The 115,343-nt window shown below is 57.8% G+C and carries 101 protein-coding genes and 5 pseudogenes (2 of these 106 cut by a window edge); 37 read left to right on the top strand and 69 right to left on the bottom strand.

Features of this window, described 5'->3' with window-relative positions; translation table 11 throughout:
* The 3 genes in view from ACYZTX_RS17725 to glgB are tightly spaced (at most 40 nt apart) and all read left to right on the top strand, a layout consistent with a single transcriptional unit that may run on beyond the window.
* Positions 1–399, top strand: partial view of an alpha-1,4-glucan--maltose-1-phosphate maltosyltransferase gene (locus tag ACYZTX_RS17725; protein WP_462035166.1) — the 3' end only. Its footprint begins 1,599 nt before the window's first position; 399 of the gene's 1,998 nt are visible here — the last part of the coding sequence; its start codon lies off the left edge, out of view; it ends in the stop codon at positions 397–399.
* A gap of 40 nt (positions 400–439) precedes the next feature.
* Positions 440–3,781 (top strand): maltose alpha-D-glucosyltransferase, encoded by a 3,342-nt coding sequence (gene treS, locus ACYZTX_RS17720; RefSeq protein ID WP_462035165.1) that lies wholly within the window; start codon positions 440–442, stop codon positions 3,779–3,781.
* Positions 3,782–3,783: 2 nt separating this feature from the next.
* Positions 3,784–6,015, top strand: coding sequence for a 1,4-alpha-glucan branching protein GlgB (gene glgB / locus ACYZTX_RS17715; protein ID WP_462035164.1), 2,232 nt, complete (start codon positions 3,784–3,786; stop codon positions 6,013–6,015).
* 83 nt (positions 6,016–6,098) lie between these two features.
* Here glgB and ACYZTX_RS17710 read toward each other — a convergent pair.
* The 10 genes and pseudogenes from ACYZTX_RS17710 to ACYZTX_RS17665 all read right to left on the bottom strand — a co-directional run.
* Positions 6,099–6,251 (bottom strand): annotated as a pseudogene (locus ACYZTX_RS17710) (NAD(P)-dependent oxidoreductase); the annotation flags it as partial.
* 58 nt (positions 6,252–6,309) lie between these two features.
* The gene (locus ACYZTX_RS17705) at positions 6,310–7,335 is read right to left on the bottom strand and encodes an alpha/beta fold hydrolase (protein ID WP_462035163.1); all 1,026 of its coding nucleotides are present in this window, start codon (positions 7,333–7,335) and stop codon (positions 6,310–6,312) included.
* 85 nt (positions 7,336–7,420) lie between these two features.
* The gene (locus ACYZTX_RS17700) at positions 7,421–7,855 is read right to left on the bottom strand and encodes a YqaA family protein (RefSeq protein ID WP_462035162.1); all 435 of its coding nucleotides are present in this window, start codon (positions 7,853–7,855) and stop codon (positions 7,421–7,423) included.
* Positions 7,855–8,301, bottom strand: a complete 447-nt coding sequence (locus ACYZTX_RS17695; protein ID WP_462035161.1) for a DUF411 domain-containing protein — start codon at positions 8,299–8,301, stop codon at positions 7,855–7,857. The genes ACYZTX_RS17700 and ACYZTX_RS17695 overlap by 1 nt, the downstream gene beginning before the upstream one ends.
* Before the next feature lie 155 nt (positions 8,302–8,456).
* Entirely contained in the window at positions 8,457–9,500 is a 1,044-nt protein-coding gene (locus ACYZTX_RS17690; RefSeq protein ID WP_462037065.1) for a GNAT family N-acetyltransferase, read from the bottom strand.
* On the bottom strand, positions 9,500–10,789 hold the full coding sequence (locus ACYZTX_RS17685; RefSeq protein WP_462035160.1) for a phenylacetate--CoA ligase family protein: 1,290 nt from the start codon (positions 10,787–10,789) through the stop codon (positions 9,500–9,502). The genes ACYZTX_RS17690 and ACYZTX_RS17685 overlap by 1 nt, the downstream gene beginning before the upstream one ends.
* 68 nt (positions 10,790–10,857) lie before the next feature.
* Positions 10,858–13,260 (bottom strand): aldehyde dehydrogenase family protein, encoded by a 2,403-nt coding sequence (locus tag ACYZTX_RS17680; RefSeq protein WP_462035159.1) that lies wholly within the window; start codon positions 13,258–13,260, stop codon positions 10,858–10,860.
* 1 nt (position 13,261) lies between these two features.
* Positions 13,262–14,392 carry a LuxE/PaaK family acyltransferase gene (locus tag ACYZTX_RS17675; RefSeq protein ID WP_462035158.1) on the bottom strand — a complete coding sequence of 377 codons (1,131 nt, stop codon included), beginning with the start codon at positions 14,390–14,392 and terminating at the stop codon, positions 13,262–13,264.
* A 21-nt stretch (positions 14,393–14,413) separates the two neighbouring features.
* Complete coding sequence (locus ACYZTX_RS17670) at positions 14,414–15,655, bottom strand: MFS transporter (RefSeq protein ID WP_462035157.1); 1,242 nt, start codon at positions 15,653–15,655, stop codon at positions 14,414–14,416.
* Positions 15,656–15,906: 251 nt separating this feature from the next.
* Positions 15,907–16,044 carry a hypothetical protein gene (locus ACYZTX_RS17665; RefSeq protein ID WP_165353291.1) on the bottom strand — a complete coding sequence of 46 codons (138 nt, stop codon included), beginning with the start codon at positions 16,042–16,044 and terminating at the stop codon, positions 15,907–15,909.
* Positions 16,045–16,200: 156 nt separating this feature from the next.
* Here ACYZTX_RS17665 and ACYZTX_RS17660 point away from each other — a divergent pair, with 156 nt between their 5' ends.
* The gene (locus ACYZTX_RS17660) at positions 16,201–16,389 is read left to right on the top strand and encodes a hypothetical protein (protein ID WP_462035156.1); all 189 of its coding nucleotides are present in this window, start codon (positions 16,201–16,203) and stop codon (positions 16,387–16,389) included.
* A gap of 19 nt (positions 16,390–16,408) precedes the next feature.
* Here ACYZTX_RS17660 and ACYZTX_RS17655 read toward each other — a convergent pair whose 3' ends face one another.
* Complete coding sequence (locus tag ACYZTX_RS17655) at positions 16,409–16,780, bottom strand: fe2+ zn2+ uptake regulation protein (RefSeq protein ID WP_462035155.1); 372 nt, start codon at positions 16,778–16,780, stop codon at positions 16,409–16,411.
* A gap of 244 nt (positions 16,781–17,024) precedes the next feature.
* Here ACYZTX_RS17655 and pvdQ point away from each other — a divergent pair, with 244 nt between their 5' ends.
* Positions 17,025–19,370 carry a bifunctional acylase PvdQ gene (gene pvdQ / locus ACYZTX_RS17650; protein ID WP_462035154.1) on the top strand — a complete coding sequence of 782 codons (2,346 nt, stop codon included), beginning with the start codon at positions 17,025–17,027 and terminating at the stop codon, positions 19,368–19,370.
* A gap of 55 nt (positions 19,371–19,425) precedes the next feature.
* Here the strand turns inward: pvdQ and ACYZTX_RS17645 are convergent, their stop codons facing one another.
* The 4 genes and pseudogenes from ACYZTX_RS17645 to ACYZTX_RS17630 form a co-directional block, all read right to left on the bottom strand.
* Positions 19,426–20,427, bottom strand: a complete 1,002-nt coding sequence (locus ACYZTX_RS17645; RefSeq protein WP_462035153.1) for a FecR family protein — start codon at positions 20,425–20,427, stop codon at positions 19,426–19,428.
* 98 nt (positions 20,428–20,525) lie between these two features.
* The gene (locus tag ACYZTX_RS17640; RefSeq protein WP_462035152.1) at positions 20,526–20,855 is read right to left on the bottom strand and encodes a hypothetical protein; all 330 of its coding nucleotides are present in this window, start codon (positions 20,853–20,855) and stop codon (positions 20,526–20,528) included.
* Between the two features lie 172 nt (positions 20,856–21,027).
* A complete protein-coding gene (locus ACYZTX_RS17635; protein ID WP_462037137.1) occupies positions 21,028–21,411 on the bottom strand; it encodes a hypothetical protein in 384 nt (127 codons plus the stop codon).
* Between the two features lie 58 nt (positions 21,412–21,469).
* Positions 21,470–24,001: pseudogene (locus tag ACYZTX_RS17630) on the bottom strand (dermonecrotic toxin domain-containing protein); the annotation flags it as partial.
* 534 nt (positions 24,002–24,535) lie between these two features.
* Between ACYZTX_RS17630 and ACYZTX_RS17625 the strand changes: the two are divergent.
* Positions 24,536–25,576 carry an Ldh family oxidoreductase gene (locus ACYZTX_RS17625; RefSeq protein ID WP_462035151.1) on the top strand — a complete coding sequence of 347 codons (1,041 nt, stop codon included), beginning with the start codon at positions 24,536–24,538 and terminating at the stop codon, positions 25,574–25,576.
* A gap of 78 nt (positions 25,577–25,654) precedes the next feature.
* On the opposite strand, the gene ACYZTX_RS17620 is transcribed toward ACYZTX_RS17625, so the two are convergent.
* Positions 25,655–25,972 (bottom strand): ElaB/YgaM/YqjD family protein, encoded by a 318-nt coding sequence (locus tag ACYZTX_RS17620; protein WP_462035150.1) that lies wholly within the window; start codon positions 25,970–25,972, stop codon positions 25,655–25,657.
* 165 nt (positions 25,973–26,137) lie between these two features.
* Between ACYZTX_RS17620 and ACYZTX_RS17615 the strand changes: the two genes are divergently transcribed.
* Positions 26,138–26,389 (top strand): hypothetical protein, encoded by a 252-nt coding sequence (locus ACYZTX_RS17615; RefSeq protein ID WP_282379433.1) that lies wholly within the window; start codon positions 26,138–26,140, stop codon positions 26,387–26,389.
* Positions 26,390–26,506: 117 nt separating this feature from the next.
* Here ACYZTX_RS17615 and ACYZTX_RS17610 read toward each other — a convergent pair whose 3' ends face one another.
* Entirely contained in the window at positions 26,507–27,421 is a 915-nt protein-coding gene (locus tag ACYZTX_RS17610; RefSeq protein WP_462037064.1) for a LysR family transcriptional regulator, read from the bottom strand.
* An 85-nt stretch (positions 27,422–27,506) separates the two neighbouring features.
* Between ACYZTX_RS17610 and ACYZTX_RS17605 the strand changes: the two genes are divergently transcribed.
* Positions 27,507–28,430: a carbon-nitrogen hydrolase family protein gene (locus tag ACYZTX_RS17605; protein ID WP_462035149.1), complete on the top strand. Its 924-nt coding sequence runs from the start codon at positions 27,507–27,509 to the stop codon at positions 28,428–28,430.
* A 128-nt stretch (positions 28,431–28,558) separates the two neighbouring features.
* Here ACYZTX_RS17605 and ACYZTX_RS17600 read toward each other — a convergent pair whose 3' ends face one another.
* Positions 28,559–29,032 carry an LEA/WHy family protein gene (locus ACYZTX_RS17600; protein WP_462035148.1) on the bottom strand — a complete coding sequence of 158 codons (474 nt, stop codon included), beginning with the start codon at positions 29,030–29,032 and terminating at the stop codon, positions 28,559–28,561.
* Positions 29,033–29,157: 125 nt separating this feature from the next.
* A complete protein-coding gene (locus ACYZTX_RS17595; protein WP_462035147.1) occupies positions 29,158–30,060 on the bottom strand; it encodes a LysR family transcriptional regulator in 903 nt (300 codons plus the stop codon).
* Positions 30,061–30,162: 102 nt separating this feature from the next.
* Between ACYZTX_RS17595 and ACYZTX_RS17590 the strand changes: the two genes are divergently transcribed.
* The 7 genes from ACYZTX_RS17590 (at position 30,163) to ACYZTX_RS17560 (ending at position 35,998) form a co-directional block, all read left to right on the top strand.
* Positions 30,163–31,254, top strand: a complete 1,092-nt coding sequence (locus ACYZTX_RS17590) for a polyamine ABC transporter substrate-binding protein (RefSeq protein ID WP_462035146.1) — start codon at positions 30,163–30,165, stop codon at positions 31,252–31,254.
* A 13-nt stretch (positions 31,255–31,267) separates the two neighbouring features.
* A complete protein-coding gene (speB, locus tag ACYZTX_RS17585; RefSeq protein ID WP_462035145.1) occupies positions 31,268–32,227 on the top strand; it encodes an agmatinase in 960 nt (319 codons plus the stop codon).
* Between the two features lie 324 nt (positions 32,228–32,551).
* On the top strand, positions 32,552–33,268 hold the full coding sequence (locus ACYZTX_RS17580) for a helix-turn-helix transcriptional regulator (protein ID WP_462035144.1): 717 nt from the start codon (positions 32,552–32,554) through the stop codon (positions 33,266–33,268).
* A gap of 52 nt (positions 33,269–33,320) precedes the next feature.
* Positions 33,321–33,662, top strand: coding sequence for a nuclear transport factor 2 family protein (locus tag ACYZTX_RS17575; protein ID WP_462035143.1), 342 nt, complete (start codon positions 33,321–33,323; stop codon positions 33,660–33,662).
* Between the two features lie 26 nt (positions 33,663–33,688).
* On the top strand, positions 33,689–34,807 hold the full coding sequence (gene zapE, locus ACYZTX_RS17570) for a cell division protein ZapE (protein WP_462035142.1): 1,119 nt from the start codon (positions 33,689–33,691) through the stop codon (positions 34,805–34,807).
* Positions 34,808–34,825: 18 nt separating this feature from the next.
* Positions 34,826–35,407: a DinB family protein gene (locus ACYZTX_RS17565; protein WP_462035141.1), complete on the top strand. Its 582-nt coding sequence runs from the start codon at positions 34,826–34,828 to the stop codon at positions 35,405–35,407.
* Between the two features lie 99 nt (positions 35,408–35,506).
* Positions 35,507–35,998, top strand: coding sequence for a GNAT family N-acetyltransferase (locus ACYZTX_RS17560; RefSeq protein WP_462035140.1), 492 nt, complete (start codon positions 35,507–35,509; stop codon positions 35,996–35,998).
* A gap of 63 nt (positions 35,999–36,061) precedes the next feature.
* Here the strand turns inward: ACYZTX_RS17560 and ACYZTX_RS17555 are convergent, their stop codons facing one another.
* The 4 genes from ACYZTX_RS17555 to ACYZTX_RS17540 all read right to left on the bottom strand — a co-directional run bounded on the left by ACYZTX_RS17555 (position 36,062) and on the right by ACYZTX_RS17540 (position 40,892).
* Complete coding sequence (locus tag ACYZTX_RS17555; RefSeq protein WP_462035139.1) at positions 36,062–36,271, bottom strand: hypothetical protein; 210 nt, start codon at positions 36,269–36,271, stop codon at positions 36,062–36,064.
* Between the two features lie 96 nt (positions 36,272–36,367).
* Entirely contained in the window at positions 36,368–38,605 is a 2,238-nt protein-coding gene (locus ACYZTX_RS17550; protein WP_462035138.1) for a TonB-dependent siderophore receptor, read from the bottom strand.
* A 169-nt stretch (positions 38,606–38,774) separates the two neighbouring features.
* Positions 38,775–40,508 carry a phosphoethanolamine transferase CptA gene (locus ACYZTX_RS17545; RefSeq protein WP_462035137.1) on the bottom strand — a complete coding sequence of 578 codons (1,734 nt, stop codon included), beginning with the start codon at positions 40,506–40,508 and terminating at the stop codon, positions 38,775–38,777.
* 201 nt (positions 40,509–40,709) lie between these two features.
* Positions 40,710–40,892 carry a DUF6026 family protein gene (locus ACYZTX_RS17540; protein ID WP_462035136.1) on the bottom strand — a complete coding sequence of 61 codons (183 nt, stop codon included), beginning with the start codon at positions 40,890–40,892 and terminating at the stop codon, positions 40,710–40,712.
* Between the two features lie 271 nt (positions 40,893–41,163).
* On the opposite strand from ACYZTX_RS17540, the gene gnd reads away from it, so the two are divergent.
* The 3 genes from gnd to ACYZTX_RS17525 are packed head-to-tail and all read left to right on the top strand — an operon-like array spanning position 41,164 to position 44,482.
* Complete coding sequence (gene gnd / locus ACYZTX_RS17535; protein WP_462035135.1) at positions 41,164–42,144, top strand: phosphogluconate dehydrogenase (NAD(+)-dependent, decarboxylating); 981 nt, start codon at positions 41,164–41,166, stop codon at positions 42,142–42,144.
* Positions 42,141–43,664, top strand: coding sequence for a glucose-6-phosphate dehydrogenase (gene zwf, locus ACYZTX_RS17530; protein WP_462035134.1), 1,524 nt, complete (start codon positions 42,141–42,143; stop codon positions 43,662–43,664). The genes gnd and zwf overlap by 4 nt, the downstream gene beginning before the upstream one ends.
* Entirely contained in the window at positions 43,661–44,482 is an 822-nt protein-coding gene (locus tag ACYZTX_RS17525; RefSeq protein ID WP_462035133.1) for an HAD family hydrolase, read from the top strand. The genes zwf and ACYZTX_RS17525 overlap by 4 nt, the downstream gene beginning before the upstream one ends.
* A gap of 119 nt (positions 44,483–44,601) precedes the next feature.
* Here ACYZTX_RS17525 and nhaB read toward each other — a convergent pair whose 3' ends face one another.
* The 3 genes from nhaB to ACYZTX_RS17510 form a co-directional block, all read right to left on the bottom strand.
* Positions 44,602–46,104: a sodium/proton antiporter NhaB gene (gene nhaB, locus ACYZTX_RS17520; protein ID WP_462035132.1), complete on the bottom strand. Its 1,503-nt coding sequence runs from the start codon at positions 46,102–46,104 to the stop codon at positions 44,602–44,604.
* A 78-nt stretch (positions 46,105–46,182) separates the two neighbouring features.
* Entirely contained in the window at positions 46,183–47,472 is a 1,290-nt protein-coding gene (locus tag ACYZTX_RS17515) for an NHL repeat-containing protein (RefSeq protein ID WP_462035131.1), read from the bottom strand.
* Positions 47,473–47,710: 238 nt separating this feature from the next.
* Positions 47,711–47,980, bottom strand: a complete 270-nt coding sequence (locus tag ACYZTX_RS17510; protein ID WP_462035130.1) for a hypothetical protein — start codon at positions 47,978–47,980, stop codon at positions 47,711–47,713.
* A 343-nt stretch (positions 47,981–48,323) separates the two neighbouring features.
* On the opposite strand from ACYZTX_RS17510, the gene ACYZTX_RS17505 reads away from it, so the two are divergent.
* A complete protein-coding gene (locus ACYZTX_RS17505) occupies positions 48,324–49,649 on the top strand; it encodes a sigma-54 dependent transcriptional regulator (RefSeq protein WP_462035129.1) in 1,326 nt (441 codons plus the stop codon).
* A gap of 156 nt (positions 49,650–49,805) precedes the next feature.
* On the opposite strand, the gene ACYZTX_RS17500 is transcribed toward ACYZTX_RS17505, so the two are convergent.
* From ACYZTX_RS17500 to ACYZTX_RS17455, 10 genes are all read right to left on the bottom strand, one after another.
* Positions 49,806–51,086: a coiled-coil domain-containing protein gene (locus tag ACYZTX_RS17500; protein ID WP_462035128.1), complete on the bottom strand. Its 1,281-nt coding sequence runs from the start codon at positions 51,084–51,086 to the stop codon at positions 49,806–49,808.
* A 46-nt stretch (positions 51,087–51,132) separates the two neighbouring features.
* The gene (locus tag ACYZTX_RS17495) at positions 51,133–51,879 is read right to left on the bottom strand and encodes a hypothetical protein (RefSeq protein ID WP_462035127.1); all 747 of its coding nucleotides are present in this window, start codon (positions 51,877–51,879) and stop codon (positions 51,133–51,135) included.
* Between the two features lie 32 nt (positions 51,880–51,911).
* Positions 51,912–52,592, bottom strand: a complete 681-nt coding sequence (locus ACYZTX_RS17490) for a C39 family peptidase (RefSeq protein WP_462035126.1) — start codon at positions 52,590–52,592, stop codon at positions 51,912–51,914.
* A gap of 63 nt (positions 52,593–52,655) precedes the next feature.
* A complete protein-coding gene (locus tag ACYZTX_RS17485; RefSeq protein WP_462035125.1) occupies positions 52,656–54,104 on the bottom strand; it encodes a heme utilization protein in 1,449 nt (482 codons plus the stop codon).
* 51 nt (positions 54,105–54,155) lie between these two features.
* Entirely contained in the window at positions 54,156–54,728 is a 573-nt protein-coding gene (locus ACYZTX_RS17480; protein WP_462035124.1) for an adhesin, read from the bottom strand.
* A 1-nt stretch (position 54,729) separates the two neighbouring features.
* Positions 54,730–55,167 (bottom strand): hypothetical protein, encoded by a 438-nt coding sequence (locus tag ACYZTX_RS17475; RefSeq protein ID WP_462035123.1) that lies wholly within the window; start codon positions 55,165–55,167, stop codon positions 54,730–54,732.
* A gap of 333 nt (positions 55,168–55,500) precedes the next feature.
* Entirely contained in the window at positions 55,501–56,025 is a 525-nt protein-coding gene (locus ACYZTX_RS17470) for an AAA family ATPase (protein ID WP_462035122.1), read from the bottom strand.
* Positions 56,022–56,585 carry a nicotinamide riboside transporter PnuC gene (pnuC, locus tag ACYZTX_RS17465; RefSeq protein ID WP_462035121.1) on the bottom strand — a complete coding sequence of 188 codons (564 nt, stop codon included), beginning with the start codon at positions 56,583–56,585 and terminating at the stop codon, positions 56,022–56,024. Before pnuC ends, ACYZTX_RS17470 begins: the two co-directional genes overlap by 4 nt.
* Before the next feature lie 468 nt (positions 56,586–57,053).
* Positions 57,054–58,112, bottom strand: coding sequence for an IS110 family RNA-guided transposase (locus tag ACYZTX_RS17460; RefSeq protein WP_461972970.1), 1,059 nt, complete (start codon positions 58,110–58,112; stop codon positions 57,054–57,056).
* A gap of 136 nt (positions 58,113–58,248) precedes the next feature.
* Positions 58,249–59,883, bottom strand: a complete 1,635-nt coding sequence (locus tag ACYZTX_RS17455) for a methyl-accepting chemotaxis protein (RefSeq protein ID WP_462035120.1) — start codon at positions 59,881–59,883, stop codon at positions 58,249–58,251.
* Positions 59,884–60,178: 295 nt separating this feature from the next.
* Here ACYZTX_RS17455 and ACYZTX_RS17450 point away from each other — a divergent pair, with 295 nt between their 5' ends.
* Positions 60,179–61,009 carry an undecaprenyl-diphosphate phosphatase gene (locus ACYZTX_RS17450; protein WP_462035119.1) on the top strand — a complete coding sequence of 277 codons (831 nt, stop codon included), beginning with the start codon at positions 60,179–60,181 and terminating at the stop codon, positions 61,007–61,009.
* A complete protein-coding gene (locus tag ACYZTX_RS17445; protein ID WP_462035118.1) occupies positions 61,006–61,434 on the top strand; it encodes a DUF1294 domain-containing protein in 429 nt (142 codons plus the stop codon). Before ACYZTX_RS17450 ends, ACYZTX_RS17445 begins: the two co-directional genes overlap by 4 nt.
* Here the strand turns inward: ACYZTX_RS17445 and ACYZTX_RS17440 are convergent.
* Complete coding sequence (locus ACYZTX_RS17440) at positions 61,431–61,790, bottom strand: MmcQ/YjbR family DNA-binding protein (protein ID WP_462035117.1); 360 nt, start codon at positions 61,788–61,790, stop codon at positions 61,431–61,433. The genes ACYZTX_RS17445 and ACYZTX_RS17440 overlap by 4 nt on opposite strands.
* Positions 61,787–62,695, bottom strand: coding sequence for a LysR substrate-binding domain-containing protein (locus tag ACYZTX_RS17435; protein ID WP_462035116.1), 909 nt, complete (start codon positions 62,693–62,695; stop codon positions 61,787–61,789). The genes ACYZTX_RS17440 and ACYZTX_RS17435 overlap by 4 nt, the downstream gene beginning before the upstream one ends.
* A 128-nt stretch (positions 62,696–62,823) precedes the next feature.
* Between ACYZTX_RS17435 and ACYZTX_RS17430 the strand changes: the two genes are divergently transcribed.
* Entirely contained in the window at positions 62,824–63,435 is a 612-nt protein-coding gene (locus ACYZTX_RS17430) for an FMN-dependent NADH-azoreductase (protein ID WP_462035115.1), read from the top strand.
* A gap of 169 nt (positions 63,436–63,604) precedes the next feature.
* Positions 63,605–64,398: pseudogene (locus ACYZTX_RS17425) on the top strand (alpha/beta hydrolase family protein).
* Here the strand turns inward: ACYZTX_RS17425 and ACYZTX_RS17420 are convergent.
* Both ACYZTX_RS17420 and ACYZTX_RS17415 read right to left on the bottom strand, forming a co-directional pair.
* The gene (locus ACYZTX_RS17420; protein ID WP_462035114.1) at positions 64,399–65,589 is read right to left on the bottom strand and encodes an MFS transporter; all 1,191 of its coding nucleotides are present in this window, start codon (positions 65,587–65,589) and stop codon (positions 64,399–64,401) included.
* A 217-nt stretch (positions 65,590–65,806) separates the two neighbouring features.
* Positions 65,807–67,396, bottom strand: coding sequence for an ABC-F family ATPase (locus ACYZTX_RS17415; protein ID WP_462035113.1), 1,590 nt, complete (start codon positions 67,394–67,396; stop codon positions 65,807–65,809).
* 415 nt (positions 67,397–67,811) lie between these two features.
* Here ACYZTX_RS17415 and lpxO point away from each other — a divergent pair, with 415 nt between their 5' ends.
* The gene (gene lpxO, locus ACYZTX_RS17410) at positions 67,812–68,711 is read left to right on the top strand and encodes a lipid A hydroxylase LpxO (protein WP_462035112.1); all 900 of its coding nucleotides are present in this window, start codon (positions 67,812–67,814) and stop codon (positions 68,709–68,711) included.
* A 146-nt stretch (positions 68,712–68,857) separates the two neighbouring features.
* Here lpxO and ku read toward each other — a convergent pair whose 3' ends face one another.
* Positions 68,858–69,706, bottom strand: coding sequence for a non-homologous end joining protein Ku (gene ku, locus ACYZTX_RS17405; protein WP_462035111.1), 849 nt, complete (start codon positions 69,704–69,706; stop codon positions 68,858–68,860).
* 203 nt (positions 69,707–69,909) lie between these two features.
* Between ku and ACYZTX_RS17400 the strand changes: the two genes are divergently transcribed.
* The 3 genes from ACYZTX_RS17400 (at position 69,910) to ACYZTX_RS17390 (ending at position 71,709) form a co-directional block, all read left to right on the top strand.
* Positions 69,910–70,266 (top strand): hypothetical protein, encoded by a 357-nt coding sequence (locus ACYZTX_RS17400; RefSeq protein ID WP_462035110.1) that lies wholly within the window; start codon positions 69,910–69,912, stop codon positions 70,264–70,266.
* Between the two features lie 51 nt (positions 70,267–70,317).
* Positions 70,318–71,469: a PQQ-dependent sugar dehydrogenase gene (locus ACYZTX_RS17395; RefSeq protein WP_462035109.1), complete on the top strand. Its 1,152-nt coding sequence runs from the start codon at positions 70,318–70,320 to the stop codon at positions 71,467–71,469.
* A 93-nt stretch (positions 71,470–71,562) separates the two neighbouring features.
* Complete coding sequence (locus ACYZTX_RS17390) at positions 71,563–71,709, top strand: hypothetical protein (RefSeq protein WP_462035108.1); 147 nt, start codon at positions 71,563–71,565, stop codon at positions 71,707–71,709.
* 46 nt (positions 71,710–71,755) lie between these two features.
* Here ACYZTX_RS17390 and rimI read toward each other — a convergent pair whose 3' ends face one another.
* Entirely contained in the window at positions 71,756–72,853 is a 1,098-nt protein-coding gene (gene rimI, locus ACYZTX_RS17385; RefSeq protein WP_462035107.1) for a ribosomal protein S18-alanine N-acetyltransferase, read from the bottom strand.
* Between the two features lie 92 nt (positions 72,854–72,945).
* Here rimI and ACYZTX_RS17380 point away from each other — a divergent pair, with 92 nt between their 5' ends.
* Positions 72,946–74,520 carry a RimK family protein gene (locus ACYZTX_RS17380; RefSeq protein ID WP_462035106.1) on the top strand — a complete coding sequence of 525 codons (1,575 nt, stop codon included), beginning with the start codon at positions 72,946–72,948 and terminating at the stop codon, positions 74,518–74,520.
* Between the two features lie 7 nt (positions 74,521–74,527).
* Positions 74,528–75,451 (top strand): magnesium transporter CorA family protein, encoded by a 924-nt coding sequence (locus ACYZTX_RS17375; RefSeq protein ID WP_462035105.1) that lies wholly within the window; start codon positions 74,528–74,530, stop codon positions 75,449–75,451.
* Between the two features lie 125 nt (positions 75,452–75,576).
* On the opposite strand, the gene ACYZTX_RS17370 is transcribed toward ACYZTX_RS17375, so the two are convergent.
* The gene (locus tag ACYZTX_RS17370; RefSeq protein ID WP_462035104.1) at positions 75,577–75,912 is read right to left on the bottom strand and encodes a DUF2834 domain-containing protein; all 336 of its coding nucleotides are present in this window, start codon (positions 75,910–75,912) and stop codon (positions 75,577–75,579) included.
* 248 nt (positions 75,913–76,160) lie between these two features.
* Here ACYZTX_RS17370 and ilvA point away from each other — a divergent pair.
* Positions 76,161–77,156 (top strand): annotated as a pseudogene (ilvA, locus tag ACYZTX_RS17365) (threonine ammonia-lyase, biosynthetic); the annotation flags it as partial.
* 24 nt (positions 77,157–77,180) lie between these two features.
* Here ilvA and ACYZTX_RS17360 read toward each other — a convergent pair.
* Positions 77,181–77,486: an NIPSNAP family protein gene (locus ACYZTX_RS17360; protein ID WP_074876451.1), complete on the bottom strand. Its 306-nt coding sequence runs from the start codon at positions 77,484–77,486 to the stop codon at positions 77,181–77,183.
* Positions 77,487–77,506: 20 nt separating this feature from the next.
* The gene (eco, locus tag ACYZTX_RS17355) at positions 77,507–77,989 is read right to left on the bottom strand and encodes a serine protease inhibitor ecotin (RefSeq protein ID WP_462035103.1); all 483 of its coding nucleotides are present in this window, start codon (positions 77,987–77,989) and stop codon (positions 77,507–77,509) included.
* Positions 77,990–78,290: 301 nt separating this feature from the next.
* On the opposite strand from eco, the gene ACYZTX_RS17350 reads away from it, so the two are divergent.
* Positions 78,291–78,566, top strand: coding sequence for a DUF1652 domain-containing protein (locus tag ACYZTX_RS17350; protein ID WP_462037063.1), 276 nt, complete (start codon positions 78,291–78,293; stop codon positions 78,564–78,566).
* Here the strand turns inward: ACYZTX_RS17350 and ACYZTX_RS17345 are convergent.
* Together ACYZTX_RS17345 and ACYZTX_RS17340 are read right to left on the bottom strand one after the other, a co-directional pair.
* Positions 78,563–78,958: a hypothetical protein gene (locus ACYZTX_RS17345; protein ID WP_462035102.1), complete on the bottom strand. Its 396-nt coding sequence runs from the start codon at positions 78,956–78,958 to the stop codon at positions 78,563–78,565. The two genes, ACYZTX_RS17350 and ACYZTX_RS17345, sit on opposite strands and share 4 nt — an antisense overlap.
* A 92-nt stretch (positions 78,959–79,050) precedes the next feature.
* Complete coding sequence (locus ACYZTX_RS17340) at positions 79,051–79,317, bottom strand: DUF2790 domain-containing protein (RefSeq protein WP_462035101.1); 267 nt, start codon at positions 79,315–79,317, stop codon at positions 79,051–79,053.
* Positions 79,318–79,828: 511 nt separating this feature from the next.
* Between ACYZTX_RS17340 and ACYZTX_RS17335 the strand changes: the two genes are divergently transcribed.
* Entirely contained in the window at positions 79,829–80,125 is a 297-nt protein-coding gene (locus tag ACYZTX_RS17335) for a hypothetical protein (RefSeq protein ID WP_462035100.1), read from the top strand.
* A gap of 139 nt (positions 80,126–80,264) precedes the next feature.
* On the opposite strand, the gene ACYZTX_RS17330 is transcribed toward ACYZTX_RS17335, so the two are convergent.
* The 21 genes and pseudogenes from ACYZTX_RS17330 to ACYZTX_RS17230 all read right to left on the bottom strand — a co-directional run bounded on the left by ACYZTX_RS17330 (position 80,265) and on the right by ACYZTX_RS17230 (position 106,896).
* Positions 80,265–81,236 (bottom strand): tetratricopeptide repeat protein, encoded by a 972-nt coding sequence (locus ACYZTX_RS17330; protein ID WP_462037062.1) that lies wholly within the window; start codon positions 81,234–81,236, stop codon positions 80,265–80,267.
* Positions 81,237–81,241: 5 nt separating this feature from the next.
* On the bottom strand, positions 81,242–82,222 hold the full coding sequence (locus tag ACYZTX_RS17325) for a tetratricopeptide repeat protein (RefSeq protein WP_462035099.1): 981 nt from the start codon (positions 82,220–82,222) through the stop codon (positions 81,242–81,244).
* 16 nt (positions 82,223–82,238) lie between these two features.
* A complete protein-coding gene (locus ACYZTX_RS17320) occupies positions 82,239–82,952 on the bottom strand; it encodes a hypothetical protein (RefSeq protein WP_462035098.1) in 714 nt (237 codons plus the stop codon).
* A gap of 28 nt (positions 82,953–82,980) precedes the next feature.
* A protein-coding gene (locus ACYZTX_RS17315; RefSeq protein WP_462033591.1) for an IS3 family transposase occupies positions 82,981–84,509 on the bottom strand; the annotation gives its coding sequence in 2 pieces (ribosomal slippage) (positions 82,981–84,044 and positions 84,044–84,509; 1,530 coding nt in all).
* 37 nt (positions 84,510–84,546) lie between these two features.
* Positions 84,547–87,123 carry a hypothetical protein gene (locus tag ACYZTX_RS17310; RefSeq protein WP_462035097.1) on the bottom strand — a complete coding sequence of 859 codons (2,577 nt, stop codon included), beginning with the start codon at positions 87,121–87,123 and terminating at the stop codon, positions 84,547–84,549.
* A gap of 36 nt (positions 87,124–87,159) precedes the next feature.
* Entirely contained in the window at positions 87,160–88,023 is an 864-nt protein-coding gene (locus ACYZTX_RS17305) for a DUF4123 domain-containing protein (RefSeq protein ID WP_462035096.1), read from the bottom strand.
* Positions 88,014–89,195: pseudogene (tssI, locus tag ACYZTX_RS17300) on the bottom strand (type VI secretion system tip protein TssI/VgrG); the annotation flags it as partial. The pseudogene tssI and the gene ACYZTX_RS17305, both read right to left, overlap by 10 nt.
* 9 nt (positions 89,196–89,204) lie before the next feature.
* Positions 89,205–90,329, bottom strand: coding sequence for a type VI immunity family protein (locus ACYZTX_RS17295; RefSeq protein ID WP_462035095.1), 1,125 nt, complete (start codon positions 90,327–90,329; stop codon positions 89,205–89,207).
* 12 nt (positions 90,330–90,341) lie between these two features.
* Positions 90,342–91,631: a VRR-NUC domain-containing protein gene (locus ACYZTX_RS17290; RefSeq protein WP_461964114.1), complete on the bottom strand. Its 1,290-nt coding sequence runs from the start codon at positions 91,629–91,631 to the stop codon at positions 90,342–90,344.
* A gap of 3 nt (positions 91,632–91,634) precedes the next feature.
* Positions 91,635–93,878 carry a type VI secretion system Vgr family protein gene (locus ACYZTX_RS17285; RefSeq protein ID WP_462035094.1) on the bottom strand — a complete coding sequence of 748 codons (2,244 nt, stop codon included), beginning with the start codon at positions 93,876–93,878 and terminating at the stop codon, positions 91,635–91,637.
* A 318-nt stretch (positions 93,879–94,196) separates the two neighbouring features.
* Positions 94,197–95,141 carry a carbohydrate kinase family protein gene (locus ACYZTX_RS17280; protein ID WP_462035093.1) on the bottom strand — a complete coding sequence of 315 codons (945 nt, stop codon included), beginning with the start codon at positions 95,139–95,141 and terminating at the stop codon, positions 94,197–94,199.
* 13 nt (positions 95,142–95,154) lie between these two features.
* Positions 95,155–96,651: a xylulokinase gene (gene xylB / locus ACYZTX_RS17275; RefSeq protein ID WP_462035092.1), complete on the bottom strand. Its 1,497-nt coding sequence runs from the start codon at positions 96,649–96,651 to the stop codon at positions 95,155–95,157.
* Between the two features lie 158 nt (positions 96,652–96,809).
* On the bottom strand, positions 96,810–98,282 hold the full coding sequence (locus ACYZTX_RS17270; protein ID WP_462035091.1) for a mannitol dehydrogenase family protein: 1,473 nt from the start codon (positions 98,280–98,282) through the stop codon (positions 96,810–96,812).
* A gap of 15 nt (positions 98,283–98,297) precedes the next feature.
* Positions 98,298–99,401: an ABC transporter ATP-binding protein gene (locus ACYZTX_RS17265; RefSeq protein WP_462035090.1), complete on the bottom strand. Its 1,104-nt coding sequence runs from the start codon at positions 99,399–99,401 to the stop codon at positions 98,298–98,300.
* A gap of 140 nt (positions 99,402–99,541) precedes the next feature.
* On the bottom strand, positions 99,542–100,372 hold the full coding sequence (locus ACYZTX_RS17260; protein WP_462035089.1) for a carbohydrate ABC transporter permease: 831 nt from the start codon (positions 100,370–100,372) through the stop codon (positions 99,542–99,544).
* A 10-nt stretch (positions 100,373–100,382) separates the two neighbouring features.
* Positions 100,383–101,309, bottom strand: a complete 927-nt coding sequence (locus ACYZTX_RS17255; RefSeq protein ID WP_462035088.1) for a carbohydrate ABC transporter permease — start codon at positions 101,307–101,309, stop codon at positions 100,383–100,385.
* A gap of 149 nt (positions 101,310–101,458) precedes the next feature.
* Positions 101,459–102,769, bottom strand: a complete 1,311-nt coding sequence (locus ACYZTX_RS17250) for an ABC transporter substrate-binding protein (RefSeq protein ID WP_462035087.1) — start codon at positions 102,767–102,769, stop codon at positions 101,459–101,461.
* A gap of 290 nt (positions 102,770–103,059) precedes the next feature.
* Entirely contained in the window at positions 103,060–103,965 is a 906-nt protein-coding gene (locus ACYZTX_RS17245; protein WP_462035086.1) for an AraC family transcriptional regulator, read from the bottom strand.
* Positions 103,966–104,105: 140 nt separating this feature from the next.
* Entirely contained in the window at positions 104,106–104,999 is an 894-nt protein-coding gene (locus ACYZTX_RS17240; protein WP_462035085.1) for a phospholipase, read from the bottom strand.
* Positions 105,000–105,168: 169 nt separating this feature from the next.
* Positions 105,169–106,470, bottom strand: a complete 1,302-nt coding sequence (locus ACYZTX_RS17235; RefSeq protein WP_462035084.1) for a glycosyltransferase — start codon at positions 106,468–106,470, stop codon at positions 105,169–105,171.
* A gap of 66 nt (positions 106,471–106,536) precedes the next feature.
* Entirely contained in the window at positions 106,537–106,896 is a 360-nt protein-coding gene (locus ACYZTX_RS17230; RefSeq protein ID WP_462035083.1) for a response regulator, read from the bottom strand.
* Positions 106,897–107,154: 258 nt separating this feature from the next.
* Between ACYZTX_RS17230 and ACYZTX_RS17225 the strand changes: the two genes are divergently transcribed.
* The 5 genes from ACYZTX_RS17225 to ACYZTX_RS17205 all read left to right on the top strand — a co-directional run bounded on the left by ACYZTX_RS17225 (position 107,155) and on the right by ACYZTX_RS17205 (position 113,695).
* Entirely contained in the window at positions 107,155–110,646 is a 3,492-nt protein-coding gene (locus ACYZTX_RS17225; RefSeq protein ID WP_462035082.1) for a response regulator, read from the top strand.
* A gap of 13 nt (positions 110,647–110,659) precedes the next feature.
* On the top strand, positions 110,660–111,475 hold the full coding sequence (locus tag ACYZTX_RS17220; protein WP_462035081.1) for a CheR family methyltransferase: 816 nt from the start codon (positions 110,660–110,662) through the stop codon (positions 111,473–111,475).
* Complete coding sequence (locus ACYZTX_RS17215) at positions 111,472–112,065, top strand: chemotaxis protein CheB (protein WP_462035080.1); 594 nt, start codon at positions 111,472–111,474, stop codon at positions 112,063–112,065. Before ACYZTX_RS17220 ends, ACYZTX_RS17215 begins: the two co-directional genes overlap by 4 nt.
* Positions 112,059–113,240, top strand: coding sequence for a hybrid sensor histidine kinase/response regulator (locus ACYZTX_RS17210; RefSeq protein WP_462035079.1), 1,182 nt, complete (start codon positions 112,059–112,061; stop codon positions 113,238–113,240). The genes ACYZTX_RS17215 and ACYZTX_RS17210 overlap by 7 nt, the downstream gene beginning before the upstream one ends.
* Before the next feature lie 77 nt (positions 113,241–113,317).
* Positions 113,318–113,695, top strand: coding sequence for a response regulator (locus ACYZTX_RS17205; RefSeq protein WP_008146959.1), 378 nt, complete (start codon positions 113,318–113,320; stop codon positions 113,693–113,695).
* A 149-nt stretch (positions 113,696–113,844) separates the two neighbouring features.
* On the opposite strand, the gene ACYZTX_RS17200 is transcribed toward ACYZTX_RS17205, so the two are convergent.
* Positions 113,845–115,343 carry the 3' portion of a response regulator gene (locus ACYZTX_RS17200; protein WP_462037061.1) on the bottom strand. 154 nt of this gene lie beyond the right edge of the window, so 1,499 of the gene's 1,653 nt are visible here — the last part of the coding sequence; its start codon lies beyond the right edge, outside the window; the stop codon is at positions 113,845–113,847.

Raw genomic sequence — 115,343 nt, 5'->3', positions numbered from 1 at the left:
TCCGAGAAGTACGAAATCCGCCCGCGGGACTTCAACGCGCCGGGCAACATTATTGCCGAGATCGCCCAGCTCAACCGGATCCGCCGGCAGAACCCGGCACTGCAGACGCATCTGGGCTTGAAGCTCTACAACGCCTGGAACGACAACATTCTGTACTTCGGCAAACGCAGCGCGGATGGCAGCAATTTCATTCTGGTCGCCGTCAGCCTTGATCCGCAAAACGTCCAGGAAGCGAATTTCGAATTGCCGCTGTGGGAAATGGGCTTGCCCGACGACGCCAGCACCCAGGGCGAAGACTTGATGAGCGGTCATCGCTGGACCTGGCACGGCAAGTACCAATTCATGCGGATCGACCCGGCAAATCAACCGTTCGGGATCTGGCGCATCACAACCTCCTAACTGTGGCGAGGGGGCTTCATCGAATTCAAAGGAGCTTCAAATGGCGAAGAAACCCAAGGCTGCCACCTTTATCAAAGACCCGCTCTGGTACAAGGATGCGGTGATCTACCAGGTACACGTTAAGTCTTTTTTCGACTCCAACAATGACGGTATCGGCGACTTTCCTGGCCTTATCGCCAAACTCGATTACATTGCCGATCTCGGCGTCAACACCATTTGGCTGTTGCCGTTTTATCCCTCGCCACGGCGCGACGACGGCTACGACATTGCCGAATACCGTGGTGTGCATTCTGACTACGGCACCATGGCCGACGCCAAGCGTTTCATCTCTGAAGCCCACAAGCGTGGCCTGCGGGTGATTACCGAACTGGTCATCAACCACACCTCGGACCAGCACGCCTGGTTCCAGCGCGCGCGCAAAGCCAAACCTGGCTCGGCGGCACGGGACTTCTATGTCTGGTCCGATGACGATCAAAAATACGACGGTACCCGGATCATCTTTCTCGACACCGAAAAGTCCAACTGGACCTGGGACCCGGTAGCCGGCCAGTACTTCTGGCACCGCTTCTATTCCCACCAGCCAGACCTGAACTTCGATAACCCGCAAGTCATGAAAGCCGTGCTGTCGGTGATGCGCTACTGGCTCGATATGGGCATCGACGGTTTGCGTCTGGACGCGATTCCGTACCTGATCGAACGTGACGGCACCAACAACGAAAACCTGCCTGAGACCCACGACGTCCTCAAGCAGATCCGGGCCGAAATCGACGCCAATTACCCCGATCGCATGCTGCTGGCCGAGGCCAACCAATGGCCGGAAGACACGCAGCTGTACTTCGGTGACACCGACGCCAAAGGCCTGAACGGCGACGAATGCCACATGGCGTTCCACTTTCCCCTGATGCCGCGCATGTACATGGCATTGGCTCAGGAAGATCGTTTCCCGATCACCGATATTCTGCGCCAGACCCCGGAGATTCCAGCCAACTGTCAGTGGGCAATTTTCCTGCGCAACCACGATGAGTTGACCCTGGAAATGGTCACTGACAAGGAGCGCGATTACCTGTGGAATTACTACGCGGCCGACCGTCGGGCGCGGATCAACCTGGGGATTCGCCGACGTCTGGCGCCGTTGATGGAGCGCGATCGTCGTCGTGTTGAATTGCTCAACAGCCTGCTGCTGTCGATGCCCGGCACGCCGACCCTGTATTACGGCGACGAAATCGGCATGGGCGACAACATCTACCTCGGTGACCGTGACGGCGTGCGTACGCCGATGCAATGGTCGATTGACCGCAATGGCGGTTTTTCCCGCGCCGACCCGGCCAGCCTGGTGTTGCCGCCGATCATGGACCCGCAATACGGCTACCTGTCGGTCAACGTTGAAACCCAGGCCGGCGACCCGCATTCGCTGTTGAACTGGACCCGGCGCATGCTCGCCGTGCGCAAGCAGTCCAAGGCCTTCGGTCGCGGCACGCTGAAAATGCTGTCGCCGAGCAACCGGCGGATTCTGGCCTACACCCGGGAATTCACCGGGGCCGACGGCAAGCACGAGATCATCTTGTGCGTGGCCAACGTGTCCCGTAGCGCGCAAGCGGCGGAGCTGGACCTGTCGGGTTACGTCGGCATGGTGCCGGTGGAGATGCTCGGCGGTAACGCCTTCCCGCCGATTGGCCAGTTGAATTTCCTGCTGACCCTGGCGCCTTACGGTTTTTATTGGTTCGCGCTCGCGGCGGAAAACCAGATGCCGAGCTGGCACGTGGAACCGGCGCAAAGCCTGCCGGACTTCACCACGCTGGTGCTGAAAAAACGCATGGAAGAACTGCTCGAGGCGCCGTCCCGCGGCACGCTGGAGCAGGGTATCTTGCCGAACTGGCTGCAGAATCGCCGCTGGTTCGCCGGCAAGGACGCGGCCATCGAGCAGGTCAACATTGCTTACGGTGTGCGCTTCGGCGAGCCGCAACACCCGGTGCTGTTGAGTGAAATCGACGTCACCAGCGGCGGCCAGACCAGTCGCTATCAGTTGCCGTTCGGCTTTATCGCGGAAGATCAGGTCGGTGCCGCGTTGCCTCAGCAATTGGCCTTGTCTCGGGTCCGGCGCGTGCGTCAGGTCGGTTTGATCACCGACGCCTTCAGCCTCGACACCTTTGTGCATACGGTCTTGCACAGCATTCAAAGTAATTCCGTATTGCCATCCAGCGCGGGCGAGATCCACTTCGAGCCGACGGCGGAACTGGCGAAACTCGGCCTGACCGGGGAATCGGAAGTGCGTTACCTGTCCGCCGAGCAGTCCAACAGTTCGGTGGTGATCGGCAACAGCCTGGTGCTGAAACTGATCCGCAAGGTCGCGTCTGGCGTGCACCCGGAACTGGAAATGAGCGCGTTCCTGACCAACGCCGGTTTCCGCAATATTTCGCCACTGCTGGGTTCGGTGGTGCGCCGTGATCCGGCGGGCGAGGACAATCTGCTGATGATTGCCCAAGGCTACTTGAGCAATCAGGGCGACGCCTGGGAATGGACCCAGAACAACCTCGAACGGGCGCTGCGCGACGAACTGGCCGACGCCATGTCCGAGCAGGAGCAACACTACAACGCCTTGGGTGAATTGAGAGACTTCGCCGGCATGCTCGGTCAGCGTCTGGGCGAAATGCACCAGCTACTGGCGGCGCCCAGCGGCAACCCGGACTTCGCCCCGCAGGTCACCTCCCAGAAAGATGCCCTGGCCTCGGCCAAGGACGTGGCGGCGCAACTGGAGTACGCGCTGAAGTTGCTCAAACAGCATCAAAGCGAATTGAATCCGGCAGACAACGCCTTGGTCAGTCGTTTACTGGACAACAAAAAAACCATCCTCAGCCATGTTCAGGAGCTGGGTAAAAAAGCCGTCGGTGGTCTGCGGATTCGCGTCCACGGCGACTTGCACTTGGGCCAGGTGCTGGTCATCAAGGGCGACGCTTACCTGATCGACTTCGAAGGCGAGCCGGCACGGCCGCTGCACGAACGTCGGGGCAAACACAGCCCGTACAAAGACGTCAGTGGCGTATTGCGTTCCTTTGACTACGCTGCGGCAATGGCGATCAATGTGCACAACGTCGACAACACGGCCGATGCCCAAGCCGCTCGTCTACGTGTCGCCGATCGCTATTTAAATGAAGCAAGACAAGCATTTGTCGACGCTTATCGGCTGGCGGCAGCTAGTCTTGCTCATGCATGGCAAGACCCGGAAGGCGAGGACGCCGCGCTGGCGTTGTTCGGCCTGGAGAAGGCAGCGTATGAAGTGGCCTATGAGGCAGAAAATCGCCCCACCTGGTTGCCCGTGCCGTTGCACGGTTTGTATGGGTTATTGAGTGGGCTTAAACCCTTTTCCGATCTTGGTGGAGAGTAGTCATGAGTTTCTCGAACAAGGAACAGGGGCACGCTAAAGAAGCGTTGCTGCCCAGATCGCGGGACATCGACGCATTGGTACGCGCCGAACATCAGGACCCCTTTGCAATTCTCGGCCCCCACGACGATGGTGCCGGCGGGCAATTCATTCGGGCCTATTTGCCGGACGCCTTGAGCGTGCAGGTACTGGCCAAGGACTCCGGGGAAGAACTCGGCAACCTTGAGGCGACCCAGACGCCGGGTCTGTTCGTCGGGCATTTCGATCGGGCGCAGCCCTATCTGCTGCGAACCCGCTGGGCCGGCGGCGAACAGGTTTCCGAGGATCCTTACAGCTTCGGCCCGTTACTCGGCGAGATGGACTTGTACCTGTTCGCCGAAGGCAATCACCGCGATCTCAGCGCTTGCCTCGGCGCGCAGCTGAAAACGGTCGACGGTGTCGATGGCGTGCGGTTCGCCGTATGGGCACCGAATGCCAAAAGGGTGTCGGTGGTGGGTGACTTCAACAACTGGGACGGTCGCCGGCACCCGATGCGCCTGCGCCATCCCACCGGGGTCTGGGAGGTATTTGTCCCGCGCCTGCAGCCAGGGGAAACGTACAAATACGAAATCCTCGGTGCCCAAGGCATTCTGCCGCTCAAGGCCGACCCAATGGCGTTGGCCACCTCGCTGCCGCCGGATACCGCGTCAAAAGTCGCTTCACCGCTGAACATCGATTGGCAGGACCACGAGTGGATGCAAGCGCGTGGTGACCGTCATCGGCCGAGCGCGCCCCTGTCGATCTATGAATTGCATGCCGGGTCCTGGCAATGCGAGTTGGACGATCTGGGCGAAGTGGCGCGCCAGTACACCTGGCACGAATTGGGCGAACGACTGATTCCGTATGTGAAGGAATTGGGCTTCACCCACATCGAACTGATGCCCATCATGGAACACCCGTTCGGTGGTTCATGGGGTTATCAGCTGTTGTCGCAATTTGCTCCGAGCGCCCGCTACGGTTCGCCGCAAGACTTCGCCGCGTTCGTCAATGCCTGTCACCAGGCCGACATCGGCGTGATTCTCGACTGGGTGCCGGCGCATTTTCCTACCGATACCCACGGCCTGGCGCAATTCGACGGCACTGCGCTGTACGAATACGGCAACCCGCAGGAAGGCTTCCATCAGGACTGGGACACGCTGATCTACAACCTGGGTCGCACCGAAGTGCACGGCTACATGCTGGCTTCGGCGTTGCACTGGCTCAAACATTTCCACGTTGACGGCCTGCGGGTCGATGCCGTGGCTTCGATGCTGTATCGCGACTATTCGCGCAAGGCTGGCGAGTGGGTGCCGAACCGTCACGGTGGTCGGGAAAACCTCGAAGCCATCGACTTCCTGCGCCATCTCAATGACGTGGTAAACCTTGAAGCCCCCGGCGCGCTGGTGATTGCCGAAGAATCCACGGCGTGGCCGGGTGTCAGCCAGGGCACGCAACAGGGCGGACTGGGCTTCGACTACAAGTGGAACATGGGCTGGATGCACGATTCGCTGCACTACATTCAGCAGGACCCGGTATACCGCGCCCATCACCACAACGAACTGAGTTTCGGCCTGGTGTATGCCTGGTCCGAGCGCTTTATCCTGCCGATCTCCCACGACGAAGTGGTACACGGCAAGCACTCGCTGATCGACAAGATGCCCGGCGATCGCTGGCAGAAATTCGCCAACCTGCGCGCCTACCTGAGTTTCATGTGGGCGCATCCGGGCAAGAAGCTGTTGTTCATGGGCTGCGAGTTTGGTCAGTGGCGTGAGTGGAACCACGATCAGCAACTGGATTGGTACTTGCTGCAGTACTCGGAACACAAAGGGGTGCAGAAACTCGTCGGCGATCTCAATCGGCTGTATCGCGAAGAGCCGGCGCTGCATGATCAGGACGACGCGCCGCAAGGCTTCCAGTGGTTGATCGGTGATGATGCGATCAACAGCGTCTACGCCTTCATGCGCTGGAGCAAGGACGGGCGGCCGGTGTTAGTAGTGGCTAACTTCACGCCGGTGCCGCGCCAGGCTTATCGCATTGGCGTGCCGTTTGCCGGGCGTTGGACCGAGGTGATCAACAGCGATGCTGCCACCTACGCCGGTTCGAACTATGGCAACAGCGGCGGGGCGTTTACCGAGGAAGAGCCGAGCCATGGGCAGGACCTGTCGTTGGTGTTGAACTTGCCGCCGCTGGCGGTATTGATGCTGCGTCCGGAGGACTGATCTAACACCGCGTCGTTCCCATCGCGAGCAGGCTCCCTGCTCGCGATGGGCGATGACGCGGAGTCAGCTTAACAGGCGAATCGGACCCGCATACCGAACACCTGACCAAACTGGGCAACGCGAGAGCCAATGCTGCCCAAACCCAGAATCGCCAGAGTCTAGCCCTGCAGGTCGCCGCCCAGCCCTGGCTGCCATTTGCCTGCGCGCAGGGCATTGGCTTTGGCCACCACGCCACGGGCCATATCCTGCCAGTCATCAATCACCGCAATCTGCACAGCCATCAGCCTTACCTCATCAATGAACGGGGTTGGTTTTGTCCAGCCAGGCGAGCAGGGCCTGGTGGAATTTCGCCGGTTCTTCCATTTGCGGCGCGTGGCCCATGCCGGGGAATTCAACCAGCGTCGACCCGGGAATCAGTTTCGCCACTTGCTTGCCGAGGACGTCGTAATGACCGAGTTTCGCCTTGAGCTCGGGCGGTGCGATGTCTTTGTTGATGGCCGTGGTGTCAGAGGTGCCGATCAGCAGCAGCGTCGGCACTTTCAGGTCTTTGAATTCGTAGTACACCGGTTGGGTAAAGATCATGTCGTAGATCAGCGCCGAGTTCCACGCCACTTGGGTTTTGCCCGGGCCTTTGGCCATGCCCGCGTACATGTCCACCCAGCGGTCAAACTCGGGTTTCCAGCGACCGTCGTAATAAGTGCTGCGCTGGTAGTCGTGGATGCGTTGCGCGGTCACCTTCAGCTCGCGTTCATACCATTGATCCACTGTGAGATACGGCACGCCGAGGGCTTTCCAGTCCTCAAGACCGATAGGATTTACCATCGCCAGTTGTTCGACCTGCTCGGGATATTGCAAGGCATAGCGGGTGGCGAGCATGCCGCCGGTGGAATGCCCGAGCAGGCTGGCCTTCTGGATGCCGAGAGCTTTGAGCAGTTGTTGGGTGTTGGCGGCCAGTTGCTGGAAGCTGTACTGATAACTGTCCGGTTTGCTGGAGGTGCAGAAACCGATCTGGTCCGGGGCGATGACCCGGTAACCGGCTTCGCTGAGGGCCTTGATCGAAGTGTCCCAGGTTGCACCGCAGAAATTCTTGCCGTGCATCAGCACGATACTGCGCCCGTTGGCCTTGCCTGACGCGGCAACGTCCATGTAGCCCATTTGCAGGGATTTGCCCTGGGACTGAAAGGCGAAATGCTTGACCGTGTAGGGATACTCGAAACCCTGCAGTTCCTGACCATATTCCGGGCCTTCGGCGTGAGCAATGACGGGCAGTGCAGCGGTCAACAGCAGGCCGGGTAGCCAGCGGGAGAAAGTGAGGGGCATGGGTAAACTCCATTGGAAATCGGCCGATGCTGGATCGGCACGATTAGGTCGACATTAAACACAGGCAATCGCGGTGGATAATCGTTCAACCCATCCAGCCCACTGTGGCCAAAGCCAGCACGCCATAACGGGCGGCCTTGGCGAGGGTCACGATGAATAAAAAGCGCCCCAGCGGTTCACGCATCACGCCGGCCACCAACGTCAGTGGATCACCGATCACAGGCACCCAACTCAGCAGCAACGACCAATGACCATAGCGCTGATAATGGACTCGGGCTTTTTCCAGATGACGCGGGCTGACCGGAAACCAGCGCCGATCGCGAAACCGCTCGATACCACGCCCCAGCCACCAGTTCACCAGTGACCCCAGAACATTGCCCAACGTCGCCACGGCGAGTAGCGACCAGAGCCCATACTTGCCGCTGAGCAACAGGCCCACCAACACCGCTTCGGACTGCAAGGGCAGCAGGGTTGCCGCACCGAATGCCGCGAAAAACAGCCCTATGTACGCACCGAACATCAATGGGCAGGGTAGTCCGCCACCACCATGTCAGTGCCGTCCTTTTTCAGGCCGATCACCTGGTACGCATCACTCATGCCGTCCATTTCCATGCCGGGCGAACCCATGGGCATGCCGGGGGCGGCGACACCCAATAGATCGTCGCGCTTGCTCAAGGCCAACACCTGGTCGGCCGGCACATGGCCCTCGACGAATTTGCCGTTGATCAAGCCGGTGTGGCACGACGCCAGGCGCGGAGGCACGCCGTGCTGTTGCTTGAATTCGCTCATGTTGGCTTCGACGTGATCGTCGACTTTGAAGCCGTTGGCCTCCAGATGACTGATCCATTTTTTGCAGCAACCGCAATTGGCATCGCGGTGAACCTCGATCGGGATCAGGTCGGCGGCCTGGGCCAGGGAGGAAATGAACAGGGCGCTCAGGGCGACCAGACGCAGGTGGGTTCGCATGGGGAATCTCGTCTCGGAGTGCGGCCAAAAAAATGCATTCTGACCATTTTTCCTGGCTTGGCATTCAAGGAGTGTTTCGAAGTAATACAAAACGGGGCAGCTTTATCATCGTAGATCAAAGCTGTCAGTCAGATGAGTTGCACATTACAAAGTTGTCAGGTTGGCCGATGAGCGCCGGCGCCGGCGCCGGCGCCGGCGCCCGCGCTCGGGGCCGGGCATGCCATTGACGGCGCTCTATCCTCCACACCGCCAGCTGTCCCGGCTCTGTTCAGCGCTTCGACGCTATTCTGCGTGCTGGCGTTTTTCTGTAAGTCGTCATGCAACCGTTGCATGTGTGGGCAGTGCAAGTTGAGGTGTCGAGACTGTGCCCCTCGATGAAACAGTGCGAACCACCCATTGGTGTTTGATGTAGGCATCAGCCCGGTAAAGGCGAAGCCTAGGGCCGTAAAACTGCGCAAGTCTCTGGCAAAGTGCCGTGACAACTGAAGTTTGGCCGAAATCAACCAGTGCCTGGGTAACTGCCTGATCTGGTCAAGCAGACGTTTGGTCAAACGCTGAATGACCATTTCGAATCTTTTATGGTGTTGTTTGAGTTGCAAGGGCAGAGAAGACAACGGCGTCGCGTCCGGATGAGTCCCGAACACGGAACACAAGTGCTGCATAAACCCCCGGCAGCTGTCAGGCCATGGGATGTCGGGGAGCGGACGCGTATGTCCTTCGACGACATGGCAACCGATCACAATGGTTTCGGGCAGCGGCTCAGCGAAGGGGGAAGGGACGTAGTCAGGAAGCAAACCCGTGCTGTGGAAGCCGATGTTTACTGCCATGCGTTGCGTGTAGGGGTGGTGGGTCACTTGTTTGATCGAGACGCTCTTGAACCCCATGGGACCTGACCGCGACAGTAACTCTCGGCCCAGACCGGTCGCGATACTCTGACCCTGCGCGGCGGGATGCACCACGCTCAGGGCCAGTTCTGTGGTTTGCGAAGGCGTGCCATGGCACAACGCGGCATGCCCCAGAACGCGCCCGCTACCCACCGCCAGCATCGACTTCCAGCGCCCCTCGGCATTGTGCTGATTGATCATGTTCGGCAAGTAAACATCCGGCTGAACGTAACGATCGCCATAGACCTTGCGAAACAACTGGCTCACGGCATTTGCGTCGGATGGCCCATAGGGTCGAAAAATCAAAGGCATCATCATGCGGGCTCCGGTGACGGTGCGCCATACACGCGCAAGTCCAGAACCCGCAGTTGTTTGCCGGAACGTGGGTGAAGCTTCAGCGCGGTGACATCGCAGGACAGCACTCGCAACTCCAGCAGACCCTCGCGGCTCAGTTCCTCGATGGCGCGATAGTGTTCAACCAGCGCCTCGTACAGCGCCCGGCACACCGGTACGGTGGCCACTGATTGAGCTGAGGGAACCCACTTCACGCTCAAAATATCTTTGTATCCGTCATGTTCGATCAACAATTGCCATTGGTCGTTGTGGGCAATGCGCTGGATGATTTCCTGAATGTCGTCGATCAGCAGCGACAGCACGCCCACCCGCACTCGCTGGCTGTGTGCGCTACGTCCCTTGAGGGCGAATTTACGCCTGGGGGTTGCGCCGGGTTCGCGCCAGCACGCGCGGTCTCCCACCGGGTAACGCAGCAGCGGCATGAGCCGGCGAGTCAGATTGGTCACCACCAACAATCCGGTGCGATCGCATTCTTCGATGACTTCACCGGTGAGTTCATCGATGATCTCCAGCACGGTGTGCGGTTCAAACACCCGATGCTCGCCCAGAGCGCAGTCGCGGTCGCTGGCCCCGATAAGGCCGGCGTCCACACTGGCGTAGCCAATGGACGCAATGCGCACGTTGGGAAACACGTCGGTGAGGATTGCCAACTGCGGGGCAAACAGGCTTTCGCCGCCATACAGCAACGTATCAACCCCGCACAGTACTCGCCGATGCTGGTTCAGGTAGGCAGCGAATCGCAGCAGCTGTGCCGGTACGCCGACCAGCGCGTTGATCCGATGCTGATCGATTGCATTGGCCAGTACGTCCAGCTCGACTTGGCCGGTAAACGGAAACTCGCAGATGGATCGCCTGACGTGCGACAAAGAGTCGTGGATGAACAGAAAACTGGCGTAAAGATCACCGGAAAAGAACAGATTGGCGACGCGGTCGCCGTCGTTCAGTTGAGAGGAAAAACTTTCTCCAAACGTACTGACCAGTACTTGCCACTCGTGATAGGTGTAAACCGTCAGTTTGCCCTGACTGGTCGATCCTCCGGTTTTAAACACCAGCGCGTCGTCGACATTTCCCGTGAGGACCGGCCAATGATTCAAGTCATTGCTGTCAGTCCAATAGTCCACTGCGTTGGTAACGGGTAGATCTTGTAACGTAAAACCTTGCGGTGGTAAGTGTTTCAGTTGTTGGCGGTAAAAGTTTGAATGTTGCCGTATATAAGGCACTAGCTGTTCGAACGAATAAGTTGATTTCATTGGATTTCTCTTTTTATGTCAGGCGTCTTTGATGGTTAAAGACAAGCTGTGGGTAGTTAGCGATATTTTTATGTTCTTTTATCGATAACCAAAGGTGTTTTGCCGCTGTGTTTGTTTCGAGTGAACGCTTGCTCCGGGCACACTTGAACGTCGACGGTTAACAGTTTGGCATTTACGGCATTTGCCAGCGCTTCATGGTTCAGCAGAACGGTGCGAACCTGATCAGCGTCTGCATCCGTTAGAACGGTCAGCCGCTCGACGCCATCAGGAGCGTGGTCCAGAACAATCTGCAGGGGGGCGCCGACGCTCTCCTGCAGAGCCGAAGGCGAAATGAACTCCGTGCCCATTCGTATCAGCTTGCCGTGACGCTGGAGCAGTTCGAATCGGGGTGAGTCCAGCCCGCACGGACAGGCTCCGGGTATCCAGCGACCGGTGTCTCCAACGTCATACCGGCGCACGGTTTGGCCTTGCCGTGCTCGCGAAGTAAACAGCAGGCGCCCGACCTCATTGGCCTGAACAGGTTCATCCTGTTCGATCTGCACGATTTCCAGATGCTGGGTATCGCACATCAAGTGAAACACCCCGTTCGCGGTGCCTGCGCACGCATGCCCCAAGGGGCCGGCGTCGACGGAACCATAGATCGCCGAGCGGATCATCGAGACTCCGCAGCTTTCCATCAGGCCAAGGCTGGCTTGGCCCGGATGCTCGCCGCCGAGGAACACTTTGCCGATACCTGCGTACGCGCGGAGCCGGGCCTGCTCGTTGAAAAACAGGCGATGCAAGGTGCTCGGCATGCCAATCACCACGGTGACACGCTGGTCGATGATCAGTTGGGCGATTTCGCTGAAGTCATCGTCATGGGGCGCACCCATGGGGAAATGTGTGACGCCCATCTGTTCCAGTATTTTGGTAAAACTGAGGAACCCTCCGTACAGGCTGCCGCCGTAAAACAGGTTCATGACCCGGTCCTGTGAAGGATCGAGCCCGGCGGCGAACATGCCGTCGGCCGCTGCGCGCATCTGCCGTTGAAAGTCGCGATAGCTGAAACCGGCGAGGGCTGGAGTGCCGCTGCTTCCGCCAGAGCGGAAATACAATTGCGCCGCGGCGCCCATCGGCTGGGTTGTGAAGGCATTTTTGTCCATGATCGGCTCATGGGCGGTATCAGGTGCGGGCGGGACCGGGTCGAGCGTTGCACGGCCCCTCAGCACATCAGGTGCCAGATTCACCGAGAGACGGCGACTCAGACGCGTCAGCGCGTAGACGCCATCATGGGGCTCACCGGCGTAGCCGTCGTGAATCCCCGCGCAAGGCGCAATACGGGTGACGCCAGCATTGACCAGGTTTCGAACAAGTCCTGGCGTCTCCGTCGGGGGGCAAATCAGCGCGCAGCTTTGCAGGACCGTGCGCCAGGGCAACAGCGTCTCGGCGATCAAGTGTTGCGGCACGGGCTTGAGCAGCACCGTACGAAACAGTGGCGACGGTGCGAGCGTCTGATGATGTTCCCAGATGATCCGCCATCCGTGGCCGGCCCAGACCTGGCCGGTCTGGTTCGCAAAACAATAATCCAGTTGCGCCATGGCCGTGCGGGTGGTGATCTCGCAAGCCTCCTGGTCCGTGGGCACCAGCGCCGGCCAATACGACGCGCGACGCTTGAAGGCTTCGCTCAAACGCTCTCCCAGGTCCTGCAGGATGGCCGGGTCGTTGCTGTCCACCAGCACCCATTGCGGGCTGGAACACGCTTGCTGATCCAGACTGCACACCTCATCCACCAACGCATCCAGCGTCGAAGGGTTGGCCGCGTCAGGCGACAGGTAAGCGAAACTGATCCTGTGCCCCCAGTCGATCCAGCGACAACCGGCGGGGATCTGCTGACGAATCGCTTTGAGTGCCTTTTCACCACCCCAGGCTGACACGCCATCGGCCTGAGCGCAGAGTTCAGCTATCCGGGAAGTGCCCACGGGCAGCACCGCGACGAATTCGGCAAGCTTGCCGCTGGCGTCGCACTTCACAAAGGCAGCCAGCAACTGCACGGTCAAACCCGCATCGCTGGCGCTGGGGCGTAGCCAGTTTATATTGCCGGCCAGCAGGCTTTCGAGAACCGCGCAGAACGCCAGCATCGGTGCATTACCTGGCGTCACATGTACCACCAACCCCAACGGCTGCCAGCTTTCAAAACGTGACTGCTGGTAGTCGATACGCCTCAGCGAGCGGGGTTGCGAACCCAGTTCGCGCTCAAGCTTCCTGCCCAAGTTGCTGGGCTGGCAGAAATCAATAAGTCCCTGACAGTGATCGTCTTCGAGAGACAGGTTCAATCTGCGAGCCTGTAATTGCGTGGCGAAGCGCGCTGCGGCCTTGATGACGGTCTCGCTGTCAATCGGTGCAGAAAGCAACCCGGGCAATTGTTTCTGAAGGCAGTCGAGGGCGCTTTCCAGGGTAACGTCGTCACGCAGTTGGCCATTGATGAGGTACATATCAAGCCCCTCCCAGCAGTTCAGAAGCCGCCATGGCACAGCTGCGACTGGCGGTGGTGCCAGCACGTCCGTGCAGCTCGAACCAATCAGTCGTCAGGCCACATCCGCAACGTGCGCCGGGGTGCAATGTCGCCAGATCGCCCATGACCACGGCATGCGCCGGGCTTGACGAAATGTACGGGGAGACGAATTCCAGCAAGCCGCGCTGACCGTATGGCTGGACCGTGAAATCGGATGGGTTGCGCACGAAAACCTTCGAGTAAATGGGGGCATGAAAATGATGGTGGGCACATTGGATATAGGGCACGGCATGCTCGACGGCACCGTAGCCATCCCGGCAACGGGACAGGTCGATACCCAATTGCCGGTTGATTCGACCATACAACTCAAGCAGGGGAGTCTCCTGCGCTGCCTGGGTTTTCCAGCCGCCACCCAGAAACACCAGTGACTGGGCGGATAGCTTGAGATTCGGCGCAGTGGTGTCTTCCATGTGCTGTAGCGCATGCGAAAGGAACGCTGGAAATCCGAGAATTCGAACGGGTAAGCCTTCGTCGGCAAACTCCTGCAAGGCGCGAATAACACCAAACAGGTCAAACGTGTGACCTTTACGGGTCAGGCGCAATCCGTAGACAACTCGGTTGACGGGTGCATAGCTGCAGAGAAACTGGTCGGTGTAAGCGGTGCCCAAGGTATTGGCGGCCTCGGGTTCGTAGCTCAGGAGCAAGTAATTGCAGGGGCTGTCCGGGGTATCCCAGCCGTAGTGGCGGAAAATGTGGCTCACCATGCCTTGGGCCGCCGCCATGCTGCGAGGGTCATAGCGCATGCGACTCTTCTGGCCGCTGGTACCCGACGATGTCAGCTCCAGCGCGCCTTCACCGGTGGGACTGAACAACAGGTGACGTTTGAAATAGTTGGCGAAGATCGGCGGCAGTCTTGACCAGTCATCCAGTGTTTCAAGGTCCCGGGCTTCTAGCCCGTTGGCGTGTAGCCAGCGTTCGTAACCAGGCGTGTGGTGACAATGAAACAGGCTGATTTCCCCCATCGCCTGATCGAACAGACCTTCCGGCACGGAATCCAGGCAATAGGGTTGCGTTAACGCGCAGAGCGCATCGGTGTGGGGTAAATGGATCATCAGAAGACCTACGTTGTGGTGTCAGACGACAACCGCGATGTGAGAACGCCGCAGAAACAGGCGTAGGGGTGCCAGGCACAAAAGCCCTGCAATACCCGCCATCAGGGCAAAGGATTCGTGACTATTACCGGCGCCGGCCGCAGCGATAATCGAGCCGCCGCCGCCCATGACGGCGATCGACATCATGCCGATCATCGCCGAGACCAAGCCTTTGCTGTCGTCGCTTGCATACAGCGCAAGCCGGTACAGCGCGGCATTGCTCATGCCTAGCCCAACGGCGTAAAGCGCCAGGCAGCTGATCAGCACAACTGTCGAAGCGCCGTAGAAGCTGACGACGACGAGCGCGAAGAGCCCGCCGCAAAACGGCCAAAGCGCGTATCGAATCAATTGTGGTAATTCAGTGTGGGCAATGAGGCGGTTGAGTATCAGGTTGCCGATAATGACCGCCGCAAACACCGGGATTTGCCACAGGCCATACTGCAGAGATGAAAGTCCCTGGTTCTGAATCAGCAAGAGCGGCGCCAGCCCGATCCACGCAATCAACGGCAGGCTCATCACGCCCAGCGCGACAGTTGCACTCAGGAATCGCGGGTTAGCCAGTAACGCCAGATAGCGGCACACGGTGCTGCGCCATTCAAAACGCACGGCTTTCAGTCGCTGACCGTCGTGGCGCAGGGTGCCCACGGTTTCCGGCATGAACAGGTAAAGCCCAAGCCAGACCATCACGCCGCCCAAACCCAGCAGTAAAAACAGCTCCCGCCAGGACAGCCATTCCAGCAGCAGACTTCCGAGCAACGGCCCCAAAAGCGGCGAGAGCAATGCAACGTTCCCCAACAGTGCCATGATTTTTACCGCGTCGGCTTCGCAGAAAACTTCTTGCAGGGCTGGATAGCTGACCGCAATGACAAAACCCAATCCCATGCCCTGAATCAGTCGCAAGCCGTTGAATGCATAAATGCTTTGCACGTTGAACGCTGCGGCACAGGCCAAGGCGAATACCGCACAACCGATGAGCAACATCCGGCGGCGACCGAAGTGATCAGACAGTGGTCCGATAAGCCATTGCAGAAGAATGCCTCCCGCCAAATACAGATTGAAGGCGTAGGGAACATGGCTGGGGCTGGCATCCAATTCTCGGGTAACAGTCAACATGGCCGGCATGATCATGTCGCTGGCCATATAAGTCAGAAGTTCGAAAAAAGTGATTGCAAGGCAAAAGCCCAATAAATGGTGGGGACTGATATTGATTAAAGGCTTGTGCATGGCATCCCTGTTCTCTACTCGAAGTTTGATAGCGGGTTTGTTGCGATGGACCGAGAATAATCATCGAATATGAATAGCTCCAATGAACTATTGAGACTCAACGTTTCAATTGTTTTCGCTATGTTTCGACATTCGATGGGTAGGAAGAAGTGAATGTGCACGTACGAAAAATGCCCGCAACAGAGCGGGCATTTACTCAACAGTTATTGGATAGGGTATTTATCTTACGAATGATAGTTCAGTTATTCACGTTATCGATGCTGGTAATAACCCGGCCCGCCACGGTCGTAATGATGACCGCCGTGCCAGCCGCCGTGGGGGAAAATGATGCAGCCGCTCAGGGAAAGTATGGCAAGCAGCGGAATCAGCAGTGTGATTCGACGGAACATTTCAAAATCCTCATGGTTATCGCCGCATGAAGCCAAAACTCTTCATCGGCTGTAACATGAGACCCCGTTTGTAGCGTCCCATCCCCGGAGAACGGTAGGGGCTTGGCATGTGTTCTGATACAAACCGGATACATTTTTCAGGTACAGGAACTCGCAATGACTCAGTCGCAACGTTTGAAATACTCGATTCTGATCTCCCTCGTGGTGTTGGGGACCATGTTCGGCCTTTCGTATCTGCAAAACGCAGGCGTCATCAGCGAGAAGCTGTTTCAGTACATCGCCATCGGTGTGGCGGTCATCGTGGTGGTGATCAATGGCGTGATGCGTCGCAAGGTCAAAACCTGAGCGACGCCCCTTGAGCTGATTACTCGCGTTGGAGTATGGCTGCGGCGTGCGGATGCAGGCTGTAGCTTTTGTCCGGATTGAGCGTGATCACGCCCTCGCTGCACAAGCGTTTCAACACTTCCCGCACACTGAGAAAGGACAGGGGAATATCGAGGTCCAGCAAGTGACTGTGCACGCCGCGCACGCCAAGGCTACGGTCGCTTTCGGCGGCAGTCAGCAGGGCGTCGATGACTTTGAGGCGGATCAGGCTGGTGCGCAGACCAAAGCTTTTGAGCAGTGACCTGATCCGTTCGTTGCCATTGCGCTCGCTGCGTTGACTGAAAACTCCAGAGCTCAGGGCAGAGCCCTTTGGCGCATTGCTACCGTCCGTTGGCAGTTGCGAGTTGTACATGCAAAAACTCCTTTTCCGAGCCGGCCAGGAAATGTGATGGGTGCTCTCATTCAATAAGACGGATGAGCAGGGCAAATAATGAAGCCCCGAATGTAGAAATTTTGTCACCATCACGTCAGCAGCCTGTGAGATGGCCGTGGAAAGCGCCTTTCAGGGCCTAAATTTTTGTCATTTGTTTCGTTCCTAGGGGAAGGCGCAGTGCGTGTATGACGCAGGGTGTTTGTCTTTTCGATCAGGAGCGAGCGTGATTATTTCCAGGCAGTTAACCAGGTTGAGCCTTGCGGGTATGTTTCTGGGCTTGAGTCTTGCGGCAAACGCACGCAGTCAACCAGAGCAGGCGAGCGCCGACATTCGCCGAACCAGTTTCGGCGTGCCACATATCCGTGCCGACAATGAGCGCGGGCTCGGTTATGGCATTGGTTACGCCTACGCTCAGGACAACCTGTGCCTGCTGGCCAATGAGATCACCACCGTAAACGGTGAACGTTCACGGTATTTCGGCCCGGATCAGTTCACGGTCGAAGAGCGCGAAAACCTGGTCAGCGATCTGTTCTTCAATTGGCTGAACACTCCGCAGGCCGTCTCTGCTTTCTGGCAGGCGCAAACCCCGCCAGTACGTGATCTCATCGAAGGTTATGTGGCGGGCTATAACCGTTCGCTGACAGAACGTCGGGCGCAGGGTTTGCCGCAGCAGTGTCAGGGCGACTGGGTGCGCGAGATTACCGCCCAGGACTTGGTCAAGTTGACGCGGCGTCTGCTGGTCGAGGGCGGAGTAGGGCAGTTTGCCGAGGCCTTGGCCGGCGCGACGCCACCCAAGGCCGTTGCTCAAGTGGCTGGCGACCCCGTGGCGTTCCAGGTGGCCGCCTCGCGCATGCAGCGATTTGCCCTGGATCGCGGCAGCAATGCCGTGGCAGTCGGCAGTGAGCGCTCTTTCAACGGCCGCGGCATGTTGCTGGCCAATCCGCACTTCCCTTGGGTAGGCGGCATGCGTTTCTATCAAATGCACCTGACCATTCCCGGCAAGCTGGACGTCATGGGCGCGGCGCTGCCGGGGCTGCCAATGATCAATATCGGTTTCAACCAGCACCTGGCATGGACCCACACTGTGGATTCGTCCAAGCATTTCACCTTGTATCGCCTGCAACTCGATCCCAAGGATCCGACCCGCTATCTGCTCGACGGCAAGTCATTGCCCATGAAGAAACAGACCCTGACAGTGAATGTGAAACAACCGGATGGCCAGACCAAAGCGGTTTCTCATGGGGTCTACAGTTCGCAGTTCGGCCCGATCGTGCAGTGGCCTGGAAAACTCGACTGGGACAACCAGTTTGCCTACAGCCTGCGCGACGCCAATCTGGATAACGACCGGGTCTTGCAGCAATGGTATGCGATGAACCGTGCGGTCAGCCTCAAGGACTTGCAGGCGTCGGTGCACAAGATCCAGGGGATCCCGTGGGTCAACACCCTGGCGACGGATGATCAGGGGCAGACGCTGTACATGAACCTCTCGGTCGTGCCGAACGTGAGTGCCGACAAACTGGCCAAGTGCAGTGATCCTCGGGCCGGGTTGCAGATGATCGTCCTCGACGGCTCCAACAGCGCGTGTGCCTGGGACATCGACCCGCAGGCTGCGCAAAAAGGGATATATGCCTCAGACAAATTGCCGCAACTGTTGCGCAAGGACTTCGTGCAGCACTCCAACGATTCGGCCTGGATGGCCAACCCGGCGCAACCGCTCAGCGGTTTCTCGCCCCTGATCAGTCAGGACGGTCAGCCATTGGGGTTGCGCTCACGCTTTGCACTGGATCGCCTGAATACGTTGAACATGGCCGGCCCTATTGCGGCGGTGGATTTGCAGAACATGGTGATGGACGACCAGGTGTATCAGGCGGTCCAAGTGATGCCGGACCTGCTGCAGTTCTGTGCGGCGGCCCTGGGTTCCGATGCGCCAACGCTCACGTCGCTGTGTGCCAGTCTCAAGGCCTGGGACCGCAGTGCAAATCTGGACAGTAGTCTGGGCTTTGTGCATTTCCAGAATGTCATGGAGTCGCTAGAGAAAACACCTGATCTATGGCGTGTGGCGTTCGACCCGAAAGACCCGCAACACACCCCGAATGGCCTGGCGGTCGATCGCCCGAAAGTCGCACAGGCGGTTCGCGAAGCAATGCTGGCGTCGGTAGTGCAGATCAACAAGATGGGGCTCAAGGCTGATAGTCGCTGGGGTGATATTCAGGTGGTCAGCAGCGGTGGCCAACAGACGCCGATTCATGGTGGACCTGGCACTCTGGGGGTGTATAACGCCATTCAGAGCGTGCCGAGAACCGACGGTAAACTCGAAGTCGTCAGCGGTACCAGCTATTTGCAGGTGGTGACCTTCGATGACAAGGGACCACAGGCCCAGGGGCTGCTGGCTTTCTCGCTATCCAGTGACCCGGCCTCGAAGTACTCAAGAGACCAGACCCTGGCATTTTCCAGGAAGCAGTTGAGTGTGTTGCCGTTCGCCGAGCAACAGATCACGTCCGATCCGCAGTACCAGGTTCAGACAATCCGTGAGCAGGATGAAAAAGCCGGGAAGGTGGCTGCACAGTAACGCTGATGGCGCTTGAACCCACTATGAAGGCCGCACCCCGCAAGGGTCGCGGCCTTCAGCTTTTCGGGGCTTGTTGCGGAATGGAATTGAGGACCGGATTGCCATCCTTGTTGCGGGTCAGGTAGACCGGCAATACCTTGGGCAGGGTCGCCACCAGGTTGTTGAGTTCTTTGATGTTGTAGATGCCACCGATACGAATCGAGCCGGTACTGTTGTCGGCCACCATCACCGGTTTGCTCAAGTAGCGATTGATCAATGGCAGCGCGTCGGCCAGCGCCAGATCATCGAGCACCAGTTTTCCGCTGCGCCACGCCAGTGAATTGTCATTGTCGTAGGTCTGATTGATCCGGGGCGTGAAGTCGCCGCGTCTATAGCTCGCCTGCATCGCGGGCTCGAGACGCAAGCCGTCACTCGCAAGGGCATCATTGCTGCTGACCAGCACCGAACCTTCAACCAGGTTCACACGTACCTGATCTTCATACATCCAGACATTGAATTTGGTTCCGGTGACCCGAATCCTGCCTTCGGCCGCTTTGACAATGAAGGGGTGCCGAGTGTCGTGGCTGACGCTGAAGAAGGCTTCGCCTTTTTTCAGCGTGATCCGGCGCTGGTCCTTGTAATTGCTGAACGTCAGCTCACTGCCCAGGTTCAGTTCCACCTGACTGCCATCGCTCAGGGTGACCTGACGGACAGTACCGCTCGCCTCGAAATGTTGGTACGAATTGGGGAGCCAGCCCAGGTTCCAGCCGCTATAGGCCGCCAATGGCAACGCCATGGCGCAAACCACGGCTGCGATACCGAAGGTGCGCCAAGGTGTTGCAGGTTTGGCGCGAGCCGCCGGGATCACGGTTTCGGGACGTGGCAGGTCCCCCGCGACATCCCAGATCTCCAGCATGGCCTCATACTCGAACGCGTGAAGCGGATGAGCGTTGTGCCATTGCTCGAACGCCAGCCGCTCTTCAGCCGTGCAATCGATGGCGTGCAGACGCATGCACCAATGCGCAGCGGCATCGGTGATTGCGTCATATTGGGCTTGCGAGAGAGGGTTGTCGGTCATTGACTCATCCTGATTTCCTGCATTCTAACCTTGTGAGGAAGTTTGCGAGAACAACTGTCATGGCAATTACCAATCAAACAAGCACTTATTTTTCAAACTCACGGGGTACTGGTATGCAATTGGCGCCCCAGATGGGTGATCAGCCAGGTAACGCTGTCAGCGTTAGCGAGTTGCACCGCCAGTCTGATCAGGGAATCTTTTTTGAAGGTTGTACGGGCTCCACTCAGGTTGTCCGCGCCGGTCAAGGCCAACATAAGTTCCTTTATCTGATCAGTATTTTCATGAAGAGTGTTGCCCAGGTCCTCCCATCCACCGTCATCAGGGTTCTGAATTTTGAACAGCTGTGTATAAGGCGTCTTGATTGACAGTGCACTGTCCTGAAGTTCGCTCAAGGCTTTTTTGAGATCCGTGGCAGAAACACTGGCCATTCCTATCAGGTCGACGAACGGCCTGCTGGCATCGAGATAAGAAATGTCCTCGGTTTTGCCGGCAATGTGCGAAATCTCATGGATCAGGGTTGCCGCCCGGGCATGAGTGTTGATGGGGAAGGCGGCGTCGGACAGATGTTTGCGGTAGAGGTCGAAATGGGGGGCGAAGAATTTATCTGTCAGGTAAATTTTTCCTTTTTCCGTCGTTGGGCAGGGTGAAGCCGAACGTATTTTCCGCGTGCTCGACGAGCCTGCCGACTACAAAACGCCTTGAGTTCGGCTTTCTGAGTGTGGGGTCCAACAGGGCCGCAAAAATGTCGCCCACGACTTTTTCGAGCTTCTCCACCTGCGCGTCCGACACGGTAGGCACACCGATAAAATCCATGATGAGCTGGTGCACGGGCGTGACCGCGCCATCAGAAGTCTTGAGCAGTTGCAGGTTGCGGAAGCTGTTCCAGGCATAGGTGGTTGCCAGATCCAGCGCCTCGTCAATCTGACGAGCCTTGCGCGGAAAAATTCGACGGATTTGTGGCATTCCATGTGCTTCAACATTCATGCTTTCCAAAACCGTTATCGCGTTCTTTAACCGGCTGATGAGGCTGAAGCGCGGCGTCGGCTTGTTTGCCCATACAAAACGAAAATGCCGCGTGCAAATCTTCGCCCAACCCCTGTTTGATGGTCGCCCACGCGCCCTGTTTTCTGTCATCGGACTGACAACCGAGCAATCGGCTCAGCAACGCGGCGTTGTCATTGAATAAATGGCTGAACAGGTTCCCCTTGATCGGATTGGAGGCCAGTGTGGTCTCTGTGACGCGATGACCGGTGCTCGCCGGCGTGGCTCTGGCAACGCGGTGATGGGGGGGCGCCATCCGGGTTTCAAGCAGTATCCGATCAGGCTGCGGCAGATTCAGGAGTAGCCAGTCAAGCAATGGTCCGCGGGTCGTCAGTTCTGTTAGCAGTTGTGCTTCATTTTCATATTCTTTCACCGCATGCCGAGGGCTGTGAGGCGCAATAAGCACCTGTGGTGCAGAGCGACCAGCCGTCGAGCCGATCAGATAAACACCGGGCACTTTGATCGTCTGGGCACTCTTTATACCCAGGAACTCAAGTGGGCGGATGATCGCATGGGCACCGTCGACTGCTGCGCGGGCGATGGCGTCTGGCATGTCCATGACTTGCCGGATCAGATCAAACCCCGTCTCGCTCAGACGCTCCTGCAGTTTTTCCACGTGGGCGTAATGCATCAACTGCCAGGGCAATTGTGTGTAAAACCGCTTCCTGCGGTACGCGTTCGCCTGGGTGTCTGCGAAGGCGCCGCTCAGTATTTTCTGCTGATGTTCGCCCGGATCAATGCAAAGTCAGTCAGGGTTTGGGCACTGGACGCAGACGTGGGGCGGGCTCTGATCTGGACCTGGACCTTGTCCGGGTTGATGTTGAAGGAATCTGCCTTGAGTTGTTTTTCAAGTTCATGGTGTGCCGTGCGCTGCAGTGACCGTATGCCGGCCAGGTAATCCTGGTCGTCTTTAACGTTATTGAGGTATTGCTGAAGCAGCTCGGCATGCAGCATCAGATCGTTTATGGATGCTTTGGCCAGCCATGCCGGCAGATTTTGTTGAGTCGTCAGTGACCGCGCAATATCTATCGCACGGTCGAGCCCGGTCATCGGCTTACGCAGCGCCACGAGATTCAGGAGATGGGTCAGCGGCGTGGTGGAGAGCTTCGTCACCAGCGCGTTGGTCAGGCACGACGGGGCCAGATGCACATAAGGTTTTTGTAGACACTCAAGAAAATGCCCATCTACCCGCTGCAGGGGCGCCAACGTGTAAGTCTTGCCAGGCAATCACTCGCTACGGCCAAGGTTCTCCAGAAGCGCTGAGCGATGGTTGACGTCTGCGAGGCGTCGACCGAGTTCGGTCAGCAGCAGTGTCAATGCCTTGAAGGCTTCGAACCCCAACGCGGGCGTCCACAAAATGGCCTTGCCCGAATGCACCGGGTCCAGGCCTCCTCGTTCAGTCAGCACAAAACAACTGGCCAGTTTCAACGGATCCGTAGCATCGCCTGCCTTCAACGCCAGGGAAAATACGTCCGGCAGAAAACCGCTCAACGCGCCCCGTTGTAAGCGTACCGGCGTATCGAGCACCGTTTTGATGATCGCCTGTTCCGTCACACCCAGCGTGCGGGCAACGGTCTGCAGTTTGAGCTCGCTGCGCAATGCCGTTGACAGGGAGTGGGTGAAACTCGATTGCAAGCCTTCCAGCGACGAACTGACGATACGTTGCGCCTCGGTGATGGTTCGGGTGGCGGCAGGAATGGCGGGGTGGTTTTCAAGGCGTTGTTCAAGCGCCTGTTCAACGGTGGAGAGCAGTGCCAATTGTTCTTTGGCCGATTCGGCGCGAACGGTGGCCGGTTGTGCACTCCAGCGCTGGTCCACGTGTGTACTCCAGCGTCCCGTGGTATCGGCGGCCAACAGCCGGTCATCGATCAGTCCCCGGACATCCAGCGCCTTGTCGAGCAATGCATACGGGTCCAGCGAACCTTCACTTTCGCGGTAGCGGCTCAAGGCGTAAGCCAGGTTCTGCAGTTGCTTGTCGAGGATAGCTGCCATCAATTGTTCGAACACCGGGCCAACGATCGGTTCTCCAATAATCGCTTTCCCATGCCCGGTTATCGGCGTCGCTGCTCACGCCGTGTGCGGGATTGGAAAAGACCCTGGAATCACCCGTTGGCCACTGATGGGTCAGGTAGTACTGCAAGAGGACGTCGTTCAGTGGCTGCGAGGACATCGTGTACCGGGACTCGCTGGTGTCGAAGGTGGAAACCGTGCGGATGAAGGTTTCCAGCCTTGTCTGGCGCTGATCCAGCCTGGGGAATCGCTTGGCCAACGTCATCTTGAGGCTTTCGTCCAGCATCGACTGCAGTGTCGGCATCTTGACCAGTTCGGCCATCATCGACTGGATGTTGCGTGTCTGATTGAGTTCGAGTGTGAGCTCCTGGTCCTGGAATACCGCACCTTCGATGGTTGTTGTAGCAATCTCAGGCACAGCGGCTGCCTGCACAGCGTTGCGTTGTTCAATGGAAAGATAGCGCAGTAATTCCCGTTTTCCGGTCTCCTGCGCCAACCCCTCCTTGAGGTTGCTTTTGAGATCGACGATGCCCGCGAATTTGACCAGGCCTTTGCACGGTGTATAGAGCGTGACTTCTCCATCGTTGGGCCGGCTCATGGCGAACGCACCGGCCAATGGAATGTCCGTCGAGCCCAGAAGCAACCGCTCGACATGCATGGGCTTGGTCGAGGCCATGCGGGCTTCATGGGTCGGTAGATAAATACCCTTCAACCAGCTCAGGTCATCAAGCGTGAAGGTCAGCGCTTTCTCGCGATCACCGGGCTGTTTGGCATTGGATGCGCGTTCTGCCTCGTCGAAAAAATACGGCAGTGGAGAAGCAAACATGGTTTTTCCTCGATGTGCGGCGATCGGCGGGTAATCGCCGGCCGTTGGATTGAGGAAAAACAGTACGGCCACGGACAGGCTCGAGTGCGGTACATATTGCTTGATCCGAACACGCTGTCGAGACTTGACAGGACGCCGGTAAAACAGCGCTTAATCGACAACTGTTTTTGGTTGCCATGCAACCTTGTTTCACCCTGTTGCCCGTACTCAATAATAAAACTGGAGCTTCAGATGACCGCAACGCCCGAAATGGCCGTCAGTTCGAACACTCAAACGCTCGATTTCGACGCGCTCGTTCTTTTGCTTGAGCAGATTTTCCAGCGTCACGGCACTAGCGCCGATGTCGCCAAAACACTGGCGCTCAACTGCGCCGGCGCCGAGCGCGATGGCGCCCATAGCCACGGCGTGTTTCGTATTCCAGGTTATGTCTCGACGCTCAAGAGCGGCTGGGTCAATGGCCAGGCCGTGCCAGTGGTCGAGGACGTTGCCTCGGGTTTTGTCCGGGTCGACGCGGCTAACGGTTTTGCCCAGCCAGCGCTCGCGGCCGCCCGTGCACTCCTGGTGGAAAAAGCCCGCAGTGCCGGCATTGCGGTGCTGGCGATTCGTAATTCCCACCATTTCGCAGCCTTGTGGCCGGATGTCGAGCCCTTCGCTTATGAAGGGCTGGTGGCGCTGAGCGTGGTCAACAGCATGACCTGCGTGGTGCCGCACGGTGCCGATCGCCCGTTGTTCGGGACCAACCCGATTGCGTTCGCCGCCCCTCGCGCTGACGGCGACCCGATTGTCTTCGACCTGGCGACCAGCGCCATTGCCCATGGCGATGTGCAGATCGCCGCACGCAAGGGCGAGCGTTTGCCGCCAGGCATGGGTGTGGACGGTCTAGGCCAGCCGACCCAGGACCCGAAAGCGATTCTCGAGGGCGGCGCGTTGTTGCCGTTTGGCGGGCATAAAGGTTCGGCGCTGTCGATGATGGTCGAGCTGTTGGCGGCGGCGTTGACCGGCGGAAATTTTTCCTTCGAGTTCGATTGGTCAAACCATCCGGGGGCCAAGACGCCATGGACTGGCCAATTGCTGATCGTGATCGACCCGAGCAAGGCGGCCGGGCAGAATTTCGCCGAGCGCAGCCAGGAACTGGTCCGGCAGATGCACGGCGTGGGGCTCAAGCGTTTGCCGGGTGATCGACGTCACCAGCAGCGGGCCAAGGCCAGCGCCGAAGGCATTAAGCTCGACGCTGAGACGTTGACGAGTTTGCGGGAATTGGCCGGGCTCTGAGGTCTGCCTAAAACCCGGGCATGAAAAAGGCGAGCTCAATGCTCGCCTTTTGCTCAGTACCCATTAAAGCGGTACCGCTCAACGCCGACCCAGCAACAACCCGACAACCAGGCCAAAACCGGCGGAGATGGCCACGGTTTGCCACGGATGACCACCAATGTAGGTTTCAGTGGCTGCGACCGCAGGTTTGGTCCGGTCACGAACGCTGGTGACGGAGTCCCGAGCCTGCTGAAGTTTTTGGGCGATTTGCCCACGAAGTGTGTCCGCTTCCTCACCGACGAGCGAGGCACTGCTGTTAAGCAGTTTTTCCGACTCTTCGATCAGAACCTGAAGCTCGCTGAAGGCTTGATCCTTGATCTGGTCTTCGGCGACTTGTGCGGCGGTTTTCCGGGCCATTGGGGTACTCCTTGCAGATAAATGGACAGTGAACAATGGAGTCTGTCGTCAGCGAAAAAGTTGCAGTGAGTTTTTGCGTTGACCCCAGCCTGAAGAAAAATCCTGAGTCGGACATTTCCTCCTACAGTGTAAGATGTCGCCTATTTTACGCAGCAGGTAACTCCCATGAGCTTCAATCTGGCCGACAAACCCCTTGCCGAGCGCGCTGCGCTTGAAGATGAGAAATCCCGTTTGTTCGATCTCTGGCAAAGCAACCTGGGCAAGTCCAAGGGCGAGGCCGCACGGTTGTTCGGTGAGCGCGCCAAGCGCAAAGGCAAATGGTCCGAGTGGGTCCGTGCCGAACTTGACGGCATGTCGCCCCCGGAATTCGCGAACATGGTGCGCAGCGAGATCAATCGCCTGATGGCTGCTAAATAAATTTCTAACTGACACTACCCCCGCGTAGGAGCTGCCGCAGGCTGCGATCTTTTGATTTTGCTCTTTTGGCGGTTTCGAAATTGCCGAAGATCAAAAGATCGCAGCCTGCGGCAGCTCCTACGCGCTCGCGAAACTCGCGACAATGGCCTCACGCACTTTCAACACCACCGGATCGAGCTGCGTAGTGGTGCGCCAGCCCAGTTCGATCGGGTAACGCGGCAACGCCAGGGGGCAGGGCAGCAGCGCCAGTGCGCTGAGCGCCGCAATGCTTTGGGCCGCATGGGTCGGAATGGTCGCCACGGCCTGACTGCCCTTGAGCAAGTGCGGCAATGCCGCAAAGTGTGTGGTCGACGCGCATACCCGCCGACTCAACCCCAGCGCCGCCAGCCCCTCATCGGTGATCCCGATAAAACCACCCGACGACACCAGAATGTGCTCGCGTGCGACGAACTCCTCAAGACTGATGGTGTGCTGTCCCGCGGCCAGGCTCATCGGGTCTGCCAGGCACAGATAGCCGCCTTCTCCCAGCACCTGACGGCTGAGCAAGCGCTCGGCGAATCCGCCCGCGGTAATCGCCAGATCGATGCTGCGTTCCATCAACGCCTGGGCGACGATCTGGCTGTGGGTCTGACGGAAGATCAGCCGCAGCTTCGGCGCGACGCGGGCGATTTCCTCGATCAGCCGGCGCCCATAAGCAATTTCGAAATCATCTGACATGCCCACGGTCACCGAGCGCCCGTCGTAATGGTGAGCGGCCGGATCGACCATCGCCAGGCTCTGCCGGCATTTGTTCAGGGCATCGCTGACCACCGGTTTCAACTGGTTGGCCTTGAGCGTGGGCGCGAGGCCTCGGCCGGTGCGCACGAACAATTGATCGCCATACACATCGCGCAGCCTGCGCAGTGCGGCGCTGACCGCTGATTGAGTCACGCCCAGACGCAACGCGGCCCGGCTCGCGCTGGACTCCTCGTGCAGCGCTTCGAAGACTTTCAACAGGTTGAGATCAACGGCGGCGATATTCATTTGATTTATATCATTCAGCAGCAAAATTGGCTTTATTCATGATCCCGTGGCGCCTGAGAATGAGCAACACCTCATTGCTTACGGAGTGACTGCGATGCCCAAGTCAATTGTTGCTGCACTGCAAATCGGCGCCTTGCCCGGCGGCAAGGCCGAGACGCTGGAACAGATTCTTGCCTGGGAAAGCGCGATTATTGAATCCGGCGCGGCGCTGGTGGTCATGCCCGAAGCGTTGCTCGGCGGTTACCCCAAAGGTGAGGGCTTCGGCACTCAACTGGGTTATCGACTGCCGGAAGGTCGTGAAGCCTTTGCCCGGTATTTTGCCAATGCGATCGACGTGCCCGGCGCGGAAACCGAAGCGTTGGCCGGATTGGCAGCGCGCACCGGCGCCAACCTGGTGATCGGTGTCATCGAACGCGCCGGTAGCACCTTGCACTGCACCGCGTTGTATTTCGATCCGCAGGCCGGACTGGTCGCCAAGCACCGCAAACTGATGCCCACCGGCACCGAACGGTTGATTTGGGGCAAAGGCGATGGCTCGACGTTGCCGGTGATCGACAGTCAGGTCGGGCGGATTGGCGCGGTGGTGTGTTGGGAAAACATGATGCCGCTGCTGCGTACCGCGATGTACGCCAAAGGCGTGGAGGTCTGGTGCGCACCAACGGTGGACGAGCGGGAAATGTGGCAGGTCAGCATGCGCCATATCGCCCATGAAGGACGTTGCTTCGTGGTCAGCGCCTGTCAGGTTCAGGACTCGCCGCACGCCTTGGGCGTGGAGATCGCCAACTGGCCGGCGGACCGGCCATTGATAGCCGGTGGCAGCGTGATCGTCGGGCCGATGGGCGACATCCTGGCGGGACCGCTGCGCGATGGCGCCGGTTTGCTCACCGCAGAAATCGACACTGACGATCTGGTGCGCGCCCGTTACGACTTCGACGTTGTCGGGCACTACGCGCGCCCGGACGTGTTTGAGTTGTCGGTGGATGAGCGCGCCAAGCCGGGTGTCCGCTTCAACGCATAACCCCTGTGGGAGCGAGCTTGCTCCGGGCGGCGATCCGACGATAGCGGTGGTTCAGGCAACTAATGCGTTGAATGTGCCACCGCTATCGCGAGCAGGCCCGCTTGTGTCTTGCGCTGCTGGAGTCGCAATTACCAGGTGCCGGTCGTCGACGTTGGGAAGCTGAGTTTGCCACTGTCGACGAAACGCAGGGTGCCGAACAAGCCACCGGCCAGTTTGCCTCGCAGCACGTAGGGTAGGTTGTTCAGGATTTGTGTCTGGCTCAGGCCCAGAGTCTGACGCAGCACCGAGAACGCCGAAACGCTCACTGGCACCGTCAGCACGGTTTCGGAAAAGCGTGCAATCGAGCCCGCTTGATCGCTGACGCCGGAGGCGAGTGGTTGGCCATTGACCTCCAGGTCCAGGGCCACGCCGTTGTAGTTGATGGTGGTCTCGTTGGGATTTTGCACGCGTATTTTCACGGCAAAACGCACTTCCATGTCCTGGCTTTGCAGCGGTTCGATGCCGACCACGTTGATGTTCAGCGGATCACGATTGGGGAACAGGGCACAGGCGCTCAGGGAGAGCAAAAGAAGGGAAAGGATAACGGCGTGGACACTGCGCATGGACATGCTCTCTTAACGAAAAGGCCGAACCACCAGTGGCTCTGCCTCGAGCATTTTCTAGCGGTTCAAGGGTGCGACAGCTGCAGGCGAGACGGGTTCAGTTCAGAGCGTGGGAACGATCATTATCAAACGGGTGCCGCAAATGCCGCCAGCAAATCCTCTTCAAATGCCTTTTGCGCATCCCCCGGCACCTGGGCGCGATGCCGGGCCAGATGAAACGCCACGTCGAAACTCATGTCCTCTAGGCGCACGGCCCGCAGCAGTCTTTTGTCTTCCCAGCTACGGGCAAAGTGATTGGGTAGATAACCCACGTGTTTACCGGAAAGAATGAAGGCGAGGGTGCCTTCGACTTGCTCCGAACGCGCCGAACACATCTTCCCCTGGAAGGGTTCGTCGCTGCGCAGGAAACGGTAAGGGTGATCGACTCGATCACAATCCCGTAGCGCTTGATCGTCAGGTGCGACATCGGTGAACAGCGGATGTCCGGCGGCGCAATACAGGTGCTGGGTTTCGGTAAACAGTTCGCGGTAGTCAAAAGCGCTTTGCACTTGTGAGAAATAGCCGATCGCCAGGTCCAGTCGTTGTTGCAGCAGCAACCGTTCCATTTCACCGGGCATGGCGCTGATCAACTCGATGCGCACCGATTCGTCCCGCTCACGAAAGCGCCGGATCGCATCGGCCACCCGTTGCAACACGGATTGATCGAGCGCTTCGGACAGCCCCAGGCGCACCTCGCCGATCAAGCGTCCGGCCACACCATTGGATTGATGACGGAAGGCTTCGATGGACTCGAACAGGCTGCGAGTCGCGTTGAGCAGTTGTTCGCCCTTGGGCGTGATTTTGAAACCACCCTTGCCGCGACTGCACAGCCGATAGCCGAGCCGGGTTTCCAGTTTGGCCATTTGCTGGCTGATGCTCGACTGGCTCAAACCCAGTTCACCCTGAGCCGCGCTGAAGCCGCCGCACTCCACCACGTTGACGAACAGGCGCAGCAGTTGCAGATCGAGATCATGCAGTTGGCCGAGCATTAAACATTACTCCCGGATAAAGTCAGGATAACTAACTTGGTATTTTTCCAATGTATCCGACGACGCATTCTGCATCCACTTCATCTGGTCAGGTGTTTCGTCATGGCTCCCACGTTCAAACCGTGTTTACCCGCGCTGTTTCTCGCCATGGCCGTATCGGCCCAGGCCGAAGAAAAAGTCGTCAACCTCTACAGTTGGGCTGATTACGTCGCTCCCGAAACCTTGCAGCGTTTCGAACAGGAAACCGGCATCCATGTGCGGTACGACACGTTCGATTCATCGGAGGTACTCGAAACCAAGTTGCTCACCGGGGGCAGCGGTTATGACGTGGTCGTGCCGTCTTCCAGTGTGCTGGCCCGCGGACTGGCAGCCGGTGCGTTGAAAGAGATTCCCCACGAAGGCCTCAAGGGTTACGCCAACCTCGATCCGGATTTGCTGGAAAAACTCGCCGCCGTCGATCCCGGCAACCGCTATGGCGTGCCCTACACCTGGGGCACCCTGGGTTTGGGAATGAACGTCGAAGCCGTGAAGCAGCGTTTGCCGAATGTGCCGCTCAACAGCCTGGATCTGCTGTTCAAGCCTGAATACGCCAGCAAACTGAAAGACTGCGGCATTGCCATTCTCGATTCACCCCAGGAGGTGGTCGGCCTGGCGCTGCATTACCTCGGTAAAAATCCTTACAGCACCGACAAGGCGGATCTGTCAGCCGCCGAAGCGCTGCTGCACCAGCTGCAACCGAATGTGTTGTACGTCGCCACCGGTCGGCAGATCAGCGACCTGGCCAACGGCAGCGTATGCCTGGCGTTGACTTACAACGGTGATGCCAGCATGGCCGCCGATCAGGCGCGCAAGGCCAACAAGCCGTTTGAAGTGGCATACCGGATTCCGAAGGAGGGCACGCTGGTCTGGCAGGACAACCTGGCGATCCCCAAGGACGCGCCTCACCCCGAAGCCGCCCGTGCCTTCATCGAGTTCATGTTGCGCCCGGAATCCGTCGCGGCACTGACCAACGAACTGTTCTTCGCGACGGCCAACCAGGCGGCAACACCGCTGGTGGATGAGGCCGTGCGCACCGATCCGGACATCTACCCACTGGCTGACGTGCGTGACCGGTTGTACGCCGACCGCAGCATGAGCCTCAAGGACATGCGTCAACGCACTCGCGTGTGGACCACTTTCCGTAGCCGCCACTAAAAAGGAATACCTGATGGACGTCCCGATGCAAAACGATCAGGCCATGACCCGCGACAGCCTCTATGGCACCGCCGCAGAAAGTACCTACGCCGGTATCACCAGTTTCATGCGTCGTCGCTACAGTCGCGACTTGCGCGGCGTTGACGTAGCGGTCAGCGGTGTCCCGTTCGACACCGCCACCAGCAACCGCCCCGGAGCGCGTTTCGGACCCCGCGGCATTCGTGCCGCGTCCACCGGGATTGCCTGGGAACGCCACTGGCCGTGGACCTTCGACCCGTTCGACCATCTGGCGGTCATCGACTACGGTGATTGCGACTTCGATTACGGCACACCGCAGTCGGTGCCGGAAAGCATCGAAGCCCACGCCGAACACATTCTCAACGCCGGTAGCGCGATGCTGACGTTCGGCGGGGATCACTTCATCACGTATCCGCTACTCAAGGCTCATGCGCGTAAACATGGTCCGCTGTCGTTGATCCACTTCGACGCCCACAGCGACACCTGGCCGGACGAAGGCGGCAAGCGCGTCGATCACGGCACGATGTTCTGGCATGCGGCGAAGGAAGGGCTGGTGGATCCGTCGCGTTCGGTGCAGATCGGTTTGCGCACCACCAATGACGATCACCAGGGCTTTCAAGTGCTGGATGCGCGGCAAGTGCATCGGCGTGGTGTTGATGCAATTGTCGAAGCGATTCGGGCAAGGGTCGGCGATCACCCGGTGTACCTGACGTTCGACATTGATTGCCTCGATCCAGCCTTCGCTCCGGGCACCGGAACGCCGGTGTGTGGCGGCTTGAGCACGGTGCAGGCGCTGGAAATCCTGGGCGGCTTGCGCGGGATTAATCTGGTGGGGATGGACGTCGTGGAAGTGGCTCCGGCCTACGACAGCGCGGACATTACCTCACTGGCGGCGGCGACGTTGGCGATGGAAATGCTGTGTTTGTATGCGGCTAAACATAAGGTCGACCGGTAACACCGACATGCGGTGACTCCTCCGACGCCATCGCGGGCAAGTCGGATCGCCGCACCGCCGCTCCCACAAGTACAGCGCAGTACCTGTGGGAGCGGGCTTGGTCCGGGCGGCGATCTGACGATGCTTTTTCAGGCGACCGGGATGATTGGCAGATCCAGGGTTTCAGCCCTGCTTCCGACTGGCCAGCCTGATAGCCGTTGGCGGTGTCGATGAAATTGCCGCCAGCTTCAGAGAAGGGCCGACCACCGGCCCATCGCTACTGCCACTTTCTGACAGGGTGCTCTGCTAAGCTCCGACAACTTTTCCGGACAGAGCCTGCCGATCGTGTCGCGTACTACTCGTTTACTGACTTTGTTGCAAGTGCTGCGCGGCAAAAGTCGTCCGGTGACCGCGGCGACGCTTGCCGGCGAATTGGAAATTTCCGAGCGTACGCTGTACCGCGACATCGCTGAACTCACCGCACTGGGTGCGCCGATCTACGGCGAAGCGGGTATTGGTTACGTGCTGCGCAGCGGTTTGTTTCTGCCGCCGTTGATGCTCAACGCCGATGAAACCGAAGCCATCGTGCTGGGCTTGCGCTATGTGGATCAGCGCGGGGATGAAGTATTGAGCAAGGCCGCGGCGGATGCGCTGGCCAAGATTGCCGCGGTATTGGCGCCTGAAGCGCTCGACGCGTTACGCAACCCGACAGTCCTGCCGGGCCCGCGGGGTTATGGCTTTGCGCCAAACGCGGTGCCACTGACTGTGTTTCGCCAAGCCATCCGCGATCAGGCCAAGTTGCACATCGACTACGCGGACGCTCATCAGGTGCCGAGTCAGCGGCTGATCTGGCCGCTGGCCCTGGGGTTTCTGAACGAGGTGCGAATCATCGTCGCCTGGTGTGAGTTGCGCAGCGCCTATCGCACCTTTCGCACCGACCGGATCTCGACCGCCAGTGCGCAGGGCGCGCGTTATCCGGGGCGGCGCGGTGACCTGTTGCGGACCTGGCGCAAGCAGATGCAACTGGACGAAGCAGGGCGCTTCACTCCTGACAAGAACTGACACAAGCTTGTTCTAGCATGGTTCCAGAATCAATAAACAAGGAGCCGTAAACATGCCCAATCCAGCCTCTTCACTGGCACCCGCCATCGCCGCCTATATTGCAGCGGCCAATGCCCGCGACACCTCGCGGGTCGCCAGTTTTTTCGCTGAGGATGCCAATGTGTTCGATGAAGGCCAGCACCAGGTCGGCACCCAGGCCATCGCGCAATGGATGCAAGACACCGCCCAGCGTTACCAGCCGCGAGTTGAAGTGCTCAACGTGCAACTGCGCACCGGCAAAGTGCTGTTGCATAACCTGATCTCTGGGACGTTTCCTGGCAGCCCTCTGGAGTTGCGCTATATGTTTCGCCTGAATGAGCAGGGCAAGATCGCCCGGCTAGACATCTCCCTCTAACCAAGCCGCGTGGCATACTGCCGCGCATGAATGTCGACTCTCCCTTAAGCGCCTGGCAACACGCCATCGAACAGAAGGGTTTCGTCCAGGACGAAGCCCAGGAACATGCTGTCTGGGCGCTGCAAAAATGCTACGAAGCGTTGCATGAAGGGCGCACGCCGATCACTGGCGTGTACCTCTGGGGGCCGGTCGGGCGTGGCAAAACCTGGTTGATGGACCAGTTTTACCAAAGCCTGAAGGTCCCGGCCCGTCGCCAACACTTTCACCACTTTATGGGTTGGGTGCATCAGCGTTCGTTTCAGCTGACGGGCACCGCCGACCCGTTGAAGGCACTGGCTCGCGAACTGAGCGAGGAAGTGCGGGTACTGTGCTTTGACGAACTGTTCGTCAACGACATCGGCGACGCCATCATTCTTGGGCGTTTGTTTCAGGTGATGTTCGAGCAGGGCGTGGTGGTGGTTTGCACCTCCAATCAACCCCCGGATCAACTGTACGCCGATGGCTTCAACCGCGACCGGTTCGTGCCCGCCATCGAGGCCATCAAGAAACACATGCAGGTGATTGCGGTGGACGGTGGTGAAGATCATCGGCTGCACCCCGGCATTGGTTTGCAACGTTACTGGGTGGCCGCACCGGGACAGCCCAGTGCGCTGGGTGAAGTGTTCAAGGCACTGACCGTCGGCCAGTCGCTGTCCAGTGACCCGATCAAGGTTGGCTATCGCTCACTTAATGTCGTGCAGGCCAGTGAAACCGTGCTCTGGAGTCGTTACGCCGATCTCTGTGAACAGCCTTTTGCCGCCATGGATTTCATCGCCCTGTGCGACACCTTCAGCGCTATTCTGTTGAGTGACGTGCCCAACCTCAGCGCGCAAAAGCGCGAAGGGCGCATCGCCCGGGGCACTGAAGATGGCGTCGAGCGTGTGGTGGCGGGAGATCGCGAGTTGCCGCAATTGTCGGTGAATGACGACGGTGTACGGCGTTTCATCGCCCTGGTGGACGAGTGCTACGACCGCAAGGTGCCGCTGTGCCTCGAAGCGCAGGTGCCCATGGAATCGTTGTACACCGAAGGCTATCTGGAATTCCCGTTCCGCCGCACCCTCAGCCGTTTACAGGAAATGCAGCTGCAACGTTTCGCCGAAGCTTGAACCCAAGGAGCCGCGAACATGAATCAGCCTCTGTCGCACCATTTGCTGACCATGGCCTATCAGAACGCCTGGGCCAATCATCGACTCGCCAAGGCCTGGAGCCAGTTGAGCCCGACCGAGCTGGCGGCACCGCGGGTCAGCTTCTTCCCAAGTCTGCGCACTACCCTCAATCACATCCTGACCTGCGACTGGTTTTACGTGGATGCGCTGGAGCGGGAGTTGCGCGGCGACGATCCGCATCCCGATTGCTACGTGTTTTTCAACCAGGACGAGCCGTTTACGCAAGCGGTAGACCTCAAGCGAGAACAAGCGCTGGCAGACCGGCGACTGATCGCCTACTGCGAGCAAATGCGCGACGCCGACCTCGGGAAAATCGTGACCATCGCCCGGGATACGCCGCAATATGAGAGCCGCGTACGTATGCTCTCCCATCTGTTCGAGCACCAGATCCATCATCGTGGGCAGGTTCACGCCATGCTCAGCGGTACCCCGGTCAAACCACCGCAACTGGACGAATTTTTCTGTGCCGGCGAGTCAGGCTTGAGGGCCGAGGATTTTGCCGAACTGGGGTGGACCGAGTCGCTGATCTGGGGCGTTTGAGCGTAAAGATTGCAGCATAAGCAGCGCTCGCGATATCGTCGCTCGGCATTCCAGCGCGGGCAACGCGCCGGGCTACTTCACGTGTGATCGAGGATGGAAATGGAATCCGCAGAAATTCTTGTGCTTCAGGCCAGTTACACCAATGCGGTGCATGCCGAGGCTATTGGTATGGTGCTCAATGCATACGCCGAAGACCCGATGGGCGGCGGCCACTCGCTGTCCGCCGACGTGCTGGAGCAACTGCCGGCGGAACTGGCCAAGCGTCCCCACGCGTTCAGCGTTCTGGCCTTTGTCGGTGGCGAGCCTGCGGGGCTGGTCAATTGCTTTGAAGGTTTCTCGACCTTCGCCTGTCGGCCGTTGGTCAATGTGCACGATGTGATGGTGGTGAAAAAGTTTCGCGGGTTGGGGTTGAGCCAGAAAATGCTGCAAAAGGTCGAGGACATCGCCCGCCAGCGTGGCTGCTGCAAAATCACCTTGGAGGTACTGGAAGGTAATGCGGTCGCCCAGGCGTCTTATGGCAAGTTCGGTTTTGCCGCGGGCATGTTCGATCCGGCGCACGGTCGGATGCTGTTCTGGACCAAAGCGCTTTAAATACTGACGAGCCAGCATTCGCGGGCAAAGAAAAAGGGCGTCCATCAGGGCGCCCTTTGGCGTTTACGGTTTGTAATGCTCAGTCACTTGCGCAGTTTGATCATCCGGAACCCGAAGTTCATTGCTCTGGATAACCTGGCCTTGGGCCTGCTGTTGGCTGAGCCGCAAGCTCTCGAAGTAATACCGCATGCGTTCTGCCCCACCTTCGGCAAACGCGCTGGTTGAGCCGAGTGCCATCAGGCCGGCGAGGATCAGTGCTGTACGTTTTTTCATGGTATGCCTCCCACTACAGACGTCGGATGCTTCGTCCATGAATCGATGTTGCGCAGCCATTATCTGCCGATTCCGTTAAATGGGAGTTACCTGCGCCTAAAGCTTCCAGTCCAGGCTCAGGGTCACCGTGCGCGGATCGCCCCAAAAGTTGCCGTTGTAGAAACCGACGTTGTCGTAATACGTCTTGTCGAACAGGTTATTCACGTTCAACGAGGCCGACAGGTGCCTGTCGAACGCGTAGCGCGACATCAGGTTGACGACGGTGTAGGCCTCCTGACGGATATTCGCTCTTTCGGTGATCAGCTCGCCATCGGCGTCGCGTCCGACCGGGCGGCTGGCGGCGCGGTAAATATCGCTCTGCCAGTTCACCGCAGCACCGACGGTCAGGGCCTGCCAATCGCCGGGCAGGTGATAGGCCGTGGATAACCGGAACAAATTCAGCGGGTGATTGGTGTTGCTGCGCTGCTTTTCGCCATTGACCGAGTGGGTGTAGGTGTAGCCGGCCGTCATGTTCCACCCGGCCATGATCTCGCCCGAGACCTCAGCTTCGAAGCCCTGAACCTTGCTGCCTTTACCGCCCGACTTGAAGAACTCCTCGCCCGTTGCCGGGTCCGGTGGCACCGAGTCGTCGAGCTCCGCGACGTTGTCCTGTTTGCTCCAGAACAGCGCCGTGGCGAGATTCAGCCGCTCTTCCAGCAGGCTGCCCTTGAGCCCCAGTTCATAGTTACTGCCCACCACCGGTTCGAGGTACTTGCGATGGCTATCGCGGTTGGACTGCGGTTTGAAAATGTCGGTGTAGCTGACGTAAACGGTGTATTCCGGGGTGAGGTCGTAGAGCAGGCCGGCGTAGGGTGTCCACATGTCGTTGTGTTGCTGGCGGGTGTTTTCGGACCCGCTCAATTGCACATTGGCGTCGTAGCTGTTGGCCGTTTTCGACGCTTTCCAACTGCCATAGCGGCTGCCGAGTACGGCGTGCAGGTCGTCCGTCAAACTCAGGCGAGTGGCGAGGTAGCCGGCTTTCTGGCGGGTACTGTCTTTCGAACCGGTAAGGCGGGTGACGGTGTCGGGGAATTTGGCGATGTCGCCCATGTATTTCCAGTCGCGGATGCTTTCGTAATCCGCTGCCCGGGGGCCGTCCACCGTGTAGGGAGAAGCCTCGCTGCGCTCGGCCTCGCCATAACCCACCATCAATTCGTGCTCCCGGCCCAGCAGCGCGTACGGCCCGGACACGTTGAAGTCGTAGGCCTTCATTTTTTGCGTGCCGATCATGTGACTGACATTGGCGACCATGCCGCTGCGATCGGCATTCGGGAAGCCGCCACCGCCGTAGTAGATTTTGCCGTCCGTATCACTTTCCCGATGGGTGTAAGCCGCTTTGAGCTGCCATCCGCCGCCGAGTTGATGGTCCAGGGTTGCGAAAGCAGTCTTGTCTTCAAGCGGCCAGGAACTCCAGGACGTGGCCATGTTGGTCGAGCGTCCCAGGTTGGCTTTGCCACCGTCAGAGTTCCAGTACGGTACGGTGCCCCAGGAGGTGCCCTGCACGTGTTTGTTCTGATAGTCGTAACCCACGGCCAGCACGGTGTCATCGGTCAGGTCGGCTTCGAGAATGCCGTACCCGACTTCCCGTTGTTGCTGGTACTTGTCGCGGAACGAATCGCTGTCGCGATAGGCCAGCACGCTGCGTCCGCGCAGGCGTCCGTCGAAAGCCAATGGACCTCCGACATCCAGATAACTGTAGTAGTCGTCGTAGCTACCACCGCTGACGCCGGTTTGAACTTCCCACTGCGACGTCGGCCGTTTGCGCACCATGTTGATGGTGGCGGAGGGGTCGCCCGCGCCCGTCGTCAGACCGGTCGCGCCACGTACCACTTCGATGCGGTCGTAGATGATGGTGTCGGAATCGGACTTCATGTAGCTGAAGGTATTCAACATGCCATCGATCTGGAAATTGTTGATCGAGTAGCCTCGGGAGTAATAGCCAACCCGGTCGGAATCGTTGTGCTGAACTACCACGCCGGTGGTCTGGCGCATGGCCTCGGAAAGCGTGCCGAGTTTGAAGTCGTCCATTTGCTGGCGCGTAACCACTGAGACCGATTGCGGCGTTTCCTTGATCGACAGGTTCAAGCGCGTCGCCGTGCTCATGGCGCCGGTGGTGTACGACTCGGTGTTTTCGGTGGTGCTGCCCAAACCTTGGGCGGTCACTTGGGTGGCGCCCAGTTCGAGGGTGCGGCCGGGCGCTTTATCAGGGCCGGTTTCAGCCAGCAAGTCGGGGCACAGGGCGGCACTGCACAGGCCCAGGGTAAAGGTCATGGAACGGGTGATAGGCGCGAACATCGCAGCCGACTCCTTGTCTTCGAGGGAAAAATTCCGTTTGTTCAAAGACGAAGGGGGGAGAGGGGATTTAGCGATAACGAGAATTATTGTAATTGAAAAATGTTTCGGGCAAAGCAATCGCGCAATGTCGTCAGGGGAAAAGGGGCCGGAACCGGCCCCTGAAAAAGAACTAATTCTGAATGACTGCCACCGCCTTGGGTTTCATCAGGCTGAAGTCGATCAACGCCTTTTGCTCGCGCTCGTAAGGATTACCGATCATCAATGGCCGGGGCTTGAAGCTGTCGCTGACCAGGCTCTTGCTACGGTCCAGTTCATCGAAGCTCAGGCCCGCCAGATCAGCCCAGGTATGGATCAGATGCGAGCTGCTGTAAGGACGCCCCAGATCAGCGGCAAAACTCCAGTCATGGTTTTCGCGCCATTTCGGCGAGGCCCAGGCCATGAACGGAATGGTGTACATCGGCGCCGTCGGTTTGCTTTCGTTGCGCCCTAGTGTGCTATGGCCAGGGGAATCGAACACGTCTTCGCCGTGGTCCGAGAGGTACAGCAGGAACCCGTTCGGATCAGTCTTGGCGTAGTCCTTGATCAGGCTCGAGACCACGAAGTCGTTGTACAGCACCGCGTTGTCATAGCTGTTGTATGTCGGCACCTGATCGTCGCGCACACCGTCCGGAACGCCTTTGCGATCCTTGAACTTATCGAAGGTCGACGGATAGCGGTATTGGTAGCTCATGTGCGTGCCGAGCAAATGCACGACGATCAGCTTGCGCGGCGCAGCGTCGTTCAATGCCTTGTTGAACGGCTCGATCACGTCGCCATCGTACTGGGCGGCATTCTGGTTGCGGTTGTTGTTCAGGTACACCTGCTCGTCGGCCTGCTCGGAGAAGGTCGTCAGCATGGTGTTGCGCTTGGTCATGGTCTGCTGGTTGGTGATCCAGAAAGTCTTGTAACCCGCCTGCTTCATCATGCTGACCAGCGATGGGGTCGACAGGTACAGGTCCGGGTTTTCTTCGTCGGCGAAGGTCAGCACCTGCTGCAACGCCTCGATGGTGTAAGGGCGCGGGGTAATGACGTTATCGAAGACCGCCAGTTGATCCTTGAGCTTGTCCAGCTCCGGGGTGGTTTCCCGAGGGTAGCCGTACAGACTCATGCGCTGACGGTTGGTGGACTCGCCGATCACCAGCACCAGGGTCGCCGGCTGATTGGCCGTTGTATCCTTGAGGTTGTGCAGCGGTGGAATCTTGCTGGCGCTATTGAGCATGTCTTGCATGCCGGCCAGGGTATCGAGGTAGCGGTGATAGGCCACGGCCATCTGCCAAGGCACGGCGGGCTCGATGCGTGTTTCGAATTTCTCGAAACCGCCGGCGAGGCTGCCGGTACGTGCGGTTTGCTTGATCAGCGGATAACCGACGACAGCGACCACAATGGCCGTTGCAGCCACCAGCGCCCGACCGCGAGGCATGTACACCGGGCGCAAGCGGGTCCAGAGCAAGTAAGCGAAAGCGGTGTGGGCGAGGAACGCCGCGACCATCCACCAGGCAAAGTACTGAGTCATGTACTCGCCTGCTTCAGAGATGTTCGATTCGAACATAATGAAGATGACGCTTTGGGAAAATTCCTGCTGATAGATGAAGAAATAACCCAGGCTGGCCATCGAGCAGGCCCACAGCACCACACCGATCAGCGCGGCCATGACACGTGTTTGTTTGGGGAACAGCAGCATCGGCGCGAGCCAGATGGCGCTCATTACAAAGGCCTGGCGGAACCCGGTAAAACCGGAGGTGCCTGTCAGTTGGATCAGCAGTTGGGTAATGCCCGAAAAATACCAGAAGAACAGGAACAGCCAGAGGAATCCTGTCCAGTCGAAACCATTCGCAGACGTATTGCTGCGTTTAAACAAAGCCATTGTCGCTCCAGCCTAATAATCACTTCGACCGCCGAGGCCTTCCATGTCGCCGACGAACGGATGCCGCACGGATACCGAGCGGCCATAATGCGCCGGAGTATCAACAAGCCGATGTGAAAACTTTGTGAGTCGCCAGGATGGGCGAGGCGTCGTTGCGGTATCGGAAACAGCAGAGGGCTGTCTCCGATTCAAGCGAGGGGATCAGGCGTGCGGGGCGTGGTGGGCGATGGGCAAGGGCTGGGCCTGAGTGCCTTGTGTCAACAAGCGCAATTGCGCGAGCTCCTGCCTCAATTGGTCACGCTCGTCTTTCAACTGGCGCAATTCATCACGACGGATCGTGACGTATAGGGTTAGTGCTGGTCGTGCTGCGTGTACTGTGCCCATTGCTCACCTCGCAAACGGCTGTATCAACTGTAAACCTGCTCCGAAATCGGATGCTGACTTACTATCGGCGCCGATTTTGATTTCTTTTGCCCCCGAAGGGAACTTTTTTATTTTTCATGGTCGTTGTGTCTTCGGCGCGATTACCGACGTTATCACTCTGGATCGGGCACAATGCCCGGAAACTATGTGCCAGCGCTCTGGACTAACCCACATTAGTCGCGTTGGGCTATAACCTTTGACACACTTTATTTGTAGTAGGGAGCATCAGCACATGCAACTCGGGATTATTGGACTGGGCCGCATGGGCGGCAATATTGCACGGCGCCTGATGCTCAACGGGCATACCACCGTTGTTTACGACCGCAATACCGCCTTTGTCGACACCCTGGCCGCAGAAGGCGCCTCTGGCGTCATCGACCTGCCGGCGCTGGTCGCAGGCCTAGCCAAACCACGTGCTGTGTGGGTCATGCTGCCGGCCGGCGCACCAACCGAAGAGACCATCGACACCCTGAGCACCTTGCTCGAAGCTGGCGATACCATCATCGACGGCGGCAACACTTTCTATAAGGACGACATCCGCCGGGCGAAAACCCTGTCGGAGAAAGGCCTGCACTACGTCGACGTCGGCACCTCCGGCGGCGTCTGGGGCCTGGAGCGTGGTTACTGCATGATGATCGGCGGCGAAGCCGAGGTGGTTAAACGCCTTGACCCGCTGTTCGAGAGCCTTGCACCGGGCCTGGGCGACATCCCGCGGACCAAGGACCGCAAGTCCGAAGACGATCGTGCCGAGCGCGGTTACATCCACGCTGGCCCGGCCGGTTCTGGCCATTTCGTGAAAATGATCCACAACGGCATTGAATACGGAATGATGCAGGCCTTCGCCGAAGGCTTCGACATCCTCAAGACCAAGGCCAGCACCAACCTGCCGGAAGATCAGCGTTTTGACCTGAACGTGGCCGACATCGCCGAAGTCTGGCGTCGTGGCAGCGTCGTATCTTCGTGGCTGCTCGACCTGACCGCTGACGCGCTGGCCAGTGATCCGAAACTCGACGGCTATTCTGGCTCCGTGGCCGACAGCGGTGAAGGTCGCTGGACCATCGAAGCGGCCATGGAGCAGTCGGTGCCGGTACCGGTGCTGTCGAACTCGCTGTTCTCGCGCTACCGTTCGCGTGGGCAAGGCACCTTTGGCGACAAGATTCTCTCGGCCCAGCGTTTCGGCTTCGGCGGCCATGTGGAGACTGCAAAAAAATGACTCGTTTGATCCGCAATAAATCCAAGGCAGAACCTGCACCACCGACCACGCTGTTCCTGTTCGGTGCCCATGGTGACCTGGTCAAGCGTCTGCTGATGCCGGCGCTGTACAACCTGAGTCGTGACGGTCTGCTTGGCGATGGACTGCGGATCATCGGCGTTGATCACAACGCCATCACCGACGAAGCCTTTGCCCGCAAGCTCGAAGATTTCATTCGAGCCGAAGTGGCGAGCAAGGTCGGCAAGGGCGATCAAGCCCTTGACCCGGACTTGTGGGCCAAGCTGGCCAAAGGCATCAGCTACGTCCAGGGCGACTTCCTGGACGACAGCACTTATCAAGCGCTGGCGGCGAAAATCGCCGCCAGCGGCACCGGCAACGCCGTCTTCTACCTGGCCACCGCACCACGCTTTTTCAGCGAAGTGGTGCGCCGTCTCGGTGCCGCCGGGTTGCTGGCGGAAACGCCCGAAGCGTTCAGGCGAGTGGTGATCGAAAAACCTTTCGGTTCCGATCTGCATACTGCCGAAGCCTTGAACGCTTGCTTGCTCAAGGTGATGACGGAAAACCAGATCTACCGAATCGATCACTATCTGGGCAAGGAAACCGTGCAGAACATTCTGATCAGCCGGTTCTCCAATAGCCTGTTCGAAGCGTTCTGGAACAATCACTACATCGACCACGTACAAATCACCGCCGCCGAAACCGTCGGCGTGGAAACCCGTGGCAGTTTTTATGAGCACACCGGCGCCTTGCGGGACATGGTGCCCAATCACCTGTTCCAGTTGCTGGCGATGGTCGCGATGGAGCCGCCGGCCGCCTTCGGCGCCGATGCGGTACGCGGCGAGAAAGCCAAGGTGGTCGGTGCAATTCGACCCTGGTCGGTCGAGGAAGCGCGAGCCAATTCGATCCGCGGCCAATACGCGGCGGGTGAGGTCGATGGAAAGCTGTTGCCGGGCTATCGCGAAGAAAACAACGTGGCGCCCGACAGCAACACCGAAACCTACGTCGCGCTGAAAGTCATGATCGACAACTGGCGCTGGGTCGGCGTGCCGTTCTACCTGCGCACCGGCAAGCGCATGAGCGTGCGCGATACCGAGATCGTCATCTGCTTCAAACCGGCGCCGTATGCGCAGTTCCGCGATACCGAGGTCGATGAGCTGCAACCGACCTACCTGCGGATCCAGATTCAGCCCAACGAAGGCATGTGGTTCGATCTGCTGGCCAAACGACCCGGCCCGGCCTTGAAGATGGCCAATATCGAGCTGGGCTTTGCCTACAAGGATTTCTTTGAAATGCAGCCGTCCACCGGCTACGAAACGCTGATCTACGATTGCCTGACTGGCGATCAGACGCTGTTCCAGCGCGCCGACAACATCGAGAATGGTTGGCGCGCCGTGCAGCCTTTCCTTGATGCCTGGCAGCAGGACGCGAGCGTGCAGAGCTATGCCGCTGGCGAAGACGGGCCGAAGGCTGGAGAAGAATTGCTGACCCGCGACGGTCGCGTCTGGCACGGCCTCGGATGAGTGATGCAACGCAACATCCCATCCGTTTTCTGCTCAGCGACATGGACGGCACCTTGCTGCTGCCCGACCACAGCCTCAGCCAGCGCACCCTTTCAGCGGTTCGTTCCTTGCGCGAGGCCGGCGTGCTGTTCAGCCTGGCCACCGGCCGTCCGCCAAAAGCCATGTTTCAGCAGATCGAAGCCTTGGGCGTCGACCTGCCAACGGCAGCCTTCAATGGCGGGACCATCGTCAATCCGGACGGCAGTGTACTGGTCGCACATTACTTGCCGGCAACGGCGGCGCTGACGGCATTGGCGCTGTTTGCCGACCGGCCGGACATCGAAATCTGGGTGTTCAGTGGTGGCGACTGGTTGCTGAAAGATCCGAACGGCCCAATGGTGCCTCGTGAACAGCACGGCCTGGGTTACCCGCCAGTAGTGGTCGAGAGTTTTGAGCCGTACCTGGAACGCATCGACAAGATCGTCGCCACCAGCAACAACACACAGTTGTTGATTGAGCTGGAAGCGCTCCTGCTGCCCAAAGTGGAAGGCCTGGCACAGGTCTCCCGTTCACAGCCGATTTATCTGGACGTGACCGCGATGCAAGCCAACAAGGGGGCAGCGCTGGCGACACTGGCCGAATTTCTCGGTGTGCCACTGGAGCAGACCGCGGCGCTGGGCGACGGCGGCAATGACCCGGCGATGTTTCATCGCGCAGGCTTGTCGATCGCCATGGGGCAAGCGGAGGAGGCGGTGAAGCGCCAGGCCCATGTGGTCACCGGTGCCAACACCGAAGAAGGCGCGGCCCAGGCAATTGAGCGCTATATCCTGAAACGCTGAAACCCCTGTAGGAGCTGTCGAGTGCAACGAGGCTGCGATCTTTTGATCTTCGCTTGTAAAAGCAACATCAAAAGATCGCAGCCTCGTTGCACTCGACAGCTCCTACAGGTTGATTGGTGTTACAGCCAGTAACTCACTGCATACCAGCCAAGAACGCCCATCACCACGGTGTACGGCAACGCCATCCACACCATCCGCCCGTACGACAGACGAATCAGCGGTGCAATCGCCGAGGTCAGCAGGAACAGAAACGCAGCCTGGCCATTGGGCGTTGCCACGCTCGGCAGGTTGGTACCGGTGTTGATCGCAATCGCCAGTGTTTCGAAATGCTCTCGGCTCATGTGGCCGGAGATGAAGGCCCGTTTCACTTCGGTGATGTAAATGGTCGCGACGAACACGTTGTCGCTGATGGCCGACAGCAAACCGTTGGCAATAAACAGCATGCCCGGCTGTTGATCCGCCGGCAGGGCCAGCACCCACTGGATCAAAGGCGTGAACAGTTGCTGATCGTGAATCACCGCCACCACGGCGAAAAACACCACCAGCAGCGCCGTGAAGGGCATGGCGTCCTTGAACGCGTTGCCGATGCGGTGCTCGTCGGTGATGCCCGTGAACGCGGTGATCAGCACGATCACCATCAAGCCGATCAGGCCGACCTCGGCAATGTGGAACCCCAGTCCCGCCATCAGAATCAGCGCTGCCAATCCCTGCACGATGAGCGCTGCACGTTGGCGTGAGGTGCGTTCGGCATTGTCTTCGGCGGCGTAATCGGCCAGCACGACACGCACGTTATCCGGCAGAAGGGTGCCATAACCGAACCAGCGCAGTTTCTCCAACAGGACGCAGGTCACCAGGCCGGCCACCAGGACCGGCAACGATACCGGGGCGGTTTTCAGAAAGAATTCAGAGAAGTTCCAGCCCATCTCGTGGCCGATCAACAGGTTCTGCGGCTCACCGACCAGTGTGCAAACACCGCCCAGTGCCGTACCCACGGCGCCGTGCATCAGCAGACCGCGCAGAAAGGCGCGGAATTGTTCGAGGTCGGCGTGATGGAGTTTGGGCAGGTGCTGGTCATCGCCGAACTCGCTGTCCTGACGCGGATCATTGCCCGAGGCAACGCGGTGATACACCGAGTAAAACCCGACGGACGCACTGATGATCACAGCGGTTACCGTCAAGGCATCAAGAAACGCCGACAGAAACGCCGACAGGAAGCAGAACATCAACGCCAGCAGCGCCTTGGAGCGAACCCCGAGCAGCAACCGTGAGAACAGAAACAACAGCAGGTCTTTCATGAAGTAGATGCCGGCCACCATGAACATCAGCAGCAGGATCACCGGAAAGTTGTGCACCAGTTCGTCGTAGAGTGCCTGGGGCGTGGTCATCTTCAGCAACAGCGCTTCGACCAGCAGCAGGCCGCCGGGCATCAACGGATAACACTTGAGCGCCATGGCCAGGGTGAAGATGAATTCCAGCACCAGCAGCCAACCGGCCACCACTGGGCCCAGGGTCCACAACACCAGTGCGTTGAGAATCAGGAAGCCGACAATGCTTGCCTTGTACCAGCGGGGTGAATGCCCGAGAAAATTGTGCGCGAACGCCTGAGCCATTGAACCGGGCATCGGCTACTCCTTGTATTAAGAAGTGCGCAACTTGCCGTAAGTGCAAGGGAAGATCAAGTGTAGGCAAACTCTGCAGGCCTACCCCAGGTAGCGCGCGACGACCGCCCGATAATTGCCATCCAGTGAATAGCCGCCTACAACAATGTTTCCATCGGCCTGCATGACCACTGAAGTCGCGGCATCCAGGCTGCGGCCCAGGCGTGTGCGAACCCAACCGGTGCCATTGCCGAAGCTGTGATCAAGTTGCCCGTCAGGCAGATGCCGGGCCAGAATGAAATCCGCTTCGAAGCCGCCGATCGTGGCTCCGGCCGTCAGCACACAGCCATCAGGCAGCGCCTGCGCAGCGGTCCACTGGCAGCCACTGTGGCCGATCTGCAGCAATTGGGCCTGGCCACCATTGCAATGAATGTCCGGGCGACCGTTGCTGTGTACTTTCAGGGCCAGGCAGTGCATTGGGTCGCGGCTGCTGCCAAAACACTGCACATCGCCATTTTCGTGTTGGACGATCTGACTGACCTGAGCGCTACACCCCTGTACCTTGAACGTCATAAAACCATCCACGGCGAAACGATCGTCGAGCGTGCCGTCGGTGTGATAGCGAGCCAGAAGACCTTCTTCAGGAAAATTGATCGACCCTCCCACCAGGATTCGACCGTCTCGTTGCACCCTCAGGCTGCTGAGCCAGGTGTTCATCAGCAAGTGCCTGACAATCACGAAACCACGCCCGTTGAAGGTATCGTCCAGCGAGCCGTTGGTGTTGAGGCGTATCAGGATGCCGACATGATCGGCCAGTTCGAAGTGATGATTGGCCTGCAGCAGGATTCGACCGTCCTCCTGTACGCAGACATCACAGGCTTCTGCTCCCGGTACGCCGGGTGGTAGCCAGGCGTCACGCACACCCTGGGAAAGACCGCCGGGCAGACGCACGACGCAGCGGCCATTGTCGCCAAAACATTGAACCGGGCGGCCATGCTGATCAAACAAGGCGAGGGCGGGCAGTGTCCAGCGAGCATTTTCGTAGTGCAGGCCGGCAATCAGAATGTGCCCATCGGGCAGAACGTGGACTTTGCCGGCCATGGCCTCGAAGCCGTGTTCAAATTGCCCGATGACGCTGCCTTGATTACCGAACGCCAGATCGGCCGAGCCGTCCTCAAGCAGGCGAGCCAGGCCAAAGCGACTGCCGCCTCGCGTTTCGACCTTCGCCGCGACCAACAACCTGCCACGCGAATCAATCGCCACATCGTTGGCCATGCTTGAGAGGCTGCCAGCGAAATACACTTGGGTTTTGCCGGTGCCGGCAAAGGTTGTATCGAGCGTTCCGGCGTCGTTCAGTGCTGCAGGTGAGGCAAACGCTGTCTGGATTGACATGCACGCAGCTCCTTGCGAGTCGTCCTGATCCAGAAGTTGGGCGGCGACTGTATAAGGAAAACATTCAACCCCTGAATGATTGGATGCACAACTGTCAGAACTAATAAACGGAGGGTCGCCGTGTGCCAGAACAGTGTCTTTTCGAACCACTGGCAAGCCTGCCAAGTAGTTGGCTGCGTGCAACTTCGAATAATCATCGGGGAGGGCGCGGGTTACCGGTAAGTAACCCGCAAAATGCTTAGTGTGGCATCGACCACGATTGCAGCTTGTAACCTTCCTGGCTCAACTCGGCGCGGGCCTGTTCAAGCACGCTTTCAAGTTGTGCGGGATCGGTATAGGCACTGCTCGGGATCTGCTTACGGCCGATGCTGCGGGTGTTGGTGCGATCGATAACGGTCAGGCTGAGTTCGCCATTGCCGTCTTGTGGGGCCCAGGCCACGCATTGGAAAGGCTGAAATGCACGGTCGGCAATCAAAAGAGCTTCGTTGATACGGAGCGGGGCGTTCATGGGATCTTCTCTCTGTATGCCCAATCAAGTGATGTGCCGTCGGTTGGGCTTACCGTTCGGCTGGTTACTTGTACTGATGCCCTCAACCATGGGGCGGGTCACATACAATTAAAAAAAAATTTCAACTTTCTTTCATGGGCTCAAGGTTCAGACAGGTTTTGAAAGCTGAATGAAAGGTTTAACTCGATAGGTAACTAACAAGTTTGCTTCTTATAACTAATAACGCAACAGACCTATAGTCAAACGGTACAAGGTCACGTCAAATGCTTGCTAACGTTACAGCCAGGTCCGCCAAACGACTGTTTTTAATAATATTTCCTAAATTTGGCGCCAAGGAACAGTCATGATCGAAGTGCCTGCCTTACGACGTCTGTTAGTAGTGGACCCTTGCGACGACTGTCATCGTCTGCTGCCGGGTTTGCGCTCTGTGGGTTGGGACGTTGACAGCTGTACCCTGGAAAATGCTGGCGACAAAACCTGCGATGTCGGCCTGTTGCGTTTGCAGCCTTTTCATCTCGAACACCCGGAAGCCGTTAAAGAGCTGATCAGCCGTAGCGGCACCGAGTGGATCGCCGTACTCAACCAGGAAGTCCTGCGATTGCAGAATGTCGGAGATTTTGTCTGCGAATGGTTCTTCGATTTCCATACCTTGCCATTCGATGTGGCCCGGGTTCAGGTGACGCTGGGCCGAGCATTCGGGATGGCACGCCTGCGTGGGCAGGGCACGGTTCACATCGATCAACCGGAGCACGAACTGCTGGGCGACAGCAAACCCATTCGCGAACTGCGCAAGTTGCTGAGCAAGCTGGCGCCCACCGAGTCTCCGGTATTGATCCGGGGTGAAAGCGGTACCGGCAAAGAACTGGTCGCCCGCACGCTCCATCGACAATCCCTGCGTCACAGCAAACCTTTTGTCGCGATCAATTGCGGCGCAATCCCCGAACACTTGATCCAGTCCGAACTGTTTGGTCACGAGAAAGGTGCCTTTACCGGCGCCCATCAACGCAAGGTCGGACGGATCGAAGCGGCCAATGGCGGCACGCTGTTTCTCGACGAAATAGGTGATTTGCCTCTGGAGTTGCAGGCGAACCTGTTGCGTTTCCTCCAGGAAAAGCACATCGAGCGGGTGGGTGGCAGTCAGCCGATTCCCGTGGATGTGCGGGTGTTGGCCGCGACCCATGTCGATCTCGAGGCCGCGATCGAGAAGAAACGCTTTCGCGAAGATCTGTATTATCGCCTGAACGTGTTGCAGGTCGCGACCGCGCCTCTGCGTGAGCGCAATGGCGATCTGTCGATGCTGGCCAACCACTTTTCCCACTTCTACAGCCATGAAACCGGCCGTCGTCCGCGCAGCTTCAGTGAAGACGCCTTGATTGCCATGGGCAAGCATGACTGGCCGGGTAATGTTCGCGAGCTGGCCAACCGGGTACGTCGCGGGTTGGTACTGGCTGAAGGCCGACAGATCGAAGCGCGAGACCTGGGGCTGATCAGTCAGCAGGCCGTTGCCGCGCCGATGGGCACGCTGGAAAACTACAAGCACCGGGCAGAGCGCCAGGCCTTGTGCGATGTACTGAACCGCCACAGCGATAATTTGAGTAACGCTGCCAAGGTGCTGGGGATATCCAGGCCTACCTTCTACCGTTTGTTGCACAAGCATCAGATACGTTAGACGCAAAATCTAAAGATCAAAAGATCGCAGCCTTCGGCAGCTCCTACAGGGTGAACGCATCCCAATGTAGGAGCTGCCGAAGGCTGCGATCTTTTGATCTACAACAAAAAAAAACCCGCTGGGATTGAAGTCGCAGCGGGGCTTTGTCGTTGTGGATTAGAAGTAATACGGGAACTTCAGGCTGAAGGAAAAGTCTGGCGAGTCGTCGGTCAGGCCGATGGACAGGTTGGGAACGATCGTCAGGTTATCGGTTGCTGCCAGGGTCATGCCGATGTTGAAGTTGGCCGAGTTGTAATCGCTGTTGGAAATCGATTGCCAATCGCCACCGTCCGGTTTGATCTTGCTCTTGCGGGCGAACTGGTCGGTGAACGAGAACGACATACTCATCCTCTCGTTCAAGGCAAATGCAATGCCGGCGCCGACCTGCCAGGAATCGCCCAGCTTCACGTCCCCGGGCACCTTGGAGTTGACCTGAGGGCTGATGTCGCTGAAAGAGTCTTCCATGTTGTAGGTGTAGGACAGGCTGCCGAACAGCACGGCCGGGTCGAAGGTCTTGACCAGCGAGATACCCGGGGTGATCGACCAGACACCATTGCCGGTCGGCAAGTCCTCGGGTACCGAGAGGTTATCGTTGCTTGGATCATTGACCAGTTTGATCCCGTAAGGATCATCACCGGTCGGTGCCTTGACGCGCAGTGTAGCGACCGCGTCAGGCAGGTTGGCCGACTCATCCAGAAACTTGTAGGCGACGCCAACGTTCACATCGCCGATGGTTGGGTCGCGGGTAACGGTTGCGTCCGACGTCACCGGGCCTGCGCCACCGGCGCCACCGGAGGAATACGTTGATTCGCGATAAACCACGGGGACGTTAATGTCGAACTGCCAGCGTTGTCCAGTGTTGTAGCGGGCGGTCAGGTCCAGGGTCCAGTTGTCGGCCTTGATACGGTCGAGGTTGATGTTGCCGAGAAAAATCGAGTCCAGTGCCAGAAAGCCATTTAGCGTCAGCGCCCGGGTATCGTAGTGCGTGTAGGTCAAGCCGGTTTCGAGGCTGAACCTCCCGCCACCGAAGAAGCCGCTGGCTTCGTCGTACAGGTTGGAAACGCTTTGTGCCGGTTCCGAATCATCCTTGAGCGACTGCCCATAGGAACTGCCCGTGGTTCCGGGTGCGCCTGCAGCCACTGTCTGGCCACTCCTGGGCGTTTCGGCGGGGGATTTGGTCAGGCGTTTGGGAGCCGGTGTCGCAGGTGCTTCTTCGACTTGGCGAACGCGCTGTTCGAGTACCATCAGCGCGTTCTGTTGTGCTTCGTAACGCTGTTTCAACTCCATGAGTTCTTGTTTTAGTGCTTCGACCTGGGGGTCCGATGCTGCGTATAGCAATGGGGCCGGGGCCAGGCTACTTAAACAAACGATAACTCTGAACGTTAACGATCGGTGCATGGGTTCGCCGTCCCTTCTGACTACATATGATGAGACTGAGCGTAGATCAGAATCCTTGAGTGCGAAGACCTTTGAGCTGGTCCAGGTTGCCGTTGAACGAACCGGCTGACGCCACGTTGTCACGCAGCACGACATTGAAGGACGTGAAGTTCCTGACCTGGTTGCTACTGCCCAGCAAAGTCGTGTTCTGCATCAGTCCACCCTGGCCCAGGCGTTGTACGGTACTGCCCTGGTTGTTGTTGGCCACGATGTTGAGTTGCACACCCGTACCGATCGAGGAAACGCTCAGCGATCCCGCGCCATTGGCCCCGACCATCGTCGAGCCTGCTGCTAATGCCTCGCCCTGCTGTTGTGTTGCTGGCGCCTGGTTCGCCTTTGTGACGGTGATATCAACGTAGTTGTAGGCCGTGTTGTTGTCGCCGGCAGCCCGCACGACTTGAGTGACGCCTTCGGTGCTGTTGAGGCCGCTGCCGCCCGTGACGGTACCGGTACCGGTGCCTTGCGTACGCGTTGAGCCATTGCTTTTTTCGTCGATCATCGACACATAGAACTGTGGCTTGATGGTCGATTGTTGAATTTGCATCGAGGAAGTTGCCCCGATCACTTCACCGTTGGCATTTTGCCAAGTGCTGGTCATGGCAATGCCGAAACTGATAATCCGTCCCGGCATGACATAGCGGCCTCGCAGGCTTGCCAACTCCTGGTCGTTCAGTTCAATGGGTTTGAATGTCTCTGCATGGGTCGGCAGGCTGGCGGCCAGGCAAACCACGGCCAGCCAGATTGGAGTCTTCATTGGATACTCCCGGAGCGTCATGCCCCTTGTTATTAGAAGAAGTCGCTTTGGATGAATCCGAAATCCATCAACTCTGCGTCTTGCACCGGGTTGAAGGTGTTGACGCGGTTCTTGGCGGTCAGTGGCAGGGGCGGGTCGAGCAAGGCATTGGTTTTGTCGTAGCCCTGGCCGATGACCGCAAAGATGATGCCGTTCCAGCCTTTGACAAAGTCGTCGACTTTGTAACGTTTATGACCGAGTACTGGGTCTCCGATATAGACCCAGCCGTTATGGACTCTTTGCATGACCACAAAATGTTTGTAGCCACGGATATCCAAGAGCACCACCACCGGAATCTTGATTTCGCTCAACGTTTCCGGCGCTACCCGGTAGCCACGGGCCCGCATACCGATACTTTCCACGTAATGCTTCATGTCGAGCATGGAGAAGCCCTGGACGCGGACAAGATCTTGATCGGAGTGTTCCAGCATGCCTTCGATGATTTGTTCTTCGTTTACGTCCAGCCAATAGGCCTGGCGCAATATGGTCGCCAGCGCAGCCGCGCCGCAACTGAAGTCGGTTTTCTGTTGCACCAGGTCGGAAAATTTGCGCTCGCGTACGCTCTGGATCGGCTTGTACACCAACGCGCCGCTCGGCAGAACGGAAAGTGGCATTTGTGCAGCCTCGCTCACACTGGTCACGCAAAGCAAAAATGCCAAGGCGATAATGCGCATAGTGGGATGCCTTCTGGTTGTGTTGAAAAAAGGCCCCCATAAGGGGGCCTCCAGAGACAGCAATTAGAACGATTGGTTGGCAATGGCCAGCGAGTTGCTTTGTTGGTTACCCACACCGGCAGCCACGTTGACCCCCAGGTTGCCACTGCCGCCATTCACCGAACCGCTCAGGGTTGCAGTGTTGGTCACAGGGTTGGCCCAGCCAGTTGGAGTCAGCACTTGATAGGAATAGGTGTTGCTCAAATCAAATGAACTGCTCTCACTGAAGCTTCCCGCTTTTGCGAACTCGGATTCGGACGATTGACTGGCCGATTTTTCGAACGAGGAGGCGTTCGATTTCTCGAACGACTTATCGAACGATTTTTCGAACGAGGAATTGCGCGATTTGTCGTACGAGGAGTCATGCGATTTGTCATACGAGGAGTCGCGAGAAATGTCGAACGAGGATTCGCGCGATTTTTCGAACGATTTGTCTACCGCTACGTCAAGCGTTGCGTCAAGCGATGCGCTAAGCGATGCCTCGGAACTCCTGCTGCGGGTGCGATCGCCAAAGCCATTGTTGACGGTAGTGGAACTGGAAGCCGCCCTCTCAACGTCCAAAGTAGCGCCCAAGGAAGCGCTCAAGGATGCACTCGAAGAACCGCTTGCACTACTGCTGTTGGAACCGCTCGCAGAACTGCTGTTAGAACCGCTCGCAGAACTGCTGTTGGAACCATTCGCATTGCTGGCGGAAGAACCGCTTACATCAATGCTTAGGGAACCGCTGCTATTAGAGCTGTTGGAACCGGCAGCGGCCCAACTCGAAGAAGCGCTTTCACTGCCGCTAATCTCGAATGACTTATCTTTAGAGAAGCTACCGCTGGCCGTGTTGGTAACCGTAATCGTATCCACACGGTACGTCCGATCGGCGTTGTTATTCACTGTCAGGCCAGGACCGTTTTGATTGGCAGAGGCGGTGGCTCTTGCGCTACCCAGCGGGGAGTTGGAGTTGGCAATTGCCATGGTGTTTTTCTGTTGGTTAAGGTCGCCGCCAGCAATGTTGATCCCCATATTGCCGTTGCTGCCATCGGCCGATCCGCTCATAACGGCAGAGTTTGTGGTGCCGTGGTTGTAGACCTTGTTGTTGTTGCTGTGTTGCTGGACTCTAGCGCTGGCGTTGGCATGGCCGAACACGAAGCTGTTATCGAGACTGGAGTCGGAGCCAGCGTTTGCGATGGCGGCCGCGTTGTCTTGTTGGTTGCCCGCGCCTGCTGCCACGTTGATGCCGACGTTGCCGCTCGAACCTGAGCCAGAGCTGCTCATCTCGGCTGAGTTCTGAGTCCCTTCGTTGTAGACGCGGTTGCCGGTACTGTTCTGCCTATCGCTCGCATTGGCGGTCGCGTCGGTTTGGATCCATATTGGACGAGGGGTGTGGTTGCCACCACGTCGATCGTTCTGACCAGCTTGTGCAGCAACAGCCAAGACCGCAGCAATTGCAAAAACCAGAGGCTTTATTGCCATCGAAGGTTTCATGGTGATTCTCCGTACTTATTTTAGGTTAAGTGTTGTTCTTACCTGTTTGGGTCAATCCATGACCCGTACGCTCAGAGTGTTGGCAGTTCGGTTTCCCACCCCGGCGCTCTGATTCAACTGGATCACCCCACGGCTACCGGTGAAAGCCTGGTCACTGGTAGTGACCTGGCGATAGCCTGGTGCAGAGTCAGTTGGATCGGAGTTGTAGAGCAGCGTCACGTTCTGTTGCATGAGGACGCTGTCGTCGATACTTTGCGGCTGTGCACTGATGCTGATCCGCAGCGCATTAGCTTGCTGGTTGCTGGCGCCCGCGCTCTGGTTGACACCCAACACGCCATTGCCATGGCTGAAGGAGTCGCCTTGAATGCTGGAGTGGGCATCCATCTTGGGGTCGACAATGGTGCGCAACCGTTGGCGAATCTCTGTGGCCGCGCTGGTGCCACGGCCATTGGCGATGGCCCGGGCGTTAGCCTGTTGCTGCAGGTCGCCGGCCGCCTGGTTGACCGCGAGGTTGCCCTGGTACTGCGCGCCCGAATTGTCGATGTCGGCGTTATTGATGACGGGGGATTGGGCGAAGGTCGATGCACTGCAAAACATGGCGATCATCAGCAACGTACGATTCATCTTAACGGTCTCCCGTCATGATTCTCAGAGCACCCAGGCCCTGCTGGACATTTGAATTGACCATGTTGGCAATGCCGTTGCCGGAATTGCCCGAACGCCCGGCGGGGAGGTTGGAAAGCTGGGTCTGGTTGCTGATATTGCCGCCCAGGTTATTGGTGTTTTGAGTCACCAGGCGGGAGATGCCTGCACCACTGGCGACGCCGGCAAAGTCACCGTCGCTCAACTCGTTGGTTTGAGCGAGGGTCTGTTTGGACGGGTTGGCGTTGACGGTCGTGGGGCTAGGGTCGGGCATCAACGGCGGGCGGGTTGCCATGCGCGGTTGGACATCACGTTTGATGATGATGATGCCGTTGTCAGCCTGTACAGGCAGGCAGACACTTGAGCCCAGTGCGCATCCGATCAGTAGAAAGCCAAAGAAGCTTTTATCAAATTTCCCCACGGCGGCAATTCCTTCTGTAAGTGGAACGCTGGACCCTTATCAGCGTTGCTAGGAAGAGAGCAGAAGGTGTGCCGGTTTTTGTTTTTCTTTTAAAAACAGTTGGTTGGCTTTAATTGTCGAGGTGGTCAAAGAATTTTTGTAACGCCACCGAGACAGAGCCACGCAAAAGCGCCGTCCATGCTGGCGACATTGCTCGCTTAGGGCGCTTAAGGCAGGTTGTATCAGTGGCTTAACATTTTCTTGGCGCAGCGCTTGGGCCGCTTTAGCTCGCAGGTTTGCGCAGGGGTGGGTGTTTCACGAATGGACATTTTCGGCAGGGGCGGGGGACCCCTGTCAGGCCTTGAGCAAGCGCGTCACAGCCTCGAATGCTGCGTCCTTGCGCTGTTTCCAATCACCTTGCAGTACCTGGCAAGGCTGGCGGTGCAGGTCAAGCCATTGGCGGCTGGCCTGGAAAAACGCCTGACGTTCTGCCAGTTGCGGTTGGCAACGCTGCCCGTCGTCATGCCAGGCCACGGTTTCAGGGCTCAGCAGCAAATGCAGGTCGTAGTGCCGTGCCAACAATTCTTGCTCAATCCACGTCGGGCAAGCGCCAAACAAAGTGCGACTCCAAAGGATGTTGCTTAAGAGGTGCGTATCGAGAATCAACAGTGACGGTTGCTTGGCGCGTGCGTCATCTTCCCAATTCAGCTGGCCCTGTGCTATGGATGAAATGTCATCGTAGTAGGTTTCGCGGGCTTCGCTTTCGATGAAGTGCCGAACGTACTCACCGACCAATATGCCGCCAAAGTTGGCGTGAATCTCACTCGAAAGCCAGCTTTTTCCGCTGGATTCGGGACCGGTGAGCACCAGAACTTTCATGTGCGCAACGCCGGATCGGCGCGCCATTCCCGCCAGCCTTGCACGGCAATCAAGGCGAACATTGCGTAGAGCCCGGCGGTCAGGTACAGCGCTTTGTAGATAAACAACCCGACGAAGATCACATCCAGGACGATCCACAGCGGCCAGCATTGAACGCGTTTTTGCGCCATCCACAACTGCGCCACAAGGCTGAAACCCGTCAGCGCCGCATCGAGCCAGGGTTGGGCGGCATCGGTCCAGTTCGCCATTGCAGCACCCAGCAACAGACTGCCGACCGCTCCAATGACCAGGCTGAAAGCGACCGATTTACCGTCGAGTTGGCTGACTTGCCGACCTTGGTGCGCGTCCCCCACGCGCGTCCACTGCCACCAGCCATAGAGCTGCAACGCGGCGTAGATCACCTGCAACAGCATGTCCGAGTAAAGCTTCACCTCAAAAAAGATCCAGCTATAAAGCAGCACCATGACCAGGCCGATCGGCCAGCACCAGGGGTTCTGTTTGACCGTCAACCAGACGGCAATGACACCGAGGGCAGCGGCAAACAGTTCAAGCCCGGACATGGAGGCTCCTTGGGGGAAGTCGAAGAGGGCGGCGATTGTAACGGTAGTCGCTACCGAGTAGAACCGGCGTGCGCTGACCTGTGTAGCAGCTGCCGAGCCCGCGAGGCTGCGTTCGGCTGCGTAGCAGTCGTAGATCCTGACACAGCGGTGTCTCAGGATGCCGGATCACGACTGCTTTGCAGCCGAACGCAGCCTCGCGGGCTCGGCAGCTGCTATGTATGGACTCGCCCCCACTGTCTACCCGCTTTTGAAAAAACCGTCGCCCCGTTGCATCTATGTATCAGGCCTATTCGTGGAAGCCGTCTTCGGCTTCTGGCCAAAATTGGAAAAGCTCGTGGTATGCCGATTACAGTCAGGCCTCGAAGGCCAGTAGCAGCTAAGGCATCAATCCACGCCGGTCTTACCTGGGGTCAATTTTCTTCAGCAAAGGGTCGGACAGTCAGTACCTCGGTGGCAGAACTCTGTCGCTCAGTGGCTCATCGTCGCTTGCTGGCCATCACCAGCGTGGCGACGATAAGTCTGGTCATTCTGTAGAAGCACCCAGACGATTCGCAGGTTGCGGTTGGCTAGCCTGATCGCAGCCTCCTTACGACCCAGCCGGCTCATCCAGCGCAACAAGCGGCGGTCATCGGGTTGCTGGGAATCAGGTCGTAGTTGTTGCAGCACCGCATGGGCTCCCTGGATCATCAGGCTGCGTAAATAAACATCGCCTCGCTTGGTCATGTCCCCCAGCCGGACCGTCTGCCCGCTGCTGTGCTGGTCAGGCACCATGCCAAAGTACGCGGCAAACTTGCGGGCATTGGGAAATCGCTCAGGCTTGGTTTCCTTGGCCACCAGTGCCGTGGCAGTGACTGGGCCGATGCCGCGCACAGTCATCAGTCGCTTCGCCGTCATGTCGGCGTTGGCGGCCACTTCCAGGCGTCCCGTCAGCACGCTGATGCGCTCGCCCAAATGGCGCCACTCGGCCAACAGTTCGTCGATCAGTTCACGCAGCAGGCCAGGCACCGGCTGGGTAGCATCTTCCAGTACCCGCGGAATTTTCTGGCTGATCGCAACATCGCCCTGCGCCAAGGCCACGCCGTGCTCGAGCAGCAGGCCGCGCATCTGATTACTTACCGCCGTGCGTCGACGCACATAGCCCTGACGGGCGCGATGCAGCGCCTGCATTGCCAGCGCCGCAACGCTTTTGACCGGTACTGCGCAGATTTTTTCATCGCGACCAGCCCGCAGAATCGCCAGCGCATCGTTGCGATCATTTTTAGGCCCGCTGCGGTGTGTGGCCACCAAACCGGCTGGAAGAATGCGCGCCAGATTGCCTTGGTCTTGCAGCTGCCGGGCCCAGGCTTGAGCGCCCGGACCGGTTTCCATCAAAACCACGACATGAGGCGGTAACTGTTGGAGAAACTCATAAAACGCCTCACGCGACTTGATCCGCTGCTCATAGCGCACCTGGCCGAGGACATCTTCACCGGCGACCTGAAAGACCTGCTTGGCCAGATCGACCGCCAAGGTTGTGCAGGCCGACAAATCGGAAGAAGACAGGGATTGATCAATCGAACTATGATTTTTCATGGACTCGCCCTCGCTGTCGTTGGCTGTTTAGACTGCCACCGTGGCGCATTGACGCCTCGGCTTGGGCGAGTCCATCCAATTACAAAGGCGGTTACACCCGGAACTGCTTCAGTAGACCGTTCAATTGCTCACTCAATTCCTTCAGATGAACGCTGGCCACGCTCGACTGTTCGGCCGCCAGCGCCGTGCTGTGGGACAAACCGGCTGCCTGGGTGACGTTCTGGTTGATGTCCTCGACCACATGCGCCTGTTGCAAGGTCGCGCTGGCGATGGAGGCGTTCAGCCCGTTGAGATTGCGCAGCGCCTGGCCAATGGCATTCAGGCTTGCACCCGCCAGGCCGGCCTGCTCGATGGTCAACTGCGATGCGCGGCTGCTGTCGCCGATCACTTTGACCGCCGCTTCGGAATGACTTTGCAGGCGTTCGATCATCGACTGGATCTCGGCCGTGGATTTCTGGGTACGCTGGGCCAGCAGTCGCACTTCATCGGCCACTACGGCAAAACCCCGACCTTGCTCGCCGGCCCGGGCGGCTTCGATGGCCGCGTTGAGGGCCAGCAGGTTGGTTTGCTCGGCGATGGAGCGGATCACTTCGAGGACGCTGCCGATCTGCGTGCTTTCGGCGGCCAGGGTGCGAATCACTTCGACCGCCTGATCGATGGTGGAGGACAACTTGTCGATCTGTTGCAGGCTGCCATCGATATTGACCTGGCCCTGCTGCGCCTGTGACTCGGCATCGCGCATTTCGCTGGCGGCGTGCTCGGCATTTTTCGCAACATCATGCACGCCATACGTCACTTCATTGATGGCGGTGGCCACCAATTCCATTTGTTGGGACTGCTGCTGGCTGCGTTGCTGGGCCTGGGCGGCGTCATTGCCCAGTTCGCTGGACGACTGGCCCAGGGCACTGGCGGACACTTGCAGTTCTTTGATCACCAGTCGCAGCTTGGCGGTGAAGGCGTTGAAGTGGCGTGCCAGTTGCGTGACTTCATCCTGGCCATGGGTGTCGAGGCTGTGGGTCAAGTCGCTCTCGCCGCTGGCGATGTTGGCCATGGCGTTCACAGTTTCCTGCAGTGGACGCACGATGCTGCGGGCAATCAGGATCACCAGCAGCGCCATGATCAGGGCAATCACCAGCCCAAAGAACGAAGCCTTCCAGACCTGGCCATAGAACTCGGCCTGCATGTCATCGATGTACACGCCCGAACCGATCACCCAGCCCCAGGGTTCGAACAGTTTGACGTAGGACGTTTTTTCTACCGGCGCGCTGGCCCCCGGTTTAGGCCAGCGATAGTCGACGGTGCCGGCCCCCTTGGACTTGGCGACGGCGACCATTTCGTTAAACAGGGCAAAGCCATCCGGGTCGCGGATCGCCGAGAGGTTCTGGCCATCGAGTTTCGGGTTGGCCGGGTGCATGATCATCACCGGCGTCAGGTCATTGATCCAGAAGTAGTCATTCTGGTCATAGCGCAGACCGCGAACGGCCGTCAGTGCCTGCTTCTGCGCGGCATCGCGGGTGAGCGTGCCAGCGGTTTCGAGATCGTGGTAATAGGTCAGGATACCGCTGGCGGTTTGCACCACATGCTGGGTTTTCTGAGCCTTGGCGTGGTACAGGTCATCGTGAATCTGCTTGAGCATCAAGACGCCCAACGTCATTAGCATCATCACGGCCACGATCAAAATGAGCCACAAACGTCGGCTGATCGACATACTGCGCAAGCTGTTCATAACGCTGTCACTCCGGTTTCTTTTTCTTGTAATAAATGATCACCAGCATCCAACCACACTTTGCCAATCGGCCATATCCGACCCAAGTCCAATTACGCGGCAGCGCTAATCGGACTTGTCTGTTAGGATTTCGGCCCCGCACGGAAAAACCTGAATCTAAGTTGATTTTTCACGGAATTTTTATGGTTTCGTCCGGATTCTATGTGCGCGGTGCAGCAGTGACGCTGACCGCAGTCAACGTTCTGGAAAAAATATTAACGGGGCATGCCATGGCGCATCGCTTCTTGGGGGATTGATGGATCTTTGGACTGCCTTTTCGGCATTGATTCTTGGGGTTGTAGAAGGGCTGACCGAATTTTTGCCGATTTCCAGTACCGGCCACCAGATCATCGTGGCTGACCTGCTCGACTTCGGTGGCGATCGGGCCATGGCCTTCAACATCATTATCCAGTTGGGGGCGATCCTGGCGGTGGTGTGGGAGTTTCGCCGCAAGATCTTCGACGTGGTCATCGGTTTGCCGACCCAGCCGAGCGCTCGACGCTTTACCGCGAACCTGCTGATTGCCTTCCTGCCGGCCGTGGTATTGGGGGTGATTTTCGCGGATCTGATCCACGAGTATCTGTTCAACCCGATCACCGTGGCCACGGCGTTGGTCGTGGGCGGTATCGTCATGCTGTGGGCTGAGCAGCGTCAGCATGAAGTGCATGCTCACACCGTCGACGAAATCACCTGGAAAGACGCCCTGAAAGTTGGCTTTGCCCAGTGCCTGGCAATGATTCCCGGGACCTCGCGTTCCGGCTCGACGATCATTGGCGGCTTGCTGTTCGGCTTGTCGCGCAAGACCGCCACCGAGTTTTCCTTCTTCCTGGCGATGCCGACCATGGTCGGCGCGGCGGTGTACTCGGGCTACAAGTATCGCGATCTGTTCGTTCCGTCTGATTTTCCGGTGTTCGCGATCGGTTTCGTCACGGCGTTCATCTTCGCGATGATTGCCGTTCGAGCCTTGCTCGTGTTCATCGGCAGCCACAGCTATGCGGCGTTTGCCTGGTATCGCATCGCATTCGGTCTGGTCATCCTGGCCACCTGGCAGTTCGGCTGGGTCGACTGGACCGCGGTCAAGCCATGAATGACGCCAGCGCGGGAAACAACCCCGGACGCAAGCCCGCTGGAGAGACCCGCAATCTTCAGCTGAAACTGCTGGTGTTCGCGGTCCTGTGCGCGCTGCCGCTGTTCGGCTCGATGTCGTTGTGGCTGCGCGGGGTTTCGGTGATTCCCCTGGCGGCGTACGGGATCGTCAGCGTGCTGGCGTTCTTCCTGTACTGGAGCGACAAGCGCAAAGCTCGCGCCGACCATTGGCGCACGCCAGAGAACGTGCTGCATGCGGTGGAACTCGCCGGCGGCTGGCCGGGCGCCTTACTGGCGCAGCAACTGTTTCGGCACAAGACGCGCAAAGTGTCGTTTCAGCTGATCTTCTGGGTGATCGTGCTGCTGCATCAAATATTCTGGATCGATCAATTGTTCCTGGGGGCCAATCTGCTGGCGCTGTTTTAAAGCAGCAGTCCGACCTGGGTACGCTTGGGCAACTTGCTCACCACCAATTGATGGGAACGTTGCAACAAGCCTTGCAGCTCTTCGGTGCCCACAGGGTAGGGCGTTTCCATGATGATCCACTGAGCCCGCGCCAGATACGGCGCCGGGCGGACTCCCGGGCGGTCGCAATGACCGAGAAACAAGTCCTTGTCGACCTTGAAGGCCAGGGAGTCGCCCCGCAGATTCTGCAAGGCGAACATCTTGTTCCCCGCAATCGAAAACACCCGCACGCCACCCCATTTGTAGTCTTCCCGCGCACCCGGCAGTGCGAGACAGAATTGCGCGACGTCCTCTTCGCTCATACGCTCAGCCTTCATATCAATCGGTCCCCACAGGCATTGAATGATTCGATCAAATGGTCGAGCCAGGCGCGTACGGCCGGCATCACCCCGCGCCGATGAGGGTAGACCGCTTGCAGCCAGCCGCCAGGCAACGACCAGTCGGGCAGCAACTGCACCAGCGAGCCGTTTTCCAGTTCCTGCTCGCAATACATCATCGGCAGCATCGTAAAACCCTGGCCGGCGAGGGTGCAGGCCTTGCGCACGATAAAGTCATCGATGCCCAGTCGCGCTTCGAGGGTGAGATCGCAGCTTTTGCCCTGTTGGTCGAGCATGCGTATATGAACCATGCGGTCGGCTTCCAGGGCGCCGAGCACCGGCAGGTTCTTCAGGTCTTCGGGGTGGTTGATTTCTCGTCCGTGCAAGAATGCAGGGCTGGCAACCATCGCCATCTGCGCCTGGCGCAAACGTCGGGTGACCAACAGCGGATCCTCATCGCCCAACTCACGCACCCGCAGTGCGACATCGACGCCCTCGGTCACCAGGTCGACGCGGCGGTTGAGCAGCATGACTTCCAGTTGAACCTGAGGAAACTTTTCAAGGAAATCGCTAATCACTGTCGGCAGAATTTGGTGGGCCAGCCCGACGGGGCAGGACACCCGCAAACGTCCGCGTGGTTCGCTGGACATGCTGGCGACGGCTTCATCCGCCATCTCGGCTTCCAGCAGCATCGCCTGACAGTGCCGCAGGTAGCGTTCGCCCACAGCGGTCAGCTTCAGTTGTCGGGTGGTGCGTTGCAACAGACGCGCGCCGAGGCGCTCTTCCAGCTCGGCGATGCGCCGTGATAACCGCGACTTGGGAATCCCGAGCAGACGCCCGGCCGCAGCGAAGCCACCGGCTTCAACCACCTTGGCGAAATAGTAAAGATCATTGAGGTCTTGCATGGTTGGGCTCGATTGTTCTATCAGTGGGACGAACTATCGCATTGTTGCGGTCTAATCATCTATTGGTTTCGCCTGTAGGATTCTCTCCATCAGATCGCCGCGTAGCGATCCTCACCTGGAGATCCCACATGAAACTGCTGCATATCGATTCAAGCATTCTTGGTGACAACTCGGCTTCCCGTCAGCTGAGCAGTGAAACCGTTAAAGCCTGGCAAATTGCCGAGCCGGCTGCTGTGGTGACCTACCGCGACCTGGCCGCTGATGCGATCAGCCACTTTTCCGCCACCACCCTGGTCGCCGCTGGTACTACCGCTGAACTGCGCAACGCCGCCCAGCAGCATGAAGCCGATCTGAGTGCCTCGACGCTGGCCGAATTCCTCGCCGCCGATGCCGTGGTGATTGCAGCCCCGATGTACAACTTCACTATCCCGACTCAACTCAAGGCCTGGATCGACCGCATCGCTGTTGCCGGTCAGACCTTCCGCTACACCGAAGCCGGCCCAGAAGGCCTGTGCGGTGGCAAGAAAGTCGTTATCGTATCGACTTCCGGCGGTCTGCATGCCGGTCAGGCCACTGGCGTGGCTCACGAAGAGTACTTGAAAGTGCTGTTCGGCTTCATCGGTATCACGGACATCGAGTTCGTCCGTGCCCATGGCCTTGCCTACGGCGACGAAGTCCGCACCAAAGCCATGAGCGACGCTCACACGCAAATCAGCGAGCAGTTGTTCGCCGCCGCGTAAGGCCTGCGTAAAGGAAATCAAACAGCGCGGGAAATACCTGAAAAACTCTGTATTCTGATCACGCAAGTGTCAGGTGCGGAGTTTTTTGTTTCTGGCTGTTTCATCTCCTGGCCCAAGTTATGCAGTCGAGGGTTACCGTCTCCGGTCAAGTAACCAGATGGAGCCTCCCATGGTGCGTCTTTGTGCAACGTTACTGATTTGCCTGCTCAGCAGCCTGAATACAGTGCACGCCGCGCCTGCGCCGCATCCTCACTGGAGCGCCGGCTTCCATGAGATGAGTTTTCTCGACCCGCTGGACTTGCAGCCGATGCGCGCCATCGCCTTCTATCCCTCCAGCGACCAGGAGCATTCCAGCAAAATCGAGGGCTACACGGTCGAAGTATGCTCGCGCCCTTCGTCAACGCCGATCAGGTCGGAGTGATCGGCTATTCGGCGGGAGGGGAGACGGCGCTGATTCTGTCCGGCTCGACACCAGACCTGGACCGTCTGCGTCGCTATTGTCAGGAGCGCCCGGACGACCGCGATGCCTGCAACACCCAAGGTGAATTGATTGTCGACCGTGATGACTTGCAACCGGTGGCTGACCCTAGGGTGTGCGCCTTGCTGCTGATGGCGCCGCTGAGCCTGAAGTTTGGCCGCCATACCCTGGCCGACGTGCATGTGCCGGTGCTGCTCTACAGCGGCGACGGCGACAAGCTGGTGGCGTTCGACAAGAATGCCGCCGCCCTGGCGCGCAAACTGCCGATAGCACCGGACTTCAAGTTGCTGGCCGGGGCAGGGCACTTCGTGTTCATGGCGCCTTGCAACGAAGAGCAGATCATCGCCATGCCGGCGCTGTGCACCGATGCCGATGGCGTCGACCGCAAAGACATCCATCGCACCCTGGTGTCCGAAGCCGGACGTTTCTTTTCTCATGCTCTGGGCAAACCGACCCGGGCCGGGATGCAAACCGCGGATCAGTAATCAGGCGCTCATCGCACGGCGTTTCAACAACAGTGTCAGGCCCAATCCTGCTACCGACAACAACGCCGCGCTGAAGAAAATCCACGTGTACCCCAGGTTCAACGCCACCGCGCCCATCAACGGCCCGGCAATCGCCAGCGCCAGATCGAAAAACACCGCGTAAGCACTCAGTCCCGCCCCGCGACTGGAGTTGGGCACTTGCTTGATCGCTTCGACCCCCAGCGCCGGATACACCAGCGACAGACCGAACCCGGTCAAGCCGGCGCCGATCAGCGCATAACCGGTCGAAGGCGCCAGCCATAGCAATGCAAGTCCCACCGTTTCAATGCTCATGCAGGCAATGGCCGAGGTGAATCCACCGAAACGGCTGATGCTGGAAATGAACAACAGCCGCGCCAGAATGAAACAGACACCGAACACCGTCAGGCAATAGGCTGCGCCGGCCCAGCCGCGGCTGACGTAATACAGGGTAATAAAGGTGGTCAACGTGCCGTAGCCGATAGAGGCGAGGCTCAGGCTGGCGCCGAACGGCGCAATGCGTCCGAACACCGCCCAGAACGGCAGGCGCTCGCCGCGTATCACCGGCACCGAAGGTTTGTTTCGAATCAGCAACAACGCCGCCAGCGCCAACACCGACAGCGCGATCCCAAGACTGGCGAATCCCAGCTCACCCACCATCACCACCCCCAGTGGCGCACCAATGGCGATGGCGCCGTAGGAGGCGATGCCGTTCCAGGAGATCGATCGCGCGGTGTGTTCAGCGCCCACCTGGCCCATGCACCAACTGATGGTGCCGACCCCGATCAGGCCTTGGGCAATCCCCAGCAACAATCGGCCAGCGATCAGGACCAACAGGCTCAGCAACGGAAAGCTTTGCAGCAGCGTTGAAATCAACGTCAGCACGCCGCTCAACACAATCCCCGATAAGCCGTAAACAATCGCTCGCTTGGTGCCGATGCTGTCCGACATACGCCCGGCCATCGGGCGGCTGAGCAGGGTGGCCAGGTATTGCGAGCCAATGGTCAGCCCCGCGATGATCGCGCTGAAACCCAGCTGTTCGTGGACATACCCCGGCAACACCGCAATCGGCAGGCCGATGCAGAGGAAGGCAATAAAGGTATAGAAGACGATGGAGACGATCTGCAGGGTGATCGCCGTGGAGCTTTGTGGTGGCAGTTGCTGCGCAGACATGAGGGCTCGTTCGCGGGCGGCGGTGGGAGAACTGCATCATGGCGCGGGCTGCAAATAAAAGGAAGCAGGCTAACGAAAATCAAAAGATCGCAGGCTGCGCCAGCTCCTACAAGGGTATGCATTCCAAGGTAGGAGCTGGCGCAGCCTGCGATCTTTTGATCTGCAGGCAATAAAAAGCCCCGTCACCAGGACAGGGCTTTTCAGTTAAAGCGAACGCTTAGAAAACGACGCCTTGACTACGCAGGTAGTCATCGTACGTGCCGCTAAAGTCGATCACGCCACTTGGGCTCAACTCGATAATACGGGTGGCCAGGGACGATACGAACTCACGGTCGTGGCTGACGAAGATCAGCGTGCCCGGGTAGTTCTCCAGCGCCAGGTTCAGCGCTTCGATGGATTCCATGTCCAAGTGGTTGGTCGGTTCGTCCATGATCAGCACGTTCGGCTTTTGCAGGATCAGCTTGCCGAACAGCATGCGACCTTGCTCACCACCGGAAATCACCTTGACCGACTTCAGAATCTCGTCGTTGGAGAACAGCATCCGGCCGAGGGTGCCGCGAACGATTTGCTCGCCGCCCTGGGTCCACTGGCCCATCCAGTCGAACAGGTTGCAGTCGTCTTCGAAGTCGTGCGCGTGGTCCTGGGCGTAGTAGCCCAGTTCCGCGGCGTCGGTCCACTTCACGGTGCCGGCATCCGGGGTCAGTTCGTTGACCAGGGTGCGCAGCAAGGTGGTTTTACCGATACCGTTCGGGCCGATGATCGCGACGCGCTCGCCAGCTTCAACAACGAAGCTGAAGTCCTTGAACAGCGGTTTGCCGTCGAAACCTTTAGCCATGCGCTCGACGATGACCGCCTGACGGTGCAGTTTCTTGGTTTGCTCGAAGCGAATGAACGGGCTCACACGGCTCGAAGGCTTGACCTCGGCCAGCTGGATCTTGTCGATCGCCTTGGCGCGGGAAGTGGCCTGCTTGGCTTTCGAGGCGTTGGCCGAGAAGCGGCTGACGAACGATTGCAGTTCCGAGATCTGCGCTTTCTTCTTGGCGTTGTCCGACAGCAGTTGCTCGCGGGACTGGGTCGCCACGGTCATGTACTCGTCGTAGTTGCCCGGGAACAGGCGCAGCTCGCCGTAATCCAGGTCAGCCATGTGGGTGCACACGCTGTTCAGGAAGTGACGGTCGTGAGAGATGATGATCATCAGGCTGGAGCGCTGGGTCAGAATGTTTTCCAGCCAGCGGATCGTGTTGATGTCCAGGTGGTTGGTCGGTTCGTCGAGCAACAGCACTTCAGGATCGGAGAACAGCGCCTGAGCCAGCAATACGCGCAGTTTCCAGCCTGGGGACACTTCGCTCATCGGGCCGAAGTGCTGCTCGATGCCGATACCCAGGCCCAGCAACAGTTCGCCGGCACGGGATTCGGCGGTGTAGCCGTCCATTTCGGCGAACTCGGTTTCCAGCTCTGCCACGGCCATGCCGTCTTCTTCGGTCATTTCCGGCAGCGAGTAGATGCGGTCGCGCTCGGCCTTGACCTTCCACAGCTCTTCGTGACCCATGATCACGGTATCGATCACTGTGAATTCTTCGTAAGCGAACTGGTCCTGGCGCAATTTACCCAGACGCACGTTCGGCTCGAGCATGACCTGGCCGCCGGACGGCTCGAGGTCGTCGCCGAGGATTTTCATGAAAGTCGACTTGCCGCAACCGTTGGCGCCGATCAGGCCGTAGCGGTTGCCCGCGGCGAATTTGACCGAAACGTTTTCGAATAGCGGCTTGGCGCCGAACTGCATCGTGATGTTAGCTGTAGAGATCAAAGGTTTTTCCTGCGAAGCATTCAGAGTAGCTAGGGTTGCGGCAGTACCGATTCAGTACCCGTTTCCGGTATTCGAACCACAGGAAATGCATCCCGGTCAGAAGCGGAAGGTCCATCTGGCAATAAGTGGACAGCAGCATATGGAGCGCTTGGCCCGAGTCGAAGTGCGCTGAGACGGGGTTCATTCCCGTCATCAACCAAGGGGGGCGCGTAATGTTTGGCGGCGATTGTACTGGTCTGGCTCTTTAAACGATAGGGCGTTAAGGCCGCACGGCTGCTTTGGCAGCATCAGCGGACAGATTTTCACCGTTGAAGGTTAACTATTGGTTACAAACTGTGGCTAAAATGCCGAGACCTTTGGGCCGATTGCCCGGCAAGGGGCGCAGTTTGTTCACTTCTGACGTGTGACGATTTCTGTGAAACTGATCATTGCCGCTATTTACGTTGTATCCATTGCGTACGTTCACTTGCGCGGACGCGTGCGCCACAAGCTGGGCCGCCAACTGAGCGACCACTCGACGTTTCTGGCGCCGATCAACTGCTTCCTTTATCTGTTCTCGAAAATCCCCAACAAACCTTATCTCAACCCGGCCGATTTCCCTGATCTGAGTCCATTGCAGGACCATTGGGAAGAAATTCGCGCCGAGGGCCAGAACCTGCTCAAGGCCGGAGAGATCAAGCGCTCGAATCAATACGACGACGTTGGCTTCAACTCGTTTTTCAAGACTGGCTGGAAACGTTTCTACTTGAAGTGGTACGGCGACAGCCATCCTTCGGCCGTGAAACTCTGCCCGCGTACCACCGAACTGGTGCAAAGCATCGGCTCGATCAAGGCCGCGATGTTCGCCGAGTTGCCACCGGGTTCGAAACTGGTCCGTCACCGCGATCCTTATGCCGGTTCCTATCGTTATCACCTGGGCCTGGAAACACCGAACGATGCCGGTTGCTACATCAACGTCGATGGCGAGAACTACCACTGGCGCGACGGTGAAGCGGTCATGTTCGACGAGACTTTCATTCATTACGCCGAAAACACCACCCGGCAGAACCGCATCATTCTGTTCTGCGACGTTGAGCGCCCGATGAAGTATCGCTGGGCGGCGGCGTTCAATGGCTGGTTCAGCCGTAATGTGATGTCGGCGGCGGGCGCGCCGAACGACGTGGGTGACAAGACGGGCGGTATCAACCGCTTGTTTGCCAAAATCTACAAGATTCGCCTGCACGGTAAAGCGCTCAAGAAGCGTAACCGCAAACTCTATTACCTCGAAAAGTGGGCGATTTTTGGTGGATTGCTGGCGGTTTTCGTACTGATCTGATTTCCGCGTTGTGGCGTATGACGCCTTCGCGAGCAAGCCCGCTCCCACATTTGATCTGTGTCGTTCACAAGACCAATGTGGGAGCGGGCTTGCTCGCGAAGAGGCCGGCACTTTCAACCAGTAACTTACTGACACGCATTGCTTAATCAGCCACGAGAAGTCTTCGTGGCTTTTTTGATAGCGGCCGGTTTGGCTTTACCGGCACTCTTGCCGCCAAGGCTGCGTTTAAGCAACTCGGTCAAATCGATAACATCCGCCGTCTTGCGCTCTTCCTCACCCGTCGCCGACTCGACATCCTCGATCTTGCCTTCATTGGCCTTCTTCTCGACCAGCGCCATGATTTTGTCTTCAAAACTGTCGCGATAATCCTCGGGCTTCCAGTCGGCGCTCATGTCCTGAACCAGACGTTTGGCCATATCGAGTTCGCCCTTGGCCAGTTCGGGCTTGGTGACTTCGCTGCCCAACTCTAGCGTATCCAGACTTCGCACCTCGGCAGGCCAGCGCAGCATCACCAGCACCATTGCTGACTCCAGCGGCATCAGCGCCGCCAGATGCTGACGGGTATGCAAGACGACGTGGGCGAGGGCGACCTTGTTGGTTTTGCTGAGCGTCTCGCGCAACAGCGCATACACCTTGCCGCCGCGTTTATCCGGTGCGAGGTAGTAGGGCGTGTCGATGTTTTGCAGAGGGATCTGTTCGCTGTCGACAAAGGAAAAGATGTCGATGGTCTGAGTCGACAGTGGGTGCGCCGACTTGATTTCCTCTTCGCTGAGGACCACATACCGCCCCTTTTCGTACTGCACGCCTTTAACGATGTGTTCCTTGGTGACTTCCTTGCCGGTGACCTTGTTGATGCGCTTGTAGCCCACCGGGTCCATGCTGCGGCTGTCGAGCCAGTCGAAATCCACCCCTTGAGAAGACGTCGCCGAGACCAGCGCGACAGGGATATGCACCAGACCGAAACTGATTGCGCCTTTCCAGATTGCCCGTGCCATTGTCGTCTTCTCGCGAGTGATGTTCAGGTGACCGGTGACACTGTGCAAAAGTTTCAGCGGGTTGCGGCCCGGTCCTGCGGGCGGATCGGCAGTGGGGTCAACTCGTGTTACATCTTGTGAAGGAGGTTTTAGTTAACAAATCCGAACCTCGGGCGTAGCGTGCTATCGAAGACCCTATCCACGCTGATGTCGAGAGGCTCCCCATGAACAGATTTTTGCTCGGCTGCACCGCGTTGGGGCTGAGTGGCGTGCTGAGCAATCTGGCCTACGCCGACAGCGCAGCGCCAGCTTCTACATTGCTGTTGGCCCAGAGCCCGACGGGCAACACCAGCAATCCTTACAACAGCCCGATTCGCCGGGCCAATCCCAACAGCATGCAAGGCACGCAACCCAGCGCGCCGGCCATCCGTGGGCCGAATACAGTGCCGGTGCCGCGCCCACCGACGCTTGACAATCGTGGTGTCGGCAACCGTTATCCCCAGAACCGGCCGCCTCCCGCCGCCCCACCGACATTCATTCCCAATCCACCCCATCGGGACGCAGACACCAACAACCGTTGAACGGCTGGGCAGCATTTTTTCAAGCCATTCGAACGACAAAAGGAATCGTGCATGTTGCGTAAGACTCTTCTGACCACACTGTGTGCCAGCGCACTGATCACCGCCACGGCACCCGTTTTCGCGGCGCCGCCCCAGCATTTGAAAAGCGAACAGGGCACCCTTGAGGTGACGCCGATTACCAAGGGGCTCGAACATCCCTGGGCTTTGGCGTTTCTGCCCGATGGCCAAGGGATGCTGGTGACCGAACGTCCCGGCAACCTGCGGGTGGTCAGCGCCGACGGTAAACTTTCCGCCCCGCTCAGTGGCATACCCAAGGTGTGGGCCAAGGGGCAGGGCGGTCTGCTGGATGTGGTGTTGTCGCCTGACTTCAAGCAAGACCGCACGGTCTATCTGTCTTATGCCGAAGGTGGCGGTAAGGGCGACAAGGCCGGGACGGCGGTCGGTCGCGGACGTCTGTCTGACGACCTGACGACCCTCAAGGATTTCAAAGTGATCTTTCGCCAGGAGCCCAAGCTTTCGGTCGGTAACCACTTTGGTTCGCGCCTGGTGTTCGACCGCGACGGCTATCTGTTCATCACCCTTGGCGAGAACAATGACCGTCCGACTGCTCAGGACCTCGACAAGCTGCAAGGCAAGATCGTGCGGATCTATCCGGACGGCAAGGTGCCAGATGACAACCCCTTTGTCGGTCAGCCCGGGGTACGTCCGGAAATCTGGTCCTATGGCCAACGCAATCCGCAAGGCGCGGCCCTCAATCCCTGGACCGGCACTCTCTGGGAAAACGAGCACGGTCCCCGGGGTGGCGACGAAATCAACATCATCGAGCGTGGCAAGAACTATGGCTGGCCGATGGCAACTCACGGCATCAACTATTCTGGCCAGCCGATACCGGAAGCCAGCGGCAAATCCGCCGAAGGCACCGTCGCACCGCACCATGCCTGGGAAAAGTCCCCCGGCCTCAGCGGCATGGCGTTCTACGACGCTGACCGCTTCAAGGCCTGGCAGCACAACGTGTTTATCGGCGCGCTGGTGACTCAGGAGTTGATCCGCTTGCAGTTTGACGGCGACAAAGTGGTGCACGAAGAGCGTTTGCTCGGCGAACTCAACAAACGTATTCGCGATGTGCGGCAGGGGCCGGACGGGTATTTGTATGTGTTGACCGATGAGGACGACGGGGCGCTGTACAAAGTTGGATTGAAGTAACCCATCTCCTGTAATTGGATGGACTCGCCCAAGCCGAGGCGTCAATGCGCCACGGAGGCAGTCTAAACAGCCAACGACAGCGAGGGCGAGTCCATGAAAAATCATAGTTCGATTGATCAATCCCTGTCTTCTTCCGATTTGTCGGCCTGCACAACCTTGGCGGTCGATCTGGCCAAGCAGGTCTTTCAGGTTGCCGGTGAAGATGTCCTCGGCCAGGTGCGTGCCACCGTGGCGCATTGACGCCTCGGCTTGGGCGAGTCCATCCAATTACAAGGTTTGCCCTAAGTCACGTTCGGGCATAGAGGATGACCGCAGCCCGAAGCTTGCCCCGGCCGAAGCTGCACATCTTGTCGAACTCCCCATGACTGACCGGCAAATGCTGGCAGTCCATGGGCTGACGATGCTGGCTGTGGTCGACATCCGGGTCGTGCAGGTACACGAACTCTTCATCGCAATCGGTGACGATCACCCAATGCGGTGACTTCGAGCGGGTGAGTCGATAACTGCTGATCAGCACCAACGGCTGGCCGCCAGTGTCCAGCAACCGGCGCAGATCCAGTGGAGCCCCAATCACCCGTTCGACGTCAGTGGCTTGCAACTGCTGCGTAAACTCCTCGTGCACCAGACGCATTACGTCTTTTTTATGCTCGTCGCGCACGCCATCGAGAAACAATGGCCCGGCCATGCTCAGTTGCAGGCCCACCCGAAACCCCCGTCGTGATGCCGCCAATGCAAGGCCTTGAGGGCTGCAGCCACCGTGGCCGGCGGTCATGAACACGGTGGTCGCCTCGCGCCAGATCTGCAGTTCTTCGCGGCGCTCCAGCACTCGATCCTGTTGCAGTGCACCCATGGCCATCAGCAGGCAGGCCGGGCCACAGGTGAAATCGGTGGTCTGCGGGTAATAAGGCACCTTGATATTGCGTGAGTCGCGGTGCTGAAGGATGCGCTTTTCCAGGCGCAGCGCGTCGGCATGGTCCTGGTAATAGTCGTGAATCAGTGCAAAGCGTCGGTAACCATTGCGCTCATACAGGGCAATCGCCGCCGGGTTGTCGATACGTACTTCCAGGCGCAGGTAGGCGCAGTCGTGCTCAAGCGCACAGGCTTCGATGCGGTCAAGCAGCTGCTTGCCCAGTCCGCTGCCGCGCGCCTCGGTCGCGATTGCAATGGAATAGAGCCGAGCCAGCGAGGTGCCGCGGTGAAACAGCACGACCGCGTAACCCACCAGATTCTCGCCACGCTGGGCTACCAGCAGTTGCCCGTGGGCCCGAGTGATCATCCATTGAAAACTGCGACGGGTGAGCCGATCCGTGGTGAAACAGTGTTGTTCAAGTTCCAGCAGTGCCGGCAAGTCTTCAAAGACCGCCAGGCGAAAAACCAGATTCATATGACCACCGTAAAAGTTGCGTAACGAAACGGGACTTTCGAAAAACTTCGTGCTTAATAGGAAAGGTCTAGTTCTCCAACGGATCAATCACTATGTCAGCGGTACAGGGTCATTGGCGCGAAGTATCCGAGCAAACTTCGCCGGCAGCAACTTATTTAAGTGAGGGAGTTAGAACTTCCAGCCAGTTGATTATCATCGTCGAACGCAAGGAAGACTGGGCCTCCTACTTCCCCAGTGAAGACATTGTCAGCGCCCAGGAATACCTCGAAAAAACCCGTGCGAACGAGCAGGGCAAGCGGGTCCAGGTGATCAATCTGTGCCGCAGCTACAAGTACCTGGGGCACGGTTATTACTGCTCGCTGCTGGCCGAAGCCCGTGGGCACAAGGTGATTCCGTCGGTGCGGACTATCAGCGAACTGACTCGCAAATCCTTGTACGGTCTGGCCCTGGATGATCTGGATAAAACCCTGGAAAAAGCCCTCAGTCATCATCTTTACAGCGATACCGAAGGCTTTACCCTGACACTGTACTTTGGCAAGACTCATATCGAGCCGCTGCAGGATCTGGCGCGACAGTTGTTCGAAGTCTTTCCGTGTCCGATATTGTTAGTTGAGTTTCGTCGAACCAATGGTTGGCACATCGAGGGCATAAAGTCCGGCGCCTTACATAAGTTGCGCGAAGATCAGGAAGACCAGTTTGCCAACTCACTCGACAGTTTCAGTCGCAAGATCTGGCGCGTGCCGCGTTCCCGGCGATTGGCCCGTTATGACCTGGCGATCCTCCACGATCCCCAGGAAGCGTTGCCGCCGTCAAATGCCAAGGCGCTGGATAACTTCGTCAGGGTTGGCAAGACGTTGGGCATCGACGTCGAGCTGATTGAGCGCAAGGACTACGCGCGTATTGCCGAATACGACGGGCTGCTGATCCGCGAGACGACAAGCGTCGACAACCACACCTACCGCTTTGCCAAGAAAGCCGAGAGCGAAGGGCTGGTGGTGATGGACGACCCGGCGTCGATTCTGCGTTGCACCAACAAGGTGTATCTGACCGATCTGCTCAAGAGCCATCAACTGGGCATGCCCGCCACCGAGATTCTCTACAAAGAGCGACCGGAAGACTTTGAGCGGGTTGGCGAGCGCCTCGGTTTCCCGTTGGTATTGAAAATTCCCGACGGCTGTTTCTCTCGGGGTGTGATCAAGGTCGAAAGCCAGCAAGCCTTGCTCGAAGCCACGGCCGAACTGTTTGAACATTCCGTGCTGTTGCTGGCCCAGGAGTTCTTCTACACCGAATACGACTGGCGCATCGGCGTACTTAACCGAAAACCGATCTTTGCCTGCCAGTACTTCATGTCCAAGGGCCATTGGCAGATCTACAACCACAAGGCCAAGGGCCAGGACATCAACGGCGAATGCCGCACCCTGGCCGTTCACGAAGCCCCGCGGGCAGTGGTGGAACTGGCGGTGAAGACTGCGAACCTGATCGGCGATGGCCTCTACGGTGTCGACCTCAAGCAGTCCGGCGACAAAGTGGTGGTGATCGAGGTCAACGACAACCCGAACATGGACGCCGGCATCGAAGACGCTTACTTACAGGACGATCTGTATTCACTGGTGTTGGAAGAGTTCGTTCGTCGCCTGGAACTCAAACGCCGCGGCCAGGCTTGGTGAGCGACGAATGATCAAGCGCTTTCAACTGATTCACGGCGCCCTGAAAGCGGTCGAACGGCTGGACGCCGAAGTGATGCTGTTCAGCAACCCCGATGCGGCCGAGCGGGACTTGCTGCACAGCCATTTCAAAGTCGATGAACATGCCCTGGCCTCGGCCCTGGACCCCGACGAGGTGTCACGCATCGAGTTTCACCCCGACAACCTGTTCCTGATCTGGAAACGCCCGGAAAACTATTCCGGTGCCGGCAGCCTGGCCTTCGAAGTGTCGTCCTGCGGTTTGCTGTTTTCCGAGGACCGTTTGCTGGTGATTGCCACTGACGACTCTCCGCTCAGTGGCCTCGGCATGCGCCAGCCTCTGAACACGCCGCTGGATGTGTTGCTCGACCTGCTGTTCAACAACATCCATCACTATTTGGGCCACCTGAAGGTGATCAAGCTGGTTGCCCGGGAGTTGCAGCAGAAATTCAACGCGTCGATGCAGAATCAGCACCTGGTCCAGATGTTCAACCTCAGCGAAAGCCTGATCTATTACATCAACGCGATTCACAGTAACGGCGCAGTCCTGACCCGGTTGCGCAATCACGCTGCAAAGGAGCATTTCAGCGCCGAAGCCATTGGGCTGATCGACGACCTGATCATCGAAAACAACCAGTGCTACAAACAGGCAGAAATTTACTCCACGGTGTTCTCTGGCCTCATCGACGCCCGGGGCAACCTGATGAACAACAGCATGAACACCCTGTTGCGCAAACTGACGTTGATCACTGTGGTGTTTCTGCCACTGAACCTGATTGCAAGTATTGGCGGCATGTCCGAGTTCAGCATGATGACGGCGGGCGTGCCGTGGTGGGTTTCATATCCGCTGTTTCTGACCGCGATGATGATGGGAGCTGGAGTGATGGTGCTCGGGCTCAGGCGGTTGGCGAAATAACTTCGGTGGCTGTGAGATCGCCTTCGCGAGCAAGCCCGCTCCCACATTAGATCTGAGTCAACTCGGTCAAATGTGGGAGCGGGCTTGCTCGCGAAGGCAATCTCAACGGCACAACAACTCCTGGATCAGACCTCTTGAGGTGCCTCAACGGACTTTTTCTGATCCTGAGACCCCCGTACGACCAAATACAACAACGGCCCAACGGACACAAAAATCGCCGTGATCAGCAAGTAGGGCATCACCGACCGTGCCGACTGTCCACGCTTGCGCGCATCCTTGTACATCCAGATCCCGGCCAGCGTCGCCAGCAGGTAAAGATCAATCACCACCTGCGCAGTATCAGGTCGCGACATCAGGCTGATGCCGAAATCGATCAACGACTGTTCGGCCTGGAGCATCACCGACGCGGTGTAACCCGCAAAGGCAATAAGGGCAATGAGGGGCAGGGCGACAGACTTCATGGTTTCCTTCCTTGGGACGATGAGCAGAATCGCCAGCCTACAGAGGCCGAAGAAAATTGGCCATTGACTTGCCATCAGCGGCCGGCTAATTTCCAGCCATGACTTCCACCGTATTGCGCTGCCAGCCAAGCATTATTACCGCCATTCCTTATTTGGCGGGCTAGCTCACGACTGCAGCACCCAACCCGCCCTAGAGGCGGGTTTTTACTTTCTGTCTCTTGGGCTCCGATCATAGTCAGGAGACGACCATGAGCAGCATCCCCGCCCAGCAGGCTTTGCTTGAGCATTACGTGAAAAAGATCCTTGCCGCGCCAGTTTATGAGCTCGCTGTGCGTACGCCGTTGCAACCGGCGCCGGCGCTGTCCGAGGCGCTCGGTAATCAGATTCTGCTCAAGCGTGAAGATTTGCAGCCGACCTTTTCCTTCAAGATCCGCGGTGCCTACAACAAACTGGTGCAACTGAGCGATGAGCAAAAGGCTCGCGGCGTGATCACGGCTTCGGCAGGTAATCACGCCCAAGGTGTGGCGCTGGCGGCGCGTGAATTGGGGATCGCCGCAACCATTGTGATGCCGTGCACGACGCCGGAGTTGAAGGTGCTCGGTGTGCGCAGTCGGGGCGCCGATGCAGTGCTGTATGGCGAGAGTTTTCCATTTGCGCTGGACTATGCATTGAACCTGGCGCGGCAAACCGGTCGCACCTTTGTCTCGCCCTTCGATGACCCGGACGTGATCGCCGGGCAGGGCACCGTCGCCATGGAAATCCTGCGTCAGCATCAAGGGCCGCTTGATGCGATCTTCGTCCCGGTGGGCGGCGGTGGTTTGATCGCCGGCATCGCAGCGTACGTCAAATACCTGCGACCTGAAGTCCGCATCATCGGCGTCGAGTCAGAACATTCCGCCTGTCTGTACGCCGCATTACAGGCGGGTGAGCGAGTTGTCCTGCCCAGTGTAGGAAACTTCGCCGATGGCGTGGCAGTGGCGCAGATCGGCGCCTATGGCTACGAAGTCTGCCAGTTCTGCATCGATGAAGTGATCACAGTGAGCAACGACGAACTCTGCGCCGCCATCAAGAATATTTACGACGATACCCGCTCGATCACCGAGCCTTCTGGTGCCTTGGCCGTGGCCGGCATCAAAAAATACGTGGCGCAAACCGGTAGCCGAGGTCAGACCTTGGTCGCCATCGACTCGGGGGCCAACATCAATTTTGATAGTTTGCGGCATGTGGCCGAACGCGCCGCATTGAGCGGCGCCCCGGTGTAAGGGATGTCAGGCCAGCAGCGGGCGCAGGAAGGTTCGCTCATAACTGACGATAAACTTCTTCTCGACCAGCGAAGCCACGAGCGCGGCGCTTTCGGCGTCAGTCATCGCGATATGCCGGTAGCTTTCGTAGTCCGCCAGCGAAGGAAAACTGAACAGGCAGTAGGCGATATTGCTCGCGCCCTCGGACGGCAGGAAGTATCCGTGGTGCGTACCGCCCAAACGCTCGACGATGCCCAGCCAGGCCTTGGCGTAGGCTTCGAATTCACTGAGTTGATACGGATCGATCACATATTTGACGTGGCAGGTAATCAACATGGCGCTCCTGTGGCGGGTTATTCCTGGATGGCTGTCTCGACCTTGCTCGACGCCGACCAGATCCGGTAGCGGACTTCGACGTCTTTGGGCACGTAGAGCACGATCGGCAGTTTGCTGTTGTAGCGGAGCATGAACCCGTCACCGACCACCGGCACGAAGTCCTTTTTGCTCTTGCCATCCGGGCAGGCCATTTGCGTACTCATCGGGCCGATGACTTTTTCCAGACGATAGAACGGATAGCCCCAGCCTTCGAGGTTTTTCTCCTCAAGAATACCGCCCAGACGTTGGCGATTGCAGTCGACGGTCAGCGTTTTGCCGGCGAGGATCTCGACCTGGAAGCTGTCTTCCTGAGTCTGTGGGGCAAGGTGAATGACTTGGCGGGTGAAACCGCTTTCAGGTTTGGGGAACGGCGCAACCTCTTCGAGTTTCGCGGCGTGAGCGATGGTCGATAGCCCGGCAACAATCAGCCCGACGGTAGTGATACAGGTCAAAGAACCCATGATGCCTCCTTGCGTGTGTGTGGGGTCGGTGGATACTGAATGTCTGGACGCATTCTTACTGCCGTCAGCGGCGAATGCAAACATCAGGGAAGTGTGCATTTTGCAGGGTTACAACCGGCCTTTCTTGCAGATTGCATGAGGCCATTTAGCAGTAGTTTCGCTAAATCTTTGATTTACCGATGAGCTGCAGGGCGAAATCCTGGGCATGTTTTATGCTGTATCTGGTCTTGAACTGACCGAGGATTTCATTGAGTCAGTATCGATAGCTGATTGGCAGTCTCACATTAAAGAGAGGGTCGACATGTTTCTTTCTGCCTTGGAACTTCGCAATATCATTGAAAGCAGTTTTCTGCCGAAACGTTGTCAGTGCACGCTGTCGCCGGACCTGTCTATGACCGTCAAGGTGTATTCCGATCGTGAAACCGATCACCTCGATCTAATAAAGACCGGAATAAATGCTCAACAGCTAAATGGTTGCCGAGAAATAAGCGACCTGATTGCTGGACTGCGCTCTGACATGCAGCACCAAGCGGATGTCATTGCCCAGCCTCTGCATCCACACAGGAAAGCGCTTTAACCTGCGGTTTCGAGCTCCACCGACACGCGCTTGGTCTGGAGAAACGCCAGGCCCAGCGCCAGTTCGACCATCACAGCAAGCAGTATGCCCGGACCGGCATGGCCATTGAGCCATTCGCCGAAGCCCAGTGTTGCCAACCCCCAACAGCCGACCATGAAGCCATTGCTCAACGCATGGCGGGTATTTGAAGGTGGCTCGTTTCGAACCAGATAAAACATCACGCCCAACACCGCGAACAGCACCGCGCTGCGCCGCGCGACAACGCCCACCGCCAACGAATATTCGATGCTCCAGATTGACAGCAACCCGTCTGGCATCAAACCCCAGACCAGGGCCAGCAAAAAACACAGAAGGGATGTGAAGGTCGACAAGGCACGAAACGATAACTGCATGGCTAATCCTTGCGGCAGTGGGGGGGAGGTGCTAAGCATAGCGCCAGAACCCCTCACAGGAATACCGCAAAGTGTTGAATCAGACCTTTCAGTCAGTTTTGATAACTGCAAGCGTCGGAAAGCTTCCGATAGGTGATTTCCGCAGGCTTGCCCGAGGTGTCGATGTACTTCATCTCGGCCGTTACCACTTTGCAATCCAGCGTACTCGGCTCAGTCAGGGAAACGACCTTACCCACGTGAAGCGGCATGCCGTAGTGATAGGGCGTGGCCTGGGAGGTTGAAGTGTCATTGGCCTGAGCCAGTCCGGCGAACGCGGTGCAGGCGAGGGCGGTGGTCATCAGCAAGGTGCGCATGTTCATGAAGGGTCTCCGGTGCAGGCGTAAAGTCAGCTCGGCGTGTGAGGCGCCGAACCTGCCGCACTGGGCGTCAGAAGAGTCTGAAGGCGTGCGGTCCAGTAAAGTTTTGGACCGCGGGGTTAAGCGATGGTTAACCCGACAGAGTGCCGCCCGTCGTGAGGAGGTTTCTGACAGAGGTTTCATGTGGGTAAAAAAACTGAGAGAGGTTCGGCGTGTTCCTACACGCTCGGACTCTTTGTCGTCTTTCGCCGGCAAGCTACCAGCGTTTACTGTTTGACCTCGCTGCAAAATCAGCGAGCAGGTTTGGTCACCTGATATCCCGCACACATATGTGCCATCATTCGCCCTGCGGACATCTTTGTCTTCGTTGTGCGTTGTTATGGCGGCTGTGTGCTGGACGCCTTCGGGCGAGCCGAGTTGTGCGGGTTATCGGTTGACCAAGCCTGTACACAGTCCGCCTCCATCGTTTGGTCACGGTGCTGACGGTTACTTAACTAACGTATGAGTAATTCTTATGCCAACGTTCAACCCGTTTCCCGATCGTTATCGTTCAATCAAAAGCAGCGTTACCGACTCAAACCCAATGGTCATCGATACAGAGGCCGATCCCCAAGACATTCTCGAAGCGGCTTTACAGCGTGTCCGAGCCGCCAGCCAGTTACTTGAAACGCTCCATTGCCAATGCTTCAAGCACGGTGATGTTCAAGACATTCCGCACATTACTCACGCGCTTTATCTGCTGACGCAGGATGGGTGCGATTTGCTGCTGGTTGCGCAGCAGCAGATGATGGGGTGGAAGGCACCGGTCTGACGCTAAGCGATAAGGAAGTGGAAGCAGGAAGTGCGGTTCATATTGATCGTTGCGAATCAATTCTTTCCGTTTACTGCTTCCAATTCTTCGGCGAGGGTTGAGTGCTCACTGGATCTCGGAGGTGAGCTTTCAATAGGCTCTAGCGGCTCAGCTTGTCTGGGAAAAAAGATAAGGGCGAATGAGTGGCCTTCCAGTTTTTTGCAAATTCTTTGGCCTCTATAATTTGCTCAAGTGTCATTTTTTCGGAAATTAAAGGAAGTTTATATTCGACATTGACTTGCATTCCGCCGCCGCCATCCAGCTCTGAAAGTAAATATACAAGTGCATAAGCTTTTATGATGTCGAGTGGAAAGCCATATGTATCGGGTTCATGTGCGAGATAGGAGCCGTATCCATAAACTGTCTCCGCGTAGCCAGTCAGTGCTGCTTGTTCATTCCAATGCCGAAAGCCTTCGATATCTCCCTTTTCAAACAGTATCGCCGCATATTCCATCATTGATTTCGGGTAACCACCTTCGGCGGAAGCTTTAAACCATTTTTCTACGGCCTCTCTACGCTTCCATGGCAAGAAAAAGCCTTCGCCTTGTTGGTAACCTACGCCCATCCAATATTGAGCAAATGCATTACCAGCTACCGCTGACTTTTCAAGCCATTCTTCGTCTACAGTCAGCTCGTACATTACATACATGGCCTCTGCGTCACCCTGGATCGCCTTGGCCATGGCTATATGTTTAGCTTGATTTAACCATTCAATCGGCATTTTTTGATCGGGAGGGCAGTCGTTTGAATACGTGCACAAATCCTTCTCGCTACGCCCAAGTTGGATCATTGCGTATAGATCACCTTGGGCAGCCGACGCCTCATACCAATTACGTGCTTCAGGATTCATATAGTGATTTTTTCTCCTGAGCGACTCTCCCAGATAATACTGTGCTTCGTGATCGCCGGCTTCCGCGGCAATGGTCAGGAAGGAGGCAGCAGTAACGGCTTTGTACTGATTGTAGAGAATTATTCCTTGTATTTTTGCTGCTTGCTGTTCCGAGGAAAGTTCGGCGGATGATGGATTTGCAAGCGCAATAATTAACAGTGCGGTAAATAGACTTTTCTTAATCAATGTTAACGGCTCAACTTTTCCGGAAAAAACGACAGAGGTGGATGAGTCGCTTTCCAGTTTTTTGCAAATTCGTTAGCTTCTGAAATTTGTTCTGGTGTCATTTTTTCGGCAATTTCCGGAAGGGTTTCATTTACGTAAACCTGTACATCTCCGCCACCGTCAAGTTCAGATAGTAGCGAGGTCAGTGCATAACCTTTAACCCTATCTAATGGGAAGTCAAAAAGCGATGGTGAATGGGCTGAATATGCGCCGTAACTGCTGACGCCTGACTTGTACCCTTTTTTAGCTGCTTCGACAATCCAATGGCGAGCGACTGTTAAATCACCTTGATCTTCATAAATAAACGCAGCGTATTCCATCATTGCAGGGGGGTATCCTCCTTCTGCAGATAGTTTCAGCCAATTTCCAATTGCCTCATGCCGCTTCCATGGCAAGAAGAAACCGTCCCCTTGCCTAGTTCCAATTGCCATCCAGTATTGAGCTAATGCATATCCAGAATTTGCAGATTTCTCAAGCCATTCCTCCTTAAGCGTTAGTTCATACATTAAGTACATCGCTTCGGGATCACCACTTTCAGCAACAGGTTTCGTCAAATCTAGCGCGCCTTTCAACCATTGCGCCGGTGTTTTTGTGCTTTCAGGGCAGTTGCCCATGTTGACACAGAGATTATCACCACTTCGTCCGAGCTGTATCATCGCATAAACGTTATTTTGGTTCGCCGATTCCTCGTACCACTTTTGCGCATCCTCGGTCATGTAGCGTTTTGTATTTCTAATTGATTCAGCTAAATAGTACTGGGATTCCGCATCGCCACCTTTTGCAGCTATCGTCAAATGCTGTATTGCAGGCGCCATCTTGTACTGATTGTAAAGAGCTATTCCTGTTTGCTTGGCTGCATTCAATTCAGCCGTAGGCTTTGCAAGCAATTGGCAAGAAAAAGGCAGGGAAAAAACTACAGTAACGAATGTGAATTTTTGGCGCATGTGTTGTCCTCAGTTTCTACTGGTCTGGAGCAATGTACTTGGCTTTGCCAGCGGGTATATATGTTCGGCCATAAAATTGGCTGCGCTGGCAGTAATTGTCACTATTTGCGCCTAACAATTTTACATGTTGAGCATATCGAGTACGCATTTTGTCGTTTTCTGGATCGGCAAGTCTTAGGACTGCGTCTGACATAAAGTTATCAAGCGCCAGTCGATTTTCACAATAAAATTGCCGTTCATTCGCTGGCTTTAATCCAAAGCGATTCATGCACATGCAGATCTCCTCGAACTGGCTCTGGGCTTTATCGACGGTATTCTGTTTTTTTGCGTTATCTAATATCCACTTAAGAACACGCTCAATAGCTTTTTGGTGAATCAGGTGCGCTTGGCTTTTGTCGTATTTGCGTTCTGCTTTCGCTGTATCGCCCGATGAATTGGTACTGATAATGCTGAACTCGTCTGCAGGACTAATTAAAGTCATTAATAGCGGACCCAAAGCACCCGGAATCGCGTTAACGCACCACTCCTCCAATTCTGCTTGGTTCCCATAATAAATAATAGTATCTGCAATCGGCCCTCCCTTGCCGGTAGCGGTCAAACTCTCATAAAGGGCCATGACTGCATCCACTCCCATGATATAGACCATAGGCATATCAAAGCCGCAAATGGCCAAGGCATTTAGCTTGGACATGTAATCATTTGTATTTTTATCGATGGCGGTACGTGTCAAGGTACCTGTCGCCTTGGTACTCCTGCTGCTATGCCATCGCGGCCTTAACATCAGGGCGTTCGGGGTTCAAATACACCGCATCTGCCAATTTCCAGTTGCGCGTTCTGGTACTCCAGCGGCTCGGATTAGCTTCCCTGGCGTCTTCATACAGTGCTGCTCTGGCTTGTAATAGAGCCGTTGCCTTGCCTTCGTGGCGCTCGTTCGGCGTCACGTATTTCAAGGCACTGTGACGGTGGTCTTCGTTGTACCACTCGATAAATTTTTGCACCCAAAGCCTTGCTTCAGTGAGCGTATCAAACGGTTGGTCCGGCCAGAGCGGGCAGTACTTTGCCGTACGAAAAAGTGCTTCGGCGTAGGCATTGTCGTTGCTTACTCGCGGGCGGCTAAATGAAGGCTCGACGCCCAGAGCAACCATGCTTTCGCGTAATAAAGAGCCTCTCATGACGTGGCCGTTGTCCGAGTGCAGCACCAAAGGACGTCCCGCCGTTTGCTCTCGTAGACAGCCCTTTTCAAGCAGCTCACATGCATGCTCGGCGCACTCCACTTCATGCACTTCATTGGCTACCAATTTACGGCTGTAGATGTCCTTGACCATATACCAGTAGAAAAAACGGCCCTTAACTGTGCTCGGCAACCAGGTGATATCCCAGCACCAAACCTGATTGGGGCCCTCAGCACGATGTGTCGTCAGCACTCTGCGTTTCGGGGCTTTGACCCGACCACGGCGAACGTTTTGATTGGCGGCTTTTAATACGCGATAAAAGGTCGATTCCGAAGCCAGATAAATACCTTCATCTGCCAGTTTGGGCACGATCTGGTGGGGTGTGAGGCTGGCGTAGCCAGCCTGATTAGCGGCATCAAGCACTGCTTGGCGTTCTGCCTCGCTGAGTTTATTTGACGGTGCTGTCCGCTGAGCTAGCAGGCGCCCGTCGCCGTCGGTGTGTCGCCAACGTTGAACTGTGCGCAGGCTCAGTCCCAGCTCATCACATGCTCGATATCGGCGAGCCCCACCCAAGACCGCTTCAGTAATCAACTTCATGGCTTGCGTGCGATCAGAGGCGCTGATCAGTCTTCCTTGTCCTTGCCCCAAATCGCATTGGCTTTTTTTCTGAGTTCCAGCAAAGCCTCCGCTTCGGCCCGACCAGCGTCTGATCGGATCAACTGACGCTCCAGCTCTTTGATCCGTCGTTGCTCGGCAGTTTTCTCTGCGCTGGGCTTCAGATCAGCCAAGGTGTTGGCGTTTTGGCAGGCTTCGCGCCATTGCTGGATTTGCTCCGGATAAATGCCCTTTATTCGGCAATATTGAGAGATCTCCACCTCGCTCAACGGTGCGGTTTCCATGACGGCATTGAATTTGTCGGCGCTGGACCATTGATCACTGGTCTTTCCGTTCCCGGGCACGATCAGACCTTTATCTCTAGCCATTTGTCTCCAGTTACGCAGTGACTGTGGCGTGAGTTTGAGCGCAATCGCGAGCTCTGCCACCGAGCGATTAAGGGGCGGCATCATCTGCAGGACAACCCAGTCTTTGAAGTTGTCGTCATAACGTTTGGGCATTGCTAAATACCTTCGCCCTCTTGAATGAATGAGTCAATCAACAAGGGCGACAGGTAGCCTGACACGGAGGGATGGCAAAGAAAGGATTTTGCTTGTTTTTATAAAGCTCTCGACGGAACAAGTTGATCAACTCTGTTACTGCGTCGTAACCCACTTCGAACTTGAAAGCCCCACCCACCCCGGGGCCGGCTACCAACGAAGCCTTCAGTACTAAAATCAACCGGCCGTCATACAACGAAATACTCGCTTCGCCCTTTGCTCCCAAACCTGCGGCCACATTTAGTTCGGCGGTCAAACGAGCGAGGCTGAACCACTCGTTGGTCTTCATCGAGTCTTTGGACCCCGATGTGGGTGCCCGTTGTAGCATGGCGACTTCGGAGGGCGGGGCCCAGTTCAAGGCGCCGGTCACCATGATTCCCGATTGCAAACCGGCGAATAAATTGAAGGCGGCTTTGCCTCCATTCTGCACTTGCAGGTTTGTATTGACTCCCTTGATTTGATCGCTGGTTTCGGTGTGGACGAAATCGCGTTTGTCTCCGGTCCGTACCACGGGTTCTGGTGGAGCCAAATGGAATCCCGCGTTGCCAACGTCCAGCGCTATCTCGGAGGAAAGCAGCAGCGAGGCGCCGGCATAGCCCCAGGCTTTGGCGCCGAGATACAACGAAAACCGGCCCAGATTGAGTGTTTGCTGGACGCTATGGCCGTCTAGATAGGTAAACGTGATTTCTTTGGCTTTGCTGCGTTCAGGCAGATCGACTTTAAACAGTTCGACTTCACCACGGGCGAGGTCGACGCCGAATGACGCTTTAGCCGAGGCTTTAAATCCTTCCGCTAGGCTAAAAGCGGGGCCTTCGACTTTTGTTGACCCGTGAATGATCTCAGTGGATGACGACGTCAGGCAGCGAACCAGTTGCGCTTGGGGGCTGATATCAAAAATGCGAAAGGTCTTGCGCACGTTGTCTTTGAACAACACCTGTTGCAGGCGTACTCCCCATTCCTTGCGGCTGCCGGCACTATCAAGGGCAGTGACTTTGTAATTCCTGGTTTGCAGAAAGGTGTAAAACTTTTCGATCTCGAACCAGCCTTCGGGGGAAAACCAGTCGCTTTCCTGGTCCTTGATCCGCAGACCGCCTTCCTGTTCGAGCCATTGGCCGAACAAATTCAATTCACTGTCGGTGGCGGCTTTGCCAGTGCTGTTGCCTGGACGCTTGGTCAGGTCTTTGACTTTGGCGCCGACCTTTTTCCAGTCGTTCTTGACGGTGGCTTGAAGTCTTGGAAGCGAATACATGCTCAGGTAGGTCAGCGGTTTCTTGAGGTCATCCAGCATGCTCATTTCATGAAGCGGAAAGCCATCCTTGACCAGCCGATCCATCGGTTTGGCCTGGAACTGCTCGGGCTCCCACAACAGATGCCGACGAACAGGTGCGGTTTCCATGTTTTTCTCGGCTTGCAGTCGTAACTTTTCTTTATCTGCCTGCAGACGGTCCCATTCGGCGCGCTCAAGGGAAACAAGGTTGGCCGGCGTTTTGGCCTGCCGGCCGCTTGCTTCGATCCAGCCTTTATATTTTTTGCTGAGGCGTTCGTTGACCTCTGTCTGCTTTTTCTCAAGCGCCAGGAATTGCTTGAACAGGTCGACGCCACCTTCGACCGAAGCACCGCTCGCGGGAATCAGGGCGAATTCGGGTAAGGCAATTCCGTATTGAGCAACACTGGTAATGGACTCAAGGTAAGCAACATAGATCGCTTTTCTTTTTAAACGCTGTGCTTCCTGATCGCGCACGTACGTACAAAGAGGGAGTTGGTTATTCGCCCCGCAAGTCGCGACCTCGTCGAGTCGTTTTTTGTCTTCCGCCAGCAACGGCGCGAGTTCAGCCGAACCTAATGTGGCCAGGTCTTTTTCTTTGAGTAAGGTTTCTCGAGCTTTGAGGTATTTCTGGACGCCCCCGCGCGCGGCAATGGCTTCAGGGGAGTACAGACTTCCACTTTCGTAGGCGTAACCCTTTTCTTTAGCGGCGACGATGGCAGTGCGCTTCAACTTTTGCCATTCAGCATGAACGCCGTGCACCCGCGTTGCGTCTTGTTGCGCTGCCATCCATTCGGACTTTTTGATGTCATCTTGTTCCAGTCGGGTTAGAGGCGTCGAGGGAGCCGGAACCGGTGGCGTTGCAGCTTTTCTCTGTTGCTGCGCCTCCAGCAACGTGGCATCTAGGTCACTGATGCTTGGGTATTGCGCTTCAATCCCGAGCATTCGCGCTTGCTCTTCGCCCGCGAGAAAGTTACCCAACTTGGGTTCGAGGAAGTATTCAAGCAAACCAGTGCTATAGAGGCCTTTTTTGCGTTCCTCGGCAGACTTGCTTGAACTTACTTTTTGCTCCAGGTCATTGGCCGCTTCTTTGAGCGCCGAAGTCGTGCGTTCTGGCAGTAGCCAGAACGATTCATTCTCGGTGTCGTAAATCGCGCTGCCGTAGGTTGTTGAGCACGGCGTTTTTACTTTGTCATGAGAGCCGGGCGTTTCATCAGGTGCATCGGGCTGTTCACCGAGATCCCGTGGCGGCTTCGCGCAGGTTTGTTCGGCTGTTGGTGCAGTAGGTACAGCGCTGGTATTGGATTCCATAAATGCTTCCATTCATTCGTTACGCGGACGGGTTCATCAGGCGGCGCTGGTAGCGAGTTGCTTCAGCTGTTCAACCTTGATGAACGACTCTTCCCTGGATTGCAGGATGGCCATAGCCTGGGGCTGTGTTTCGAGCAGCGGGCCGTTGGCGATGTGGGCCAGTTTGAGCAAATGCCGGCCTTCGTAGATGTTGTGGTTGACCAGCACATCGAGGTTTGCCGCGATGTTGGGCAGCTCTTCGACAGTCGGTTCGCCAAATGCGGCGTACTGCTCGTCGACCCAGTAGACCCAACCCAGTCGCTCTTGAACCTTTGGTGCATCTTCCGGGATGTTGAACGCTGAGACGTCACCCAGCCATTCGAGTTCCGAGGTTGGGCGCCAGCTCAACCAATTACCATTGCCGGCACCGAAATGAGCCGGGGCAGGGGTGTAGACGTGTTGCCACGGTCCGAAGAACTGGTGCGAGGTTTCACCGGCGGTGTAGGCCAGTGCGGCCCACAGGCTGGGTTTGTGATAGCTCAGCAGGCTTTGGCCGCCGGAACCGTCATTGGCGCGCAACAGCCAGCGCGCATGGGCCAAAGCCTTGGCCGGGTCGCCAGTGGTCAGGGCGATGCCGGAAAAGTCTTCCTCGCAAAGCTTCGCGGCTTCGGCGGCCAGGCGGCTGCCCCATGGCGCGTTGAGCCACAAGGGGCCGTCAGCGGCGATCTCGGCGAAATCGGTACCGATGAACAAGCCTTGGGAGTTCATCGGTTCGCCGACACGGTAGAGGCGGCTCATGGCCTCAGGCTGGCGGGTGCGGTCGATGATGAAGCACAGCGTCTGGCTCGACGGTTCTCTCGGAAGTTGCTCGAACGAATGGCGGGGTTCGGCGAGGAGGGCGTTCAACGCTTTTACATGCATGTGCAATCCTTACGGCTGCAGGCGCCGTTGCTTTGTTTGCCGCACAACGGCGTGATGCCGGACTCGTTCAAGCGTTTTGGCAGTGGTATCGGGACTTTGCCGGCCTTATCCGCATCCGCCACCTTCATCGGCCCCGGCAACAACGGCGCAGCAGGCGTCCCTGACCCCGGCCCACCCCCCGAGTTAACCTTGACCTGCGCACCACTGATGGTCACGCCACCCGCGTCAATCTTCACAAAGCTCCCGCCAGCCTTGGCCGTCAGCTCCATGCCTCCTTCAACCACAACCTTTTCCCCGGCGTTGTAGTGAATCTCCTGACCCGCCTCGACAAACTGCGCCGTCCCAACCTTCACATGCTGAGTCACGGCAACCGTCAGGTGATCATCAGCCCGGGTCTCAGTCTTGCGATCCAGATGGGTAATCCGATGCTCCTCAACCTTGAACTCGCTGAAAACATTGGCCTCAACGGTGTCGTGCCGCTCATTGCCGATGCGAATCTTCTGGTCATGCTCGATGTTTTCATCCCAATCGCGCTGGGCATGCAGGTAGATCTGTTCCGCACCTTTCTTGTCTTCGATCCGAAACTCGTTGTAACCGTTGCCGCCCGGTGAGCTGAGGGTCTTGAAGGTGCTGCGGGTTTTGTTTGCCGGCAGGTCGTAGGGGACGACGTTTTCCTTGTGGTACAGGCAGCCGGTGATCAGTGGTTGGTCGGGGTCGCCTTCGAGGAAGGTGACGAGCACTTCCATGCCGATGCGCGGGATGGCGATGCCACCGTAGGCGTTGCCGGCCCAGCCGGTGGCGACGCGCAGCCAGCAGCTGGTGTTGTCGTCGGCCTGGCCTTCGCGGTCCCAGTGGAACTGGACTTTGACGCGACCGTATTCGTCGCAGTGGATTTCTTCGCCCGGTGGGCCGGTGACAGTGGCGGTCTGGCTGCCCAGGACTTTGGGTTTCGGGTGTTCGAGGGCTGGGCGGAAGTGCGCGTCCCACGGGGTGGCGAGGAAGCGGTTGCGGTAACCCTGGTGGAAATCGTCTTTGTTCTGGGTGACGTCGCTGGTGACGTTTGCACCGAGCACTTGCGGCTGTTTGCCTTCGTGCACCACTTCCAGCAGCAGCCAGAGGTCGTTCCACTCGGCACGCGGGTGTTCGCTCAGGGTCATGAAGTGGCCGCTGAGCTGGAGTCCCTACTTTTCACTAGACCAATACCACAACGTGTCGCCCCAGTTCGAACCACTGAAACTTGGCAAAAGCTCTCCTTGATTGAAGTAGCGTCGGGAACCAGCATGAGCAGGACTGAACCAATAGCCTGCTACGCTGCATAGTTGGCCAGCTTCTAATCGTGCTGGAGCTTTGGTCTTGCCATCATCTTGGTCAAAGCGCGCGTACCAACGGGCAGTACTTTCCTCTTCAAATCCATCACCGTAGGGTGAATAAGGATGCAGTTGGTCAGGGTTTGGAATGCGAACCGGTTTGACTATTCTATTAACGGCTACGTATGAACTGGGAAGTCCATCCTCCAGCTTCCCGAGTTCTGGGTATGCACCTGCGCAAATGATAAGCCCTTTGCTGTACGGGAGAATTGTAATGTCGCCCCGGCCACTGAAGGCGTGACGAAGAGACGATTCGCCGCCGAGAGCACCAATAAAGTCTTCGCCCAAAACGGTAAACCAATTCACGCCTTTGACCGAGTCCAGCAGTTCGATAGACGAGGCATGGGGCATGGAGTCAACTTCCAATCCTGAATACTGCTGAGCCAGTTGATACTCGGTTGGGATATAGCCATGGTAGTCATACGGCAAAATACTCGATAAGCCGCCGTATCCATGCTCTGCTTTGACTTGGTCGCACAAGTAGACTGCCCATTCCCGGAACCGTGAAAGGCCGTCAGTCTCTTTGAGAATGTTCCAAGGCATCACAAGTTTGATGTAGGAACGCAGTTTGTCACCATGGATCTCAAACGAGTTCATCGCGGACAAGGAGTATTCGTCCGCTTCTGTCTCATCAGGGGCACTGCCTAAAAACATACTGAATTCGTCATTGCCTCCGCTCTTTGAAATGGCCTGTTGAGCTTTTTCAAAATTGGTGGAGGTCAGTTTTTGATGGCGACCATAAACCAGGCATTTGAGCTGTGCCTGATATTCCTCATAAAAACGACGGAAGCACGCCAAGACATTTTCTTTGGTGTCGCTTGTGTACCCGCGTTTGAAATAAAGCGTGAGGATCAGCCCGAGTCTGACTACAGGCTTTCCATCCGGCAATTCGAAGGCAAGGTCAGGTGCTTGTTGTTCCAGTTTTTCCAATGTGTTCATGCGCTTTCTCGTTTAGCCGGCGGTTGCCGTGGCGGTAATTGCCGCTCCGCCCAAAATGGTGGCTAGCAAGGCCCAGGAAAGCTGCGCCAAGCGAACAATAACCAGCAGACCAGCAACGATGGCTGCCGGTATTCCCGCGGCGACGACAGCTGCGCCAATAGCAAAAGCAACGACAACGGTTGCCGCGACGATGCCCACATCAATCAACACCTGCACCCAGTCGACTTGGCGAAGGGCATCAAGCGTAATGTCCGTATATCGCTGCACTTCTTTCCAGATCGCTCTTAATTGTTCATCGGTCCAGCGCATCACCTGTGCACCGGTCTCACTTACCCACTCCCACGCTTTTTGCGATTCGCGACGGACCCAATCACCCTTGACTCCTAGCCAGGTTGCTGCGTCTTCCAGATGCTGCTGGACTTCCTCAGACAGTTGTCTGATACCTTGAGCGCCCTGTTCTAAAAGACTATCCACTGCGGACTGAACCTGTTGGGTCCAGCTTTCTACATGTGCGGGTCTTGGCGTGGCGGTGGGGCCATAAGCCGGAACCGGAACCGGTGCCGGTCTGGGTGGTGCATCTGGATTGCGCGGAGGTAAAAGCGTCGGCCATTGTAATGGATTGAATTCCCCCGTCGGCTTGTGCTCTCGGTTGTACTGGCGGTCTCGTTCGCGATCGCCATCATCACGACAATCGTTAATCTCCAAAACCGAGAATTTTCGCCGTCCGCCGGCGATCAATAAATATGCACGCTCTTGATCGGGGTACAACTTGTCTCCCGGAAACTTCACTTCAACCAAACGCTCCAGATTATCGGGATGCTCAAAGCCTTGATGATCTGCCCCTGCCTGTCCCGGCCAGCGGATACTGCGGCTTTTCACGATGATGACATCCGGGCGTCGCAGCAATCCTTTGACTGAGCCTTTGGGAAACGGGAACAAGGTATGACGCCGTGCCGGGTCGGGTTTTACATCGTCACCCATCCACGAGAAGCTAAGAAAGGGCTTGGGTGGAAGGAAGGCCATATCGAAACAAACTTCGGCTTTGTAGTCCCAGCGAAAATCCCACCGGTACTCATCCGCCCGGATCAGTCCACTCATGACCAGTTGCTTTAGTTCTAGTCCGGTAACACCGCCGTCCTTAGATTTTTTGATCGATAACTTTGGAAACCGGGCCGCGTAATTGGCTTTTTCCATCAAGTAAGGCTTGTTGTCGGGATTGGGCAAGGGTGCCTGTTTTACCGTGCCTTCAATGCTGGTGTTGGTACAGCCTTGCGGTGTTTGAGGTGGTTGCATAACAGCCATGTATCAGCCCTCCGAGTTGGCGTCTTTGAAGTCCATGGTCATTTCTTTTGGCGCACTTTCACCCGCCCTGATCAATGGCTCCTCAGGCTCTGGTTTGCGAATTGGCGTTAGCAGCTCAACTTCCGCCGGGTTGGTGCTGTGGGCCAGAAACGTCTTACCTTCTTCATTGGTGTAACCGGCAATGCGTGTGCCATCAGCCAGCTTTAAGGTGTAAGGGCTTCCTGCGAGCGGCTCGCTAGTCTTCTCATCCTGAAGCAGGTAGCGTGCCTTATGACTCCGAGGTGCACTTTCGAGCAGTTTGCCTGATTTGTCTTTATCCGCCGCGCCCGGGAGTAATGGTCCGAGAATCTGAATCCCTGTCCCCACCCCCGGAGCACCCCCGGAGTTCTGCTTCACCTCAGCCCCACTAATCGTTACACCCCCCGCATCAACCTTGACGAAACTCCCGCCAGCCTTGCCCGTCAGTTCCATTCCGCCCTCAATCACCACCTTGTCGCCAGCGTGGTAATGAATCTCCTGCCCAGCCTCGACAAATTGCGCCGTCCCCACCTTCACATGCTGCGTCACGGCCACCGTCAGGTGATCATCCGTCCGGGTTTCAGTCTTGCGATCCAGATGGGTAATCCGATGCTCTTCAACTTTGAACTCGCTGAAAACATTGGCCTCAACGGTGTCGTGCCGCTCATTGCCGATGCGAATCTTTTGATCATGCTCAATGTTTTCATCCCAATCGCGCTGGGCGTGCAGGTAGATCTGTTCCGCACCTTTCTTGTCTTCAATCCGAAACTCGTTGTAACCGTTGCCGCCCGGCGAGCTGAGCGTCTTGAACGTGCTGCGGGTCTTGTTCGCCGGCAGGTCGTAGGGAACGACGTTTTCCTTGTGAAACAGGCAGCCGGTGATCAGCGGTTGGTCGGGGTCGCCTTCGAGGAAGGTGACGAGCACTTCCATACCGACGCGTGGAATGGCGATGCCACCGTAGGCATTTCCGGCCCAGCCAGTGGCGACGCGCAACCAGCAGCTGGAGTTATCGTTGGTCTGACCGTCACGATCCCAATGGAACTGGACTTTGACACGCCCGTATTCGTCGCAGTGGATTTCTTCGCCCGGCGGGCCGGTGACAATGGCGGTCTGGCTGCCCAGGACTTTGGGTTTCGGGTGTTCGAGGGCTGGGCGGAAGTGCGCGTCCCACGGGGTGGCGAGGAAGCGGTTGCGGTAACCCTGGTGGAAATCGTCTTTGTTCTGGGTGACGTCGCTGGTGACGTTTGCGCCGAGCACTTGCGGCTGTTTGCCTTCGTGCACCACTTCCAGCAGCAGCCAGAGGTCGTTCCACTCGGCGCGCGGGTGTTCGCTCAGGGCCAGGAAGTGGCCAGTGACGAGCGTGGGTTCATCGCCTTTGCCTTCGGCAAGTTTGTAGTCGCTGCGATGGCGTTCCAGGGCACGGGTTGCCAGTTGCTTGCCACGCTCGCGAGTGAGGAAGCGGCCGGGGTAGTCGTAGTCTTCCAGGTCCGGGGCGAATTCACTTTTGGCGGCGCCTTCGGGAAGGATGCGCGGCTTCTCGAAGTCGTAGTCGCGGCGGCTGACGCGGGTGGTGCGGGTTTCCAGGCGCAGGTTGAAGCGCTTGATCACCGGTTTCTCGGCGGCCATGCCGGAGTCTTGCTGATAGGCCACGGGCGCGAGTTTGCGGAACACCGTCTGGTCGTCGCCAAACACCAGTTTGTGGCCGCTGGCACTGTGCTGGAAGTGGAAGTGAATGCCTTCCTCTTCGCACAGGCGCTGGATGAAATGCAGGTCGGATTCGTCGTACTGCACGCAGTAATCGCGTTCCGGGTAGATCGCGCCGAGCTGGAAGCTGTAGGCGTCGGCCAGGATGCCGCGCGCTTCGAGGACCTGAGCGATGATCTTCGGCACACTTAAATGCTGGAAAATCTGCTGGTCATGGTTATGGCGCAGGTAGGCGAGTTGCGGCACCAGGCTGATGCTGTAACGGGTCAGGCGTTTGCCAGAGTCGCCTTGCTCGATGCGGTACACCAGACCGTGGATAATGCCTTTGCCGGTGGCGCCGAAGGTCAGGCAGCCGGGCTTGTGCAGCAACTCTTCGAGTTTCAGGTCGGGGCGGGCGCTGACCAGTTCGATGTCGAAACAGAACGGTTGGTTGAGGGTTTCGCGACCGACGAAGCTGAGTACCTGAAGGTCAACGGAAACGCCCTCCAGCGTGAGGGAAATATGGATTGCGTTCGCGTCCAGCATGCCTTTAATTCCGTCCTTTGAATAAGCTGGGGCGGATGGTGCAGGATTAAAGCGCCCCGTTCAAGGCAACGGGCAGTCATTTACCGACTAAAGTCGACTGAAGCAGTAACAGCCTTCTGCCACCATTGCCGAAGCCGCCGTCGGTTTTTGTATCGATGCCTTGGACATGCTGGGACCTCAAGGTCGACTCTAGCACCGGAAGATCAGTGATGTAAGCGACACCGTCTTCGCGAGCAAGCCCGCTCCCACATTCGACCGCGATCCAATGTGGGAGCGACGGTGCGGCGATCCGACTTGCTCGCGAAGAGGCCATCACCTTCAGCGAAGATCCAACTGATGCCGAAACGGCAAATCCGGCCCGGTCTTGCTGCATGTCAGCGCCGCCGCCTGCACCGCAAACTTCAGCATCCCGTCGATCTGCTCGCGGCCGAGTGATTGCACGCCCTCAACCGAGTCCAGCTGCTGTTCGGTCAGCCAGGTAATCAGCGCTGCCTGAAACGTATCGCCAGCCCCCACGGTATCGGCAATTTTCACCGAACACGCCGGCACCGACCACGAACCATGGACCTTGCTGAACACCGTCGCCCCCTCGCCACCACGGGTCAGAAACACCAACTGACAGCGATGCTGCAGCCAGCCTTCAATCACCCGTTGCGGATCCTGTTCGGGATACAACAGGCTCAAATCTTCATCGCTGACTTTGATCAGGTCGGCCAGCTCAACCAAGGTGGCAATCCGCGAACGCCACAGGTCGATATTCGGCTCAGGATTGAGCCGCACGTTCGGATCAAGACTGATCAAACGGTTGCCGCTTTCCCGGCGTACCAGCGCCAGCAGCGTGTCAGCAATCGGCTGCACCACCAGCGAAAACGAGCCAATGTGCAAGCCGCGCACTTCAGGTCCCAGTTCCGGCAGGTGCTCGGTTTTTAGCTGACGATCCGCGCAGCCTTCGCCCCGGAAGCTGTAATGAGGTGAACCATTGGCACCGACGGCCACCATCGCCAGGGTCGTGGGCGCCGCGAAATCCACCAGGTAATCCGGGCGCACGCCCTCATCCTGCAACACCTGCTGCAAGCGCCGGCCGAGGTAGTCGGTGGACAGGCCGGCAAACAGTGCAGCCTCCACCCCCAAGCGGCGCAATCCCACCGCCACGTTGAATGGCGAACCGCCGGCAATCGCCTTGAAATTCACTTTTGAAGCCAGGCCGCTGGCGTCGTCTTCACTGAAGAAATCGAACAGCGCTTCGCCACACACCAGGTACATAGTTATTCACTCTTTAAAGGGTTGCGACATGCTGTTGATAGCGTTCGTAGGCCTGTTGACAGGCCGTCACATTCTCGGCGATCGGCAAGGTTTCGCTGGCCGGATCGAGCGTCACGCAGCGCTCGCAAAGATCCGCCAGGCTGTGTTCATGCCCGTTTGCCCAGGACGTGCACCACGCCGCCTGTATCGCCGCGCCGAGGGCGGCGGCTTCGCTTTGTTCGGTGCAGATCACCGGAGTGTTCATGATGTCGGCGACGATCTGCCGCCACACCGGGCTTTTCGAGCCGCCGCCAATCAGGCAGATGCGCAGGCTTTGTAAGCCATTCTGGCGCAGCAGGTCCAGTCCATAACGCAGCCCGAAGGTCGTGCCTTCCACCACCGCGCGGCACAGGTTGGCCCGAGTCAGGTTGGTCATCGTCAACCCCAGCAGGCTGCCGGTGGCATGGGGCAGGGCGGGGACACGCTCGCCGTTGAGGAACGGCAGGATGCACACGCCTTCGGCACCGATTGGCGCTTGCGCGACGAGATCGTTGAACCGTTCGATATCCAGCTCGAACAACTCGCGAATCACGCCGGTGGCATTGGTCAGGTTCATGGTGCAGATCAGCGGCAGCCAGCCACCACTGGAGGAGCAGAACGTTGCGACGCAAGCGTCCGGACTGACTTTCGGCTGATCAGCGTAGGCGTACACCGTCCCCGAAGAGCCGAGGCTCATGGTGATAGCGCCGGGCTTGATATTGCCGGTACCGATGGCGCCCATCATGTTGTCGCCACCGCCGCTGGAGACCAGCGCCTGCGGGTTGATGCCCAGGTGTTCGGCGATACTGGGCAGGATCGTACCGACCGCTTGATGGGCATCGATCAACTCCGGCAGCGCGGCTTGCAGGCGGCCGGTGGAATCAATGTCGCGCAGCAGTTGCAAGTCCCACTGGCGGGTGCGCACGTTGAAATATCCGGTGCCCGAGGCGTCGCCATACTCACTGCAACTGCGGCCGGTGAGCCAATAGTTGAGGTAGTCATGGGGCAGCAGGATGCGGGCGATGCGAGCGAAAATCTGCGGATGTTGTTCTTTGGTCCAGAGCAGTTTGGACACGGTGTAGCCCGGCGCGATCACGACGCCGAGGCGTTCCAGGGAGCCTTTTTCGCCACCCAAATGGGCAAGCAGACGGTCGTTTTCCGGGGTGGATTCGGTGTCACACCAAAGTTTGGCCGGACGCAGCACCTGACCTTGGTCGTCGAGCAGCACCAACCCATGTTGCTGGCCGGAAACGCCGATGCCGCGAATGTCCTGACCGTCGACCTTCGCTGCGAGCAATGCGCGGCGGGTGGCAAGCGCAAAGGCTTCCAGCCATTGGCAGGTGTCTTGCTCGCGGCGGCCGTTGGCGCCGGTGATCAAGGTGTGGGCGGCGGCACCCTGGCCCAGCACCTGACCGCTGATGGCGTCGAGGACGATGGCTTTGGTGCCTTGGGTGCCGCAGTCGATGCCGAGGAATAGTTGTTGGTTTGCCATGGAAGATCCTTGGTGTGTCAGATCGATCTCGGTGAAGCCATTCGCGAGCAAGCCCGCTCCCACATTAGGTCTTCAGTGGACACGGATTTTGTGTTCGACACTGATCGAGTGTGGGAGCGGGCTTGCTCGCGAAGACGGCAGCAGGTTCACTGTCGTACTTACGCCAACACCCGCTCCAACGTCCGCGTCACCCCAACATCCCGCAAGCTGTTACAGCACCACTCAAACGCCGCCACAAACTCCGGCGAACGGGGAATCGCCGTACCAAAAATCTCCTCAACCTCCAGCAACCGCTGTGTAATCAACACATCATCCGCCACCAGCGCCTGACAAAACGTCGCCCGCGGATCAGGGATGCTGTAGGTATCGCCATTCTCATCCACACCCTTCAAATACAACGCCCAAGCCGCCACCACCAAGGCCGCACGTTTGGTCTCCTGCCCATCAGCAATCAATCGATTGATCGTCGGCACGGTGAACTTCGGAAACTTCGACGAACCGTCCGAGCACACCCGCTCCAGCTGATCGGCAATCGCCTGATTGGAAAACCGCGCCACCAACGTGTTTTTGTACTCGGTCAAGTCGATCCCCGGCACGGGCGCCAGTTGCGGCGTGACGTCCAGGTCCATGTAGGCGCGCATGTACTGCACGAACAGCGGATCATTCATGGTTTCGTGGACGAAGCGATAACCCTTCAAAAAACCCAGATAAGTGAGTGCCAAGTGACTGCCGTTGAGCAGCTTGATCTTCATTTCTTCATAAGGCGTGACGTCGTCGGTGAACTGCACGCCAACCTTTTCCCAGGCCGGACGACCGTTGACGAACTTGTCTTCCAGCACCCATTGCACGAAGGGTTCGCAGACCACCGGCCAGGCATCGTCGAGCGCATGCTTGTCGGCCAGTTGCAGGCGATGTTCCGTGCTGGTCATCGGCGTGATGCGATCGACCATCGCGTTGGGAAAACTGACATTGCTGGAGATCCAGTCCTGCAGATCGGCATCGCGCAGGGCGGCAAACGCAAGCAACGCTTTACGGGTGACGGCGCCGTTGTGCGGCAGGTTATCGCAGGACATCAAGGTGAACGCCGGCGTGCCGGCTGCTCGGCGTTTGGCCAACGCGGTGCAGAGGAAACCGAACACAGTTTTCGGTGCGTCCGGGTGTGCCAGGTCATGCTGGATCTGCGGCAGCTGGGCCATGAACTCGCCGTTGCTGTCGTCGATGCAGTAGCCGCCCTCGGTGATGGTCAGCGAAACGATACGGATCTCGGGGCTGGCGAGTTTGTCGATCAGCGCTGCCGCGCCGTCTTCGGCCAGCAGCATGTCGCGAATCGCGCCGATCACCCGGACTTCTGTGTCGTCGGTGTCGCCCAGCTCGAACAGGGTGAACAGGTAATCCTGCTTTTTGAGATCGTCCCGGGCGCGGCGGTCTTCGGCGCGCAGGCCGACGCCGCAAATGGCCCAGTCCAGGCCTTCGCCGGTATTCATCAACGCGTCGGTGTAATACGCCTGATGCGCCCGGTGGAACCCGCCGACCCCGATGTGCGCGATGCCTTGGCGGGTGTCGCTCAGGGTGTAGGCGGGCAGGGCTACCTCAGGGGCGAGGCGGTTGAGGTTCTGTTTATTGAGTTTCATCACAGGCTCTCTAAATCAGGCGGCAACGCGCAACGGGCGAGTCAGCGCCACGCCGTCGGCATCGAATAAATGGCAGTGTTCGGCATCCAGGTGCAGGCTCAGCGTCTCACCATAACGGCTGGCCAGGTCACCGCGAACCCGCATGGTCAAGGCTTCGCCGGACGAGGTCACGACGTGGCAGAAGGTGTCGCTGCCCAAGCGTTCGCTGACGTCCGCCGTGACCTGCAAGGTGCAGTCGCCGGGTTGCGCAAGATTCAAATGTTCCGGGCGAATGCCCAGGGTTACCGCGCCACCGACGCTCAGGTTGGCGCCGCTCAGCGGCAACGTGATGCGGGTGCCGGCGTCCAGCAGCACTTCGCAGCTCTGGCTGTCCACGCGGGTGACGTTGCCCTTGAGAAAGCCCATTTTTGGCGTGCCAAGGAATCCGGCGACAAACAGGTTGGCCGGCTGGTGATACAGGTCCAGCGGTGAGCCGACTTGTTCGACTTTGCCGCCATTGAGTACGACCACTTTGTCGGCCATGGTCATGGCTTCGACCTGGTCGTGGGTCACGTAGATCATCGTGGCTTGAAGCTCTTTGTGCAGGCGCAACAGTTCCAGACGCATCTGCACCCGCAGGGCGGCGTCGAGGTTGGACAGCGGTTCATCGAACAGGAAGATTTTCGGGTTACGCACGATGGCGCGGCCGATCGCCACGCGCTGGCGTTGACCGCCCGAGAGTTGCTTCGGCTTGCGCTCCAGCATCGGCCCGAGTTCAAGGATGCGCGCCGCTTCGCCGACTTTCTTCTCGACTTCGGCTTTCGGGACGCCGGCCAGGTCGAGGGCAAACGACATGTTTTTGCGCACGCTCATGTGCGGGTACAGGGCGTAGGTCTGGAACACCATCGCCAGGTCGCGCTTGGCCGGGCTGACTTCGGTGATGTCGCGCCCATCAAGTTCGATGGTGCCGCCGCTGACTTCTTCCAGGCCGGCGATCAGGCGCAGCAACGTGGATTTGCCGCAGCCCGACGGGCCGACGAACACCACGAACTCGCGGTCGCTCACTTCCAGGTCGATGCCTTTGATGATGGAAAAGCCTTCGAAGCCTTTTTGCAGATTCTTGATTTTCAGGTTGGCCATGATGATGGGCCTCCACTTGTTGTTATTCAGTTAGGCGCGCCTTTAAGATCAAAAGATCGCAGGCTGCGCCAGCTCCTACACGGAGATCGCGTGAACCCTGGGCGCTCTGTAGGAGCTGCCGAAGGCTGCGATCTTTAGATTCATTTCACGGCGCCGAACGACAGGCCGCGAACCAATTGTTTCTGGCTGATCCAGCCGAAGATCAGGATCGGCGCGCAGGCCAGCGTCGATACCGCCGACAACTTGGCCCAGAACAAACCTTCGGGGCTTGAGTACGAAGCGATCAACGCGGTCAGTGGCGCAGCTTTCGACGAGGTCAGGTTCAGCGACCAGAACGCTTCGTTCCAGCACAGGATCAGCGACAGCAGCACCGTCGAAGCCAGGCCGCCCTTGGCGATCGGCAGCAGCACCCGGACCATTTCCTGCCACAGCGTGGCGCCGTCGAGGCGTGCGGCTTCGAGGATGTCCTTGGGGATGTCTTTGAAGTAGGTGTAAATCATCCAGACCACGATCGGCAGGTTGATCAGCGTGTAGATCACGATCAGGGCGATGCGCGTGTCGAGCAGGCCGAAACTCTTGGCCAGCAGGTAAATCGGCATCAGCACGCCCACCGGCGGCAGCATCTTGGTCGAGAGCATCCACAGCAGCGTGCCTTTGGTGCGCTTGGTTTCGTAGAACGCCATCGAGTACGCCGCCGGCACCGCGATCAGCAGGCACAGCGCCGTGGCGCTGAACGAAATCAACACCGAGTTCCAGGCGAAGCTGAAGTAGTCGCTGCGCTCGTTGATGTGCAGGTAGTTTTCCAGCGTCGGGGTGAAGATGAACTGCGGCGGCGTGGCGAACGCATCGATTTCGGTTTTGAAACTGGTCAGCACCATCCAGAAGATCGGAAAGAAGATCAGGATCGCGATGGCCCAGGCCAGGGTGCCGAGCAGCAGGCTTTGCAGGCGGCGGGATTGTTGAAGGGTCATGGCGCAGGCCTCAGGCTTTGTCAGTCAGGTTTTTGCCGATCATGCGCACCAGCACGATGGCCGCGATGTTGGCGATCACCACCGCGATCAAGCCGCCGGCGGACGCCATGCCGACGTCGAACTGCACCAGCGCCTGGTTGTAAATCAGGTAGGCAAGGTTGGTCGAGGCGTAGCCGGGGCCACCGTTGGTGGTGGTGAAGATTTCGGCGAACACTGACAGCAGGAAGATGGTTTCGATCATCACCACCACCGCAATCGGCCGCGCCAGGTGCGGCAGGGTCAGGTGCCAGAAAATCGCAACCGGTCCGGCACCGTCGAGGCGCGCAGCTTCTTTCTGTTCCTGGTCGAGGGACTGCATGGCGGTCATCAGGATCAGGATCGCGAAGGGCAACCATTGCCAGGAGACAATGATGATGATCGACAGCAGCGGGTAGTGCGCCAGCCAGTCCACCGGTTGTGCGCCGAACAGCTTCCAGACGTAGGCGAGGATCCCCGAGACCGGGTGGAAAATCAGGTTCTTCCAGATCAGCGCCCCGACGGTGGGCATGATGAAAAATGGCGAGATCAGCATCACCCGCACAATGCCGCGACCGAGAAACTCACTGGCCTCCAGCAGCGCACTGATCAAGACGCCGAACACCACGCTGATCAACAGCACGCTGCCGACCAGCAACAAGGTGTTGGTGGCGCCGGGCAGGAACCCCGAGTCGCTGAGGAAGTAGCTGAAGTTCTCCAGCCCCACGAACTGGTTTTCACCGGGGTAGAGCAGGTTGTAGCGGATCAGTGAGAAGTAAACGGTCATGCCCAGCGGCACGATCATCCACAGCAGCAACAACGCCACCGAGGGGCTGACCAGGAACCAGCCGGGGTTGGCCAACCGGCTTTTACGCACCGGTTGGGGAATGTCCATGTGAACTTTGGCAGTTGAAATATTCATGGCGTTAAACCGATTCATGCAGACCTATGAAGATCTAATGTGGGAGCGGGCTTGCTCGCGAAAGCGGTGTTCCAGTCACTGAAGATGCATCGGATGTACCGACCTCTTCGCGAGCAAGCCCGCTCCCACAAAAGGCGGGAGCTGCGGGGTTACTTGGGATAACCGGCGCGCTTCATTTCACGTTCGGTGGTTGACTGGGCAGCGGTCAGGGCCTGGTCGACCGTGGTCTGGCCGATCAGCGCCGCCGAGAACAATTTGCCGACCTGGGTGCCCACGGCCTGGAACTCCGGAATGGTCACCAACTGGATGCCGATATAGGGCACGGGTTTGAGGGTCGGTTTGCTCGGGTCCGCAGCTTTCAGCGACTCAAGGGTCACCTTGGCGAACGGCGCAGCCTTCATGTACTCATCGCTGTACGTCGAAGCGCGAGTACCTGGCGGTACGTTGGCAATGCCGTCTTTCTCTGCAACCAACGCTCCATACTCCTTGGAAGTGGCCCAGGCGCTGAAGGTTTTCGCGGCGTCCTTGGCCTTGGAACTGGTCGGAATCGCCAACGCCCAGGAATACAACCAGGCAGAGCCCTTGTCGGTGGTCTCGTGCGGTGCGTAGGTGAAGCCGACGTGGTCGCTGACCTTGCTTTGGGTCTTGTCGGTGACAAAGGAGCCGGCGACGCTGGCATCGACCCAAATGGCGCATTTGCCACTGTTGAACAGCGCCAGGTTTTCGTTGAAACCGTTGCTGGACGCGCCGGGTGGACCTGAGTCTTTCATGGTCTTGACGTAGAAGTTCAGTGCGTTTTTCCACTCGGGGCCGGTGAATTCCGGTTGCCATTTCTCATCGAACCAGCGCGCACCATAGGCATTGGCGACGGTGGTGATCAGCGCCATGTTCTCGCCCCAGCCGGCCTTGCCGCGCAGGCAGATGCCGTACTGTTCTTTGTCTTTATTAGTGAGTTTGCTGGCGAACTCGCTGATCTGCGTCCAGGTCGGGTGCTCGGGCATGGTCAGCCCGGCATCCTTGAACAGATCGGTGCGGTAATAGGTGATGGAGCTTTCGGCGTAGAAGGGCAATGCATACAGCGAACCCTTTACCGACAGGCCTTCACGCACCGACGGGAACACGTCGTCGAGGGCGTAGTTGGCCGGCAAGTCCTTCATCGGCTCAAGCCAACCCTTGGCACCCCAGAGTGCGGCTTCGTACATGCCGATGGTCAGCACATCGAACTGTCCGCCCTGAGTGGCAATGTCAGTGGTCAGGCGTTGGCGCAAGACATTTTCTTCCAGCACCACCCAATTGAGCTTGATGTCCGGATGCTCGGCCTCGAAGGTTTTCGAGAGTTTTTGCATGCGTATCATGTCGCTGTTGTTAACAGTGGCGATGGTCAGGGTCTGGGCGCCGAGGCTGACGCTGCTGAGGGTCATGCAGGTGAGGGCTAGCAGAGCTTTTACAGAAGGTTGCATCGAGCACTCCTTTTCTGCACCCGGCGGGTTACAGAAGGACAGTTATTGTTTTTGTGTCTTCCTGCTTAGGGAAGAATGTGCACTGATTACAGCCTTCTATTGATGACGTGACAAATCATCCATCGCACTTTGATCGATACTATTTTGCACTGGTGTTTGGAGGGAGAGGTGCAGGGAACGGCTATTCAGCGGTTACACCGTATGGATTGCGTATAGGTTTTCGGGCCTGACATCAAAAGATCGCAGGCTGCGCCAGCTCCTACATTGGAATGCGATCTTTTGATCTTTCTTTACCCGAGATTCTGCTCAGTCAACCGCTGCACGGCCAAGCGCCGGTAGTGCGACGGCGTCATGCCCTTGAGTTGCTGAAAACGCCGATTGAAGTTGGAAATATTGTTGAAGCCCGACTCGAAACACACGTCGGTCACTGGTTTGCTGCCATCGGCCAGCAGCTCGCAGGATTTGCTGATGCGCAGGCGATTGACGAACTCGATGAAGCAGCGGCCGGTGGCTTGCTTGAACACTCGACTGAAATACGTCGGCTTCATGCCCAGGTGCTCGGCGACTTCCTCCAGCGGCAGTTCCCGGGCGTAATGAGCAAAGATGTAATCCACCGCCCGGTTGGTGCGATCGATATTGTGCTCGTCGGCCAATTGCGGCGTCGTGGCCCCGGACAGCAGCTGATAGTCATCAGAGGCCGCCAGCAACTCCAGCAGAATGAAGAAGTGCCCAAGGCGAGTCACGCCTTGGGTGTCGGCGATACGCTGCATCAAGGTCATGGCCTGGCGAATGGTGCGTTTGCAGCGAAACTCGATACCGTACTGGGCACGCTCCAGCAGTGGTGCCAGGGTCTTGAGCTCGGCAAACACCAAGTGGCCGCTGTCGAACAACTCGTCCGTGAAGTTGACCAGCATGTCGCGCTTGGGCACCACTTCGTCTTCGGCCACCTGGCTGATCCAATTGTGGGGCAGATTAGGACCGGTCAGGAACAGGGTTTCCGGGTAAAAGTTGCCAATGTAATCGCCGATGAACACCTTGCCGGAGCTGGCGACGATCAGGTGCAGTTCGTATTCCTTGTGGAAATGCCAACGCACCAAAGGGCAGGGGAAGCCATGCTGGCGATAAATGATGGACAACCCGTTATGGTCGTCCATCAATTCGTAGGAAGGATCGGTAACTTTGGCTGGTCGGCTCATGTCAGGCACTTTTTTTGTTATCGCCCGTTGATCATGCCTCTTTCGGGGTGCCTGACGCCAGTTTGCAACGAGCCTGTACTCAGGCCAGGGCGTGCAAAGTCATTGCCGCATCTCTCGACGGTGGGAAGAGCGGCGAAATATCAGGTGTACCGGTTGTTGGCTTTGATGATGTTCGCGGCTCGACAGTTCATCACCAGATTCGATTCTTCAAAAAAATCGACATTGATAATGCTACAGTCGTGAATCCATTTGTTTTTTACGTCGAACCATTCGTTCAACTCTTTTTGTATATCTACCGGTCCACCTAAAGCCACATAGGCGGTGGCGGAAAGTGACCAGGGACGGTAGTCCGAAGGCGGTCTTTTCATCACCTCGGTAATATGTGTCTTCAGTTCCGATACATTGGTCAGGCCGCTACCGCTCCACTTGTGGGGAACGTCGTTGCTGAACGCCTCGGCATGAAAGTCCGGATGTCGATCAGCCGCCAGCAAGACGCGTTGGGTCCTGCTCAGGCGTTTTAACTCTCCCAGGGTTTTATGGCTGTTGTTATAAGGGATGATGCGTTCTCTCAGGCTGTCCAACAGTCGATCGCTGAGGAGTTTGAAGTTAAAGGGCCTGTTGCCGGGATCCAGTTTGTGGAAGTCGAGGATGACGAACTCGTCGGGGTTTTCGTTGAGGAATCGATTCACGTCGTGAGTGAGCTGAAAGAGCTCTCGGTAAGAGCGAGTGCCATTGTGATGAAAGTAAAAGGCGCTGTGGCCACGACTGTTATCGTATTCATAGTCAAGCCTGAGATCCAGCGCCCTGGCGCCGTTGATCAACTGGTAATAAAAAGAGTTGTTCTGGCAGACGAACCAATGCTGGGCGCCCGGCACCACGTAGTTGCCTTTTTTGTCCGAACCGGAGTTGTGAGCGCCGGGCAGGATAAGTTCGCCGAGTGTCAGATTGTCAATGACCGGGATATTGCTCATCCAGTCGTGCAATGTCTGTGGGTGACTTCCATATTCAAAGTCGGGTAGTTTATTAATGTTCATAGTGCGTCCGTGCAATAGGTTTAAAGTTAGTTGTGCGCTTAGATAAGTTTCGTGGCGCGCTGTCTTTATAACGCTATTGCGTGAAGAAAGTCATGGTGGTTTGATTGTTGAAGAATGACTGAATATTGCAACTTGAATATTGGCCAGGTCTTAGACCTGGCCAATAGTATTAAATGATTTGTTTGTGCTGGTTTTTAACTTCTATCCATTGCGCCATGTACTGCGTGCTCTTGTGGTGATGATGGCGGAGCATGCTGCCGGTGAAGTTGCTGTTTCGACGTAATGAAAGATGTTGGCGGCAATGGTTGAGTTTCTCTATCAGTGCCGGGCCGTGAATCGTTTTTCGGTAACGCTCGGTCAGTAGTTCGAAGCCCGAGAGTTGTGCGACTGACCATTGCGCTTTGTCGCTATACAGCCGGACGGCATTCGCGGCGATTGCCTTGGCCGACGTGCTCACCGCACCTGGCCACGGGTGTTCGCCGTGCATGGCTTCCGCACCGGTCGGAGTGGTGACATTAGGCGTGCCGCACAGCATGGCGTCGACGATTTTGCCTTTGATACCCGCACCGAAGCGTAACGGCGCCAGGCACACCCGGGCTGCAGACATGACTTGCAAGGCATCTTCTGCCCAGTTCATCACATGAAAACCTTGGGCCACATTGTGCAAGGCGGTGACTTTGGGCGGCGTATAGGCACCATAGATATGCAGTTGCGCCTCTGGCAACTGCGCACGGATCAGCGGCCAGATCGTGGTTTTCATCCAGAGCACGGCATCCCAGTTGGGCGCGTGGCGGAAGTTACCGATACTGAGGAAATGCGCTCGATCCTCAAAGGCTGGTGGTGGGAAACTCGGTGCATCGACCATCAGCGGACACCAGTGCAGCAGGTTGTGCGGCAGTTTGAACTGCTCGACCAGCAATTCGATCTCCACTTCGGAGATCATCAGGTTCAAGTCGCAGCGATACAGCGCGGCGATCTCCCGTTTCGCCAGATCGGTATCGGCCATGAGTTCGAACTCCTCACGCAATGCCGGGGCGAATAGCTCACTGAAATCGTCGGCGTCGTCACTGGCCTTCAAGCGCTCCTTGAGCCGCTGGTGCCGGGCATGTCGCAGGCTTTGCAGGTCGGAGGTTTCCAGCACACGCAAAGCATCGGGGCAATGTTTCTCTACTCGCCAGCCGAACTGTTCTTCCATCATGAACTGGTCGAACAGCACGATATCCGGTGCCAGTTCACTGACAAAGGTGTCGAAACTGCTGTTGTTCAATTCGATCGGGACTTCGCGAATGCCCAAGGCGGCGAGATCCGCCGGGTGTTCTCCGGTGCCAGCCGGACTGCTGAATGTAATGTCCCAGCCCTGCTGCAAGAAAGTCTCGAGGATTTGCATCATGTGCCCGCTGGCCGCAGAAGAGCGGGGCTCGGGCCAGACGTAACCAATAACCAATACTTTGGTTGCGCGAGGTTGACTCATTAACGGGTATTCCTTGGGGCGGGTAGAGGGCTGGGGGGAGAAAACGGGGGAGCGAAGATACCAGGCTCAGGCAAGCATGCCCTTGACCTTGTCCCGCAGCTGATCAATCGAAAACGGTTTACCGATCACTGACATGCCCGCGGGTACATCAATACTTTCGGCATAACCACTGGCGAACAGGATCGGCAGTTCAGGGCGCTGCATCCGCGCCTGAGTGGCCAGTTCACGGCCATCCATCACCGGCAAACCCACATCGGTCATCATCAAATCGATGTCCTGGTCTTCATCGTTGAGAAACTCCAGCGCCTGTTCGCTGCCATCAGCATCAAGCACCTTGAACCCCAGTTCCTCTAGCACATCGACGATCAGCATGCGCACGATGGCATCGTCTTCGACTACCAGGATGATGGATGGGGTGGAGGACATAGTGGTTCCCAAAGGTTGAATGTGCGGTTGCCGGTCGATCGAAATCGCCGGGCTCTTGCTTGAGTAAGTGACGGAACCCGACAAGTTCCCACGCGGCAGAAAAAAGAATAGCCGCACGCGTACCGGCAAGGATAACCGCTCCTTTGCGCTGGAGCAGTGGAATGTAGGATTTTGCTTGAAAAGGTGTCAGAAAATTGGATCAGTGTGCCACTTTTGGGGCAAACTCCCTGGTTTTCAACAGTTCGACAAGGCTCCCCCATGACATCCGCGTCTTCGGTTGATGAGCAACGATTCCGTAAACTCCTGAGCCGCAACGTCAGCCTGCCGTTGGGTGTCGGCGTGCTCAGTGCCGTGTTCTTTGTCTCGCTGATTACTTACTTGCTGTCGGTAATCCAGTGGGTGGAGCACACCGACCGCGTGATCAATAACGCCAATGAAGCGATCAAGCTGACCGTCGATCTGGAAACCGGTATGCGCGGCTTCCTGCTCACTGGCAACGAGCAGTTCCTTGAACCCTACGAGACGGCCAAGCCGCGAATCACTGTCGCCCTCAGGACCTTGCTCGAACTGACCGCGGACAACCCGGTGCAGACCGACCGCCTGCGCCGGCTCCAGGCCTTGCAGGATGAGTGGGCCACTTACGCAACAACGATGATCGATCTGCAACGTGCCAGCGGCGACTACCGCGGTGCGGTCAAGGCCGGGCGCGGCAAGCGGCTGACCGATGAGATTCGCAAGCAATTCGAAGACGTGATCGACATGGAGCAGCAGTTGCGCACCACGCGTAACGAGGAAGTGCGCCGCACCACGATCTGGAGCATCAGCCTTTATCTGTTGTTCATCGTCGGTATCAGCGCCTTGCTGGCCTACATTGGCCGTCGGGATTTGCTCAACCTTTCGCAAAGTTACAGCACCAACCTCGCGGCACACAAGACCAGCGCCCAGCGTCTGGAACAGCAGGCCTGGTTGCGCAACGGCCAGACCGAACTGGCCGAGCAAGTGCTGGGGCAACTGTCACTTAATCTGCTGGGCCGTAACATTCTGCAGTTCTGTGCGCAGTACCTGGGCAGCGCCGTAGCGGCCATGTATGTCCGCGAAGAACATGGCGGTCTCAAACGCATCGCATCCTACGGTTTCTCCCGTGAGCAGGAAGCACTTGAACAGCAGATTTACAGCGATGAAGGCATTGTCGGCCAGGTAGCGAGCCAGGCTCGCTTGATCCGTCTCGATGTCGTACCGAGTGATTACTTCAAGGTCAGCTCCGGCCTGGGCGAAGGTCTGCCGCATAGCGTGCTGGTCGTACCGACCAGTGACGACGATCGGGTCAACGGTGTGATCGAACTGGGCTTCTTGCGCCCGCTGACTGACCGCGATGTCGAATTGCTTGAGCTGATTGCCGGCAACATCGGCACGTCCATCGAGGCCGCTCGCTATCGCCAGCGCTTACAGGAAGTGCTGGCCGAAACCCAGCAGCTCAATGAAGAGCTGCAAGTTCAGCAGGAAGAACTCAAGACCGCCAACGAAGAGCTGGAAGAACAGTCGCGGATTCTCAAGGAGTCCCAGGCGCACCTGGAAACCCAGCAGGTCGAGCTTGAACAAACCAATGAACAGCTCGCCGAGCAGGCCGGGATCCTGGCTGAGCAGCGCGACGCGATGGACCTGAAGAACACCGAACTCAATCAAGCCCAGTCCCAGCTCGAAGAACGCGCCGAAGAGTTGCAGCGCTCGAGCAAGTACAAGTCTGAATTCCTCGCCAACATGTCCCACGAGTTGCGCACGCCGCTGAACAGCTCGTTGATCCTGGCCAAGTTGCTGGCGGAAAACCCTCAGGAAAACCTCAGCGCCGAGCAGGTCAAGTTCGCCGAATCGATCTACTCCGCCGGCAATGATTTGCTCAACTTGATCAACGACATTCTCGACATTTCCAAGGTCGAGGCCGGCAAGCTTGAGATGCGACCGGAGAACACCAGTGTCGCGCGTCTGATGGAGGGCTTGCGCGGCATGTTCCAGCCATTGGCTGTCGACAAGCAGCTGGATTTCCAGGTGGAGGTGCAGGCCGGTGCGCCGATGATGATCTTCACCGACCGCCAGCGCCTGGAGCAGGTCATCAAGAACCTGCTGTCCAACGCGGTGAAATTCACCGAAAAAGGCACCGTCAGCCTGACAGTCGCCGGCCAGCCCGACGACGGTATCGCCTTCATCATTCGCGATTCGGGGATTGGCATTGCCGAGGATCAGCAGGAAAGCATTTTCGAAGCCTTCCGCCAGGCCGATGGCACCACCAATCGCCGATACGGCGGCACCGGCCTGGGCTTGTCGATTTCCCGTGACTTGGCCGCCTTGCTGGGTGGTTCCATCAGTGTCACCAGCGAGCCGGGGCAGGGCAGTATGTTCACGCTGGTTTTGCCGCAGCAATACGTAGAACCGGGCGAAGAGCCTGTCGAGCCGATGAGAGCCACGCCGGTTGCGATGACGCCGAGAGTACCGACCGCCGCGCGGGTGCCGCTGATTGCTGAAGTTGATATCCCGCGTTTCGACGACGATCGCATCAAGGCGCCATTTGCCACGCGGTGCATTCTGGTGGTGGAAGACGAGCCGAACTTTGCGCACATCCTTTACGACCTGGCACATGAGCTGGGTTATCAGTGCCTGGTGGCCCACGGTGCCGACGAAGGTTACGACCTGGCCACAGCGTACATTCCCGACGCCATTCTGCTGGACATGCGCCTGCCGGATCATTCCGGGTTGACCGTGTTGCAACGCCTGAAGGAACACGCTGAAACCCGGCACATTCCGGTGCATGTGATTTCGGTGGAAGACCGGGTCGAAGCCGCGATGCACATGGGCGCCATCGGGTATGCGGTCAAGCCGACCACTCGCGAAGAACTCAAGGACGTGTTTGCCCGCCTTGAAGCCAAGCTGACCCAGAAGGTCAAACGCATCCTGCTGGTCGAAGACGATGATTTGCAGCGCGACAGCATTGCCCGGCTGATCGGCGACGATGATGTCGAGATCACGGCCGTTGGCTTGGCCCAAGATGCCCTGAACCTGCTGCGAACGACGATTTTCGACTGCATGATCATCGACTTGAAGCTGCCGGACATGCTCGGCAACGACCTGCTCAAGCGCATGTCCACCGAAGATATCTGCTCGTTCCCACCGGTGATCGTCTACACCGGCCGCAACCTGACCCGGGACGAAGAGGCCGAACTGCGCAAGTATTCGCGCTCGATCATCATCAAGGGCGCGCGCTCGCCGGAGCGTTTGCTGGATGAGGTGACACTCTTTCTGCACAAAGTCGAATCCAGGTTGTCCCATGAACGCCAGAGGATGCTCAAGACCGCGCGCAGTCGCGACAAGGTTTTCGAGGGTCGCAAGGTGCTGCTGGTGGACGACGATGTACGCAACATCTTCGCCCTCACCAGTGCCCTGGAGCAAAAGGGTGCAGTCGTGGTCATCGGCCGAAACGGCCGTGAAGCGATTGAAAGGCTGAATGAAGTCGAGGACATCGATCTGGTGTTGATGGACGTGATGATGCCGGAGATGGATGGCTACGAAGCCACTATCGAGATCCGCAAGGACCCGCGCTGGCGCAAGCTGCCGATCATTGCGGTGACCGCCAAGGCCATGAAGGACGATCAGGAGCGTTGCTTGCAAGCGGGTTCCAATGATTACCTGGCCAAGCCCATTGACCTGGATCGCCTGTTCTCGCTGATTCGCGTGTGGTTACCGAAGATGGAACGCATTTAGTGGAAAGCTTTTAGTGGAAAAGAATACCGAAATCGAATTGCGCTTGTTGATCGAGGCGATCTACCTCAAATACAGCTATGACTTTCGCGACTACTCCGGCGCTTCGATCAAGCGTCGGGTCAATCACGCGTTGAGCCAGTTCGAATGCGCCACTATTTCGGCGTTGCAGGAAAAGGTCCTGCACGACCCGACGGCGTTCATGCAATTGCTGCAATTGCTGACGATCCCGGTCAGCGAAATGTTTCGTGACCCTTCGCATTTCCTGGCGATCCGTCAGGAAGTGGTGCCACTGCTCAAGACTTACCCCTCGATCAAGATCTGGATCGCCGGTTGCAGCACGGGTGAAGAAGTCTATTCGATGGCCATTCTGCTGCGCGAAGAAGGCTTGCTCGATCGCACCATCATCTACGCCACCGACATCAATCCACGCTCGCTGGATAAAGCCAAGCAAGGGATTTTCTCCATGGAGAATGTCCGCGCCTACACTCATAACTACCAGCAGGCAGGTGGCCAGTGTTCGTTCGCCGACTACTACACGGCGGCCTACGGTTACGCCATTTTCGACAAGACGCTGTGTGAGAACGTGACCTTCGCCGATCACAGCCTGGCGACCGACAGTGTCTTTTCAGAAACTCAATTAATTTCGTGTCGTAATGTTTTGATTTACTTCAATAAAAAACTTCAGGATCGTGCGTTCGGTTTGTTCCATGAGTCCCTTTGCCATCGTGGTTTCCTGGTGCTGGGCAGCAAGGAAACACCGGATTTTTCTGCCTACGGGAACCACTTCGAGCCGTTGGTCAAACAAGAACGGATTTACCGCAAATCATGAACAGTGCAGCGGATTTGCCTTCTGTAGAGGCTATTGTGATCGGCGCCTCGGCCGGCGGTGTAGAGGCGCTGCTGAGTATCCTCAGTCCTCTGCGCGAGGGCTTTGTGCTGCCGATCATTGTGGTGCTGCACCTCCCTGACGCGCGTCGCAGCCATCTGGCCGAGGTGTTTGCCCGGCGAGTATCCATGCCCGTACTGGAAGCCCGCGACAAGACGCTGGTCGAAGCAGGAACGCTGTATTTCGCGACACCGGGCTATCACTTGTCGGTGGAGCAGGACCGCACCTTTTCCCTGAGTCTGGAAGACCGCGTGCATTATTCGCGGCCCGCCATCGATTACCTGTTCGAGTCGGCCGCCGATGCCTACGGTGCAGCCCTGGCCGCGGTGCTGTTGACCGGCTCCAACCGCGATGGCGCCAGCGGTCTGGCCCAGGTCAAATACCGTGGCGGCATGACCATCGTCCAGGACCCGGACGAAGCCCAGGTTGCAACCATGCCCCAGGCTGCGCTTGATCTACACCGGCCAGACCACATCCTCCCTATACGCGGCATCGGCCGTCTGCTTGTCGAGCTGGAACGAATCGCATGCTAAGTACTATCCAAGCCAAACTGCTGATCGTCGACGATCTGCCGGAGAACCTGTTGGCGCTCGAAGCGCTGATCAGGCGCGAAGACCGTATTGTCTACAAAGCCTTGTCCGCCGACGAAGCCTTGTCGCTGTTGCTGCAACACGAGTTCGCCATGGCCATTCTCGACGTGCAGATGCCCGGGATGAACGGCTTCGAGCTGGCCGAGCTGATGCGTGGCACGGAAAAGACCAAGAACATCCCGATCGTGTTCGTCAGTGCGGCCGGTCGTGAGCTGAACTACGCGTTCAAGGGCTACGAAAGCGGCGCAGTGGATTTCCTCTACAAACCGCTGGATATTCACGCGGTCAAGAGCAAGGTCAACGTGTTCGTCGAACTGTTTCGCCAAAGCAAGGCGATGAAACAGCAGGTCGAAGAGCTGGAGCAGAGTCGCCGTGAGCAGGAAGCGCTACTGAAGCAGTTACAGAGTACCCAGCAGGAACTGGAGCAAGCGGTGCGCATGCGCGATGACTTCATGTCCATTGTCGCCCACGAAGTCCGCACACCGCTCAACGGCCTGATCCTCGAAACCCAGTTGCGCAAGATGCACCTGGCCCGGGATAACGCCGCGGCGTTCGCGCTGGACAAAATGCACGCGATGGTCGATCGCGACGAGCGGCAGATCAAAAGCCTGATCCGCCTGATCGAAGACATGCTCGATGTGTCGCGAATTCGCACCGGCAAGTTGTCAATCCGCCCGACGCGCTTCGATCTGTCGGTGCTGGTTCGCGATTTGTTGCAGAACTTCGCACCGCAGATCGATGCTGCCGAGTCCTCGGTAACGCTCGACGCCGAGCAACCAGTTGTGGGCAACTGGGACGAATTTCGCATTGAACAGGTGATCTCCAATCTGCTGACCAATGCTTTGCGCTACGGCGCCAAGAGTCCGATCACCGTTAAGGTGTACAGTGAGAGCGGTCAGGCTCGGGTGGAAGTACGCGATCTTGGGATCGGCATCGGTGAAGAGAACCAGAAGCGTATTTTCCAGCAGTTCGAACGAGTCACGGCCAAACACGCTGTCGCGGGGTTGGGCCTGGGCTTGTTTATTTCCGAGCAAATTGTGGCCGCCCATGGCGGTTCCATAACCGTCGAAAGCCGGATTGGCGAAGGCGCCCTGTTTCGCGTTTGTCTGCCGCTGTAGGAAAACAGCCAGATAAACGCAACCTCTGTTCGACCCCACGGTCGTATCAGCAGCTATTGACCGAACAAAGGCTTCTTATGAGTGAAGATGCACAAGACGTCGTACTGATCGTCGAAGATGACCCCTCGATATTGATGGTGCTGTCGGCCTATCTGTCGGGTGAGGGCTACCGGGTATTGCAGGCCGAAAACGGCGAGCAGGCCTTCGAAATTCTGTCGAGCAAACCCCACCTGGACATGATGATCACCGACTTCCGCCTGCCGGGCGGAATTTCTGGCGTCCAGATTGCTGAACCTGCCGTGAAGCTGCGACCGGAACTCAAGGTGATCTTTATCAGCGGTTATCCGCAGGAGATCCGCGAGACGGACAGCCCGATCACCCGTAAGGCGCCGATTTTGGCCAAGCCGTTCGATCTGGATGTACTGCAAGAGCTTATGCAGGAAATGCTCTCCTGAAAGCTGCACGTTCTGAGTAGCAGCTGCCGCAGGCTGCGTTCAAGCCGGGGTCGCGCTCGACCGAAGTCCTCGCCTGGGATTTGCGCCACTCGGTTCAGCGGCCGCTGCGCGCCCGAACGCAGCCTTCGGCAGCTGCTACAAGGGTGGCGTCAAATCCGGATCATCTCCCGCACCTTCGCCGTCAACAGGTCGAAGGTGAACGGCTTGGTGATCATCTGCATGCCAGGGTCAAGGAACCCGCCGCGCACCGCCGCGTGCTCGGCATACCCGGTGATGAACAACACCTTGAGCTCGGGCCGGTACTGCCGGCCGATTTCCGCCAGTTGCCGGCCATTCATGCCGGGTAACCCGACGTCGCTGATCAACAGATCGATACGCTGCGCGGAATCGAGAATGGGCACCGCGCTGTCGGCATCACCTGCCTCGACGAAGGCATAACCCAGCTCACTCAATACCGTGCTGACCAACACCCGCACTGCCGGATCATCCTCGACGATCAGCACCGTTTCGCCGTTCTGTGCGAAGGGGGCGTTCTGGACGTCTACCGGGCTTTCTTGAGGAACGTCACCGCCGAAGCGTGGCAGAAACAGACTCACCGTGGTGCCTTCGCCCACTTTGCTGTGAATGGCGACATGGCCGCGTGATTGTTTGCTGAAACCATAAATCATCGACAGTCCAAGGCCTGTGCCCTGACCGATCGGCTTGGTGGTAAAAAACGGGTCAAAGGCTCGGTTGATGGTGCTTTGCGGCATGCCGCATCCGGTGTCCGTGACGCTCAGCTCTACGTAATCACCCGGTTGAAGGTTGCTCTGGGCTTCGGTGTAGCCAATGTCCAGATGTTGATTGCTGGTTTTCACCACCAGTTTGCCGCCGTCCGGCATCGCATCCCGAGCATTGATCACCAGATTGAGCAGGGCGCTTTCCAGTTGATTGGGATCGGCCTCGGCCACCCAGAGTTGCGCGTTCAGTTGCATGTCCAGCTGTATGCTTTCGTTGATGCTGCGTTGCAACAGTTCGCCCATGGAAACCACCAGGGCGTTCATCTCCACGGGTTTGGAATCCAGCGACTGACGCCGGGAAAACGCCAGCAGACGGTGGGTCAGGCCCGCCGCGCGGTTGGCTGAGGTCACTCCCAGGTCGATAAGACTGTCCAGGTCTTCGATGCGCCCACGCGCCAGACGCCGGCGCAGCAGCTCAAGGCTGCCGATGATGCCGGTCAGCATGTTGTTGAAGTCGTGGGCAATACCGCCGGTGAGCTGGCCGACCGCTTCCATCTTCTGGGATTGGCGCAGGGCTTCTTCATTGTGTCGCAGCTGGGCGGTGCGTTCCTCGACCTGCAGTTCTAGCGTTTCGAGGGTGTTTTGCAGTCGCAGCTCGCTTTGACTCAAATCGATCAACCGGTCCCTGGCTTCGTACTGTCGTCGACGTCCGCGCAACGCGGTAGTCACCAGGCTGATTAACGTAACCGGGTGAAAAGGGCGCTCAAGGAAGGTCACGTTCCCCAACTGTGGGCCGTAGCACGCCGCCGGGTTTTGTTCCGGGCCGCCATGGTAGGTCATCACCACAATTGGAAGGTCGGACCAGGCAGGCTGTTGCTCGATCAGACCGAACAGCGGTTCAAGGTCACCGCCCAACAAGGCCTCGGAAG

The sequence above is a fragment of the Pseudomonas sp. MDT1-17 genome, assembly GCF_054898105.1.
The sequence above is the reverse complement of the archived record's forward strand: the minus strand, read 5'-3'. Positions and strand labels throughout refer to the sequence as shown.

Excerpts from the sequence above, each read along its gene's own strand:
- pnuC (WP_462035121.1), bottom strand. The coding sequence starts at position 56,585 with ATGTCCGGGCTTGAACTGTTTGCCGCTGCCCTCGGTGTCATTGCCGTC.
- ACYZTX_RS17695 (WP_462035161.1), bottom strand. The coding sequence starts at position 8,301 with ATGCGAACCCACCTGCGTCTGGTCGCCCTGAGCGCCCTGTTCATTTCC.
- ACYZTX_RS17230 (WP_462035083.1), bottom strand. The coding sequence starts at position 106,896 with ATGTCCTCCACCCCATCCATCATCCTGGTAGTCGAAGACGATGCCATC.
- glgB (WP_462035164.1), top strand. The coding sequence starts at position 3,784 with ATGAGTTTCTCGAACAAGGAACAGGGGCACGCTAAAGAAGCGTTGCTG.
- ACYZTX_RS17640 (WP_462035152.1), bottom strand. The coding sequence starts at position 20,855 with ATGGCCAGTGTTTCTGCCACGGATCTCAAAAAAGCCTTGAGCGAACTT.
- xylB (WP_462035092.1), bottom strand. The coding sequence starts at position 96,651 with ATGGCAAACCAACAACTATTCCTCGGCATCGACTGCGGCACCCAAGGC.
- ACYZTX_RS17595 (WP_462035147.1), bottom strand. The coding sequence starts at position 30,060 with ATGCTCGGCCAACTGCATGATCTCGATCTGCAACTGCTGCGCCTGTTC.
- ACYZTX_RS17540 (WP_462035136.1), bottom strand. The coding sequence starts at position 40,892 with ATGGGCACAGTACACGCAGCACGACCAGCACTAACCCTATACGTCACG.
- ACYZTX_RS17370 (WP_462035104.1), bottom strand. The coding sequence starts at position 75,912 with ATGAAGTCTGTCGCCCTGCCCCTCATTGCCCTTATTGCCTTTGCGGGT.
- ACYZTX_RS17225 (WP_462035082.1), top strand. The coding sequence starts at position 107,155 with ATGACATCCGCGTCTTCGGTTGATGAGCAACGATTCCGTAAACTCCTG.
- ACYZTX_RS17690 (WP_462037065.1), bottom strand. The coding sequence starts at position 9,500 with ATGATGCCTTTGATTTTTCGACCCTATGGGCCATCCGACGCAAATGCC.
- zapE (WP_462035142.1), top strand. The coding sequence starts at position 33,689 with ATGAATGTCGACTCTCCCTTAAGCGCCTGGCAACACGCCATCGAACAG.
- zwf (WP_462035134.1), top strand. The coding sequence starts at position 42,141 with ATGACTCGTTTGATCCGCAATAAATCCAAGGCAGAACCTGCACCACCG.
- ACYZTX_RS17210 (WP_462035079.1), top strand. The coding sequence starts at position 112,059 with ATGCTAAGTACTATCCAAGCCAAACTGCTGATCGTCGACGATCTGCCG.
- ACYZTX_RS17345 (WP_462035102.1), bottom strand. The coding sequence starts at position 78,958 with ATGCAGTTATCGTTTCGTGCCTTGTCGACCTTCACATCCCTTCTGTGT.
- ACYZTX_RS17430 (WP_462035115.1), top strand. The coding sequence starts at position 62,824 with ATGAAACTGCTGCATATCGATTCAAGCATTCTTGGTGACAACTCGGCT.
- ACYZTX_RS17705 (WP_462035163.1), bottom strand. The coding sequence starts at position 7,335 with ATGCCCCTCACTTTCTCCCGCTGGCTACCCGGCCTGCTGTTGACCGCT.
- ACYZTX_RS17450 (WP_462035119.1), top strand. The coding sequence starts at position 60,179 with ATGGATCTTTGGACTGCCTTTTCGGCATTGATTCTTGGGGTTGTAGAA.
- ACYZTX_RS17395 (WP_462035109.1), top strand. The coding sequence starts at position 70,318 with ATGTTGCGTAAGACTCTTCTGACCACACTGTGTGCCAGCGCACTGATC.
- treS (WP_462035165.1), top strand. The coding sequence starts at position 440 with ATGGCGAAGAAACCCAAGGCTGCCACCTTTATCAAAGACCCGCTCTGG.
- ACYZTX_RS17670 (WP_462035157.1), bottom strand. The coding sequence starts at position 15,655 with ATGCACAAGCCTTTAATCAATATCAGTCCCCACCATTTATTGGGCTTT.
- speB (WP_462035145.1), top strand. The coding sequence starts at position 31,268 with ATGGACGTCCCGATGCAAAACGATCAGGCCATGACCCGCGACAGCCTC.
- ACYZTX_RS17575 (WP_462035143.1), top strand. The coding sequence starts at position 33,321 with ATGCCCAATCCAGCCTCTTCACTGGCACCCGCCATCGCCGCCTATATT.
- ACYZTX_RS17485 (WP_462035125.1), bottom strand. The coding sequence starts at position 54,104 with ATGAAACCTTCGATGGCAATAAAGCCTCTGGTTTTTGCAATTGCTGCG.
- ACYZTX_RS17325 (WP_462035099.1), bottom strand. The coding sequence starts at position 82,222 with ATGCGCCAAAAATTCACATTCGTTACTGTAGTTTTTTCCCTGCCTTTT.
- ACYZTX_RS17215 (WP_462035080.1), top strand. The coding sequence starts at position 111,472 with ATGAACAGTGCAGCGGATTTGCCTTCTGTAGAGGCTATTGTGATCGGC.
- ACYZTX_RS17505 (WP_462035129.1), top strand. The coding sequence starts at position 48,324 with ATGATCGAAGTGCCTGCCTTACGACGTCTGTTAGTAGTGGACCCTTGC.
- ACYZTX_RS17680 (WP_462035159.1), bottom strand. The coding sequence starts at position 13,260 with ATGTACCTCATCAATGGCCAACTGCGTGACGACGTTACCCTGGAAAGC.
- ACYZTX_RS17590 (WP_462035146.1), top strand. The coding sequence starts at position 30,163 with ATGGCTCCCACGTTCAAACCGTGTTTACCCGCGCTGTTTCTCGCCATG.
- ACYZTX_RS17440 (WP_462035117.1), bottom strand. The coding sequence starts at position 61,790 with ATGAAGGCTGAGCGTATGAGCGAAGAGGACGTCGCGCAATTCTGTCTC.
- ACYZTX_RS17700 (WP_462035162.1), bottom strand. The coding sequence starts at position 7,855 with ATGTTCGGTGCGTACATAGGGCTGTTTTTCGCGGCATTCGGTGCGGCA.
- ACYZTX_RS17280 (WP_462035093.1), bottom strand. The coding sequence starts at position 95,141 with ATGTACCTGGTGTGTGGCGAAGCGCTGTTCGATTTCTTCAGTGAAGAC.
- ACYZTX_RS17310 (WP_462035097.1), bottom strand. The coding sequence starts at position 87,123 with ATGGAATCCAATACCAGCGCTGTACCTACTGCACCAACAGCCGAACAA.
- ACYZTX_RS17245 (WP_462035086.1), bottom strand. The coding sequence starts at position 103,965 with ATGAGCCGACCAGCCAAAGTTACCGATCCTTCCTACGAATTGATGGAC.
- ACYZTX_RS17265 (WP_462035090.1), bottom strand. The coding sequence starts at position 99,401 with ATGGCCAACCTGAAAATCAAGAATCTGCAAAAAGGCTTCGAAGGCTTT.
- ACYZTX_RS17655 (WP_462035155.1), bottom strand. The coding sequence starts at position 16,780 with ATGTACAACTCGCAACTGCCAACGGACGGTAGCAATGCGCCAAAGGGC.
- ACYZTX_RS17625 (WP_462035151.1), top strand. The coding sequence starts at position 24,536 with ATGACCGCAACGCCCGAAATGGCCGTCAGTTCGAACACTCAAACGCTC.
- ACYZTX_RS17305 (WP_462035096.1), bottom strand. The coding sequence starts at position 88,023 with ATGCATGTAAAAGCGTTGAACGCCCTCCTCGCCGAACCCCGCCATTCG.
- ACYZTX_RS17285 (WP_462035094.1), bottom strand. The coding sequence starts at position 93,878 with ATGCTGGACGCGAACGCAATCCATATTTCCCTCACGCTGGAGGGCGTT.
- ACYZTX_RS17260 (WP_462035089.1), bottom strand. The coding sequence starts at position 100,372 with ATGACCCTTCAACAATCCCGCCGCCTGCAAAGCCTGCTGCTCGGCACC.
- ACYZTX_RS17675 (WP_462035158.1), bottom strand. The coding sequence starts at position 14,392 with ATGATCCATTTACCCCACACCGATGCGCTCTGCGCGTTAACGCAACCC.
- ACYZTX_RS17645 (WP_462035153.1), bottom strand. The coding sequence starts at position 20,427 with ATGACCGACAACCCTCTCTCGCAAGCCCAATATGACGCAATCACCGAT.
- ACYZTX_RS17510 (WP_462035130.1), bottom strand. The coding sequence starts at position 47,980 with ATGAACGCCCCGCTCCGTATCAACGAAGCTCTTTTGATTGCCGACCGT.
- ACYZTX_RS17565 (WP_462035141.1), top strand. The coding sequence starts at position 34,826 with ATGAATCAGCCTCTGTCGCACCATTTGCTGACCATGGCCTATCAGAAC.
- ACYZTX_RS17335 (WP_462035100.1), top strand. The coding sequence starts at position 79,829 with ATGCCAACGTTCAACCCGTTTCCCGATCGTTATCGTTCAATCAAAAGC.
- gnd (WP_462035135.1), top strand. The coding sequence starts at position 41,164 with ATGCAACTCGGGATTATTGGACTGGGCCGCATGGGCGGCAATATTGCA.
- ACYZTX_RS17445 (WP_462035118.1), top strand. The coding sequence starts at position 61,006 with ATGAATGACGCCAGCGCGGGAAACAACCCCGGACGCAAGCCCGCTGGA.
- ACYZTX_RS17555 (WP_462035139.1), bottom strand. The coding sequence starts at position 36,271 with ATGAAAAAACGTACAGCACTGATCCTCGCCGGCCTGATGGCACTCGGC.
- ACYZTX_RS17615 (WP_282379433.1), top strand. The coding sequence starts at position 26,138 with ATGAGCTTCAATCTGGCCGACAAACCCCTTGCCGAGCGCGCTGCGCTT.
- ACYZTX_RS17490 (WP_462035126.1), bottom strand. The coding sequence starts at position 52,592 with ATGCGCATTATCGCCTTGGCATTTTTGCTTTGCGTGACCAGTGTGAGC.
- ACYZTX_RS17605 (WP_462035149.1), top strand. The coding sequence starts at position 27,507 with ATGCCCAAGTCAATTGTTGCTGCACTGCAAATCGGCGCCTTGCCCGGC.
- ACYZTX_RS17240 (WP_462035085.1), bottom strand. The coding sequence starts at position 104,999 with ATGAACATTAATAAACTACCCGACTTTGAATATGGAAGTCACCCACAG.
- ACYZTX_RS17560 (WP_462035140.1), top strand. The coding sequence starts at position 35,507 with ATGGAATCCGCAGAAATTCTTGTGCTTCAGGCCAGTTACACCAATGCG.
- ACYZTX_RS17480 (WP_462035124.1), bottom strand. The coding sequence starts at position 54,728 with ATGAATCGTACGTTGCTGATGATCGCCATGTTTTGCAGTGCATCGACC.
- ACYZTX_RS17270 (WP_462035091.1), bottom strand. The coding sequence starts at position 98,282 with ATGAAACTCAATAAACAGAACCTCAACCGCCTCGCCCCTGAGGTAGCC.
- ACYZTX_RS17290 (WP_461964114.1), bottom strand. The coding sequence starts at position 91,631 with ATGGCTGTTATGCAACCACCTCAAACACCGCAAGGCTGTACCAACACC.
- ACYZTX_RS17340 (WP_462035101.1), bottom strand. The coding sequence starts at position 79,317 with ATGAACATGCGCACCTTGCTGATGACCACCGCCCTCGCCTGCACCGCG.
- ACYZTX_RS17600 (WP_462035148.1), bottom strand. The coding sequence starts at position 29,032 with ATGCGCAGTGTCCACGCCGTTATCCTTTCCCTTCTTTTGCTCTCCCTG.
- ACYZTX_RS17685 (WP_462035160.1), bottom strand. The coding sequence starts at position 10,789 with ATGAAATCAACTTATTCGTTCGAACAGCTAGTGCCTTATATACGGCAA.
- eco (WP_462035103.1), bottom strand. The coding sequence starts at position 77,989 with ATGGGTTCTTTGACCTGTATCACTACCGTCGGGCTGATTGTTGCCGGG.
- ACYZTX_RS17375 (WP_462035105.1), top strand. The coding sequence starts at position 74,528 with ATGATCAAGCGCTTTCAACTGATTCACGGCGCCCTGAAAGCGGTCGAA.
- ACYZTX_RS17500 (WP_462035128.1), bottom strand. The coding sequence starts at position 51,086 with ATGCACCGATCGTTAACGTTCAGAGTTATCGTTTGTTTAAGTAGCCTG.
- ACYZTX_RS17435 (WP_462035116.1), bottom strand. The coding sequence starts at position 62,695 with ATGCAAGACCTCAATGATCTTTACTATTTCGCCAAGGTGGTTGAAGCC.
- ACYZTX_RS17205 (WP_008146959.1), top strand. The coding sequence starts at position 113,318 with ATGAGTGAAGATGCACAAGACGTCGTACTGATCGTCGAAGATGACCCC.
- ACYZTX_RS17660 (WP_462035156.1), top strand. The coding sequence starts at position 16,201 with ATGACTCAGTCGCAACGTTTGAAATACTCGATTCTGATCTCCCTCGTG.
- ACYZTX_RS17380 (WP_462035106.1), top strand. The coding sequence starts at position 72,946 with ATGTCAGCGGTACAGGGTCATTGGCGCGAAGTATCCGAGCAAACTTCG.
- rimI (WP_462035107.1), bottom strand. The coding sequence starts at position 72,853 with ATGAATCTGGTTTTTCGCCTGGCGGTCTTTGAAGACTTGCCGGCACTG.
- ACYZTX_RS17495 (WP_462035127.1), bottom strand. The coding sequence starts at position 51,879 with ATGAAGACTCCAATCTGGCTGGCCGTGGTTTGCCTGGCCGCCAGCCTG.
- ACYZTX_RS17420 (WP_462035114.1), bottom strand. The coding sequence starts at position 65,589 with ATGTCTGCGCAGCAACTGCCACCACAAAGCTCCACGGCGATCACCCTG.
- ACYZTX_RS17400 (WP_462035110.1), top strand. The coding sequence starts at position 69,910 with ATGAACAGATTTTTGCTCGGCTGCACCGCGTTGGGGCTGAGTGGCGTG.
- ACYZTX_RS17550 (WP_462035138.1), bottom strand. The coding sequence starts at position 38,605 with ATGTTCGCGCCTATCACCCGTTCCATGACCTTTACCCTGGGCCTGTGC.
- ACYZTX_RS17255 (WP_462035088.1), bottom strand. The coding sequence starts at position 101,309 with ATGAATATTTCAACTGCCAAAGTTCACATGGACATTCCCCAACCGGTG.
- ACYZTX_RS17620 (WP_462035150.1), bottom strand. The coding sequence starts at position 25,972 with ATGGCCCGGAAAACCGCCGCACAAGTCGCCGAAGACCAGATCAAGGAT.
- ACYZTX_RS17295 (WP_462035095.1), bottom strand. The coding sequence starts at position 90,329 with ATGAACACATTGGAAAAACTGGAACAACAAGCACCTGACCTTGCCTTC.
- ACYZTX_RS17525 (WP_462035133.1), top strand. The coding sequence starts at position 43,661 with ATGAGTGATGCAACGCAACATCCCATCCGTTTTCTGCTCAGCGACATG.
- ACYZTX_RS17470 (WP_462035122.1), bottom strand. The coding sequence starts at position 56,025 with ATGAAAGTTCTGGTGCTCACCGGTCCCGAATCCAGCGGAAAAAGCTGG.
- ACYZTX_RS17350 (WP_462037063.1), top strand. The coding sequence starts at position 78,291 with ATGTTTCTTTCTGCCTTGGAACTTCGCAATATCATTGAAAGCAGTTTT.
- ACYZTX_RS17455 (WP_462035120.1), bottom strand. The coding sequence starts at position 59,883 with ATGAACAGCTTGCGCAGTATGTCGATCAGCCGACGTTTGTGGCTCATT.
- ACYZTX_RS17235 (WP_462035084.1), bottom strand. The coding sequence starts at position 106,470 with ATGAGTCAACCTCGCGCAACCAAAGTATTGGTTATTGGTTACGTCTGG.
- ACYZTX_RS17545 (WP_462035137.1), bottom strand. The coding sequence starts at position 40,508 with ATGGCTTTGTTTAAACGCAGCAATACGTCTGCGAATGGTTTCGACTGG.
- ACYZTX_RS17390 (WP_462035108.1), top strand. The coding sequence starts at position 71,563 with ATGAAAAATCATAGTTCGATTGATCAATCCCTGTCTTCTTCCGATTTG.
- ACYZTX_RS17635 (WP_462037137.1), bottom strand. The coding sequence starts at position 21,411 with ATGAATGTTGAAGCACATGGAATGCCACAAATCCGTCGAATTTTTCCG.
- ACYZTX_RS17515 (WP_462035131.1), bottom strand. The coding sequence starts at position 47,472 with ATGTCAATCCAGACAGCGTTTGCCTCACCTGCAGCACTGAACGACGCC.
- ACYZTX_RS17250 (WP_462035087.1), bottom strand. The coding sequence starts at position 102,769 with ATGCAACCTTCTGTAAAAGCTCTGCTAGCCCTCACCTGCATGACCCTC.
- ku (WP_462035111.1), bottom strand. The coding sequence starts at position 69,706 with ATGGCACGGGCAATCTGGAAAGGCGCAATCAGTTTCGGTCTGGTGCAT.
- nhaB (WP_462035132.1), bottom strand. The coding sequence starts at position 46,104 with ATGCCCGGTTCAATGGCTCAGGCGTTCGCGCACAATTTTCTCGGGCAT.
- ACYZTX_RS17665 (WP_165353291.1), bottom strand. The coding sequence starts at position 16,044 with ATGTTCCGTCGAATCACACTGCTGATTCCGCTGCTTGCCATACTTTCC.